The sequence below is a fragment of the Nocardioides zeae genome (assembly GCF_010686755.1).
Lineage (GTDB): Bacteria > Actinomycetota > Actinomycetes > Propionibacteriales > Nocardioidaceae > Nocardioides > Nocardioides zeae.
On sequence record NZ_JAAGXA010000010.1, the window covers coordinates 1 to 113,637 of the forward strand.

Annotated in this window: 105 protein-coding genes, 1 tRNA gene, 2 pseudogenes and 1 riboswitch (1 of these 109 only partly in view); of the genes and pseudogenes, 52 read left to right on the forward strand and 56 right to left on the reverse strand. The window is 72.1% G+C overall.

Features of this window, described 5'->3' with window-relative positions; translation table 11 throughout:
• Window positions 1–346: 346 nt before the first annotated feature.
• From G3T38_RS14335 to G3T38_RS14350, 4 genes are all read right to left on the reverse strand, one after another.
• A complete protein-coding gene (locus tag G3T38_RS14335) occupies window positions 347–1,303 on the reverse strand; it encodes an AraC family transcriptional regulator (RefSeq protein ID WP_163773011.1) in 957 nt (318 codons plus the stop codon).
• Between the two features lie 432 nt (window positions 1,304–1,735).
• Window positions 1,736–3,382 carry a thiamine pyrophosphate-dependent enzyme gene (locus G3T38_RS14340; protein ID WP_163773012.1) on the reverse strand — a complete coding sequence of 549 codons (1,647 nt, stop codon included), beginning with the start codon at window positions 3,380–3,382 and terminating at the stop codon, window positions 1,736–1,738.
• A 22-nt stretch (window positions 3,383–3,404) separates the two neighbouring features.
• A complete protein-coding gene (locus G3T38_RS14345) occupies window positions 3,405–4,175 on the reverse strand; it encodes a cyclase family protein (RefSeq protein ID WP_163773013.1) in 771 nt (256 codons plus the stop codon).
• Window positions 4,176–4,339: 164 nt separating this feature from the next.
• Entirely contained in the window at window positions 4,340–5,302 is a 963-nt protein-coding gene (locus G3T38_RS14350) for an AraC-like ligand-binding domain-containing protein (protein WP_163773014.1), read from the reverse strand.
• 162 nt (window positions 5,303–5,464) lie between these two features.
• Here G3T38_RS14350 and G3T38_RS14355 point away from each other — a divergent pair, with 162 nt between their 5' ends.
• Together G3T38_RS14355 and G3T38_RS14360 are read left to right on the forward strand one after the other, a co-directional pair.
• The gene (locus G3T38_RS14355; RefSeq protein WP_163773015.1) at window positions 5,465–5,938 is read left to right on the forward strand and encodes a flavin reductase family protein; all 474 of its coding nucleotides are present in this window, start codon (window positions 5,465–5,467) and stop codon (window positions 5,936–5,938) included.
• Window positions 5,939–5,969: 31 nt separating this feature from the next.
• On the forward strand, window positions 5,970–7,070 hold the full coding sequence (locus G3T38_RS14360; RefSeq protein WP_163773016.1) for an LLM class flavin-dependent oxidoreductase: 1,101 nt from the start codon (window positions 5,970–5,972) through the stop codon (window positions 7,068–7,070).
• Between the two features lie 73 nt (window positions 7,071–7,143).
• Here the strand turns inward: G3T38_RS14360 and G3T38_RS14365 are convergent, their stop codons facing one another.
• From G3T38_RS14365 to G3T38_RS14375, 3 genes are read right to left on the reverse strand one after another with little or no spacing between them, the layout of a single operon-like run.
• On the reverse strand, window positions 7,144–8,769 hold the full coding sequence (locus G3T38_RS14365; RefSeq protein ID WP_163773017.1) for a phytoene desaturase family protein: 1,626 nt from the start codon (window positions 8,767–8,769) through the stop codon (window positions 7,144–7,146).
• Window positions 8,766–10,274, reverse strand: coding sequence for a flavin-containing monooxygenase (locus G3T38_RS14370; protein WP_163773018.1), 1,509 nt, complete (start codon window positions 10,272–10,274; stop codon window positions 8,766–8,768). The genes G3T38_RS14365 and G3T38_RS14370 overlap by 4 nt, the downstream gene beginning before the upstream one ends.
• Window positions 10,275–10,289: 15 nt before the next feature.
• Window positions 10,290–11,108 (reverse strand): SDR family oxidoreductase, encoded by an 819-nt coding sequence (locus G3T38_RS14375; protein ID WP_163773019.1) that lies wholly within the window; start codon window positions 11,106–11,108, stop codon window positions 10,290–10,292.
• Window positions 11,109–11,257: 149 nt separating this feature from the next.
• Here G3T38_RS14375 and cysS point away from each other — a divergent pair, with 149 nt between their 5' ends.
• The 6 genes from cysS (at window position 11,258) to G3T38_RS14405 (ending at window position 17,807) form a co-directional block, all read left to right on the forward strand.
• Window positions 11,258–12,673: a cysteine--tRNA ligase gene (cysS, locus tag G3T38_RS14380; RefSeq protein WP_163773020.1), complete on the forward strand. Its 1,416-nt coding sequence runs from the start codon at window positions 11,258–11,260 to the stop codon at window positions 12,671–12,673.
• A 42-nt stretch (window positions 12,674–12,715) separates the two neighbouring features.
• The gene (gene rlmB, locus G3T38_RS14385; RefSeq protein WP_163773021.1) at window positions 12,716–13,687 is read left to right on the forward strand and encodes a 23S rRNA (guanosine(2251)-2'-O)-methyltransferase RlmB; all 972 of its coding nucleotides are present in this window, start codon (window positions 12,716–12,718) and stop codon (window positions 13,685–13,687) included.
• On the forward strand, window positions 13,684–15,366 hold the full coding sequence (locus G3T38_RS14390) for a metallophosphoesterase (RefSeq protein WP_194247580.1): 1,683 nt from the start codon (window positions 13,684–13,686) through the stop codon (window positions 15,364–15,366). The genes rlmB and G3T38_RS14390 overlap by 4 nt, the downstream gene beginning before the upstream one ends.
• 89 nt (window positions 15,367–15,455) lie before the next feature.
• Window positions 15,456–16,007: a PH domain-containing protein gene (locus G3T38_RS14395; RefSeq protein WP_163773022.1), complete on the forward strand. Its 552-nt coding sequence runs from the start codon at window positions 15,456–15,458 to the stop codon at window positions 16,005–16,007.
• 491 nt (window positions 16,008–16,498) lie between these two features.
• Window positions 16,499–17,077, forward strand: coding sequence for a matrixin family metalloprotease (locus G3T38_RS14400; protein ID WP_163773023.1), 579 nt, complete (start codon window positions 16,499–16,501; stop codon window positions 17,075–17,077).
• Window positions 17,078–17,105: 28 nt separating this feature from the next.
• Window positions 17,106–17,807: a hypothetical protein gene (locus G3T38_RS14405; protein ID WP_163773024.1), complete on the forward strand. Its 702-nt coding sequence runs from the start codon at window positions 17,106–17,108 to the stop codon at window positions 17,805–17,807.
• A gap of 350 nt (window positions 17,808–18,157) precedes the next feature.
• Here the strand turns inward: G3T38_RS14405 and G3T38_RS14410 are convergent, their stop codons facing one another.
• From G3T38_RS14410 to G3T38_RS14430, 5 genes are read right to left on the reverse strand one after another with little or no spacing between them, the layout of a single operon-like run.
• Window positions 18,158–19,216: a hypothetical protein gene (locus G3T38_RS14410; protein WP_163773025.1), complete on the reverse strand. Its 1,059-nt coding sequence runs from the start codon at window positions 19,214–19,216 to the stop codon at window positions 18,158–18,160.
• On the reverse strand, window positions 19,213–21,639 hold the full coding sequence (locus G3T38_RS14415) for a hypothetical protein (protein WP_163773026.1): 2,427 nt from the start codon (window positions 21,637–21,639) through the stop codon (window positions 19,213–19,215). Before G3T38_RS14415 ends, G3T38_RS14410 begins: the two co-directional genes overlap by 4 nt.
• On the reverse strand, window positions 21,636–21,929 hold the full coding sequence (locus G3T38_RS14420; RefSeq protein WP_163773027.1) for a hypothetical protein: 294 nt from the start codon (window positions 21,927–21,929) through the stop codon (window positions 21,636–21,638). Before G3T38_RS14420 ends, G3T38_RS14415 begins: the two co-directional genes overlap by 4 nt.
• Window positions 21,930–21,971: 42 nt before the next feature.
• The gene (locus G3T38_RS14425; protein ID WP_163773028.1) at window positions 21,972–23,219 is read right to left on the reverse strand and encodes a hypothetical protein; all 1,248 of its coding nucleotides are present in this window, start codon (window positions 23,217–23,219) and stop codon (window positions 21,972–21,974) included.
• The gene (locus tag G3T38_RS14430) at window positions 23,219–23,575 is read right to left on the reverse strand and encodes a hypothetical protein (protein ID WP_163773029.1); all 357 of its coding nucleotides are present in this window, start codon (window positions 23,573–23,575) and stop codon (window positions 23,219–23,221) included. The genes G3T38_RS14425 and G3T38_RS14430 overlap by 1 nt, the downstream gene beginning before the upstream one ends.
• A gap of 127 nt (window positions 23,576–23,702) precedes the next feature.
• On the opposite strand from G3T38_RS14430, the gene G3T38_RS14435 reads away from it, so the two are divergent.
• The gene (locus G3T38_RS14435; RefSeq protein WP_163773030.1) at window positions 23,703–24,398 is read left to right on the forward strand and encodes a hypothetical protein; all 696 of its coding nucleotides are present in this window, start codon (window positions 23,703–23,705) and stop codon (window positions 24,396–24,398) included.
• 40 nt (window positions 24,399–24,438) lie between these two features.
• Here G3T38_RS14435 and G3T38_RS14440 read toward each other — a convergent pair whose 3' ends face one another.
• Genes G3T38_RS14440 through G3T38_RS14455 form a run of 4 tightly spaced genes read right to left on the reverse strand, consistent with a single transcriptional unit; the run spans window position 24,439 to window position 27,494 of the window.
• Entirely contained in the window at window positions 24,439–25,044 is a 606-nt protein-coding gene (locus G3T38_RS14440) for a hypothetical protein (protein WP_163773031.1), read from the reverse strand.
• Window positions 25,045–25,069: 25 nt separating this feature from the next.
• On the reverse strand, window positions 25,070–26,335 hold the full coding sequence (locus G3T38_RS14445) for a hypothetical protein (protein ID WP_163773032.1): 1,266 nt from the start codon (window positions 26,333–26,335) through the stop codon (window positions 25,070–25,072).
• Entirely contained in the window at window positions 26,328–27,128 is an 801-nt protein-coding gene (locus G3T38_RS14450) for an ABC transporter ATP-binding protein (protein ID WP_163773033.1), read from the reverse strand. The genes G3T38_RS14445 and G3T38_RS14450 overlap by 8 nt, the downstream gene beginning before the upstream one ends.
• Window positions 27,129–27,131: 3 nt before the next feature.
• A complete protein-coding gene (locus G3T38_RS14455) occupies window positions 27,132–27,494 on the reverse strand; it encodes a hypothetical protein (protein WP_163773034.1) in 363 nt (120 codons plus the stop codon).
• Window positions 27,495–27,640: 146 nt separating this feature from the next.
• On the opposite strand from G3T38_RS14455, the gene G3T38_RS14460 reads away from it, so the two are divergent.
• From G3T38_RS14460 to G3T38_RS14495, 8 genes are all read left to right on the forward strand, one after another.
• Complete coding sequence (locus G3T38_RS14460; RefSeq protein WP_163773035.1) at window positions 27,641–28,300, forward strand: haloacid dehalogenase type II; 660 nt, start codon at window positions 27,641–27,643, stop codon at window positions 28,298–28,300.
• Between the two features lie 116 nt (window positions 28,301–28,416).
• Complete coding sequence (locus G3T38_RS14465) at window positions 28,417–29,058, forward strand: ATP-binding cassette domain-containing protein (protein WP_163773036.1); 642 nt, start codon at window positions 28,417–28,419, stop codon at window positions 29,056–29,058.
• Window positions 29,055–31,445, forward strand: a complete 2,391-nt coding sequence (locus tag G3T38_RS14470; protein ID WP_163773037.1) for a hypothetical protein — start codon at window positions 29,055–29,057, stop codon at window positions 31,443–31,445. The genes G3T38_RS14465 and G3T38_RS14470 overlap by 4 nt, the downstream gene beginning before the upstream one ends.
• Window positions 31,446–31,495: 50 nt before the next feature.
• Complete coding sequence (locus tag G3T38_RS14475) at window positions 31,496–31,861, forward strand: type II toxin-antitoxin system RelE/ParE family toxin (protein WP_163773038.1); 366 nt, start codon at window positions 31,496–31,498, stop codon at window positions 31,859–31,861.
• 1 nt (window position 31,862) lies between these two features.
• Window positions 31,863–32,183: a helix-turn-helix domain-containing protein gene (locus G3T38_RS14480; protein ID WP_163773039.1), complete on the forward strand. Its 321-nt coding sequence runs from the start codon at window positions 31,863–31,865 to the stop codon at window positions 32,181–32,183.
• 233 nt (window positions 32,184–32,416) lie between these two features.
• The gene (locus G3T38_RS14485) at window positions 32,417–33,190 is read left to right on the forward strand and encodes an ATP-binding cassette domain-containing protein (RefSeq protein ID WP_163773040.1); all 774 of its coding nucleotides are present in this window, start codon (window positions 32,417–32,419) and stop codon (window positions 33,188–33,190) included.
• Window position 33,191: 1 nt separating this feature from the next.
• Window positions 33,192–34,418, forward strand: a complete 1,227-nt coding sequence (locus G3T38_RS14490) for a hypothetical protein (RefSeq protein ID WP_163773041.1) — start codon at window positions 33,192–33,194, stop codon at window positions 34,416–34,418.
• A 19-nt stretch (window positions 34,419–34,437) separates the two neighbouring features.
• On the forward strand, window positions 34,438–34,992 hold the full coding sequence (locus G3T38_RS14495; RefSeq protein WP_163773042.1) for a hypothetical protein: 555 nt from the start codon (window positions 34,438–34,440) through the stop codon (window positions 34,990–34,992).
• Window positions 34,993–35,000: 8 nt separating this feature from the next.
• Here G3T38_RS14495 and G3T38_RS14500 read toward each other — a convergent pair whose 3' ends face one another.
• Both G3T38_RS14500 and G3T38_RS14505 read right to left on the reverse strand, forming a co-directional pair.
• A complete protein-coding gene (locus G3T38_RS14500; RefSeq protein ID WP_163773043.1) occupies window positions 35,001–36,236 on the reverse strand; it encodes a GNAT family N-acetyltransferase in 1,236 nt (411 codons plus the stop codon).
• A gap of 9 nt (window positions 36,237–36,245) precedes the next feature.
• On the reverse strand, window positions 36,246–37,505 hold the full coding sequence (locus G3T38_RS14505; protein ID WP_163773044.1) for a DUF4032 domain-containing protein: 1,260 nt from the start codon (window positions 37,503–37,505) through the stop codon (window positions 36,246–36,248).
• Window positions 37,506–37,589: 84 nt separating this feature from the next.
• Here G3T38_RS14505 and G3T38_RS14510 point away from each other — a divergent pair.
• A tRNA-Thr gene (locus G3T38_RS14510) sits at window positions 37,590–37,662 on the forward strand.
• A gap of 48 nt (window positions 37,663–37,710) precedes the next feature.
• Here G3T38_RS14510 and G3T38_RS14515 read toward each other — a convergent pair.
• The 3 genes from G3T38_RS14515 to G3T38_RS14525 all read right to left on the reverse strand — a co-directional run bounded on the left by G3T38_RS14515 (window position 37,711) and on the right by G3T38_RS14525 (window position 40,799).
• Window positions 37,711–38,691 carry a pirin family protein gene (locus tag G3T38_RS14515; protein ID WP_163773045.1) on the reverse strand — a complete coding sequence of 327 codons (981 nt, stop codon included), beginning with the start codon at window positions 38,689–38,691 and terminating at the stop codon, window positions 37,711–37,713.
• Between the two features lie 394 nt (window positions 38,692–39,085).
• Complete coding sequence (pdxY, locus tag G3T38_RS14520) at window positions 39,086–39,967, reverse strand: pyridoxal kinase PdxY (protein WP_163773046.1); 882 nt, start codon at window positions 39,965–39,967, stop codon at window positions 39,086–39,088.
• 49 nt (window positions 39,968–40,016) lie between these two features.
• On the reverse strand, window positions 40,017–40,799 hold the full coding sequence (locus G3T38_RS14525; RefSeq protein WP_163773047.1) for a dioxygenase family protein: 783 nt from the start codon (window positions 40,797–40,799) through the stop codon (window positions 40,017–40,019).
• A 113-nt stretch (window positions 40,800–40,912) separates the two neighbouring features.
• Here G3T38_RS14525 and G3T38_RS14530 point away from each other — a divergent pair, with 113 nt between their 5' ends.
• Window positions 40,913–41,392, forward strand: a complete 480-nt coding sequence (locus G3T38_RS14530) for a MarR family winged helix-turn-helix transcriptional regulator (protein ID WP_338037667.1) — start codon at window positions 40,913–40,915, stop codon at window positions 41,390–41,392.
• A 242-nt stretch (window positions 41,393–41,634) separates the two neighbouring features.
• On the opposite strand, the gene G3T38_RS14535 is transcribed toward G3T38_RS14530, so the two are convergent.
• The 6 genes from G3T38_RS14535 to G3T38_RS14560 form a co-directional block, all read right to left on the reverse strand.
• Complete coding sequence (locus G3T38_RS14535; protein WP_338037668.1) at window positions 41,635–42,333, reverse strand: uracil-DNA glycosylase; 699 nt, start codon at window positions 42,331–42,333, stop codon at window positions 41,635–41,637.
• 7 nt (window positions 42,334–42,340) lie between these two features.
• Window positions 42,341–43,558 carry an NAD(P)/FAD-dependent oxidoreductase gene (locus G3T38_RS14540; RefSeq protein WP_163773048.1) on the reverse strand — a complete coding sequence of 406 codons (1,218 nt, stop codon included), beginning with the start codon at window positions 43,556–43,558 and terminating at the stop codon, window positions 42,341–42,343.
• 289 nt (window positions 43,559–43,847) lie between these two features.
• Window positions 43,848–45,281 (reverse strand): pyridoxal phosphate-dependent decarboxylase family protein, encoded by a 1,434-nt coding sequence (locus tag G3T38_RS14545; RefSeq protein WP_163773049.1) that lies wholly within the window; start codon window positions 45,279–45,281, stop codon window positions 43,848–43,850.
• A complete protein-coding gene (locus G3T38_RS14550; RefSeq protein ID WP_163773050.1) occupies window positions 45,278–46,642 on the reverse strand; it encodes an MFS transporter in 1,365 nt (454 codons plus the stop codon). Before G3T38_RS14550 ends, G3T38_RS14545 begins: the two co-directional genes overlap by 4 nt.
• The gene (locus tag G3T38_RS14555) at window positions 46,629–47,837 is read right to left on the reverse strand and encodes an alpha/beta fold hydrolase (RefSeq protein WP_163773051.1); all 1,209 of its coding nucleotides are present in this window, start codon (window positions 47,835–47,837) and stop codon (window positions 46,629–46,631) included. Before G3T38_RS14555 ends, G3T38_RS14550 begins: the two co-directional genes overlap by 14 nt.
• A 64-nt stretch (window positions 47,838–47,901) precedes the next feature.
• Entirely contained in the window at window positions 47,902–49,425 is a 1,524-nt protein-coding gene (locus G3T38_RS14560; protein WP_163773052.1) for an AMP-binding protein, read from the reverse strand.
• A 108-nt stretch (window positions 49,426–49,533) separates the two neighbouring features.
• On the opposite strand from G3T38_RS14560, the gene G3T38_RS14565 reads away from it, so the two are divergent.
• The 3 genes from G3T38_RS14565 (at window position 49,534) to G3T38_RS14575 (ending at window position 54,257) form a co-directional block, all read left to right on the forward strand.
• The gene (locus G3T38_RS14565) at window positions 49,534–50,808 is read left to right on the forward strand and encodes an RsbRD N-terminal domain-containing protein (protein WP_163773053.1); all 1,275 of its coding nucleotides are present in this window, start codon (window positions 49,534–49,536) and stop codon (window positions 50,806–50,808) included.
• A gap of 183 nt (window positions 50,809–50,991) precedes the next feature.
• On the forward strand, window positions 50,992–52,830 hold the full coding sequence (locus tag G3T38_RS14570) for a DUF3556 domain-containing protein (RefSeq protein ID WP_163773054.1): 1,839 nt from the start codon (window positions 50,992–50,994) through the stop codon (window positions 52,828–52,830).
• Window positions 52,827–54,257, forward strand: a complete 1,431-nt coding sequence (locus G3T38_RS14575; protein ID WP_163773055.1) for an FAD-dependent oxidoreductase — start codon at window positions 52,827–52,829, stop codon at window positions 54,255–54,257. The genes G3T38_RS14570 and G3T38_RS14575 overlap by 4 nt, the downstream gene beginning before the upstream one ends.
• Window positions 54,258–54,276: 19 nt before the next feature.
• Here G3T38_RS14575 and G3T38_RS14580 read toward each other — a convergent pair whose 3' ends face one another.
• Window positions 54,277–55,719 (reverse strand): alpha,alpha-trehalose-phosphate synthase (UDP-forming), encoded by a 1,443-nt coding sequence (locus tag G3T38_RS14580; RefSeq protein ID WP_338037669.1) that lies wholly within the window; start codon window positions 55,717–55,719, stop codon window positions 54,277–54,279.
• 153 nt (window positions 55,720–55,872) lie between these two features.
• On the opposite strand from G3T38_RS14580, the gene G3T38_RS14585 reads away from it, so the two are divergent.
• The 8 genes from G3T38_RS14585 to groL all read left to right on the forward strand — a co-directional run bounded on the left by G3T38_RS14585 (window position 55,873) and on the right by groL (window position 63,420).
• Window positions 55,873–56,175, forward strand: a complete 303-nt coding sequence (locus G3T38_RS14585) for a DUF3263 domain-containing protein (protein ID WP_163773057.1) — start codon at window positions 55,873–55,875, stop codon at window positions 56,173–56,175.
• Window positions 56,172–56,711, forward strand: coding sequence for a LytR C-terminal domain-containing protein (locus tag G3T38_RS14590; RefSeq protein WP_338037670.1), 540 nt, complete (start codon window positions 56,172–56,174; stop codon window positions 56,709–56,711). Before G3T38_RS14585 ends, G3T38_RS14590 begins: the two co-directional genes overlap by 4 nt.
• A 76-nt stretch (window positions 56,712–56,787) precedes the next feature.
• Window positions 56,788–57,633, forward strand: coding sequence for a trehalose-phosphatase (gene otsB / locus G3T38_RS14595; RefSeq protein ID WP_163773058.1), 846 nt, complete (start codon window positions 56,788–56,790; stop codon window positions 57,631–57,633).
• Between the two features lie 126 nt (window positions 57,634–57,759).
• A riboswitch (SAM riboswitch) is annotated at window positions 57,760–57,897 on the forward strand.
• 9 nt (window positions 57,898–57,906) lie between these two features.
• A complete protein-coding gene (thrC, locus tag G3T38_RS14600; RefSeq protein ID WP_163773059.1) occupies window positions 57,907–59,211 on the forward strand; it encodes a threonine synthase in 1,305 nt (434 codons plus the stop codon).
• A 32-nt stretch (window positions 59,212–59,243) separates the two neighbouring features.
• Window positions 59,244–59,519 (forward strand): MoaD/ThiS family protein, encoded by a 276-nt coding sequence (locus G3T38_RS14605; RefSeq protein WP_163773060.1) that lies wholly within the window; start codon window positions 59,244–59,246, stop codon window positions 59,517–59,519.
• A 195-nt stretch (window positions 59,520–59,714) separates the two neighbouring features.
• Window positions 59,715–60,662 carry an SGNH/GDSL hydrolase family protein gene (locus tag G3T38_RS14610; protein WP_163773061.1) on the forward strand — a complete coding sequence of 316 codons (948 nt, stop codon included), beginning with the start codon at window positions 59,715–59,717 and terminating at the stop codon, window positions 60,660–60,662.
• A gap of 37 nt (window positions 60,663–60,699) precedes the next feature.
• Window positions 60,700–61,584 (forward strand): ATP-grasp domain-containing protein, encoded by an 885-nt coding sequence (locus tag G3T38_RS22725; RefSeq protein WP_163773062.1) that lies wholly within the window; start codon window positions 60,700–60,702, stop codon window positions 61,582–61,584.
• 207 nt (window positions 61,585–61,791) lie between these two features.
• On the forward strand, window positions 61,792–63,420 hold the full coding sequence (gene groL, locus G3T38_RS14620) for a chaperonin GroEL (protein WP_163773063.1): 1,629 nt from the start codon (window positions 61,792–61,794) through the stop codon (window positions 63,418–63,420).
• A 95-nt stretch (window positions 63,421–63,515) separates the two neighbouring features.
• Here groL and G3T38_RS22730 read toward each other — a convergent pair whose 3' ends face one another.
• From G3T38_RS22730 to G3T38_RS14635, 3 genes are read right to left on the reverse strand one after another with little or no spacing between them, the layout of a single operon-like run.
• Window positions 63,516–63,776 (reverse strand): DUF3253 domain-containing protein, encoded by a 261-nt coding sequence (locus tag G3T38_RS22730; protein WP_163773064.1) that lies wholly within the window; start codon window positions 63,774–63,776, stop codon window positions 63,516–63,518.
• The gene (locus G3T38_RS22735; RefSeq protein WP_163773065.1) at window positions 63,773–64,537 is read right to left on the reverse strand and encodes a hypothetical protein; all 765 of its coding nucleotides are present in this window, start codon (window positions 64,535–64,537) and stop codon (window positions 63,773–63,775) included. Before G3T38_RS22735 ends, G3T38_RS22730 begins: the two co-directional genes overlap by 4 nt.
• Before the next feature lie 59 nt (window positions 64,538–64,596).
• Window positions 64,597–65,229 carry an alpha-ketoglutarate-dependent dioxygenase AlkB gene (locus tag G3T38_RS14635; RefSeq protein WP_420846814.1) on the reverse strand — a complete coding sequence of 211 codons (633 nt, stop codon included), beginning with the start codon at window positions 65,227–65,229 and terminating at the stop codon, window positions 64,597–64,599.
• Window positions 65,230–65,338: 109 nt separating this feature from the next.
• Here G3T38_RS14635 and G3T38_RS14640 point away from each other — a divergent pair, with 109 nt between their 5' ends.
• From G3T38_RS14640 to G3T38_RS22740, 6 genes are all read left to right on the forward strand, one after another.
• Entirely contained in the window at window positions 65,339–66,112 is a 774-nt protein-coding gene (locus G3T38_RS14640; protein ID WP_163773067.1) for an ABC transporter ATP-binding protein, read from the forward strand.
• Window positions 66,112–68,661: an ABC transporter permease gene (locus G3T38_RS14645; RefSeq protein ID WP_163773068.1), complete on the forward strand. Its 2,550-nt coding sequence runs from the start codon at window positions 66,112–66,114 to the stop codon at window positions 68,659–68,661. Before G3T38_RS14640 ends, G3T38_RS14645 begins: the two co-directional genes overlap by 1 nt.
• A gap of 118 nt (window positions 68,662–68,779) precedes the next feature.
• Window positions 68,780–69,496 carry a UTRA domain-containing protein gene (locus tag G3T38_RS14650; RefSeq protein ID WP_163773069.1) on the forward strand — a complete coding sequence of 239 codons (717 nt, stop codon included), beginning with the start codon at window positions 68,780–68,782 and terminating at the stop codon, window positions 69,494–69,496.
• 26 nt (window positions 69,497–69,522) lie between these two features.
• Window positions 69,523–70,074 carry a nucleotidyltransferase family protein gene (locus G3T38_RS14655; RefSeq protein WP_163773161.1) on the forward strand — a complete coding sequence of 184 codons (552 nt, stop codon included), beginning with the start codon at window positions 69,523–69,525 and terminating at the stop codon, window positions 70,072–70,074.
• A 44-nt stretch (window positions 70,075–70,118) separates the two neighbouring features.
• Window positions 70,119–70,448, forward strand: coding sequence for an STAS domain-containing protein (locus tag G3T38_RS14660; protein WP_163773070.1), 330 nt, complete (start codon window positions 70,119–70,121; stop codon window positions 70,446–70,448).
• On the forward strand, window positions 70,445–70,960 hold the full coding sequence (locus tag G3T38_RS22740) for an ATP-binding protein (RefSeq protein WP_163773071.1): 516 nt from the start codon (window positions 70,445–70,447) through the stop codon (window positions 70,958–70,960). The genes G3T38_RS14660 and G3T38_RS22740 overlap by 4 nt, the downstream gene beginning before the upstream one ends.
• A 491-nt stretch (window positions 70,961–71,451) precedes the next feature.
• On the opposite strand, the gene G3T38_RS14670 is transcribed toward G3T38_RS22740, so the two are convergent.
• The 3 genes from G3T38_RS14670 to G3T38_RS14680 form a co-directional block, all read right to left on the reverse strand.
• Complete coding sequence (locus tag G3T38_RS14670) at window positions 71,452–71,802, reverse strand: hypothetical protein (RefSeq protein WP_163773072.1); 351 nt, start codon at window positions 71,800–71,802, stop codon at window positions 71,452–71,454.
• 40 nt (window positions 71,803–71,842) lie between these two features.
• Window positions 71,843–73,327, reverse strand: a complete 1,485-nt coding sequence (locus tag G3T38_RS21060; RefSeq protein ID WP_163773073.1) for a carboxypeptidase-like regulatory domain-containing protein — start codon at window positions 73,325–73,327, stop codon at window positions 71,843–71,845.
• Between the two features lie 91 nt (window positions 73,328–73,418).
• Window positions 73,419–74,315, reverse strand: coding sequence for an oxygenase MpaB family protein (locus G3T38_RS14680; protein WP_163773074.1), 897 nt, complete (start codon window positions 74,313–74,315; stop codon window positions 73,419–73,421).
• Between the two features lie 51 nt (window positions 74,316–74,366).
• Here G3T38_RS14680 and G3T38_RS14685 point away from each other — a divergent pair, with 51 nt between their 5' ends.
• Entirely contained in the window at window positions 74,367–75,434 is a 1,068-nt protein-coding gene (locus G3T38_RS14685) for an alpha/beta hydrolase family protein (RefSeq protein WP_163773075.1), read from the forward strand.
• A gap of 18 nt (window positions 75,435–75,452) precedes the next feature.
• Here the strand turns inward: G3T38_RS14685 and G3T38_RS14690 are convergent, their stop codons facing one another.
• Window positions 75,453–76,628: an RtcB family protein gene (locus G3T38_RS14690; protein ID WP_163773076.1), complete on the reverse strand. Its 1,176-nt coding sequence runs from the start codon at window positions 76,626–76,628 to the stop codon at window positions 75,453–75,455.
• A gap of 458 nt (window positions 76,629–77,086) precedes the next feature.
• Here G3T38_RS14690 and G3T38_RS14695 point away from each other — a divergent pair, with 458 nt between their 5' ends.
• Complete coding sequence (locus G3T38_RS14695) at window positions 77,087–77,455, forward strand: ribosomal protein L7/L12 (protein WP_163773077.1); 369 nt, start codon at window positions 77,087–77,089, stop codon at window positions 77,453–77,455.
• A 96-nt stretch (window positions 77,456–77,551) separates the two neighbouring features.
• A complete protein-coding gene (locus G3T38_RS14700; protein WP_163773162.1) occupies window positions 77,552–78,820 on the forward strand; it encodes an aspartate aminotransferase type Ic in 1,269 nt (422 codons plus the stop codon).
• A 34-nt stretch (window positions 78,821–78,854) separates the two neighbouring features.
• Here the strand turns inward: G3T38_RS14700 and G3T38_RS14705 are convergent, their stop codons facing one another.
• Together G3T38_RS14705 and G3T38_RS14710 are read right to left on the reverse strand one after the other, a co-directional pair.
• Complete coding sequence (locus tag G3T38_RS14705) at window positions 78,855–80,891, reverse strand: right-handed parallel beta-helix repeat-containing protein (RefSeq protein ID WP_163773078.1); 2,037 nt, start codon at window positions 80,889–80,891, stop codon at window positions 78,855–78,857.
• Entirely contained in the window at window positions 80,888–82,102 is a 1,215-nt protein-coding gene (locus tag G3T38_RS14710; protein WP_338037674.1) for a glycosyltransferase, read from the reverse strand. Before G3T38_RS14710 ends, G3T38_RS14705 begins: the two co-directional genes overlap by 4 nt.
• 154 nt (window positions 82,103–82,256) lie before the next feature.
• Here G3T38_RS14710 and G3T38_RS14715 point away from each other — a divergent pair, with 154 nt between their 5' ends.
• The 8 genes from G3T38_RS14715 to G3T38_RS14750 all read left to right on the forward strand — a co-directional run bounded on the left by G3T38_RS14715 (window position 82,257) and on the right by G3T38_RS14750 (window position 87,550).
• A complete protein-coding gene (locus tag G3T38_RS14715; RefSeq protein WP_241728904.1) occupies window positions 82,257–83,273 on the forward strand; it encodes a right-handed parallel beta-helix repeat-containing protein in 1,017 nt (338 codons plus the stop codon).
• On the forward strand, window positions 83,266–84,111 hold the full coding sequence (locus G3T38_RS14720; protein WP_163773080.1) for a response regulator: 846 nt from the start codon (window positions 83,266–83,268) through the stop codon (window positions 84,109–84,111). The genes G3T38_RS14715 and G3T38_RS14720 overlap by 8 nt, the downstream gene beginning before the upstream one ends.
• 65 nt (window positions 84,112–84,176) lie before the next feature.
• Window positions 84,177–84,680: a hypothetical protein gene (locus G3T38_RS14725; RefSeq protein ID WP_163773081.1), complete on the forward strand. Its 504-nt coding sequence runs from the start codon at window positions 84,177–84,179 to the stop codon at window positions 84,678–84,680.
• Window positions 84,677–85,207 carry a hypothetical protein gene (locus G3T38_RS14730; protein WP_163773082.1) on the forward strand — a complete coding sequence of 177 codons (531 nt, stop codon included), beginning with the start codon at window positions 84,677–84,679 and terminating at the stop codon, window positions 85,205–85,207. The genes G3T38_RS14725 and G3T38_RS14730 overlap by 4 nt, the downstream gene beginning before the upstream one ends.
• A gap of 134 nt (window positions 85,208–85,341) precedes the next feature.
• Window positions 85,342–86,037 (forward strand): hypothetical protein, encoded by a 696-nt coding sequence (locus G3T38_RS14735; protein WP_163773083.1) that lies wholly within the window; start codon window positions 85,342–85,344, stop codon window positions 86,035–86,037.
• Window positions 86,034–86,516 (forward strand): hypothetical protein, encoded by a 483-nt coding sequence (locus G3T38_RS14740; protein ID WP_163773084.1) that lies wholly within the window; start codon window positions 86,034–86,036, stop codon window positions 86,514–86,516. Before G3T38_RS14735 ends, G3T38_RS14740 begins: the two co-directional genes overlap by 4 nt.
• Entirely contained in the window at window positions 86,513–86,989 is a 477-nt protein-coding gene (locus G3T38_RS14745) for a hypothetical protein (protein ID WP_163773085.1), read from the forward strand. Before G3T38_RS14740 ends, G3T38_RS14745 begins: the two co-directional genes overlap by 4 nt.
• A gap of 57 nt (window positions 86,990–87,046) precedes the next feature.
• Window positions 87,047–87,550 (forward strand): hypothetical protein, encoded by a 504-nt coding sequence (locus tag G3T38_RS14750; protein ID WP_163773086.1) that lies wholly within the window; start codon window positions 87,047–87,049, stop codon window positions 87,548–87,550.
• Window positions 87,551–87,566: 16 nt separating this feature from the next.
• On the opposite strand, the gene G3T38_RS22745 is transcribed toward G3T38_RS14750, so the two are convergent.
• From G3T38_RS22745 to G3T38_RS14765, 3 genes are all read right to left on the reverse strand, one after another.
• The gene (locus tag G3T38_RS22745; protein WP_163773087.1) at window positions 87,567–88,529 is read right to left on the reverse strand and encodes a glycosyl hydrolase; all 963 of its coding nucleotides are present in this window, start codon (window positions 88,527–88,529) and stop codon (window positions 87,567–87,569) included.
• A 212-nt stretch (window positions 88,530–88,741) separates the two neighbouring features.
• Window positions 88,742–89,146: a hypothetical protein gene (locus tag G3T38_RS14760; RefSeq protein ID WP_163773088.1), complete on the reverse strand. Its 405-nt coding sequence runs from the start codon at window positions 89,144–89,146 to the stop codon at window positions 88,742–88,744.
• An 89-nt stretch (window positions 89,147–89,235) separates the two neighbouring features.
• Window positions 89,236–90,708 (reverse strand): HNH endonuclease signature motif containing protein, encoded by a 1,473-nt coding sequence (locus G3T38_RS14765; RefSeq protein ID WP_163773089.1) that lies wholly within the window; start codon window positions 90,706–90,708, stop codon window positions 89,236–89,238.
• Window positions 90,709–91,330: 622 nt separating this feature from the next.
• On the opposite strand from G3T38_RS14765, the pseudogene G3T38_RS21220 reads away from it, so the two are divergent.
• A pseudogene (locus G3T38_RS21220) lies at window positions 91,331–91,597 on the forward strand (transposase); the annotation flags it as partial.
• A gap of 50 nt (window positions 91,598–91,647) precedes the next feature.
• Here the strand turns inward: G3T38_RS21220 and G3T38_RS14775 are convergent.
• Window positions 91,648–92,700: an IS110 family RNA-guided transposase gene (locus tag G3T38_RS14775; RefSeq protein WP_163773090.1), complete on the reverse strand. Its 1,053-nt coding sequence runs from the start codon at window positions 92,698–92,700 to the stop codon at window positions 91,648–91,650.
• 267 nt (window positions 92,701–92,967) lie between these two features.
• Here G3T38_RS14775 and G3T38_RS14780 point away from each other — a divergent pair.
• Window positions 92,968–93,861, forward strand: a pseudogene (locus G3T38_RS14780) (IS3 family transposase); the annotation flags it as partial.
• Between the two features lie 1,077 nt (window positions 93,862–94,938).
• On the opposite strand, the gene G3T38_RS14785 reads toward G3T38_RS14780, so the two are convergent.
• The 13 genes from G3T38_RS14785 to G3T38_RS14845 are packed head-to-tail and all read right to left on the reverse strand — an operon-like array spanning window position 94,939 to window position 108,377.
• A complete protein-coding gene (locus tag G3T38_RS14785) occupies window positions 94,939–95,796 on the reverse strand; it encodes an ROK family protein (RefSeq protein ID WP_338037683.1) in 858 nt (285 codons plus the stop codon).
• Window positions 95,789–96,448: a nucleoside/nucleotide kinase family protein gene (locus tag G3T38_RS14790; RefSeq protein ID WP_163773092.1), complete on the reverse strand. Its 660-nt coding sequence runs from the start codon at window positions 96,446–96,448 to the stop codon at window positions 95,789–95,791. The genes G3T38_RS14785 and G3T38_RS14790 overlap by 8 nt, the downstream gene beginning before the upstream one ends.
• On the reverse strand, window positions 96,442–97,140 hold the full coding sequence (locus G3T38_RS14795) for an HAD family hydrolase (protein WP_163773093.1): 699 nt from the start codon (window positions 97,138–97,140) through the stop codon (window positions 96,442–96,444). Before G3T38_RS14795 ends, G3T38_RS14790 begins: the two co-directional genes overlap by 7 nt.
• Complete coding sequence (locus tag G3T38_RS14800) at window positions 97,121–97,831, reverse strand: TauD/TfdA family dioxygenase (RefSeq protein WP_163773094.1); 711 nt, start codon at window positions 97,829–97,831, stop codon at window positions 97,121–97,123. The genes G3T38_RS14795 and G3T38_RS14800 overlap by 20 nt, the downstream gene beginning before the upstream one ends.
• On the reverse strand, window positions 97,828–98,475 hold the full coding sequence (locus tag G3T38_RS14805) for a beta/alpha barrel domain-containing protein (RefSeq protein WP_163773095.1): 648 nt from the start codon (window positions 98,473–98,475) through the stop codon (window positions 97,828–97,830). The genes G3T38_RS14800 and G3T38_RS14805 overlap by 4 nt, the downstream gene beginning before the upstream one ends.
• The gene (gene aroA / locus G3T38_RS14810; protein WP_163773096.1) at window positions 98,472–99,806 is read right to left on the reverse strand and encodes a 3-phosphoshikimate 1-carboxyvinyltransferase; all 1,335 of its coding nucleotides are present in this window, start codon (window positions 99,804–99,806) and stop codon (window positions 98,472–98,474) included. Before aroA (G3T38_RS14810) ends, G3T38_RS14805 begins: the two co-directional genes overlap by 4 nt.
• Window positions 99,803–101,092 carry a 3-phosphoshikimate 1-carboxyvinyltransferase gene (gene aroA / locus G3T38_RS14815; protein ID WP_163773097.1) on the reverse strand — a complete coding sequence of 430 codons (1,290 nt, stop codon included), beginning with the start codon at window positions 101,090–101,092 and terminating at the stop codon, window positions 99,803–99,805. The genes aroA (G3T38_RS14810) and aroA (G3T38_RS14815) overlap by 4 nt, the downstream gene beginning before the upstream one ends.
• Window positions 101,093–101,112: 20 nt before the next feature.
• Window positions 101,113–103,077 carry an SDR family NAD(P)-dependent oxidoreductase gene (locus G3T38_RS14820; protein WP_163773098.1) on the reverse strand — a complete coding sequence of 655 codons (1,965 nt, stop codon included), beginning with the start codon at window positions 103,075–103,077 and terminating at the stop codon, window positions 101,113–101,115.
• A 1-nt stretch (window position 103,078) separates the two neighbouring features.
• Window positions 103,079–103,978: a hypothetical protein gene (locus G3T38_RS14825; protein ID WP_163773099.1), complete on the reverse strand. Its 900-nt coding sequence runs from the start codon at window positions 103,976–103,978 to the stop codon at window positions 103,079–103,081.
• Window positions 103,979–103,995: 17 nt separating this feature from the next.
• Window positions 103,996–105,171: an acyl-CoA dehydrogenase family protein gene (locus tag G3T38_RS14830; RefSeq protein WP_163773100.1), complete on the reverse strand. Its 1,176-nt coding sequence runs from the start codon at window positions 105,169–105,171 to the stop codon at window positions 103,996–103,998.
• 28 nt (window positions 105,172–105,199) lie between these two features.
• Window positions 105,200–106,180 (reverse strand): DUF2156 domain-containing protein, encoded by a 981-nt coding sequence (locus G3T38_RS14835; protein WP_163773101.1) that lies wholly within the window; start codon window positions 106,178–106,180, stop codon window positions 105,200–105,202.
• Complete coding sequence (locus G3T38_RS14840; RefSeq protein WP_163773102.1) at window positions 106,177–107,238, reverse strand: Gfo/Idh/MocA family protein; 1,062 nt, start codon at window positions 107,236–107,238, stop codon at window positions 106,177–106,179. The genes G3T38_RS14835 and G3T38_RS14840 overlap by 4 nt, the downstream gene beginning before the upstream one ends.
• The gene (locus G3T38_RS14845) at window positions 107,235–108,377 is read right to left on the reverse strand and encodes a DegT/DnrJ/EryC1/StrS family aminotransferase (RefSeq protein WP_241728907.1); all 1,143 of its coding nucleotides are present in this window, start codon (window positions 108,375–108,377) and stop codon (window positions 107,235–107,237) included. Before G3T38_RS14845 ends, G3T38_RS14840 begins: the two co-directional genes overlap by 4 nt.
• A gap of 94 nt (window positions 108,378–108,471) precedes the next feature.
• Between G3T38_RS14845 and G3T38_RS14850 the strand changes: the two genes are divergently transcribed.
• The 3 genes from G3T38_RS14850 to G3T38_RS14860 all read left to right on the forward strand — a co-directional run bounded on the left by G3T38_RS14850 (window position 108,472) and on the right by G3T38_RS14860 (window position 111,698).
• Entirely contained in the window at window positions 108,472–109,881 is a 1,410-nt protein-coding gene (locus tag G3T38_RS14850; protein ID WP_163773104.1) for a DHA2 family efflux MFS transporter permease subunit, read from the forward strand.
• A gap of 684 nt (window positions 109,882–110,565) precedes the next feature.
• Window positions 110,566–111,060 (forward strand): hypothetical protein, encoded by a 495-nt coding sequence (locus G3T38_RS14855; RefSeq protein WP_163773105.1) that lies wholly within the window; start codon window positions 110,566–110,568, stop codon window positions 111,058–111,060.
• A complete protein-coding gene (locus G3T38_RS14860; protein WP_163773106.1) occupies window positions 111,057–111,698 on the forward strand; it encodes a histidine phosphatase family protein in 642 nt (213 codons plus the stop codon). Before G3T38_RS14855 ends, G3T38_RS14860 begins: the two co-directional genes overlap by 4 nt.
• 657 nt (window positions 111,699–112,355) lie before the next feature.
• Here G3T38_RS14860 and G3T38_RS14865 read toward each other — a convergent pair.
• Together G3T38_RS14865 and G3T38_RS21780 are read right to left on the reverse strand one after the other, a co-directional pair.
• Window positions 112,356–113,174 carry an ABC transporter ATP-binding protein gene (locus G3T38_RS14865; RefSeq protein ID WP_163773107.1) on the reverse strand — a complete coding sequence of 273 codons (819 nt, stop codon included), beginning with the start codon at window positions 113,172–113,174 and terminating at the stop codon, window positions 112,356–112,358.
• A protein-coding gene (locus G3T38_RS21780) for an ABC transporter permease subunit (protein WP_206675890.1) crosses the window boundary here: on the reverse strand, window positions 113,171–113,637 show its 3' portion. Its footprint extends 355 nt past the window's final position; only the last 467 of its 822 coding nucleotides appear in the window; its start codon lies beyond the right edge, outside the window; the stop codon is at window positions 113,171–113,173. The genes G3T38_RS14865 and G3T38_RS21780 overlap by 4 nt, the downstream gene beginning before the upstream one ends.

A 113,637-nucleotide genomic window follows, 5' to 3' on the forward strand; every position in this document is an offset into this window, starting at 1 on the left:
ACCAGAACCGCCTTCGGCTTCCGCTCACCCCACGCACTCATCGCCCTCGCCATGCTCAACCTCGCAGGACACCGCCCCACCCTCCCCGGCCGCCGATAACCCACGGATCAGTCACAAGAGCCCGAAATGTTCGGTTGGGACGTGTCCGACCCGGTCGGAGGTGCACCGACGTCCCAGTTCGCGGCCCGGCCGGGTGCGCGTTCGTGGCGCGACGCCGCAGCCAGTCCGGTCGGTCCGAGGGGCTGGTCGCGCGGCGTACCCCGGCCCACGGAAATGTGCGGCTGGGACGTGCTCGACCGGGTCCAGGTCGCACCAGCGTCCCAGTTCGCGAGCTCGCCTCGCTCCCTCAGGACGCCAGCGTCGTCGACGGCGCCTGGCCGTGGGCCGCGCGGTACGTCTGCGAGAACCGCCCGAGGTGGAAGAAGCCCCACCGAGCCGCGACCTCGGTGACGGTCGTGGTCTCGGGCGAGCCCTCGAGCAGGTCGGCGTGGGCGCGGGCGAGGCGTGTGCGGCGGAGCTCCTCCAGCGGCGTCGTACCCCGCTCGCGCTGGAACGCCTCCTGCAGGGTGCGGGGGCTGACGCCGACCTCGCCGGCCAGGTCGGCGACGCGCCACGGACGCTCGGGGCACTCCTCGATGAGCACCATGGCCGCCCGGACGGTGCGGGAGACGGGCGCGCTGGCGGCCGGGGCCGGCGTCAGCGTCGAGCTGTTCGGCTGCGCGGCGAGCAGGCCCGACACGATGACCTGCTCGAAGTGGCTCGCGGCCAGGGGGCTGCTGAGCACGCCGCGGCCCAGCTCGGCCTCGTCGCAGGCGAGGTGCACGAGCCGCAGCCAGCTGCGGATGGCCGGGGACCCGAGGTCGACGAGCGGGTCGAAGACGACGTCGCCCGTGCCGCCGGCCGCCTCCTCCACCGCGCGGCGCGGGAGGTGGACGAGCAACTGCTCGCAGCCCGCGGACCAGATCATGTCGACGGGCAGGGAGGGGGAGGGCAGGGAGGCGTACCCGCGGTTCGACGCCACCACCCGGTCGCCCACCTTGACCCGCGCCTGGCCCTTGAGGGGCACCTGCATGAGGTAGAAGTCCCCGAACCGACCCGGCGTGATGCGCACCTCGTCGCCGTAGCGCAGGTAGTGCACGCTGATCCCGCCGACGTCCGCAGCGTTGTGGACCATCGAGAGGCGCCCGCCGCGTTCGGTCAGCGACAGGTCGTGCGGGCAGAACGACCGCCCGACCTCGGCGCGTGCCTGGTCGAGGTCGGAGGTCGCCAGCCGGGTGTGGCGGGACAGCATCTGCACGGTCATGGTCACGCTCCTCGAGCACGAGTGTGACCCCGATCATAACCGAGCAGTATTGCGTGCGCATTACGGCCGTCGAAGAAGCGTGATACATCCGCGCGGGGCGCGGGGCGCGGGGCGGCCGTCGGCCTCGGGGCGGCCGTGGGCCTCGGGGAAAGAAAACGCGGACCGGCTCCCGAACCCGCGAAAGAAAACGCGGACCGGCTCCCGAACCCGCGAAAGAAAACGCGGACCCGGGCCTGCGACACGCCGACGCCCGGCCCGGAACCGTCCGCGTTTTCTTTCGGCGGTCCTCGGGCCCCGCGCACTTTGCTCGCCCACCTCGGGCCCGTCCGCGTTTTCTTCGCCGCGCCCCCCCACCGGTCGTGGTGCCAGGCCTGCGGAAACCCGCGGGCTCGCACCACGACCCGGGCGAGGGGGGAGGGGGAGGGGCCGGGCTCAGTGCCCCTTGAACGCCTCCTGCAGCCACCACGCGCCGCCGTCGCTCGCGATCTTCGCGTCGACGACCATCACGCCGCGGGGATCAGCCGCCCAGGCCGCGACCTCCGCCAGGTCGGCCTCGGTGCGCACGGTGACGCCACGGGCGCCGTACCCTCGCGCGACCGCCGCGATGTCCGCGTCCGGGAAGGTGACGGTGCCGAGGTCGGGCGTGCCGTGGGAGCCGTCGCCGAAGTGGTGGACCTCGGCGCCGTAGGCCGCGTCGTCGTAGACCGCCACCAGCATCGGGATCCCCAGCCGCACGATCGTCTCGAGCTCGCTGATGCCCATCCAGAAGCCGCCGTCGCCGGTGCCGACGACCGCGAGCCGGTGCGGCTGCGCGAGCGCCGCGCCGATGCCGCTGGCGAGGCCGAGCCCGATGGACTGGAAGGCCTGGGTGAAGCAGAAGCCGTTCTCGTCGGGGACGCGGAGGTACGTCGAGGGGTAGCCCATGAAGTTGCCGGAGTCGATCGCGACGACGCGCTCGGCCGGCAGGAGCGCGTCGAGGCCGCGGCTGAAGGCCCGCGGGTCGATCTGCTCGTCGGTGGAGACGTCGGGGGTGGGCGTGTCGTTCCACCAGCGCGCCTCGGCGAGGCGGGCGGCGACCTCGGCGGTGCGGTAGCCGGTGGCCTTCGTGCCGAGCGCGTCGAGCACGTCCGCGGCGGTGGCGGCGCAGTCGCCGTGCACGCCGAGGTCGACGGGCCGGTGGGCGCCGAGGGCGGCGAGGTCGTCGTCGACCTGGACCACGCGGGCCGACGGTCCGATGAGCGAGCCGTGCCGCATCGTCCACATGTTGAGGGCGCAGCCCCAGCCGACGACGAGGTCGGCGCCGGCGATGAGCTCGGCGGTCAGCGGCGCGGAGAACCCGCCGGAGATGCCGAGGTCGAACTCCTCGCCGCGGAACAGGCCGTTCGCCACGGCGGACGTCGCCAGCAGCGCGCCCGATGCCGCGGCGAGCGCGGAGATCTCGGGTCCGGCCGTCCGGCCGCCGCGCCCGGCGACGAACACGGGGCGCTCGGCGGCCTCGATGAGGGCGGCCAGGTCCTCGACCGCGCGCCGCGCGGGCCGCACGGGCAGCGGGGCGGTGAGCTCCGGCGTACGCGCGTCGTCGGGAGCCGGGGCTCCCTGGACGTCGAGGGGCAGGTTGAGCACGACGGTGCGGCGGCCGTGCACGGCGGTGCGGTAGGCGCGCACGACGTCGGCGACGGCCGAGGCGGCGGAGTGCACGCGCTCGGGGACGGCGCCGACGCTGGCCACGAGGGCGTCCTGGTCGATGCGGAAGTTGGAGTTGACGGTCGCGCCGGCGGTGTCGGCGGCCAGCACGAGCATCGGGGTGCGGCTCTTGGCCGCCTCCCCGATGCCCGTGACGGCGTTGGTGAGCCCGCAGCCCTGGTGGAGGGTGAGCACCGGGGGCAGCTCTCCGAGGCGCCCGTAGCCGTCGGCCATCGAGGCCGCGCCGCCCTCGTGGCGGGCCGCGGTGAAGGGGACCCCCGCGGCCCGGAGCGCGTTGGTGACGGCGAAGTTGCCGCTGCCGACCACGCCGAACGCGTGGCCGACGCCCAGCTCGGCGAGGGTGGAGCCGACGAGGTCGGCGACGGTGCGGGTCACGGGAGAGCCTTTCGGTGCGGGATCAGGCGGGGACGATCGCGAAGACGCGCGCCGGCGAGCCGGTGCCGCCCACGATCGGCAGCGGGGAGACGACGACCATCGCGCCGGTGGCGGGGAGCTGGTCGACGTTCTGGAGCTGGGTGAGGCCGTACTTGTCGGCGCCGAGCAGGAAGTAGTGCACGGGGAACGCCGGCTCCATGCCGCCGGCCTGGCCGGCGTCGATGCCGACGGTCTCGACCGCGAAGCCCGAGATCGGCGAGGCGGCGAGCCACTGCGCGCCGGCGGGGGAGACGCCCGGGGTGTGGGGGCCGTTCTCGTCGGCGTTGGCGAAGGCCTCCGGGTCGCCGCCGCGGGCGCTCCAGCCGGTGCGGAAGACCAGCCAGGCGCCCTCGGGGAAGGGGCCGTTGTCGGCGACGTGCTTCTCCAGGTGCTCGGGCTCCAGCAGGAAGTCGGGGTCGGCCGCGACCTCGGCGGAGAAGTCGATGACGACGGCCGGGCCGACGAGGCGCGCCGGCGGGATGGTGTCGACGGAGTGGCCCTCGCGGCCCGACGCCCAGTGCACGGGGGCGTCGAGGTGGGTGCCGGTGTGCTCGCCGGTGTGGATGTTGTTCCAGCCCCAGAACGGCCCGTCGTCGTCGAAGTCGCTCACCTTCTCCAGCGACAGCGGGATGGTGTTCGCGAACGGCGGCGGCAGCTGCAGCACCGGCGTGCTCGGCGACAGCGGCGCGGTGAGGTCGACGATGCGGGCCTCGCCGGTGGCGAGGGAGCTGAGCAGGGTGTCGATGGCGGTCATGAGGAAGCCCTTCGGGTCGGGTCCGGTCGCACGGGCAGGCCGCGCCTGCCGTGGAGGTGAGGCTAGGGCCGCTGCGCTCCGACCTCTATCCCGGATGCGCGGTCGTCATCCTGATTGCGCGTCGGTGGTCGGCCCGGTGGCCGGCCCCGGCCGCCCGCCGGACCTCAGCGGCGGCGCAGGGTCTCGCTGGGCGTCTCACCGAACGCGGCGCGGTAGTCGCCCGACAACCGGCCCAGGTGCCCCGCGCCCCAGCGCAGGGCGGCCTCGGTGACGCTGGAGGCGGAGCCGTCGAGCAGGGACGCGCGCACACGCTCGAGCCGCACCCGCCGCAGGTACGCCGTGGGCGTGGTGTCGAGGTGGGCCCGGAACCCCGCCTGCAGGGCCCGGACGCTGAGGTGGACGGCCTCCGCGACGTCCGGAGTGCCGAGGGGCTCCGCGCAGTGCTCCTCGATCAGGCGGGCCGCCCGCAGCACGACGCGCTCCTGCGGGGTGGCGACCGGCGCCTCGCAGCGGGGCGCGACGGCGGCGACGAGCCCGTCGACGAGGGCGGTCTGGAGCGCGGCCGCGGCGCTCGGCACCGACGCGAGGCCGTCCGGTCGGTCGAGGTCGGCCAGCACGAGGTCGACGACGCCCCGCCAGGTGCGGGCCGCGCCCCGGGTCAGGTCGAGCGACTGCACCCCCGGAGCGGCGGGCAGGACGCCGGTCGCCCGGGCCAGGTCGGTCCGCTCGCGCAGCAGCCCGCCGGCGATCCGCACCATCACGCGCGGGTTGCCGCAGGAGTAGCGCATCTGCAGCGCGCGACCGAGCGGGGTCAGGGCGGCCGTCCCCGGTCCGACCTCGACCGTGTCCCCGCCGGCCCGGATCCGGGCGCGCCCGGCGAGCGGGATCTGCACGAGCTGGAAGTCGAGGCCGTCGACGCCGACCTCCACCTCGCAGCCGTAGTCGATGAAGTGCAGGCTGAGGTCGCCGAGGTCCACGGCGTGGTGGCGCGCCCGGAAGTCGTCGTCGCGGCGGAGCGGTGTCAGCCGGTGGGGAGCCAGGGAGGCGGCGACCGAGACGCGGGCGGCGTCGATGCTGGTCGTGCTCAGCACACGGTGGGAGGCGAGCGGGGCAGCGACGCGTGCCACGAGGTGCTCCTTGTCCGGTCGCATCGCGCGCTCGACCTGTCTCATTGTGCAACGACCGTCACGAGAACGGAATAACTTCACGGGATCGGACCGATCGTTTGCTGGACAGCGACGGCTCTCCGCGGATAGCGGTCCGCCCCGGCGCGGCGCACCATCGCCGCCATGCCCGACACCCCCTGCGCCCCCCAGGTGGCCGCTCCTGACCTCCGCGCCCAGCTCGCCCGCTGGCCCAGCGGCGTCGCGGTCGTCACCGCGACCGGGGCGGGCCGACCGATCGCGAAGACCGTCAACAGCTTCCACTCGACCTCGACCGACCCCCCGCTGGTGGGCTGGTGCCTCGACCACGGCTCGAGCCAGCTCGACGAGTGGATGGCCGCGGACGGCTACGTCGTCCACGTCCTCGCCGAGCACCAGACGCACCTGGTGGCGCAGTTCGCCGCGCGCCGGGACGACCGCTTCGCCGGCACCCGGTGGTCGCCCGGCCTCGACGGCATGCCGGTGCTGGACGACGACGTCGCGGTGCGGTTCGAGTGCCGCGTGCGCCACCGGTTGCCCGCGGGCGACCACACCTACCTGATCGGCGAGGTCGTGACCCTCACGGCCGGTCCCGGCACACCGCTGCTGCTGCGCCGCTGACACTCCTCACCCCACCGAAAGAGAGATCCCCGTGTCCATCCCCGTCCTCGAGGCCGACCACTTCCGCCTCGGCCTGTTCTCCTCCAACTGCACGGGCGGCCTGGCCGTCACCACCATCCCCGAGCGCTGGTCGGCCTCCTGGGAGGACAACCTGCGCCTGGCCCGTCTCGCCGACCGGGTCGGCATCGACTTCATGCTGCCGATCGCCCGCTGGATCGGCTACGGCGGCGTCACCAACTTCCACGAGGGCGTCCTCGAGCCGGTGCCGTGGGCGACGGCGATCGTCGCGGCCACCGAGCGCCTCACGGCGTTCGCGACGGTGCACACCGCGTTCAACCACCCGGTCGTGACGGCCAAGCAGCTGGCGACCGTGGACCAGGTCGGCCCCGGCCGGGTGGGCCTGAACGTGGTCGCGGGGTGGAACCAGCCCGAGTACCAGGCCATGGGCGTCGACCTGCCCCAGGACCACGACTCCCGCTACGCCCTCGCCCAGGAGTGGGTCGACGTCGTCACCACGCTGTGGCAGCGCGAGGGCCGCTTCGATCTGCCGGGCCGGTTCTGGGACCTGCAGGGCGTCGAGGCGATGCCGAAGCCCGCCGCCGGGCGCATCCCGATCCTCAACGCGGGTTCCAGCCCGCAGGGCAAGGCGTACGCCGCGCGCAACGCCGACTTCGTGTTCACCATCGTGGGCGGGCCGGAGGACGGGGCCGACGTGGTCCGGGAGCTCTCCGCCCAGTCCGCGGCGCAGGGGCGGTCCGCAGGGGTGCTCACCCCGACCCACGTCGTGTGTCGCCCCACGCGCGCGGAGGCGGAGGACTACCTGCACTACTACGCCGTCGAGAACGCCGACTGGGACGCGGTCGACAACCTCATGCAGCTGCAGGGCCTCCACGCCCAGTCCTTCAGCCCGGAGATGCTGGCCGGCTTCCGCGGCCGCTTCGCCGCCGGCCACGGCACGTGCCCGTTGATCGGCTCGCCCGACGACGTGGCCGACGAGATCGAGCGGTTCGCCCGGGCCGGGTTCGGCGGCATCACGATGTCGTTCGTCGACTACGTGGGCGAGCTGGAGTACTTCGCGCAGGAGGTCATGCCCCGCCTGGCGAAGAAGGGCCTGCGGCCCGAGGTGGGTTGATCCGTCACCCCCGACGCGAGACGGGCACCGCCGCTGGGTCGTCAGCGGCGGTGCCCGTCGTCAGGGGGCGGCGTCAGCGCCCGGTGCCCCGCCCGGTCCAGCGCCCGAGCAGGCGGCGTACCGGCGGCGGGGCGAGGAGCTGCTGCGCCACGAGGTGTCCGGAGCCGGCACCGAGCCCGGGTCCGGGGTGGGTGAACGCGCCGACGTGGAACAGGCCGTCCACGCCCGTACGGTGCCCGGTCGAGGTGCCCGGGCGCCAGAGGAGCGACTGGTCGAGCTCGGCCGCGCCGCCGTAGGGGTCGCCCTCCACGGCGTTGGCGTTCTCCCGCTGCAGCCGGGTGGGCGGCAGCGCGTGCACGCCGACGATCGAGGACCGCAGCCCCGGGGCGTGCTCCTCGATGCGGTCGAGCACCCGCTCGAGGTAGGCCTCGGTCACGGAGCCGTCCCAGCCGGAGGCCGTGGCGATGGAGCCGCCCGCGTCGCCGGTCGGCGCCCACGGCACCTCCTGCAGCTGCAGCCACAGCGTCGCGGCCCCCTCGGGCGCCCGCGACGGGTCGAGCACGGACTGCTGGCCGACGACCACCGTGGGCGCGGCGGGCAGCAGCCCCGCCTCGGCCTGCGCACAGGCGACACCCGTGGAGGCGGCGCCGTCGCTGACGTGCACGAGCGGCACGGCGTCGAGCCGGTCGTCCGACCAGCGCAGCGGGGCGTCGAGCGCGAGGTGCACCTGCATCGCGGCGCGTCCCGGCCGGTGCCGCGCGGCCGCCTGCCGACCGGCCTCGGGGGCGTCGGAGGCGAGCAGCTCGCCGTACAACCGCCCCGTCGACGTCGACGCCAGCACCGCGCGGCGCGCGACGAGGCGCTGGCGGTCGGCCGCTCCGCCGAGCCGTACGGCGCGTGCCCGCCCCTCGGCGACCTCGATACGCGTCACGGGGGAGCCGAGGTGCACGTCGACGCCGCGCTCGGCGAGGAGGGCGGCGAACGCGTCGACGAAGCGGCCGGCGCCGCCCTCGACCACGGGGAGCCCGGCGGCGTGCATGGAGAACGCCATGACCGGCAGCATCAGCCCGCCCGTGGCGTGGTCGGGACCGAGCCCGGCGTGGAGCAGCCACGGCGTCCACAGCTGGTCGACCTCGTGGCCGACGAACCGCTCGCGCACGAGCCCGCGTCCGCTCTGGGCGCTGACCCGCACGAGCTCGCGCAGCCCGTCGACGCCGAGTCCGCGGGCCGCGCGGGCGCCGAGGCCGACGAGGTCCTGCGGCCGCAGCTCGGAGCCCAGGGCACCGAAGACGTGCGGCGCCCAGCTCTCGAGCTGGCCGAGCATGGCGGCGTACGCCGCGGCGTCGCCCCCGTCGGCGAACCCGGCCGCCGTCGTGGCGGGGTCCCGGTCGGCGACGACCGCACCGCGCTCGGAGACCGAGGCGGTGACGGCGCCGTCGGTGTTGCGGTAGCGCAGCCCGTGGCGGTGCAGGTCGTCGCCGAGCACGCCGTAGGCGCCGCTGGTGACGAAGAGCGGGTGCCAGGAGCTGAAGGTGTCGTGGACGTGGCCGGGCTCGGTGAGCTCGTCGGAGGCGATGAACCCGCCGAGCCGGGGGCGCGCGGCGCCGAGCGCGCCCCCCCAGCCCGCGCCCGCGAGCGCCGCGGCGGCGACGAGACCGTTGATGCCGGCCCCGATGACGATGGCGTCGTAGGTGCTCATCGGGCCAGTCTGGCGCGCAGCTTGCCGAGCACGCCCGCGTAGTCGCTCGGGTCGAGCGGCAGCAGCCACTGCTTGGCCTTGGTGGCCGTGCCGACGTTGAGCCCGAGGTCGTCGAGCGTCTCGTCGATGTTGTGCACGGAGAACGGGATGATGTTGGTGCCCCGGGCGTGCTGGCCGCGGGTGCGCTCGCGCATCCAGTCGAGGATCTCCTCCGCCTCGGCGCGCATCGTGTCCTCGTCGGGCAGCGTGTGGCCGCCGCCGAGGTAGGACCCGATCCACAGCGCCGACACCTCGGCGGAGAGCGGCGAGAAGAACGACGAGTTGTAGCCCGCGAAGCTGAGGTCCTCGACGCCGATCGGGTGGATCTGGCGGTGCAGCAGGTAGTCACCCCGGTCGGTCGTGAAGCGCGCGACGACGTCGTCGGGCAGGAACGGGATCTCCTGGGTCCAGCCGGTCGCGGCGAGCACGACGTCGGCGGGGATGACGGTGCCGTTGGCCAGCTCGGCGATCGGCTTGCCGTCGCGCTCGCCGAGGCGGCTGATGACGATGTCGCGGTGCACGGTGATGCGGCCGTCGGCGACGCCCTCGAAGAAGCCCTCGGTGGCGAGCGAGACGGTGGAGCGGGCGATGTCGGCGAACGTGCCCTGGGGGATGAGGCCGAGCTTCGCCAGCTTCAGCTGCCGGGTGGAGACGCCGCCGACGCTGCCGACCATCTGGTTCGCCAGCATCGAGTTCCGGGCGTGGAGCACCTTCTCCATGCCGTTGACGGAGCGGTAGCGGAACAGCCCCTCGCCCATGCGGGTCAGCATGAGGAACTTGTAGTTGAGCACGCCCTGGAGCTTGCGCGGCAGCTTCCACAGCAGCTCGCGGGCCACGACGGTGGTCGACGCGGCGACGGTCGCCACCTCGACGGTGATGTCGCAGGCCGACTTTCCGTAGCCGACGATGATCGCGTCCTTGCCGGCCACCTGGTCGAGGCTGTGGAGGTCGCCCGCGGGGAGCACCTCGCCGCCGACCTTCTCGAAGACGTCGCGGCCCTCCCACGGCGGCACGAAGGGCCGGGAGAAGATGCCGCTGGCGAGCACGAGGTGGTCGACGTGCGTCGTCAGCGTCCCGTCAGCGTTGGCCGTCGTGACGTCCCAGCCGCCGCCCGGGGTGGGCTCGGCGGCGACGACCTCCGTGGCCAGCCGCAGGTGCGGCTCGAGGCCGAACTTCGCGACGTACTGCTCGAGGTAGGCCTGCACCTGCGCGCCGGAGGGCCACTCGGGGTAGTCCTTCGGCATGGGCAGCTCGGAGAGCGCGTAGGTGCCCTTGTTGTTCTGGGTCTTGAGGCCGGGGTAGCGGCGCGTGGCGCTCCAGACGCCGCCGACGTCGGGGGTCTTCTCCCAGACGGTGACGTCGTGGCCCAGGGCGCTGAGCACGCGGGCCGAGGAGAGCCCGGCGAAGCCGGCGCCGACGATGCCGATCTTCTTCGTCGTGGGGCTGGGGGTGGGGGAGCTGGTCATGGTGGGAGTCCTCACTCACTCGGCGAGCAGGGGGATGGCGGGGACGGCCTGTTCGGGTCCCATGGCGGAGTAGCCGCCGTCGGCGGCCCAGTCGGCACCGGTGACGACGGAGGCGGCGTCGGAGACGAGGAAGGCGACGACGGCGCCGATCTCGCGGGGGTCGCCGACGCGGCCGGTCAGGTGGAACGGCGCGGCGACGCGGTCGGTCTTCGCGCGGTCGCCGCCGGAGAGGCCGTCCATGATCGCGGACCAGGTCCACCCGGGGCTGACGGAGTTGACGCGGATGCCGTCCGCGGCGAGGTCCATGGCCATCGAGCGCGTGAGCTGGGCGATGGCGGCCTTGCTGGCGGGGTAGACCCAGCGTCCCGTCTGCGCGACCGACGACGAGATCGAGGTGAAGTTGACGATGGCGGCGTGCTCGCTGTCCTTCAGTGCGCCGTGGGCCGCCTGCACGAGCGCGACCATGCTGACGAGGTTGACGTCGAGCGCGGTCAGCCAGTCGGCGCGGGGGGTCGCGAACCCCTCGTCCAGGTACGTCGCGGCGAGGTTGACGACGATGTCGATGCCGCCGTGCGCGGCGACGGTGCCCTCGACCAGCGCGGTGAGCGCGGCGTCGTCGGTGACGTCCGTGCGGGTGAAGGTGACCGCGCCGCTGCCGGTGGGGAGCGCTGCGGCGAGGTCGTCGGCGACCGCCTGACCACCGGTCTCGTCGATGTCGGCGACGACCACGTTCGCGCCCGCCTCGGCCAGCGCGGCGACGACGCCGCGGCCGATGAGGGTGGCGCCGCCGGTGACGACGGCGGTGCGACCGGTGAGGTCCGTGGAGACGGGCATGCGGCCTCTCCTTCGCTCGGGTCGGACCGCCTCGTGCGGCCCGGGTTGAGCCGGAACCGTAGGCGCGGGCCGAGCCGGGCGATATCCGCCGAGCGCGGCGGTCGTCCGGGATGCGCAGGTGCCGCCTGCGCGCCTCTAGACTCGTGCGGGTGACGCTCAGGCTCTTCGACACCGCGACCCGCGAGGTCCGTGACTTCCGACCGCTCCGTGCCGGCGAGGTCAGCGTCTACGTGTGTGGTCTGACGGTGCAGTCGGAGCCCCACGTCGGTCACGTGCGCTCGGGCGTGAACTTCGACGTGCTGCGGCGCTGGCTGGAGGTGCGCGGCTTCGCGGTCTCCTTCATCCGCAACGTCACCGACATCGACGACAAGATCCTGGCGAAGGCGGCGGCCGCGGGACGCCCCTGGTATGCCCACGCCCAGCTCATGCACCGGCAGCTCACGGCGGCGTACGCGTCGCTCAACGTCGAGCCGCCCACCTACGAGCCGGCGGCGACGGGCCACGTGCCGGAGATGCTCGAGCTGATCGAGGACCTCATCGGGCGCGGGCACGCGTACGCCGCGGAGGACGGCTCCGGCGACGTCTACTTCGACGTGCGGTCGTGGCCCGCCTACGGCGAGCTGACGCGGCAGGGCATCGACGACATGGAGGCGGCGGCCGACGCCGATCCGCGCGGCAAGCGCGACCCGCGCGACTTCGCCCTCTGGAAGGGCCACAAGCCGGGGGAGCCGCTGACCGCGTCGTGGCCCTCGCCGTGGGGCCGTGGCCGTCCGGGGTGGCACATCGAGTGCTCGGCGATGGCGGGGAAGTACCTGGGCGACGCCTTCGACATCCACGGCGGCGGCTTCGACCTGCGCTTCCCCCACCACGAGAACGAGCAGGCCCAGTCGCGTGCCGCGGGGCGTGACTTCGCGTCGTACTGGATGCACAACGCGTGGATCACCACCGCCGGCGAGAAGATGAGCAAGTCGCTCGGCAACACGCTGTCGATCCCGGCGATCCTCGAGGAGTTCCGCGGCATCGACCTGCGCTACTACCTGGTGGCGGCGCACTACCGCTCCCACGTGGAGTTCAGCTTCGAGGCGCTCGCGGAGGCGGCGGCCGGGTTCGCCCGGGTCGAGCACTTCCTCGAGCGGGCGGCGGCGACGGGCTCGCTCGACCTGCCGGCCTCGCTGCTCGACGTGCTGCCCGACGCGTTCGTGGCGGCGATGGACGACGACCTCGGCACGTCGACGGCGGTCGGCGTGCTGCACGACGCGGTGCGCGAGGGCAACAAGGCACTGGCTGCCGGCGACGCTGCCGCGGCCCGGGTCCACGGTGTGGCGGTCCGCGCCATGCTGGCGGTGCTCGGCCTCGACCCCGCCGACGAGGCGTGGCCGAAGCCGTCGGGCGACGCGGGCCTGACCGCGGCCGTGGACGTGCTCGTCGCGGGCCTGCTCGAGGAGCGGGCGGCGGCGCGGGCGGCGAAGGACTTCGCGGCCGCGGACGCGATCCGCGACCGCATCAAGGCGGCCGGCATCGAGGTCACCGACACGCCCGACGGGGCGACCTGGACGATCGCGTGACGCGCACCCAGCGCGCACCGAATTAGAGGAGACGAGTAGGACATGGCCGGCAACTCCCAGCGACGCGGATCGGTCCGCAAGAGCTCGAAGGGCAACCCCACCGCGGGCTCCGGCGGGCGCGTGCGGCGTGGTCTCGAGGGCAAGGGGCCGACGCCGCGTGCCGAGGACCGCGAATACCACAAGACCCACAAGGCGAAGAAGGCCAAGGAGCGCCTCGCCGCGAAGCGCTCGTCGTCCCCGCGCGCGCAGCGCAAGCGCGGCAGCGGCGACGCCGAGTGGATCGCCGGGCGCAACTCCGTCGTCGACGCGCTGCGGGCCGGGGTGCCGGTCAACGCGTTGTACGTCGCGGAGGGCGCCGAGCGCGACGGGCGTCTCCGCGAGGCGTTCGCTGAGGCCGCCGAGCGCACCATCCCGCTGCTGGAGGTTGCCCGCGGCGAGCTCGACCGCCTCACCGACGGTGCGGTGCACCAGGGCCTGGCGGCGCGGATCCCGGCCTACGAGTACGCCCACCCCGACGACCTCCTCGACCGCGCGGACGAGCTCGGCGAGCCCGCGCTCATCGTCGCCCTCGACTCGGTGACGGACCCGCGCAACCTGGGTGCCGTCGTACGGTCGGCCGCGGCGTTCGGCGCCCATGGCGTCGTCGTGCCGGAGCGGCGCGCGGCGGGCATGACCGCGTCGGCGTGGAAGACGTCGGCCGGTGCGGCCGCCCGCATCCCGGTGGCGCAGACGGTGAACCTCAACCGGCAGCTGAAGGCCTACGCCGACGCCGGGCTCATGATCGTCGGCCTCGCGGCCGAGGGCGACGTGGAACTGCCGGCGCTGGACCTGTCCGACGGCCCGCTCGTCGTGGTCGTGGGCTCCGAGGGCGCCGGTCTGTCGCGGCTCGTGCGCGAGCACTGCGACCAGCTCGTCTCGATCCCCATGGCCAACGACGTCGAGTCGCTCAATGCGGGCGTCGCGGCGTCCGTGGCGCTCTACGCCGTCGCGCAGGCGAGGCTCGCCGGCTCGTGACCGAGGCTTCGGCTGCTCCTGAGTCTTCTCCTTCGGAGGGGCGGCTCCGCCGCCGTACGGCGCGGGCCGTCACCGTCGTCGGACTGCTGGCCGCCTGGGTGGTCATCGCCGGCGTCGTCGGGATGATGCTCTTCCTCGGCAGCAGCCGGGAGACGGTGATCGCCGGTCACGACGCGGTGGTGCGGCCGACGCTCTCGCAGTACGCCGTCGTCGAGCCGGGCGCGATCCTGCCCGACGTGCGGGTGCCGATCGACAGCCCCGTCGGGGTGGACGTGCGCCTCGGCAAGACGGAGGCGGCGACGACCGAGGAGCTCGTGTCGCGGTATGCGTTCATCGCCTCGCAGCCCGACGCCCAGATCGCGAAGGTGACGGACCTCGTCACCGACATGGCGGTCTCCGCGGCGTTGCGCGGGGCGGTCGCGGGCGCCGTGCCGGTCGCTCTCTGGCTGCTGCTCGGCGCGCGGCGGCGTCGCGAGCTGGTGCGCGGGGTGGTGAGCCGTCGCGGCCTGGCGTCGGGTACGGCGCTGGTCGTCGCCGCGGCCCTCGTCTGGCAGCCGTGGGACGGCGACGACGTGACGACGGGGGAGGCGCAGGACGCCGACGACACCTGGATCACGCTGGCCGACTTCCTCGGCCCCGAGGTGCCGCTGCCCGAGGAGGCAGCGTCGCTGGAGCTGCGCTCCGACGTGACGACGACCCAGTCGCGGCGCCTCATCGAGAGCGCGGTGTCGACCTACGACACGTCGCTGACGTTCTACTCCGCGGCCGTCGACAAGGTGGACGACCTCGAGCTGCGGCAGCCGGAGGACGACGAGACGGTCGTCGTGTTCGTGACCGACCGCCACGACAACATCGGCATGGACCCGGTCGCCCGCGCGATCGGTGACGCGGCCGGCGCGACTGCGGTGTTCGACGGTGGCGACGACACGTCGACCGGCCAGCCGTGGGAGGCGTTCTCGCTCGACTCGGTGCAGCGGGCGTTCTCCGACTACGACCGCTGGTCGGTCATCGGCAACCACGACCACGGCGACTTCGTGGGGGACTACCTGGGTGACCTGGGGTGGACCCGTCTCGACGGTTCGGTGGTCGACGGCCCCGACGGCTCGACGCTCATGGGCATCGACGACCCGCGCTCCTCGGGACTGGGCAACTGGCGCGACGAGCCGGGCCTGACCTTCGACGAGGTGCGTGACCGGATCACCGAGGACGCCTGCGCGTCGGACGAGCGGATCAACACGCTGCTCGTGCACGACGCCTCGCTGGGCCGCGACGCCCTGTCGGCGGGGTGTGTGGACCTGGTCATCGGCGGCCACATCCACGTGCGCTCCGGGCCGACGCCGGTCGAGGGCGAGAACGGGGAGATCGGGTACACGTTCACGGCGGGCACGACCGGTGGCGCCGCGTATGCCATCGCCGTCGGGAGCAAGCCGCGGCGTCAGGCGGAGACGACGCTCATCACGTACCGCGACGGCCGGCCGGTCGGGATGCAGTGGGTGATCCTGCAGCCCAACGGGCGGTTCGACGTGGGGGAGTACGTGCCGCTGGAGTACGCCGCGGAGGACGTCGAGCAGCCGATCGAGCCGACCGCGCCGACCGGGCCGACGGATGTGGTGCCGTTGGAGGACCAGCCCGGTGGCGATGCGACGTCGGGGGATGGGTCGGAGACGGAGGCACCGTAGTCGGGTCCAGCGTCAGCGCTGACCTCACTCGCAGGTTGGGACGTGCTGATCCAGCGACTTTCGTGTCGAGTCGGCGCTACCGTCACCACATGGCGAAGATCGACAAGCTGCTGGAACAAGCCAAGGCCCACCTGAACCCCGGTGAGCAGGTGGCAGCAGCCGTCCAGGGGACCTACGAAGTCAAGATTCTCGGCTCGGACAGTGTCCGGACGGGCGTTCTGATGGCGACGGACAGCCGCATCGTCTTCTACGCGAAGAAGCTCGGCGGATACGACCTCGAGTCGTTCCCCTTCGGCAATGTGTCCTCGTTCGAGCAGTCCAAAGGAATGATGGGCCACTCCATCTCGTTCTTCGCGTCTGGCAACAAGGTGACGATGAAGTGGATCAACGACGCGGCCGCAATGCAGCAGTTCGTTCGGGTGGTGCGGGCGTCGATGCAGCCGGGGGCGGCTCCTGTGCGGTCGACCATGCCGGGCCGTGATGTCGCCCAGCCGGTGGCATCGGCGACGGCCGCTCCTCTGGTGAGCGATCACGCCTCGATCATCGACGCCATTGCACGTCTGGGGGACCTGCACCAGGCGGGTGTGCTCAGCCAGGTCGAGTTCTCCGCAAAGAAGGCAGAGCTGCTCGCTCGCCTGTGATCTCAGAGCGATTCGCGGCGCCGCGAGCCGCGGTATACAGATGCGCATTGACGACGACTGAACACCGATGACGGCTCATCGCACACACCGCGAGAGGTTGCGGACAGCGCCGACTGGGTCGTTAGCCCAGATGGGCCACGCGGACCCACCGTCGCAACTAGGGAGTTTCCTACGACACGGTGCGCCGCGAGCGACTGCGTACGCCTCCCACGGGTAGCCCAGCCCGGCGGGACGCAGTGCCAAGCTTCGGTTCCGCCTGGCTCAAAGCTGGCGCATGCGACAGCGCGTATTCGTCTGGCCGCTTGGACCGGACTTGCAATCCAATCCAATCCGGATGCGTCGGTCCGCGCTTTCGGAATTGCGGGGTAGGTAGGCGAGACCCACCAGCGGGCCATCGGATGGCCACGTCAAGTTCTCGTCGGAACGCCGACAGCGGGTCTCCCCATATGTAGGTTGCGGCCTAACAAGTCGCTCTAGTGGGGGGATAGTCAATGGCAGCATCTGCAAGCGGTAGCGCGCACACGCCGCTACTAGCGAAGCTGGCCCTCCTCCTGCTCCTTGCTGCCCTGATTGTCGCCGTGGCACCGCAGCGCGCGGAGGCGTACAACCTCCTCGGGTGCAAGTACACGACCAAGAACCTGACCTTCCGAATGGCCGTGAACGTGGGGACCGGGTACCCCACAGCCATCACCGAGGCGGTCTACGACTGGTCCGGGAACACCGACGTCAACTTCACGGGAACGTCGGGCACCCCGAACCTGCAGATCACAGTGTCGAACTACGGCAACACTGGCTGGTACGGCCGGATCTCGTCAGGAGGGTGTAGTCGGGGCCTCTGGACCTATCAACACGCTCAGCTGAACAACACGCTGCTTGGCGGGAAGACGACCCAGAACAAGCGAGGCACCGCCGCGCACGAAGTTGGGCATGCGCTGGGTCTCGCACACAACGACTCCGGGTCGGCCTGCAGCAGCTACAAGCTCATGAACTCGTTTGGCGACCTCCAGCACGCCTGCAACATCTACGCGACCCGAACTGACGACCGCAACGGCGTCAACGCGCTCTACTAGCACCTACCGATCGCCGAGAAAGGTCGATATGAGACTCGCACCTCGCAACACAGGCTCGGCGTTGGCCTGCGGAGCAGCATCCGTCCTGCTGCTCGTCAGCGGATGTGCAACCGAAGAAAGCGCGAGCCCCGATCTCATCGACGGCGCAGACTTCATCAGGAACCAGCCCACTTCGACGGACGAGTCCATCGTCGAGGGCGCCAGCACGCAGACGATCCTGAACCATGAGTCACTCGCCGATGCGGCGCAGAGCGCCGTCCGTGTCGAAGTGGAATCGGCGGCTGAGTACGACTATCTCGACGTCCCGCACACGCTGTCGCGAGCCCGGGTACTTGAGACGATCGGCGGACAAGACCTGACCGGAAAAACTCTCGAGATCTGGCAGGTCGGCACTGCCTCCGCACCGATGGAATCCCTCGCCCGGCCCCTTCGAGATGGTGCCGAGTACGTGATCTACACCGAGCCCTTCCATCTCGAGCCCGGCAAGTCGACCGACCAGTGGGTGATCGTCGCTCAGGGAAGCTGGAAGCTCGCCGCCGGCAACTCCTTCAACCTAGACGTCGCCACCGAGGACCCTGCACAGCTCGCAGCACGTGGGATCGATCCCGAGGTGCTCGACGATGTAGCCCCGGACCAGGCCGAGGAACTCCGCACCCAGGTCTGGGACCTCCAGCTTGCCGCGAGCCCCGAGCAGCTGGAGTCTTCCGTCGCTCAAGCATGGGCTCGGTGACACCGCCGCCGCGAACCGATCGCCTACATAGTTGGACCCGGACCGCGCTGCCACGTGGACTCCGACTCAGCCGACCCAAGCCCGCTCATGGCGGCCCGCGAATCCACATCCACCGATGAGCATGTCTGAGGTTCATACCGCTGCAGCGAGCGGCTGCTCCCAAGAGACCAAAAGGTGACTGAGTACCGCTACGGCGACGAGGCAAGTGCGGCTTCGCGTACGGATGTGGTCCACGATGTCGACCACCTAGCCTCCTGCCGCATGACCAGTGTCGGCATCTACCACCGCAGCGCAGCCGCCCGACGCTACGCGCTTGCCCCGGGGTGGCACCGCCCGACGGGACCGACCCATCATCGCCACCCCCTCACGTCGACCTCGGGAGCGGGGCACGCACCCCGGCTGTCGACGAAGCCCGGGCAGAACTCCCGCGGCCCCGGGTAGGCGTCCGAGCTCCACCACGTCGCGAGCGCTGCCCGCTGGTTCTGGTCGAGCTTGTTCCAGACGACCCGTTCGCCGCCCACGACGACGCGCTCAGGCAACAGCGATGGCTGCACCGCGTCGTACGCGGCGCGAAGCGCGGAGGGCCCCACGAGGGTGGCGATTTGTTCCGAGAGGCACGCGGGTTCGTCGACGCAGCGTTCGGAGCTGAAGGAGACGACGGCGTCCGCGATCGGCGCGAACCATTCCAGGCCGACCATCTCGGCACGAGTACCCGCCGCCAGTTCGGCGCTGGCCAGCGGCGCCGTCCACGCGGCCCAGGCGCGGACGAACTCGGCGACGGCGTCGGCGTCGTCGCCGAGGTTCGCCAACGCGTCGAGCAGGACGTCGCGGTCGACGAGCCATTCCTCGGGCGCGCTGACGTCGATGGGATCGGAGCCGACGTACCAGAGCGCGAGCGCGACTTGACCAGCCTCGGTGGTGGCGGCGGGATCGGCGTTGGGCGGCGCGGGGACGATCATGCCGGTCAGCACCTCGTTCATCGCGCCGGTCCACGGCTGGAGGAAGTCGAGCACCGCAGGTTGGAGCCGGACGTCCACGTCCCGGTCGGTGCCGCCGATGCCGACGAGCAGGGCGCGCGCACGGTCGCGGGCCGCGCCGTACCGGTCCGGTGCTGCATCCGCGAGGGTCGCGGTCGACTCCGCCAGACCGCGCGCCAGTGCGGCGGCCTGACCGTCGTTCCAGGCGACTTCGGTGAGGAGGTGGCGGACGCGATCCGGACTGCCGGGTGCGCCGGCCCCCTCGATCTCGGTGCTCCACCAGACTCCGACCGGGTCGTCGGCGACGGCCTCGCTGAGGGCGTTGCTGGGCGCCCGGTCGTCACCCGTGCGCAGCACCACGAGGGCCACGCCGATGAGGGCGAGCAGCACGGCGCCAGCGGTCAGCAGGGTGTGTCGGGCGGGCCGCCTCACGAGCCGCCGCCGGTCCGAGAACCTCGGTCCTCGGCCATCGCCAGCGCGGTCGCGGCCGACGACCACCTCGACGTCCCCGAGAGCGCGTGAGCCGCCCATAGGTTCTGCTGCTGCGTCGTCATCTCTGTCATCCGCACCCGCCCGCCGTCGTCCGTCCGCAGCTCGTCGGGCAGGTCCTCGACCGGCACGCTCTCGTAGACGGCGTTGTTGATGACCAGCGTGTTCTGCAGGCGCAGGCCGTCGAGGTCGAGCGAGGTCTGCCAGGCACTCTCGCGGGAAGTGTTGACCGAGGGAGGTCCCTCGAACAGCTCCGTCACGGACCAATCGACCCCCGCGTTGACGACGTCGCCGAGCACGCCCGACAGCGGTCCCGCGAGGCCGTAGCGCTCCGTGGCTGTGTTCACCACCTCGCCCGCGCCGATGGTGAGCGCGTAGCCGGTCCCGTGCTCCAGTGCCTCGAAGAAGCCCCGCTCGTTCGCATGGGCGTCGGAGGCCTCCTGGTTCGCGGCTGCGGCAGCGGCGTACCCGTCCGCCAGGTGACCGCGGACGGTGCCGAGCTCCTCGACGTAGGTCAGGCGCGCATGCTCGACCCGGTCCTCCCAGCCGCCGGCGTCAAGCTGCTCGACGCCGCGGAGCGTGGTCAGCAGCCCGGTCTCGGCGTACGCGCGCGTCTGCTGCGCCAGCATCGCCCCGGCTTCCGGGTGGCCGCCGATCGCGGGGAGCACGTTGTCGAGGGCTGCCGTCGCGAAGTCGGCATGACCCCACGGCGGGTCGTACCACCCGGGGATCGCGTCGGCGGGTGACGCCTCGGCCAGGGGGTTGTACGCCCCGAACACGTCGTTGACGTGCGTCGCCAGCACCGCGGCGTACCCCTCCGCCAACGGCGCCGTCAGCGACCCCGCGTGGTCGACGTCGCTGCCGGCGACGCCGACGATCGCCTCGGCGGCGCGGGTGCCGGGGGAGCGGGGGTCGTCGCCGGGGCCGGGCGCGTACCCGGCGTCGGGCGTCACCGCCGCCGCGAGCGTGTCGCGCAGCGCCTCGTGGCCCACGAGCGAGCCGCCGACCTCGTCGGGCCAGGCGCGGTCCTTGAGGAGGTAGGCGAGCTCGGAGCCGTCGTACGTCGCGAAGTCCGTCCCGTCGCCCGCTGGCGCCAGGTCGAGGACGAACGCCGTCGCCGCGTCCGGGGTGTGGGCCATCCCGTCGAGCACGCCGACGAGCGGGTCGGCGCCCGTGCCGCGCTCGCCGCCGAGGTCCGTGCGCCACGTGCTGCCGTCCGGCGACCACGGGTGCGGCTCGCCGCCGTTCGCCGCGAGCACGGCGCGCTCGTGGTCGAGGATCGCGCCCCCGGCCGCGGTGAGCAGGTGGGTCGCGTGGCCCTCCCCGGCGAGCAGCGGACCGAGCACTTGGAGGCCGTTCACGCCGGCGCTGCCGTCGGGCGCGTCGTACGTCGTCGCCCCGGCGTGCGCGACCAGGCGCTCGGCCCAGACGGGGTCGAGCGCGTCGCCGCGGGCCAGCAGTGCCCGCATGGCGTTCTGGTGCGCGCCGACCGGGCCGCCCGCGGTGACGTCGCCGAGGCTGGTGCTCCACGGCTGGGCCGTGAGCTGCGCGTCGAGGAAGCCCTCCGGTCCCAGCCGTTCGAGCACGCCGGCCGCGATGCCCGGATCGGCGGCGAAGGCAGCGGTCGCGCCCGCGATCCGCAGGACCCGCTCCCCGTCGCCCCCCGTCACCGGCTCGACGCCGAGCTGCGCGACCGCCAGGTTCTCCGTCGTCAGGCGGGCCGTGATCGCCTCGCGCTGGGCGGTGGTGAGGAACTCGGCGTACGGCGCGACCGCGCCCGGGTCGGCCAGTGCCAGCTCCAGCAGCTCGGGGGTGCTGAGTGCGCGCAGCTCGGGCGGCAGCGCGGCGCGCGGTGCGGACTGGGCGGTCGTGTCGACCTCGCCGTTGGCCACCGACGCGAGCGCGGCGGCCAGGGCGGCGTCGGCGTTCCGCGCCGCGGCGATCGCGTCGGTGATCTGTGTGGTCAGCTCGACGATCGCCGGGCGGTCGAGCGGCGCGAGGAGGTCGCCGTCGCTCGCGGGCGGTGGCGTGCAGTTCACGGCGTCACCGACGATGACGACGCTCCACCCGCGGCCGCGGATGGCGGCGAGGGCGGTGTCGATGTCCCTCAGTGCGCGCTGGATCGTGGTGGCCGCCTCGTCGAGCGCCGCGACCACGACGGTCACCTCGGCGACGTGGTCGAGGTAGTCGGCGTCGAGCACCCGGAACTGCGCCCGCGCAGCCTCCGCCGCTGCGCCCTGCCAGGTCCGCGGCGGCCGCGCCGCCTCGACGTCGCCGTCGAGCGCGGCGAGCTGCGTCCGCGCGGCGGTCAGGGCGTCGGCCGCAGCAGCCAGCACGTCAGGGCGCCAGCCCAGCACGGCGCTCACAGCGGTGTCCGCGCGTCGTAGCGACCGACCTGCACCAGGTCGGTCTCCTGCACCGTCGCCGCGGCCTCCACCAGGCCGGCGCCGTAGGTCGTCATGCCGGTCGCCAGCGCCGTACGCAATCCCTCCCAGCGCGCCGTCACCGCGGCGACGGCCGCCGGTGTCTGGCCGAGGCCGAGCGCGCCGGCGACCCCCGCGAGTGCGTCGGGCGTGGTGATGGCGGCGAGGCGTTCGCCGGCGGCGGCAGCACACGTGCCGGCCGTCGTGACGGCGTCGACGTCGAGCTCCAGCATGTCGATTTCCCCCGAGAGTGAGATGAGCGTGGACGTACGGCGTCAGCGCAGGACCGGCGGCCCGCTCGGCTGGTCGTCCAGCCACTCGCCGTCGCCGGGGTAGTGGACGCGGTGTGCGGTGCGGTCGCGGTCGGCCTGGCGGCCGCGTCGTCCGCCGCCGGTGTTGCTCGCGGAGTGCCCGGCCGCGAGGGGTCCAGCGCCGCGCGTTCCGCCGGTGCCCACCGGTCGGCCGCCAGTGGTGGCCGAACGGTTCGCGGTGGACGTCGCCGTCGCGGGCGCGCCGAGGACGCCCGGTCGAGAGGTGGGCCGGGCGGTGGTGCGGGTGGCCGAGCTCGCCGAGCCGACCGGTCCGGTGGCTCCGCGCGCCGTCAGGCCGCCGAGAGCCCGGCGCGCGGCGACGACGGCACCGGCGCCGAGCGCCGCGGCACCCGCAGCGGCGCCGATGCCCGTCGCGAGCCCGCCGCCGAGGGTGAGACCGGCGCCCGCGGGACCGGACGTCCCAGCGTCGACCGACACCGGGCTGCCCAGGACGAGGCCGTGCGGCGGGCTCGCTGCCGCATCTCCGGTGTGCGACTGCGACCCATCGAGATGAGCGCCTGCGGGGACGACCGCACCCGCACCGCCGGCCGCACCCGCACCGCCGGCCGTCACCGTGCTGCCTCCGTGGCCGCGGGCGTCGTGCTGCGACGTACCTCCGTCGCCTCCACGGTCCCGGGCCGACTCCGCGTTGATCGCCGCGAACGCGTCCCGCGACGCGGCCAGCTCGGCGGTCAGCGTGGCGAGGATCTGTCCCATCCGGGCCTCGCGCGCGGCGAGCGCCTGCTCGTGGGCCTGGCGTGCCTGGCTGTCGGCCAGTGCCGTCGTGACGCGCTCCTCCGGCGGCGTACCGGCGGGGACGGGCGTCGCGCGGGGAGCGGGGGCGGGGACGCCCTCGGACTGGTACGCCGCCCGGGCCGCGAACAGCGCCCACCCTGCGGTGGCCTCGGCGCCCGCGCCCGTGGTGAGCGCCTCGACGCGAGCCGTGAGGTCCGCGGCGGCGCGCTCGATGGAGGCCACCATCGCGCTGGCGGGGGTGGCGCCGAGGACGGTGCCGTCGCGCACGTCGCTGACCACGGGACCCAGCTCGGTGCGGGTGTCGGCGACCTCCTGCCCGACCCCGGACCAGTGGGTGTCGCCCACGGCGGCGAGGCTGCCGAGGAAGGCGAACGGTCCCGCCCCGATCGCCGCGGTCGGGTCGGTGTCGTCCGCGCCCTGCAGGGCCTCGAGCAGCGCGCGCTCGTTCGGGCCCATCAGAAGGCCTCGCGGGCGCTCCGACCGACGCGGTCGGCCACGGTGCTCAGGGTGATCAGCACCTCGTGCAGCAGGTCGCTGGCGTGCTCGTCGGACGTGCGAACGTCGTCGGCCACGGCATCGAAGGCGCCCAGGACCTCGTCGAGGTACTGCACCACCGACCGCAGCTCCAGCTCCTGCGTGCGCAGGGCGCCCGCTCGTTGCGCCGCGGCCTCGATGCCGACGGCGGAGCCGCCGAAGCTGCGGGACGGCACGGCGGCGATGCCGTCGGCGCACTGTGCCAACCTCTCGGTGAGCCGTCCGATGGCGGCGCGGACGAGCGCCACGCGCTCGTCGTCGAGAACCACGTCTGACATGAGTCTCCCCCTGGAACCCGAGGCTCCCCCCGATGGGAACCCTGCGGTCGTCCTCCCCGCTGGACGACGATGCAAATATATGTGTGGTAACAATTTTCTGGCAACACTCGTCGGGGAGGTGGATCGGATGCGCGGTCGATCGCGGGAGGCGCGACGGGCCGGGTGGGCCGGGCTCGCGGTCCTGCTGGCGGCGAGCGGGTGCAGCGGCAGCACCTCGGACGAGTCTCGCTCCGTGCCACCTGACGCGTCGTCGGAGGCAACGGCGACGCCGACCGAGCTCCCGACCATCGACCCGACCTCCGTCGAGATGGGGCCCGCCTGTCGCCAGGAAGCGGTCGTGGCAGGGGCCCAGCCCTATCCGGGCGATGTCGAGCAGATGCAGGCCCTCATGGCGATCGAGGACCTGGAGGTGCCCGACCAGGCGCCGGAGCTGCGCGGGTTCTACACGCCGATCGGCCTCGACCGCCCGTGGGCGCTCCCGTCCGACGTGAACGAGTGGGACGACCTCAACGCGCTCATCTGCGTCGACGTCGTGCCGGGGTCGGAGTACGTGCGACTCGAGTGCGCCGACCAGATCGAGGGGCGCACCACCACGTGGGAGGTGTGGGGGTCGCAGCTGCAGATCCGCGTCATCGATCCCACGACCGCCGGGCTCGTCGCGGAGGACGAGCCGTTCGACTCCGACACCCTGCTGCCCCACCTGCCGTGCGGCGACCCGCCGTTCGACATCGAGCCGGGCGGCCACGGCTACATGGCGGACCTGCCGCCGGGATTCGTCATCACGCGCGAGCGCGTCGACGGGTTCATCCGCACGCTCTCGTAGGGGCTCCGTTCACGGTCGAGGACCGCTCGACGTCGTCCGATCATCCTGCTCCTACTCCTGCGCCGGACCGGTGGCCGAGGTACGCGTAGTGCAGGACGGCGACCGCGATGACCGCGACCACTCCCACGGTGGTCGCCCCTAGGGATGGACCCGAAGCTGGCAGAGGGAACGAGGGCTGCAGGGCTTGCGCGAAGAGGGCGGCGAAGTAGGTCGCCGCGGCGGTGATGCTGCCCGTGGTCCTTCCGAAGAAGGTGACGCCGGTATGCGCCGCTGCACCGAAGACCGCGGTCGAGACGGCGGCGCCTTGCATCACGCCGAGCTCGACGGTGTCGTGCACCCGGTGGGCCAGTAGGCACAGGCAACCCAGGATCGCGAGCGGCACCACCGCGGACACGGCGGCCACCAAGCGCACCAGTGGCCGCTGCGACCGTTGCTCCCACGAGTGCAGACGGGGGAACGCCAGCGCCGGAACGACGCACGCGGACATCACGCAGAGAACCTCGGGAACGGTGACGAGTCTCGGTTCGAGACCGGTCGCCACGCGCAGCAGGTAGGCCACGTCGCCCCAGGCCACGACTGCGACGGCAACCCCGGCCAGCCATGCCGCGACCGTCCCGTATGCCCGCGATCGCAGCGTGGTGATCACGGGCCGGGCCGCTGCGGGTGGCGCCTCAGCGCCGGCCAAACGACGTTCCTCGGCATCCGCGAAGAGCCGAGAGGTCCCGCTCGATCGCCGACGCCGGGTCGGGCGTGCGGCGAAGCGCATCGTACTCCTCGGAGGCGTCAGGCACCTGCAGCAACTGCTGGGCGTCGAAACCGGCCTCCTCCATCATCCAGGCGGCGGCCGCACTGCTGGTCGCGAAGCCCTGGGACTCGTAGTCCCCGAGCCCGATGCACGTCCCAAGCCCGGACGCGTCGGTGGCGAGGTCGCCGATCGCGGTCTGCAGCCAATCGGTCTCCTGTGCCTGGAGGTGGAGGACGTAGTCGGCCTCGCCCTCGGGAACTGTGACGGAGGCGTCGTAGACGACGCCCGGCGGCAGGATCTGCGGGCCGACCCCCGTTGCCAGGGCGTCGACCGCGCCAGCCAAGGGGGCCAGCATGACGTCGCGCGCGGGGTGGACGCACACCTCTGGTCCAACGGTGTCGGCGCAGACAGGCGCGGCAGTGTCCCCTTCGACCAGGGCGCCGCCGTACGAGCGCCCCAGCAGGAAGACGAGGGCCACGGGCAGGACGGCGACGACCACAGCCGCCGCCGGGGCCCGCAGGTCCGAGACGGTCCGCATGCGGAGCCAGGCGGAAGTGGCGATCCCGAGACTGACGGCCGCGCCGAGGAAGAACGCGGTGCGGCCCAGGGAGAGGTTGGTCGGAACAACCAAGCCGCTGACGATGTCGAACTGGAAGACGGGGGCGAAGGCTCCGGTCGAGAAGAGGAGAACGTACGCCGCCGCTGCGGCAACCGGCACCGCGGCGTACGTGGGCAGCACGCAGCCCAGGAGGACACCCAGCGCCGCGTAGGCGAGGAGCGCCGCGTAGCCGGACGCGATGGCCGCCGCGTCCAGCGATCCCCACGTGGCGCTCGAGATCGTGCTCCAGACTGCCGGCAGCAGACCGAGGGTCAGGCCCACGGTGCTCGTCGCCGCGACGAAGCCGATGGTCGCTACCGCGAGCTGGGCCCCTCGTCGCGGCGAACCGAGGGGTGCGTGCACCTCGCGGGGTCCGGCGAACGTCGAGGGTGCGAAGGCGGCGACAGCGGCGACGAGAATACCCACGGTCAGCATCGACTGCCGAAACTCGGCAGACACCGCAGCGAGATCGCCGTAGGCCCAGTCGGCGAGCGGTCGGCTGTGCACAAAGGAGAGGGCGGCGGACCCCACCATCCCGGCCACCCCCACCTGCCAGCGTGCCGGCGGGAAGAGTGGCGATGCCTGCTCAGCCATCGCTGCCCTCGACCAGGCGCCGGTAGCCGCTCTCGAGGTCGGACTCCAGGTCGCGACGTCCGGCCTCTCCGTGGGCCGCCAGCTCGCTGGTGGTCCCGTCGAAGGCGACCCGTCCCGCCGCCAAGATGACGACACGCCCGGCCGTCACGCGCACGTCCTCCAGCAGGTGGGTGGCCAGGATGACGCACCGGTCACGGGCAACACGGGCGAGGTAGTCGCGGAGGTTTGCTCGCTGCGAGGGGTCGAGGCCGACCGTCGGCTCGTCGAGCAGCAGGGTCGACGGCTGGTGGGCGATGGCGCAGGCCAACCCCAGTCGCTGCCTCTCGCCTCCCGAGAGGGTCCGGACCTTGGAGGTCCTCTTCTCAGCCAGGTCCACCGTGTGCAGGGCTTCGACGCTCGCAGAACGCGCCGCCTTGCGTCCGAGTCCGTTGCACCACGCGGCGTACGTCGCGACCTCGTCGACCGACAGGGTCGGTGCCGTGCTGAAGGTCTGGGGGAGGTAGCCGACCTTGCTGACGCCGTGGTTCCAGTTCAGCGGCCGCACGGGACGAATCTCCCGACCGCCGACCTCGATGCGGCCGTCGAACCGCTTGACGCCGACGATGCTGTTGAGCAGCGTCGTCTTTCCCGCGCCGTTCGGACCCAGGAGGGCGCAGACGCCGGCGCCCACGCTGAACGAGACGCCGGACAATGCGAGGGTCGACCCGTAGCCCGCGCTGACGCCCTCGATGCTGATCAGGGCCGCACCGCCGGGAGACGGGTTCTGGATCCGGTCAGCCGGACTGGTCGGCATGGGTCAGCAATTGACGCCGCGGATGGTCCGGCGATCCCCGTCGAGGTCGCCGCTCGAGACGATGGTCTTGGTGAAGTACGTCTGAGACCCGGCGCGACAATCTGTGGTCGGATTGAGAGTGACGTTCTTGTAGGTACCGGAGCTCTGTGCGATCACCGGGTCCGGCTGCAGGGGCCGCTCCCACTTGAGCTGAACCCGGACGTTCGTGGAGCTGGTGCAGTTGCTCCGGCCGCCGTTCCCCGCGACCTCGTCGGTCGATGCGATGGCGTAGGGCCTGTTGGCGAAGATGCCGCAGCCTGCTGCTTGGGCCGGAGCCTGCAGGAACAGTGCCGCCGGAAACGCCGCCAGCATGGGGGCCACGATCATGGTGGCCATGGTCCTCGAGATGTGAACGCGCATGTTGTCCCCCTGAAATTGACTAGGTGACCAATTTTCATCATCTTCTTGCGCTCGTCAATTGGATTTCTCTTCCAGTGAGTCGCCGGCCAATGGCCCGCCGGTAGCGTTCCGAGATGGCCCACTTCGTGCTCGACGTCAACGAGACGCTCTCCGACATGACGCCCCTCGGGACGGTGCTGAGCGAGCACGGCGCGCCCGCCGAGCTGGCGCGCACGTGGTTCGCCTCGGTGCTGCGTGACGGTTTCGCGTTCTCGATCCACGGCCGCGCGCCGGGCTTCCTCGCGCTCGGTCGGGAGCTGCTCACGGACCTGCTCGCCGACGTCGACGGTCTCGACGCTCCGCCGTCGGCGGTCGTCGACGACGTCTTCGGTGCCCTGGGCAGTCTCGCCGTGCACCCCGACGTCGCGCCCGGCGTCACCGCCCTGACCGACGCGGGGCATGGGGTCAGCCTCTTCACGAACGGCGCCGCCGCCTCGGCCTCCGGGCTCGTGGAGCGTGCCGGGATCCGCGACCGCATCGGCCATGTCCTGAGCGTGGAGGACCTGTCGGTGTGGAAGCCGCACCCCGCGGCGTACGCCCACGCCATCGACCGGATCGGCACACTGGCTGGGCAGCTGACGATGGTGGCGGTGCACCCGTGGGACCTCGAGGGCGCCGCGTCGGCGGGCATGCGGACGGTGTGGATCGATCGGGGCGGGCGCGCCTGGCCCTCGTCGTTCCGGGCACCCGACGCGCGCGCCACGAGCTTCACGGCGCTGGCGGCGGACGCGTAGCGGGCGCCCTGAGGGTGCACGGGCGTGGGGCAAGGTTGGCTGTGTCGTTGACGTTCTGATCCGAGGATCGCCATGATGCTCGCGGGCTGGATCTGCGAGCGACGGGGGAGTCGGCAGTGATCTCGGTGGAGGACCTGACGGTCGCGTACGGCGACGTCACGCCGCTCGACGGTCTGACCGTCGAGCTCGGGCCGCACCCGACGGCCGTCATGGGGCCCAGCGGTAGCGGCAAGTCGACACTGCTGCGCGTCGTCGCCGGGTTGCAACGGCCGTCCGCGGGGCTCGTCGAGATCGACGGCACCCCGCCGCGGCAGGCGTCGTGGCGCAGCGGCGGCGATCCCCGGGTCGCGCTGATCCACCAGGACTACCGGCTCGTCCCCTTCCTCACCGTCGAGGAGAACCTCCGGCTTGCTGCCGAGGTGCGCGGCGAGGACCTCGACGACGACGAGGTGGGGGAGCGGCTAGCCGCGGTCCGCCTCGACCACCTCGACCGCGCCCGCCTGCCCGGGACCCTGTCGGGCGGGGAGCAGCAGCGTCTCGCGATCGCGCGGGCACTCGGACCGGGCGTCAGCGTGCTGCTCGCCGACGAGCCCACCGGCGCACTCGACGCCGAGAACACCGCCGTCGTCACCGACCTGCTGGTCGATCTCGGCGCCGGGCGAGGCGTGCAGGTCGTGATCGCTACCCACGATGCGAGCGTCGCCGAGCGCGCTGCTGCCGTGTACCGCGTCGACCAGGGTCGCCTGGTCCGCGGATGAGGCGAAGCACGCGCCGTACGACGCTCACGCGGTGGCGGACGGCCCGCAGGCTCGTCGCGTTCCGGTGGCGCACGGCCCTCCTGCTCCTCCTCACGGCGAGCGTGCTCACGTTCGCGGCGGTCGGGGTGCTCGCGGTACGCGACTCCTCGGCGCGGGCGGCGACGGACGCGGCGCTGGCCGACCAGGGGCACCGCGGGTTCGCCCTGCAGCCCTCCAGTGACGAGGCCGCCGAACTGCTGGCCGCGGACGAGCGCATCGCGGGCGTGGCCGAGCAGCATGCGCAAGTTCGTCACGAGGCCGCGGAGGTGGGCGTGGACCTCCGCGCCACGACCGATGCCTCGTTGCATCTCGGCGTGCTGGCGGAGGGCCGGTTCCCGAGCGACGCGTCCGGGCTCACCCTCTCGACGTACGCCGCGGAGCTCCTGGACGCGGAGATCGGCGACGACGTTCGCGTCGTCGACCCGGTCGAGCCGACGGCGTTCGAGGACCTCGTCGTCACCGGCCTCACGCTCGACCCGTCCGACCGCGAGGACCTCACGGCGACGCGGGTCGATCCTGATCTCGCGCCAGCGGAGGTCGCGGCGTGGTTGACGGACGCGGATCCGTACGGCGCCCTCGGCCTGGGCGCGCGGGTCGACGCAGGGGAGATCGGCTACCGGTCGACGGCGAGCGTGGCGGAGGAGGCAGCAGCATCGACCCCGGTGGCCGTCGCCGACACGGCCTTCGCGGAACCCGGTCTGGCGCTGCTCGTGCTCGTCGTGCTCGGCGGCATCGTGGTCGCTGCGGTGCCGTCGACACGTGCGGATCGCGAGGGGCTGCGCGCGGCCGGGTGGTCGACCGGGCGGGTGTGGCGGCTCTACCGCGGCGTCCTGGTGGGGATCGTGCTCGCCGGGGTCGCTGCCGGGACCGCAGTCGTCAGCCTGCTGCTGCTGGTGGCACGGGAGCGCGTCTCGGCGGTTCTCGGCGAGCAGTGGCAGGGGATCAGCGTGCCCTGGACCTGGGTCGTACTGCTCTCTGGGCTCTGCTCGATCGCGATCTGGTGCGGCCGCCTTGCCGGGAGCGCGGCTCGATCGTTGTCGTCGCTGGTCGGCAGCTCCACCCCCACTCCGCAGCGTGTCACCGGCTTCTCAATCCTGCTGCTGCTCGGCGGCGCGGCCGTGCTGGCTGTCGCCGGGGCGGCAAGTCGCAGTGATCCGCCGGGGCAGCTCACGCTCCTCGCCCCGCTCGGGGCCGCTCTGGTGGCGGCGTCCTTGCCCGGGATCGTCGTCCCGCTGGTGCTCGCGCGGGTGCCACCCGCCACTCGCTCCCTCTCCCAGCGCGTCACCGGCGGGCTGCACGTCGTCACCGCCGCGGTCTGCGTGGTCTGCGTCCTCGTCGGATCGCGCACCGCTCAGACCACCCACGACACCGTCGTGTTCGAGACGACCTCGTCGGCGCCGCAGCCGGCCGGTTCGCTCGTCGTGTCCCCGGTCCCGCAGGCGGCGGCGGACGAGCTCGCGACCGCGTACGCCGCAGCCGGCGGCAGCACGGTCGAACGGTTCCGTCTGGTCGAGGAGTCGCCGACGGCGATGGTCCGAGTGACCGGAACAGCTCTCCCGGCCTGCATGGAGGAGGCGGGCACGACGGACCCCGACGCCGTCGACCCGCTCTGCTTCCCCCAGGACACCTACGCGCCGGTCAACACCGTCGCGATCGGGGCGGCTGACCTGGAACGGCCGGTCGCCGACCCAGGGCTGCTCGACGACGCGTCCGAGGTGGGGCTGCTGCACTTCTCTGGAGCCGCCGCCACACCGGTGGGGTCGGTCGAGGCCGACGCGGACGCCGGTCTCGGGGGCAACCTGCCGGGGCTGGTGCTGCCGCCGGGCTATCCGTTGCTCGGCGAGCTGGGTCTGCGCCCCGCCGGTGCCGACATGGTGGTGCTCGTCGACCACGGGACATTGCCCCCGGAGACGCGCGCGGAGCTCCGTGCGACCGTCTCCCGGCTCGCGCCGACCGCGCAGGTGGTCGACGCGTCGGGCAGCAGCGACTACGAGCGCAGCCGCGGCGTCGCGGCCGCCACGAGCCTCGTGGCCGGCGCGCTGGCCCTCGGTCTCGTGCTGCTGGTGGGCCTGTCGGTCGCCACCAGCAACGGCCTGGCCCGCAGCCAGCTCGTCGCGCTCGGTGCCAGTGGCCGCCGCCGCTGGGGTCTGGCCGCGCTGTGGGTCGCGGGGACGGGGGTATGCCTCCTCCTGACCCTGCCGCTCGCGTTCCTCGCTGCCTGGTTGACGAGCATCGACATCGACGCGTCGTACGGCGCCGCGTGGGCCCTGACCGCGGCGCTGACCGCGCTCGCGTTGCCCGCGGTCGTGGTGGCGCTGGTGCGGGTGCCGGCGGGGAGCGGGGAGTAGCGAGGCAAGGGTGGATTGCCTCATTATAACTTCTGCATTATATTCGTGGCGTGCCCTGGGATGTCATCCTGCTCGACGAGGTCGACGAATGGTTTCTCGAGCTAGCGCGGGCGCGGACCGGCGATGTCGACGCGGTGACAGCCGCGATCGACATGCTCGCTGACGGCGGTCCGACTCTCGGGCGCCCCGTCGTCGATCGGGTCAAAGGCTCGAAGCGGCACAACATGAAGGAGCTGCGGCCGTCTGGGACCAGCATCCGGATCCTGTTCATCTTCGACCCCGCGCGACGAGCCGTCCTTCTCGTTGCGGGAGACAAGGCTGGCAACTGGAGCGGGTGGTACGACACCAACATCCCAGTGGCCGAGGCCCGCTACGACGCATGGTTGGCCGAAACCCACGACGAAGAGGAGGAGTGAGATGGCCCGAAGCTGGGCGAGCGTCCGGGGTGACGCTGCTGATGCGGGACTCGTCGACGAGCAGGTGGTCGAGAACGCTCGCAAGGAGATGGCTGGCGAGGTGAGGGCTTTTCGGCTCGCCGAGATCCGGAGGAGTCAGCATGTGTCCCAGAAGGTGCTGGCGGGCGAGATGCAGGTCTCCCAAGCCAGAGTGTCCAACATCGAGCGCGGTGAGCTGAGTCGAACGGAGCTCGGGACCTTGCAGGCCTATGTGGAGGCGCTGGGTGGCCATCTCAAGGTCGTGGCCGACTTCGGTGATGAGACCCTGGTGGTGAGGGATTGAGCGTGACGGCCCGATGGGGCTGATCGGCTCGCGCCCGACGGGTTGTCGAACCTGTCGGTGAGAACGAAGCGATGCCGGGTCTCCTCGTGATGCTTCGACAGCTGGACGATGTCGCGGGCGGTCGCTAGGTTCGCGACATTCTCGATCAGACCCGGAGAGCTGATGACCATCGAACAGCCACGACTCGGTAGGAACATTTTCGTGGCCAGTTCGGCTCGTGGGGCGAGCGGTCGGTGAGCTCCCTCGCGACCTCGCACCTCCGCAAGTCCCTCGGGCGGCGGCGGGTGCCTGCCCTCGACGGCCTGACGTTCACCGCGACGTCCCGCCGCATCGCCGTCCTGGGGCCGAACGGCGCCGGCAAGACCACCCTGTTCCGGGTGCTCGCGACGCTGGCCGACGCCGACGAGGGTTCGTTCTCGGTCGCGGGCCAGGGGGTCGCGACGCCCGCCGAGGTGGAGGCCTACCGACGCTCGCTGGGCGTGCTGCCCCAGAGCTTCAGTGCCCTGGGTTCGTACTCGTGTGCGGAGTTCCTGGAGTACGTCTGCTGGCTCAAGAAGGTGCCTCGCTCATCGGTGCCCGAGAACGTCGCGCGGGCGCTGCGGGCGGTCGACCTGGAGGATCGACGTGACGACCGGGTGCGGACGTTGTCGGGTGGCATGCGGCGCCGCCTGGGACTGGCGCAGACCATGCTCGGCGACCCGGACGTGATCCTGATGGACGAGCCGACGGCGGGCCTCGACCCGGAGCAGCGTGACCGGTTCGCCGGCGCCTTCGAGCGGGCGGCCGAGACGGCGCTGGTCGTCTTCACGACGCACATCTCGGTCGACGTGGTGAACCTCGCGCAGGAGGTGGTCGTGCTGTCCGAGGGGCGGCTGCGGTTCGTGGGGACCGTCGACGAGCTGGCGGCACGGGGTCCCGGTCCCGGCGCACCCGTGTCGAGCGAGTCCGTGGACGCGGGCTACATCGCCGTGCTCCGCGGAGACCGCAGCGATCCCGGAGACGGCTGAGGTGAAGGTTCGTCTCGCCCTGGTCGGTGCGACCTCCGGCCTGCCGTTCGCGTTCGGCATCGCTGCCGTCGTGTACGGCCTCGTGCTGGGGTCGTTGGTGCCGACGGGATCGCTCGGTCCCGGCCTCGCCGACCCGGTCAACCTCGTGCTGACGGCCATGCTCTACGTCGCTCCGCCTGCGGCGGGGATCGCGGCACTCCACCTGCGCCAGCTGCGCCAGTCGGGTTTGTTCGATCTCGCCGCCGCCTCGACGCGGGGGATCCGTGGGCCAGCCATGCTCGCGTTCGCCGCGCTGGCGGTCTGGCAGGTCGCGTCGGTGGTGGCACTGGGCGTGGTGCTGGTGGCGCGGTCCGACCTGAGCGGCGCGGTCACGGCACCCATGCTGCTGGCAGCACTGCAGCCACCGTTGCTGGCCGTCGCAGCGACAGCGGTCGGTGTGCAGGTGGCCGCACGCGTACGAGCGCGCCTGGCTCCGGCGCTGACCGCGATCGCGGTGTTCGTGGTCCTCTACGTCCTGGCTTTGAGCGGCGACCCGCTCCACCGGTTCTCGCCGGTGCTGTCCGAGGTCTCCTACCCCACGTTCCTGGAACCGTCGCCGATGCGGGTGGGCGTGGTGCTCGTGCTCCTCGCCGGTGTCGTGGGTGCAGCGCTCGCGTTCCTGCCGAGCGGGAGGGGCGCGAGCGATCGGCGAGAGGTTGTCGCCCGGGGGCTCGCGCTCGTGACGGTGGTGGCCGGTCTGGTCGGGTGCGTCCTCGTCGGTGACGAGGCCGCGCGGGTCCGCGTCACCGGCGAGGTGGTGTGCGCGACCGAAGGGCCGACGGAACTGTGCGTCTGGTCCGAGTCGGAAGAGCTGCTCCGGCCCAACCTCGAGCGCCTCACGGACGTGCGTGCCGCGATCGCGCAGAGCTTCCCGACTCCCGACCGCTACACCGAGCCGGGCGCGGACTCAGGCGCCCGACCGGTGCAGGTCGCGCAGGACCCGGGGCCGGACTCGTGGCTCCCGGCTGCGCTGGCCGTCGTCCCCGTAGCCGACTGCAGCAGCGCCGAGGCGCGCCACGCCTCGGACGCGCTGGTGCAATGGGTCCAGCAGGTGGCGGCCGGTCGATCCGGTGGCCCGGCGTCAGCAGAGGTCACCGCGGTCCTGGAGCGCTCCGAGGAGGACCAGAGGGCGTGGGCCGCCGAGCAGTTCGACACGGCATCGGACGAGTGCAGTCTTGTTGCGTACTAGGCCGCGGGCGGCGACCCTGTTGAAGGGATGGGGTGCGCCCGCCGCCCTCGTGCTCCTCGTTGCCGGCCCTGCCTCGCTCGTGGCCCTGCCGCGTTTCTTCGGTCTCCCGGCAGCTTCCTCGGTCGACGCCGTCCTCGCTCCGAGCAGCGCCGTCGCGGCGTGGTTCGTCGCCCTCGCCGCCCTGGCGGTCGCGCGGGAGCCGGCGTCTGACCTCGTCATCGCCGCGCCGCGGCGCGCCAAGCTGACCAACCTCGCGCGGATCGCCGCGACGTACGGTCTCGGCGTCGCTGCCTGCCTGGCGGCGGGTGCGTCGGCGGCTCCGCTGGTGACGAGCTCGGCGACCTTCCTCGCCCAGGGGCTCGTGGTCGCGAGCCTGACCACCCTCGACGTCGCGTGGGTCGTGCCCACGGTCCACCTGACGTCAGCGGCCAGTCTCGGCGCCGCAGGACGCGCCGACGTCGCCCCGTGGGCGTGGCCCGTCATGGTGGAGCCACCGATGGAGACCGCAGTAGCGGCGCTCCTGGCCGTAGCGCTGGGTCTGGTCGCGTGGGGCCGGCGGCTGCGGCTGCGCTGACCGAGCCCTCAGTAGTAGTCCCGCACGTGTACCTGCCGCCCGCCGAACCACGCGTCGAGCACCCCGTCGTGCTCCCGCGGCCCCTCCAGCACCCCCAGCATCCGCAGGTTCGCGCACGACTGCGCCCCGGCCTGCAGCAGCGACAGCCCGTTGACGGTCAACCGTGGCGCGTCGACGCCGGACACGCGCCGTACCGCCGCGACCCCGGACGAGACCGCCAGCTCCCACGTCCCGTCCACCAGCCCCAGCACGTCGCCGACCACCTCGAACACCGCCGTGCCGTCCACGGGGTAGGTCCGCGGCAGCAGCGCCCCGGGCACGTCGAGCACCCGCACCATGTACGGGTGCGACCCCACGCGCTGCCACGCCAGTGACGGCAGCACGAGGCGCGCCGCGTCGGGGTCGGACGTCTCCAGCTTCACCGACCCGTTGACCGACGAGAACGACGCGACCACCTTCCACAGCGCACGGGCGGCGTCACCCGTGAGCGCGATGAGGTCGTCGACCTGGAGGGACTTGTCCGCGCCGTACCCGGCCTCCCGCTCCCACGCGACGTACCCCACCGCCCGCCACCCACCGTCCGGCGCCCGCTCCTCGGCGAGCGTGACGCCCTCGGCGGGGACGCGCTCCTTCGGCTTCGCGAAGAGCGGGCCGCGGCGGGTGAGGGGCCCGTTCTGCGCGCGGGCCCAGAGGTCGTACGTCGCGGCGATCGCCGGCTCGTCGGCGGGGGTCGCGCGGCGCACCCGCACGGACGGCGCCGGCCGCACCCCGGCCAGGTCGGCCAGCGGGACCTGGACGGTGTCGAGCGCGGTGACGACCTCGTAGCCGAACTTGCGGTAGATGCCGGGCGCCGTCGGGAACAGCCCCGACATCGCGTCGCCCCGGTCGGCCGCCTCGCGCAGCGACGAGGCGAACAGGTCGGTCAGCAGCCCCGCACCGCGGTGCTCGGCGGCCACGACCACACCGCCGAAGCCGCAGGTCGGGATCGCGGCCCCGCCCCACCACGAGGTGTAGGCGTGGGTGCGCACGCGGGCGACCATGCGGGGGTCGCCGGCAGCGTCGTCGGCCGGGTCGTCGAACGTCGCCCACATCGAGACCCCGTCGGGCCACGAGCCCGGCTCGGGCATCGGCGGCCGGGGGAGGTGCGCCGGGTAGGGCCCGAACGCCTCGACCCCCAGCGCGAGCGACTGGTCGAGCACCTCCTGGGTGTCGTCGGGACCGAGCCGGCGGGTGTGGAGGGCCATGGGAGGAACCTACGGGCGGGACGCGTCCTCGATCGACCCGATGGCGGTGCCGACGTCGGGCGTGACGGCCTCCTCCTCGAGACGCGTCAGCACGTGGTCGACGTAGTCCCGCGCCGCCAGGAAGATGTCGACCTCGTGGCCGGCCTGCTCGGAGAGGTACCAGCGATGCTCGAGCACCTCGTGGAACACCTCGGCCGGCTCCCGCTTGCCGCGGCTGTCCGGCGGGATCATCGCCGACAGCGGCTCGTAGACCTCCGTCAGCCACCGGTGCGCCACCAGGGAGCGGTCGGCGCCGCCGAGGCCGTGGTGCGCCGTGAAGGCGGCGATGTCGTTGAGCAGCCGGCGGGCCTGCGCGTCCTCGACGTTCAGCCCCGTCAGTGCGCGGAGCTCGCGGCAGTGGTGGCCGGCCTCGACGACCCGGGGTTGGATCTGCACCCGGTCGCCGTCGTAGTCGGTCACGATGTCGAGCTCCTCGACGTCGAAGCCGAGGTCGTTGAGCCGGTCGATGCGCCGCTCGATCCGCCACATCTCGTCGGTCGAGAACTCCTCGGTGCTGGTGAGCTCGGCCCACAGCGCGTCGTACCGCTCCTGCACCATCCGCACCACCCCGTGGATGTCGACGTCGGCGGCGAGCGACCCGGCGGCCTGCAGGTCGAGCAGCTCGGCGAAGACGTTCTGGCAGCCCACCTCGACGTCGTACGCCCGCAGGTTGTCCGACAGCGGATTGCGCCACTCGCCGGTCTCCGCGTCGACGAGGTACGCCGCGAACCCGCCCGCCGCGCGCCGGAAGAGCACGTTGGAGAGCGACACGTCGCCCCAGTAGAAGTCCGCGAGGTGCAGCCGTGCCAGCAGCACGACCAGCGCGTCGACGAGCGAGGGCACGTAGTCCGTCCCCGAGCCGCGCGCGAAGAGGCTGCGGTAGGGCAGCGAGAAGCGGAGGTGCTCCGTCAGCAGGGCAGCGGGGAGCTCCTCGCCGTCCGGCGTGGTGCGGCCGGTGACCACTCCCTGCGGTACGACGGCGGGGAGCCCCGCGCGCTGCAGGTCGCGCAGCGTGCGGTGCTCCCGGAACGCCATCTGCTCGACGGTCTCCTTGACCGCGACGATGGGTCCCGGGCCGCGTGTGCTGGGCAGCTGCACGATGCGCACCACGTGGCGCGACAGGCCGCGGGGGAGCGGGACGACGTGCTCGGTCCACTCCTCGAGCGGGGTCGCCCAGGGCAGGGCGAGGAGCGCCGGGTCGGGCCGGCTCGCGACGATGCGAAGTGCCATGGGTTCCTCCGCGCCCGACCCTAGAACATCTGGGGCTGTTCGGCCCTCTACGATGCCCGTGCTGCTCGCTCGCCGACGCGGCATGCCGCCTTGGCGCAACTGGTAGCGCAGCGCCCTTGTAATGCGAAGGTTGCGGGTTCGAGTCCCGCAGGCGGCCCTCTTCTCCCGGCCCAACTTCTCCTGGCCCCTCGGTCAGGCCTCCGCGTCAGCGGATCTCGCCCTGCACCTCGCTGTGCGGCACCGTCGGGATCGTGCCGAGCCGGCCCTTGTTGAAGTCCTCGAAGGCCTGGACGACCTCGGCGCGGGTGTTCATCACGAACGGACCCATCCACGCGATCGGCTCGCGGATCGGCTGGCCGCCGAGCACCACGACCTCGAGCGCCTCGTGGCGCGACTCCTGCGCGCGGTCGGCGCCGACGGTGACCGTCTCGCCGTGACCGAGCACGGCGAGCTGACCGGTGCGGATCGGGCGGCGCTCACCCCCGACGTACCCGTTGCCCGACATCACGTAGACCAGCGCGTTGAAGTCCGTGCGCCACGGGAGCACGAGCTCGGCGCCCGGCGTGACGGTCGCGTGCACCATCGCCATCGGGGTGTGGGTGCTGCCCGGGCCGCGGATGCCGTCGACCTCGCCGGCGATGACGCGGATGAGCGCGCCCGCGTCGGGGGAGGTGCCGAGGCCGACCTCGCTGGAGCGGAGGTCCTGGTAGTGCGGCGGCAGCCACTTCGACGCCTTCGGCAGGTTCACCCACAGCTGCAGGCCGTGGAAGAGGCCGCCCTTGCTGACGAGCCACTCCGGCGGGGCCTCGATGTGGAGCAGGCCGGAGCCCGCCGTCATCCACTGCGTGTCGCCGTCGGTGATGGACCCGCCGCCGCCGTGACTGTCCTGGTGGTCCATGACGCCGTCGATCATGTAGGTCACGGTCTCGAAGCCGCGGTGCGGGTGCCACGGGGTGCCCTTGGGCTCGCCCGGCGCGTACTCCACCTCGCCCATCTGGTCGAGGTGGATGAACGGGTCGAGCAGGCGCGCGTCGACGCCGGCGAAGGCACGGCGCACGGGGAAGCCCTCGCCCTCGTAGCCCTGCGGCGCCGTGGTGACGCTGACGACCGCGCGGTCCTCGGCGCCGGGGAGCGCCGCGACGGTACGGGGGAGGACGGTCCAGTCGGGCACGTTCACAGCAGGCATCGGGTGCTCCTCGGCTCGGGTGATCTAGTTGAACATTGAACTAGATGGGAGCGCAAGATGTTCCCGGGTCCGAGTTGTGGCCCGAGGGGGCTGTTTTCCGGGGCGCTGGGGCCACGACCTCGGAGTTGGTACGACGCGCGTGACGCCGCTCCCGGTGTCGTGCGCCGGGCGGGTGGCGCGGGCGCCGGGTCGATGAAAACGCGGACGCGGGGGAGGAAAGTGCGCCGGGCCGGGGGCCGGGGCAAAGAAAACGCGGACCCGTGGAGCCGACACGCCGATCGGGAGGGGGCTCGGGTCCGCGTTTTCTTTCGACCGGATCGGGGTCGGTCGGGCCCGGTCCGCGTTTTCTTTCCCGGGGCCGGGGCCGGGGCCGGGCCGGGGCTGCGCCGCGGGCTCAGCGCAGCTGGCGCGCCTGGAACCGCTCGGGCGGGTTGGCGATGGAGGCCTGGGCGCCGATGAGCTGGATCTCGCGCGTTCCGGCCGCGATCGTCGCCTCCAGCACGCTGAAGACGCTCGACGTGGTGCGCTCGAGGGCCAGCTGGGGTGAGCGCGTCGTCAGCAGGTGCGCCAGGTAGAGCGCCGAGGTGAGGTCGCCGCAACCGTTGGGGGCGATGGGCAGCTGGGGGGTCTGCACGGCCCACGCGCCGTCGTCCGAGACGGCGAGCACCTCGAGCGTGCCGGCCGGGGTCTCGTCGGTGATGACGCTGGTGACGAGCACGTCGCGGGGGCCGCGGTCGCGCACGGCGTCGACGGCGTCGAGCACCTCGGCCTCGGTGTGCGTGGTGCGGTCCGTGAGGAAGTCGAGCTCGAAGTGGTTCGGCGTGAGGATGTCGGCGTGCGGCACGACGTGGTCGCGCATGTACTCCGGGATGCCCGGCCGCACGAACATCCCGCGGCCGACGTCGCCCATGACGGGGTCGCAGCAGTAGACCGCGGCCGGGTTGAGCTCCTTGACGCGGGCGACCGCGTCGAGGATGACGGCACCGACGTCCTCGGCGCCCTGGTAGCCCGAGAGCACCGCGTCGGCGGTGGCCAGCACGCTCACCGGCTTGCCGTCCGGTCCCGTGACCTCGCGCTCGCCGATGCCGGTGATGACGTCCGCGACGTCGCTCGGAGCGAGGAGCGGGCCCCGCCACGCGCCGTACCCCGTGTGGTTGGAGAAGTGCACCGTCACCACCGGCCACACCTCGTGACCGAGGCGCTGCAGGGGGAACGTGGCGGCGGAGTTGCCGACGTGGCCGTAGGCGACCGACGACTGGACCGACAGGATCTTCACGACCGAGGATCCTGCCACGCCCGGCCGCCGGACGCCCGCGGGTGAGGGGTCAGACGACCTGGAGGGAGCGCTTGGAGAGGCCCATCCAGTAGCCGTCGATGCGCTGGTCGCCCGGCTCGTCGGCCTTCAGTGCGGCGCCGAGGGTGATGAACAGCGGCGTGTAGTGCTCGACGCTCGGGTGGGCGTAGGGCATGCCGGGGGCCTTGGAGCGGTACGCCGCGAGCTCGTCCACGTCGCCGCGGGAGAGCGCGTCGGCGGCCCAGAGGTCGAAGTCGACCGACCAGCCGGGAGCCTTCGCGTCGATGCTCCAGTCGCGGAGGAAGGGCAGGCCGTGGGTGAGGAAGCCGGACCCGATGACGAGCACGCCCTCGTCCCGCAGCGGGCGGAGGCGCTCGCCGAGGGCGAGGAGGCGGTAGGGGTCGTCGGTGGGCAGCGACATCTGCAGGACCGGGATGTCGGCCTCGGGGTACATGATCTTCAGCGGCACCCACGCGCCGTGGTCGAGGCCGCGGGAGGTGTGCTGGTGGACCGGCTCGCCGTCCGGCATCATCGCGGCCACCCGGGCGGCCAGTGCGGACGCGTCGGGGGTGGCGTACTGCATCTGGTAGTAGTGCGGCGCGAACCCGCCGAAGTCGTAGACGAGCGGCACGCCCGAGGCGCTGAGGCTGACCGGCGCCGACTCCCAGTGCGCCGACACGATGAGCACGGCCTTCGGGCGCGGCAGGTCCTTCGCCCAGGCGGCCAGCTGGCCCGACCACACCGGGTCGTCGAGGAGCGGCGGGGCTCCGTGGCCGATGTAGAGGGCCGGCATGCGGTCGGACTGCGTGCTCATGGTGGTTCTCCTTGTCGTCGGGACGATGCTAGGACAACAAGGTTGAAGTTTCAAGCATTCCGGTTCGTCCCGGCGGCACGAGGTCGCTCGGGTCATGGCCTAGGGTGCGCAGCGTGGCGGACGCACTCTGGCTCGACGACGACGAGATGGCCGCGTGGCTGGCGCTCGTGGGGGTGGTCGTACGCCTCGGTCCGGCCCTCGACTCCCAGGTCCAGCGCGACGCGGGGATGACCCACTTCGACTACCAGGTGCTCGCGATGCTGTCCGAGGCGCCCGAGCGCACGCTGGCGATGAGCGAGCTCGCCAGCAAGGTCAACGCCTCCCTCTCGCGGCTCTCCCACGTCGTCAAGAAGCTCGAGCTGCGCGGGTGGATCCACCGGCGGCCCTCGCCGACCAGCCGCCGGGTCACGGAGTGCACGCTGATGCCCGCGGGGCACGACGTGCTCGTCGAGGCCGCCCCCGGCCACGTCCGGGCCGTGCGCCAGCTCGTCTTCGACGGCCTGACGCGCGAGCAGGTGCAGCAGCTCACCGCGATCGCGTCGACGATGCGGGCGAACCTCGACGACTCCGACCTGCGCACGCTCGACGGCTGACGTCGGGCGGGACGCGCTCCGGGGAAGGAAAACGCGGACCCGGACAAAGAAAGTGCGCGGCCGGCTGGCACGGGTCGAGAAGAGTGCGGGATCCGGCCGGCGACACGCCGAGGGAGAGCCGGTTCGCGTCCGCGTTTTCTTTCGCCTCCTCCGGGCGTCGCCCGGCCCGGTCCGCGTTTTCTTTCCCCAGGGGCGGCGAGCCCCAGCGGCGGCGAGCCCCAGCGGGCGGCGAGCCCCCGCCCTCAGCCCGGCAACGCCCAGTCGACGGGCGCGCCGCCCTGCTCCTCGAGCAGCGCGTTGACCTCGGAGAACGGCCGTGACCCGAAGAACCCGCGGCTGGCCGACAGCGGCGACGGGTGCACCGAGGCCACGGAGGGCACGTCGCCGAGGTGCGGCGCGAGGCCCTGCGCGTCGCGGCCCCAGAGGAGGGCGACGCGGGGTCCACCGCGTCGTACCCACGCCGTGATCGCCGTCGCCGTCACGTGCTCCCAGCCCTGGCCGCGGTGCGACCCGGAGGCGCCGGGGCGCACCGTGAGGCAGCGGTTGAGCAGCATGACGCCCTGGTCGGCCCACGCGGTCAGGTCGCCGTGCGCGGGAGGCGTGACGCCGAGGTCGTCGTGGAGCTCGCGGTAGATGTTGGCGAGGCTGCGGGGGATCGGCCGCACGTCGCGGGCGACGGCGAAGCTGAGGCCGATGGGGTGGCCGGGGGTGGGGTACGGGTCCTGGCCCACGACGAGCACCCGCACCTCGGCGAGCGGCCGCTCGAAGGCGCGGAACACGTGCTCCCCGGCGGGCAGGTAGGGCCGTCCCGCCGCGATCTCCTCGCGGAGGAAGCCGCCGAGGGCCGCGACCCGCTCGTCGATCGTCGGGTCGACCTCGCGCATCGCCTCGGCCCAGTCCGCGGCGACGAGGCCCTTCTCCACCAGTCCGTGCAGGCTCACGCCCCGATCATGCCCCGATGCGTCCGACGAGGGTCGACGGGTCCGCGCCGCCGGCCAGGGGCTGGGAGGCCAGCACCTCGCGGGCCGCGTCGCGCCGCTCCTCGACGGCCCACAGCAGCACGCCGACGACGGCCCGACCGGCCGCGTCGAGGTAGTAGGCCACCGCCCGCTCGTCGTCGAGGTGGTCCTCGATGATCGGCAGCGACGCGTCGAGCGTGCCGACGGCCTCGAAGCGGGTGCCGAAGACGGCGGAGTAGAAGTACGGCGTGTGGTCGTAGGTCTCGTCGCTGCCGGCGAGGATGCGCCCGGCGACGGTGCCCATCGTGGTGGCGTTGTCGACGTGCTCGACGCGGGTGCGGCCGAGGATCGTGTCGGTGTACGTCGCGACGTCACCCGCGGCGTGCACCCCGGCGACGTTCGTGGCGAGGTGGCGGTCCACCTCGATGCTGCCGTCGTCGGCGAGCGCGATGCCTGCCTCGCCGGCCAGCTCGCCCGCGGGCTCGATGCCGAGGCCCACCACGACGACGTCCGCGGCCAGGGTGGAGCCGTCGTCGAGGACGAGCTCGACGCCCGTGGCGTCGGCGGTGCCCGAGCTGACCTTGGTGCCGGAGCGGAGCGTGACGCCGCCGTCGACGAAGAGCGTCTCGTAGCGGTGCGCCAGCGTCGGCGGCAGCATCGAGCCGCCCAGCACGTCGTCGGGGTGCACGAGCGTCACCGTGCAGCCGTTCTGCACGAGCGCGGCGGCGATCTCCGAGCCGATGTAGCCACCCCCCACGACCGCGACGTGCGGGTGCTCCTCCGACAGTCGGCGCAGGTGGTGGTAGTCCGTCAGGGTGCGGAAGTAGAGCACCCGCTCACCCGGGTCGAGCCCGTCGATCTGCCGCGGCCGCCCGCCGGTGGCGAGCAGCAGCCTGCCGTAGCCGTAGACCTCGCCCGTCCGCGTGCGCACCTGCCGCGCCTCGGGGTCGATCGCGATGACCGCGTCGTCGAGCCGCAGCGTCGCACCGGTCTGCTCCTCGGTCTCCAGTGCTGCGTCGTCGAACGTGAAGTCCGGGTCCGTCCACAGCTTCTTCGACAGCGCCGGGCGCGGGAAGGGCGCCGTCGGCTCCTCCGCGAGGATCGCGATCGAGGCATCGGTGTCACGCTCCCGGATGCCCTTCGCTGCGGCGTCGGCGGCCATCCCGCCGCCGACGATGACGTGGTCGAAGACCCGAGGTGCGCTCATGCCCCTCACGGTGACAGGGGCGCCCAACCCGCCGGCCCGCGTTTGCCCGGGCGGCTGTCGGGTACGTCGCGGGCCAGCCCACCGCCGTACCCAGGAGCCGTCCATGGCCGTCCAGCTCAGCAAGCCCAGCCGCATCACCGCCGTCAGCTACCGGCTCGACGACGCGCCGGACTTCGAGAGGTGCCGGAGAGCAACCGGTTCAGCGGACCCGGCTTCGTCATCGAGATCTACGAGGCCGCCAACGCCCTGGGGGAGACGCCGAGCCGGGACGCGTGACGGCCGGCCTGGGTCACGCCGTCCGCACCGGCCGCGCCAGCCGGTCGAGGAACGCCGTCAACAGCGCCTCGCGCAGTCGTGGGCTCGCGACGTCGAGCAGCGCGTTGATCTCGCCCATCCGCTCGGGCAGGCCCGGCCCGTCCTCGCCGCCGACCATCCCGACCGCCGCGAGCAGGCCGTCGAAGTCGGCGTCCGAGAGCGCGGCGGGGTCGAGCGCCTGCACGAACTCGACGATGCCGGGATCGACCGCGACGGGGCCGCGCTCGACCGCGACGGCGACCGCCGCGCGCAGGGCCACCAGGAACGCGCTCACGTCGGTCGCCGCGCTCAGCGACAGGTGCAGCGTCGGCGGCTGGCCCGCGAAGGTCAGCTGCGGCTGCGCCAGCCACCCCGCCGCGGCGAGCTCGTCGGCGATGGTGAAGACGTCGCAGGAGCCGTCGGTCGCGACCGTCACGAGGCTCGACTCGGGCTCGGCGACGAGCGCGAGCCCGTCGATCTCCCGCACGCCCGCGACCAGCGCGTCGACGCCGTCGAGCAGCGTGCGCGTCAGCTCGAGGTAGCCGTCGTCCCCGATCGTGCGCAGCACCGCCCAGGCCCCCGCGAGCGGACCGCCCGACTTCGTCGACTGCAGCGTCGTGTTGAGCATCGTGTAGCCCGGCCAGTCCGCCGACGCGAAGAACTGGGGGCGCCGCAGCTCCGGCGTCCGGTGCAGCAGCACCGACGTCCCCTTGGGGGCGTACGCGTACTTGTGCAGGTCCACCGAGATGCTCGTGACCCCGGGCACGTCGAACGTCCACGGCGGTACGTCGCGGCCCAGGCGCGCGGCGTACGGCAGCACCCACCCCCCGATGCACGCGTCGACGTGGCAGCGGATGTCGTGCTCCGCGGCGATCGCCGCGAGGTCGGTGACGGGGTCGACGACACCGTGGGCGTAGGACGGGGCGCTGGCCACCACGAGCACCGTGCGCTCCGGTGCCGCCGCGACGGCCGCCCGGGTCGCGGCCACGTCGGCGCGGTGGTCGGGCCCGACGGGCACGACGACGGGCTCGACGCCGAAGTAGTGAGCGGCCTTGAGGAACGCGGCGTGCACGGTCGACGGCAGCACCATCCGGGGTGCAGTGACCTCGGGTCGGGCGTCCCGCGCGCCCTGCACCGCCAGGAGCACCGACTCCGTGCCGCCCGAGGTCACCGTGCCGACCACCGTCTCCGGCGCGCCGAGGAGGTCGGCCGTGAGCCCGACGACCTCGTTCTCCATCGTCAGCGTGCTGGGGAAGGCCGTGGGGTCGAGGCCGTTGGTCGCGGCGTACGCGGCCACCGCCTCCCGCCCGACCCGGTCGACCTCGGCGAGGCCGGAGTCGTAGACGTAGGCCAGCGTGCGGCCGCCGTGCGTCGGCAGGTCGCCCTGCTGCAGCTCGGCCAGCCGGGCGAGCACGTCGTCGCCGTTCATGCGGGACTCCCTTCGGGGGCGGCCACGGTGGCCGCGTCGAGGCGGTAGCGGCGCAGCCACAGCAGGCTCACGAGGGTGAGCGCCGCGGGCAGCAGCGAGAAGCCGAGCACGATGGCCGTGACGGCGGAACCGGGCTGGCTGGTGCCGCCGTCGGTGCCGGAGACGTAGCCGCCCAGCGCGAGCACGACGGCGAAGACGCCGGGGCCGAGCGCGAGGCCGAGCGTCTCGCCGGCCGTCCACACGCCCGTGTAGACGCCCGCGCGGTTCTCCCCGGTGCGGCGCGCGTCGACGGCCGCGGCGTCGGGGAGCATCGCGAGCGGGAAGACCTGGCACCCGGCGTACCCGACCCCCACGAGCGCGACCGCACCGTAGACGGCGGCCGCCGGCAGCACCTCCGCGCCGGCGAGCACGAGGGCGCCCGCCGCGAGCAGCAGCGACGACAGCGTGTAACCGCGGCGCTTGCCCACCCGCTCGCCGTACGCCGTCCACGCCGGCGTCAGCACCAGCGCCGGCCCGACGAAGCACACGAACAGCAGGGTCGCCGCACCCGGGTTGCCGAGCACGTGGCGCGCGACGTAGTCGACGCCCGCGAGCATCGTGCCCGTGGCGAGCGCCTGCAGCAGGAACGTGGTGAGCAGCAGCCGGAAGTCGCGCGCCCGGGCCACGACCCGCAGCTGCTCGCGCAGGCTCCCGGCCCCGGCGGCGGGGGCACGGACGGGCGCGCGCCGCGTGCCGACGTACGCCGCGAGCACGCCCACGACGATGAGGAGGGCCATCGCGAGGCCCATGACGCGGTAGCCGTCGCGCCCGCCGACGGCGTCGCGGATCGCGGGAGCGCTGGCGCCGGCCAGCAGGATCGTCAGCGCGAGGAGCGCGACGCGCCACGTCATGAGCCGCGTGCGCTCGTCGTAGGAGTCGGTGATCTCGGCGGGCATCGCGACGTAGGGGACCTGGAAGAAGGCGTACGCCGTCGCGCACGCCAGGAACGCGACGAGCACCCAGACGGCCTCGAGCGCGGTCGAGTCGAAGCCGGGCGAGGCGAAGATGACCGCGAAGAGCACGGCGAGGGGGAGGCCCGCACGGAGCAGCCACGGCCGCCGGGGGCCGCGCGGGTCGGTGCTCCGGTCGGTGATGCGGCCCGCGACCGGGTTGAGCACGACGTCCCAGGCCTTCGGCGCCACCACGATCGCGCCCGCCACCAGCGCCGCGATGCCGAGCTGGTCGGTGAGGTAGGGCAGCAGCATCAGGCCCGGCACGGTGCCGAAGGCGCCCGTCGCCACCGAGCCGCTGCCGTAGCCGATGCGGACGGAGCGGGGGAGCGCCCCGGACACCGCCGTGGGGGAGGCCTCAGCCGAAGGCACGCGACGACGCCGATCCGTAGCGGCGCGCGCGGTTGGAGCCGATGCGGTCGGCCCGCGGCGCGCTCGGGACCGACGGCGTGCCGTCCGCGGGCCCGTCCACCGGTGTCGGCGTCGACCAGCGGTCCACCCACTCGTCGAGGGCGGTCCACGTCGTCGTGCGTGCCGCGCGACCCGTCAGCATCCCGAGGTGGCCGCCGGGCACGACCTCGAACTGCACCTCGGTGGCGTTGGGCAGCAGCGTCGTCAGGGGCTTGACCGCGCTGACCGGGGCGATGCCGTCGTTCGCGCCGGCGAAGACGAGCACGGGGCAGGTGATGGCGTCGAGGGAGATCTCCTGGGTCCCGTCCGGGGTGTCGAGCTCGAAGACCCCGGAGAGGAGCGCGTTGCCGCGGTACATGCGGTGGTAGAGCTGCCCGAACGAGCGGCCCGGGTAGGCGATCATCCCGGCGGTGAAGCGGTCCACCGCCTCGACCTGGGCGAGGAACTCCGGGTCGTCGAGGTTCTGCAGGAGCGCCAGCGGCTTGGTGACGAGCTTCTGGAACGCCGAGAGCTGGAACGCCCACCGCACGAGCGGTCGGGGCGCACCGCCGAAGGCCTGGTAGGCCCGCGTCACGGCCCGCAGCTGCGGGGGCAGCAGGTCGAGGTTGAGGAGCGGGCGCAGCGGCGCGATGAGCGGTACCCGGCTGAGGTCGAACGGCGAGCCGACGACCGACAGCGAGGCGACCGGCAGGTCCGGGTCGTTCGCCACGGTGAGCACCGAGAAGATGCCGCCGAGGCTCCACCCGACCACGTGCACCGGCCGTCCGCCCGCGTGGGCCGACACCTCGCGGATCGCCGTGGGCACGACCTCCGAGATCCAGTGCTCCATCCCGAGGTTGCGGTCGCGGAAGGACACCTGGCCGTACTCCACCAGGTACGTCGGTCGCCCGCCCCGCACGAGGTGCTCCACCAGCGAGCACCCCCGGCGCAGGTCGAAGCACGTCGCCGGCGCGGCCAGCGGCGTCACGAGCAGGACCGGGTCGCCCGTCTCCGGCGCCGACGGGTCGGGCCGGTAGTGGTAGACCTCGCGCAGCTGCCCGTCGTCGACGAGCACCCGGGGCATCGGACGCAGGTCCGCCAGCCCGCCGTACAGCACCTTGTGGGCCACGTTGCCGGTGGCCGCGACGACCTGGTCGGGCTTCGGGAGGAGGTCCATGGCCCGAAAGGTACTCGCGAGTCACCCCCTTCGGGGAGGTCTCGGGCGCGGGGATCCCGTGGGTTCAGCCGCGCAGCGCGGGCTTGAGGAGCTTGCCCACCGAGTTCTTGGGCAGCGCCGCGTGCAGCTGCACGTCCGCCGGCACCTTGAACCGGGCGAGCACGGCGGCGCAGTGCGCCCGCAGCTCGTCCGGGGTCGCGCTGGCCCCCGGCCGCAGCGCGACGTGCGCGACCGGCACCTCGCCGTACGTCGGGTCCGGGCGTCCGACCACGGCGGCCTCGAGGACCGCCGGGTGCTCGTAGAGGACGTCCTCGATCTCCTTGGGGTAGATGTTCTCGCCGCCGCGGATGACCATGTCCTTGACGCGGTCCACGAGCACCAGGAACCCGTCGGCGTCGAGGTAGCCGACGTCCCCGGTGTGCAGCCACCCGTCGACGACGGTCGCCGCCGTCTCCTCCGGACGGTGGAGGTAGCCCGCCATGACCGTGGCGCCCCGCACCAGCACCTCGCCCCGCTCGCCCGCCGGCAGGTGCTCGCCGTCGGCGGACGCGATCGCGACGTCGATCCCCGGGAGCGGCAGTCCGACCGTGCCGGGCTTGCGCCGCTCGTCGAGCGGGTTGATCGTCGCGGCGACGCTGCACTCCGACAGCCCGTACCCCTCGACGAGCACCACGTCGAAGCGCTCCTCGAAGCGACCGATGAGGTCGGCGGGCATGGGGGCCGCCCCGCAGACGACGAAGCGCAGGGAGGAGGTGTCCACCGCGCGCTCGGTGTGGGCGTCGATGAGGGCGTACATGGTCGGCACCGCGGAGAAGTACGTCGGGCGCTCGGCCTCCACGAGGTCCCAGAAGTCCGCCGGACGGAACCGGGGCGCCACCACCACCGACCCGCCGGCCAGCAGCGGCGCGAGCACGCCGACCAGCAGGCCGTTGCAGTGGAACAGGGGGAGCACCAGCAGGCTGCGGTCGGCGGCGTCGAGACGCAGGTGCGTGACGATCGCGCGCACCATCGCGTCGACGTTGGCGTGGGTGAGGACGCACCCCTTGGGGCGGCCGGTGGTGCCCGACGTGTAGACGACGAGCGCCGGCGCCCCGGGATCGACGGTCGGGGTGGTGGACGGGGCTGCGCCGCTCGTCCCGCGCAGGTCGTCCACGTGCACGACCGCGACGGCGCGACCTCGGGCGACCTCGTGGCCCCGGTCGTCGGCGACGAGCAGCACCGCGCCCGAGTCGTCGAGCTGGTGGCCGACCTCCGCGTCGGTCAGCGCCGGGTTCACCGGGGTGAGGGCGGCCCCCCGCGACCAGGCGGCGAACATCGCGACGACGATCTCGAGGCGGTTGGGGAGCATGACCGCGACCGTGTCGCCGGGGCCGACGCCGGCCGCGGCGAAGGCGTCGCCGAGCTCGGCGACCGCAGCCGCGAGGCCGGTGTTGTCGAGGCGCCGGTCGCCGTCGACGACGGCCGCACCGGACGGGTCGCGCAGAGCGCGGGCCCGTGGGAGGTCGGCGATCGCCTGGAGCGGACCGTCGAGCGGACCGTCGAGCGGACCGTCGAGCGGGTGGAGGTCGGGGAGCCGGGTGGGGAGCACGCCCCGCAGGCTAGGTGCGGCCCACGTCACGCTCTTCGTCCCCCGGAGACGAGAACGCGGACGACTTTCGGTCCTGCGGGCAGCGCACGGCTACTAGCGTTCGGTGCCGTGAACCACGGTCCCGTCCCGCCCGACGCCAGCTTCCCCGCGGTCGCCGCGATCGCCGCGACCCTCAACGCCGGGCTCGGGCAGCTCGTGGCGGACATGCGGGGGGAGATCGCCGGCGCGATCACCGAGCTCGACGGCGACCCGGGGCTCGTGCAGCTGCTCGGCGCGAGCATCGAGGGCAACGTCGACACGATCCTCCACGCGCTGGCCCACGGCATCGGTGAGCCGCACTTCGAGCCACCGGTGGCGGCGATCGAGTACGCGCGGCGGCTGGCGCAGCGGGGCGTGCCGGTCAACGCCCTCGTGCGTGCCTACCGGCTCGGGCAGCAGCACCTGCTGCAGCGGGCGTTCGTGGCGGGCGCGGACCTCGAGCCGGCCGTGCGCGCGGGTGCGTACTCGATCCTCGTGGACCGCGTCTTCGACTACATCGACTGGATCTCCCAGCGGGTCGTGGCGGTCTACGAGGAGGAGCGGGAGTCGTGGCTCGCCAACCAGCTCAACGAGCGGGAGGGGCTCGTGCGCCGCATCCTGCACGAGGGGAGCGCCGACCCGGCGGCCGCCGAGCGCGCGCTGGGCTACCGCCTGCACGGGTCCCACCTGGCCGTGATCGCCTCCGAGGACCGCCGGGGCCAGCTGACCCGGTCCACCCGGCTCGTGCGCGACCTCGCCGCGGCGCTCGGCTCCCCGCACCCGCCGCTCGTGGTCAGCCACGACCAGGCGACGACGTGGGCGTGGATCCAGGTGCCGACCGGCGTCGGCTCCACGGGGGTGGTCTGCGACCACCTCGACGGGCTCCCGTCGGGCGGGCCGGTGCTGGCCGTCGGCGGCGTACGACGCGGTGTCGAGGGCTTCCGGGCGTCCCACGCGGAGGCGGCGAGCATGCACCGGGTGCTGCTCCTGCGGGGCGGCGCCGGCCGGCCCGCCATCGCGTACGACGAGCCGGGAGCCGCGCTCGCCGGGCTCCTCGTCGCCGACGTGCCGGCGCTGCGCCGCTGGGTCGTCGGGGTGCTCGGCGACCTCGCCCGCCGGGACGAGGCCACGGAGCGCCAGCGACGCACGCTCCTGACCTTCCTGCGGTGTCGTGGCTCCTACACGGCGACGGCGGAGCAGATGACGATGCACAAGAACTCGATCAAGTACCGCGTCGCCGTCGCGGAGAAGACCCTGGGCCGGAGCATCGCGGAACGCCACCTCGACCTCGAGGTCGCCCTGACGATGGCCGACCACGTCGGCGACGCCGTCCTGGGGGCGCGGGACACGCGCCCCGCCGGCTGAGGGGTCTTGTCCCCGGGGACCAAAGGCCCGGAGCGGACTTGGTGACCCCGCGACGTACCGGCCCACCCTGTGACCTACCTAACGTCGGGGCATCCGCGGCGCCCCAGCCGCGACCCCCACCCAGCGACCCCCGTGCGGGTGCCCTCGGCACCCGTCGGTGGCGTGCGCACGAAAGGACCAGCCATGGGGTTCAAGACGGGAAGCTTTCCCCCGGTCGACCTCGAGACGTTCCTCGACCAGCCGCTCCTCGAGCGCACCCGGATCCTCGCCCTGCACTGGGTCGAGCACGGGTTCGGGTCGCCGAAGATGATCCCGACGATCTACGTGCTCAAGCTCGTGTTCCTCTACCTGGGTGCCGGCCTGACGCTCGTCACCCTCACCTCCGGGGTCGGGGCGCCGTGGGAGGTGGGTGCCTGGTGGGACCAGCCGATCGTCTACCAGAAGCTCATCTTCTGGACGATGCTGCTCGAGGTGCTCGGCGTCGCCGGCTCCTGGGGCCCCATCGCGGGCAAGTTCAAGCCGATGACCGGCGGTCTGCTCTTCTGGCTGCGCCCGCGCACGCTGCGGATGCCGCCGTGGCCCGGCAAGGTGCCCGGCACCGCCGGCGACGAGCGGACCGTGCTCGACGTGGTGCTCTACGCGCTGCTCCTCGTCGCGCTCGCCGTGCCGATCGCGCTGCCCGGCGTGCCCAGCGCCGCCCTCGAGGCCGTGCTGCCGGGCGTCGACTCCGGCCTGGTCGACCCGCGCTGGGCGATCGCGCCGATCGTGCTCGTGGTGCTCTGCGGCCTGCGGGACAAGACGATCTTCATCGCCGCCCGCTCCGAGCAGTACATCCCGCCGCTCCTCGCCTTCGCGGCCGTGCCCCTGCTCGGCTGGGCCGGCGGGAACGGCTTCGTCGACATGGTGCTGCTCCTCAAGCTCGCGGCCGCCTCGGTCTGGATCGGCGCCGGCTTCTCCAAGCTCGGCCGCCACTTCGAGAACGTGGTGCCGGCGATGACCTCGAACAACCCGTGCCTGCCCGGCACCGCGATCCGTCGCCTGAACTACCGCGACTTCCCGCGCGACATCCGGCCCTCCCGGCTCGCCAAGCTCATCGCCCACGTCGGCGGGACGACGCTCGAGATCGTGGTCCCGGTGGTGCTGCTCCTCAGCACGAACACCACGGTCACCCTCGTCGGGGTCGCCCTGATCGTGCTGCTGCACACGGTGATCCTGTCGATGTTCCCGCTGGCGGTGCCGCTGGAGTGGAACCTGCTGTTCGGGTACGCCGCGGTGTTCCTGTTCGTCGGGTTCCCGGCGGGCGACGGCTTCGCGCTGGCCGATGCGAGCAGCCCCTGGCTCGTGGTGGTCGCGCTGTGCGGCCTGTTCTTCTTCCCCGTCCTCGGCAACCTGCGCCCCGACCTGGTGGCGTTCACCCCGTCCATGCGCCAGTACGCCGGCAACTGGGCCTCCGCCCTGTGGGCCTTCCAGCCCGGGGCCGAGGACAAGCTCGACCGCATCGTGCGTCCCACCCGCAACCAGGTGCGCCAGCTCGAGGACATGGGCTACCCGCCCGTCGTCGCCGAGATCACGATGCAGCAGACGATCGCCTGGCGCGCCATGCACAGCCAGGGCCGCGGCCTCTTCTCGCTGCTCCTGCGGCACGTGCACGACGTCGACCGCGCGACCGTCCGGGAGGCGGAGTTCGCCTGCAACTCGGTGCTGGGCTTCAACTTCGGTGACGGCCACCTGCACGACCGGCGCCTGATCGCCGCCATCCAGCGGCGGTGCGGCTTCGAGCCCGGCGAGTTCGTCGTCGCGTGGGTGGAGTCGCAGCCGATCCACAAGGGCACCCAGCGCTACCAGGTCATCGACGCCGCCCTCGGCGTGGTCGAGGAGGGCACGTGGCGGGTGCGGGACGCGGTGGAGACGCAGCCGTGGCTGCCGGACGGCCCCATCCCGACGACCGTCACGTGGCGCCGCGAGGGTGGTGCCACCCCGGTCGCCCCGGCGCCGATGGCCCCGAGCGGGGCGCCCTCGTGACGACGGCCGTCGTGGTCGGCAGCGGGCCCAACGGGCTCGCTGCCGCCCTCACGCTGGCCGCCGCCGGGGTGGAGGTCGTCGTCCACGAGGCGGCCACCACCCCCGGCGGCGGGGCGCGCTCCGCGGAGCTGACGCTGCCGGGCCTGCTCCACGACGAGTGCTCGGGGTTCCACCCCTTCGCCACCGACTCGGTGTTCGCCCGCGCGGTCGACCTGGGCGCGCACGGGCTGGAGTGGGCCTGGCCCGACGTGCAGTACGCCCACCCGCTCGACGGCGGCCGGGGCGCTGCGGCGGTGCGCTCGGTGGCGGAGACGGCGCGGGCGCTCGGGGCCGACGAGCGCCGCTGGGCGGGCTTCCTCGGCCCGGTCGTGGACCGGTTCGACACGATCGCGGAGGAGTTCCTGCAGCCGCTGCTGCACGTGCCGCGGCACCCGCTCGACCTGGCGAGGCTCGGGTTGCGGGCGCCCCTGCCCGCTGCGGCGACGGCACGGTTGTTCCGCACCGACGAGGCGCGGGCGCTCTGGGCGGGACTGGCGGCGCACGGCTTCACCTCGTTCGGCACGCCGCTCTCGTCCGCGATCGGCACGGCGCTGGGCGCGGCCGCGCACCGCTACGGGTGGCCCGTCGCCCGCGGCGGTTCGCGGGCGATCGTCGACGCCGCGCTCGGGCTCCTCGACCGGCTCGGCGGCCGCGTCGAGCTCGGCTCGCGCGTCGAGGACCTGCGGGACCTCGGGCCGGCGGACGTGGTCATGCTCGACACCGCCCCGGCGGTGGCGGCCCGGATCGGGGAGCACGTGCTGCCGGCGGGCACGCTGCGGGCCTACCGGCGCTTCCGTCACGGGCCGGCGGCCTTCCAGCTCGCGCTCGCGGTGGAGGGCGGGCTGCCGTGGACCTACGAGCCCGCGACCCGGGCCGGCACGGTGCACGTCGCGGGCAGCTACGCGGAGACGGCCCGGGCGGAGCGGCTGGTCAGCCGCGGCATCATGCCGGAGCGCCCGTTCGTGCTCCTCGGGCAGCAGCACGTCGCCGACCCGTCGCGGGGCCGCGACGGGATCGTCCCCGTCGACTGCTACGCCCACGTGCCGCACGGGTTCACGGGCGACGCGACCGAGGCCGTCCTCGCCCAGGTGGAGCGCTTCGCACCCGGGGCGCGGGAGCGGATCCTGGCGGTGGTGCCGCGCTCACCGCTCGCGATCGAGGCCCACAACCCCAACTTCGTCGGGGGTGACATCGTCACCGGCCTCAAGAGCCCCGTGCAGCTCCTGCTGGGTCCGCGTCGGCACCCCGACCCGTACGCCACGGGCGCCGACGGGATCTACCTGTGCTCGGCGGCGGTGCCGCCCGGCCCGGGCGCCCACGGGGTGGGCGGCCACCTGGCCGCGCTGGCCGCGCTCCGCCGGCTGCGGGTCGGTCCGGCTGTCGGGTGACCCCGCCGGCCCGGCGGGGTCAGGACTTGCGCGCGGGTCGCAGCGGCTTGCCGTGGTCGGGGCGGGTCGCGGCGAGCTCCTCGAGGAAGTGGTCGGCCCAGAAGGCGACGTCCTTCTCCCGCACCGTGCGCCGCATCGCCTTCATGCGACGGTTCAGGTCCTTGGGGTCGGCCTCGTACGCCGCGAGCAGGGCCTGCTTCATGCCGTTGATGTCGTAGGGGTTGACGAGCCAGGCCTGCCGCAGCTCCTCCGCCGCCCCGGCGAACTCGGAGAGCACGAGCGCCCCGTCGTTGTCGAAGCGGCACGCGACGTACTCCTTGGCCACCAGGTTCATGCCGTCGCGGTACGGCGTCACGACCATGACGTCGGCCGCGCGGTAGAGGGCGGCCATCTCCTCGCGCGGGTAGGACGAGTGGAGGTAGGAGATCGCCGGGCGACCGATGCGGCCGAGGTCGCCGTTGATGCGTCCCACGAGCCGGTCGATGTCGTCGCGGAGGATGCGGTACTGCTCCACCCGCTCGCGCGAGGGGGTGGCGACCTGCACGAAGACCGCGTCCTCGACACCGAAGTGCCCGTCGGCGATGAGCTCCGAGAAGGCGCGGAGCCGGGCGTAGATGCCCTTCGTGTAGTCGAGGCGGTCGATGCCGAGGAAGATCTTGGCCGGGTTGCCGAGGGCCTCGCGGATGGCGCGGGCGCGGCGCTCCACCGCCTCCGAGCGGGCCAGCTCCTCGAAGCCCGCCGTGTCGATGCTGATGGGGAAGGCGGCGGCCTTCACGGTGCGGCCGTCGGGCAGGTAGACCATGTCGCGGTGCGTCTTGTGGCCCACGCGCTGGCGCACGAGACGGATGAAGTTCTGGGCGGCGCCCGGGAGCTGGAAGCCGACGAGGTCGGCGCCCAGCAGGCCCTCGAGCACCTGGCGCCGCCACGGCAGCTGCTGGAAGAGCTCGGTGGGCGGGAACGGGATGTGCAGGTAGAACCCGATGCGCAGGTCGGGTCGCAGGTCGCGCAGCATCCGGGGGACGAGCTGCAGCTGGTAGTCCTGGACCCACACGGTCGCGTTCTTCGAGGCCACCTCCGCTGCGGCCGCGGCGAAGCGCTCGTTGACCTTCACGTAGGAGTCGAACCACTCGCGGTGGAACTCGGGCTTGGCGACCACGTCGTGGTAGAGCGGCCAGAGGGTGGAGTTGGAGAAGCCCTCGTAGAACTCCTCGACCTCCTCGGCGCTGAGGCCCACGGGGACGAGCTGCATGCCGTCCTCGACGAAGGGCTCGAGGTCGTCGTGGCCGGCGATGCCGGGCCAGCCGATCCAGGCGCCGTCCGCCGAGCGCATCACCGGTTCGAGCGCGCTCACGAGCCCGCCGGGGGAGCGACGCCACCCGCGGCTGCCGTCGGGGTTGGTCGTGCGGTCGACGGGAAGTCGGTTCGCGACGATGACCAGGTCTGCCGTGCCGGTGCGAGCCACGGCGCCCACCCTAGTGCGTCGGCGGAGGCGCCACGCCACGCCGCGCGACGAATGACACTGCTGTGATTCGGCGCGTACCATCGAGGGCGATGTCACCCGCCGGCGCGTCCGGAAGCCGCCAGCGGGACCGTATCCTCCGAGGGAGTCCTGACCATGGATGCCGCGAACGCCGTCGCCGCCGATGCGCGGAACACCCCCGGGAGCACTGCCTTGTCCGAGCGCGACCTCGACGTCCTCGAGTTCGAGCGGCACTGGTGGAAGTACGCCGGCGCGAAGGAGCAGGCCATCCGCGAGAAGTTCGCGATGAGCTCGACGCGCTACTACCAAGTGCTCAACGCGCTCATCGACTCTCCCGACGCCCTGGCCGCCGACCCGCTGCTCGTCCGGCGCCTGCGCCGCCTCCGCGCCGCGCGCCAGCGGCAGCGCTCGGCCCGACGCCTCGGCTTCGACGCGTGAGGGCCGCGATGTCGCAGCGCGCGGGCGCGCGCCGTACCGGGGACCAGCGGGGCGCGGCCTACCCGGCGCCCCTCGTGGCGCTGAGCGTCGTCGCGGTCGTGATGGCCGCCCTGGCCTTCGCCTTCACCGGTGGCGACGACGGCGACGAGGAGATCCGCTCGGCGGCGGCCCCGGCCGCGACCTCGACGACGGAGGCCCCGGCGACGGAGGAGCCCGCGCCCACGGCGCCGCCGACCACGGAGGAGCCCGAGGTCGACAAGTCGCAGACGGTGGTGGAGGTCTACAACAACTCCGGGATCAGCGGCCTCGCGTCGCGCACGGGGGAGACCGCCTCCGCGGCCGGCTGGCAGGTCGTCGGCTCCGACAACTGGGTGGGGACGATCCCGAGCTCGACGGTCTACTACCCGGAGCGTCTCGAGGCCCAGGCCCAGCTGCTCGCCGACGACCTCGGCATCGCGCGCCTCATGCCGGCCGTCGACCCCATGCGGGGCGACCGGCTGACGGTGATCCTGACGTCGGACTACTCGGCCTCCTGAGACCTCCCTCACCGCGGTGCCACGGTGAGGGTCGTCCGTGCGGCGGAACGGCGTCGCGCGTGCTTCGATAGGCGCCATGCAGTTCACCTCGGCGGAGGCATCGCGCCGCTACGACGAGCTCGTCCACGTCGCGGCGCGCTCCGTGATCGCGCTCGACTTCGACGGCACCCTGTCGCCGATCGTCGACGACCCCTCCGCCGCACACATCCACGACGAGGCCCCCGGGGTGCTCGTCGACCTGGCCGTGCACGTCCGCGCCCTCGCCGTCGTGACCGGCCGCCCCGCGCGCCAGGTGCTCGCGCTCGGCGGGCTCGACGAGGTGGGCGAGCTGGTGCACGACGCGGGCAGCGACCTCTACGTGTTCGGGCAGTACGGCAACGAGCGCTGGGACACGCAGGACCGCCGCGTGCGCTCCCCGCGCCCGCCGCAGGGGCTGGCGTCGTTCCTCCTCGGGCTGCCGAAGGTGCTGCGCACGGCGAAGGCCGAGGACGCGTACGTCGAGGAGAAGGGCCTCGCGATCGCCGTCCACACCCGGCGGCTCGAGGACCCGCAGGCCGCCTACGACCGCCTGCTGCCCCTCGTGACCGAGCTGGCGGCGGCGCACGACCTCGGTGTCGAGCCGGGCCGCAACGTCATCGAGGTGCGGTCACCGGGCATGCACAAGGGCGAGGCCGTGAAGATCCTCGTGCGCGAGACGCGGGCCGGCGGCTTCCTGTTCGGCGGTGACGACCTCGGCGACGTCGAGGCGTTCCACGCCGTGGCCGAGCTGCGCAGCCAGGGCCTGCCGACGCTGCTCGTGGCCTCGGCCTCCGAGGAGCAGAGCGCCCTCGCCGAGCTGGCCGACGTCGTCGTCGACGGCCCCGACGGGGTGCTCGACCTGCTGCGCCGCCTCACGGCCGACGCCGCCTCCGTGCGCACCTGACCCGCGGCGTACCCCTGCTGTCGGGGGAAGGCTCCCCCCGTCGCCGATCTCACGATGTGGAGCACTGTCCCACATGGCGGGATCCAGATTAGGACCCCGCGGTGACGTCCTCCTAACCTGACGCACAGCTCATCGAGAGGGACTGAGGGAACGGCCCGTCGACGTCCCGGCAACCGCCACGAACTCCCCGCCGCACCATTGCGGCGGTCGTGGAAACGGTGCCAAATCCGCCCACGGCGACCGTCGCCGCGGGGAAGATGAGGAGGAGGACTCATGAGCACGTCTGTCGTCGAGACCAGCCCCGCCCCCGCCGAGAACGCCGAGGCCAAGCCCGGCCACGGTCTCCGGGAGGGCGCGTTCGGCAACGCCACGGCCCTCGCCTGTCGCGAGTGCGGCCACCAGGTGGACCTCGGTCCCTTCTACGCCTGTCCCGAGTGCTTCGGTCCCCTCGAGGTCGCCTACGCCTTCCCCACGGTGACCCGCGCGGAGATCGAGGCCGGCCCGCGCAACATCTGGCGCTACAAGGCGCTGCTGCCGGTGCCGACCGACATCGAGACCAGCCCCAACACGGAGCCCGGGTTCACCCGCCTGCTCGAGGCGACGAACCTCGCCGCCACGCTCGGCCTCGAGAAGCTGTGGGTGAAGGACGACTCGACCAACCCCACCAACTCGTTCAAGGACCGGGTCGTGGCCTGCGCCCTGAGTGCCGCCCGCGAGCTGGGCAGCCGCGTCTTCGCGTGCCCCTCGACCGGCAACCTGGCCAACGCCGTCGCCGCGGCCGGTGCTCGCGCCGGCATCAAGACCGTCGTGTTCATCCCCAGCAACCTCGAGACGCCGAAGGTCGTCAACTCGGCCGTCTTCACCGACTCGCTCGTCGCGGTCGAGGGCAACTACGACGACGTCAACAAGCTCGCCTCCGAGATCGCGGGCGAGGAGGACGGCTGGGCGTTCGTCAACGTCAACGTGCGGCCGTTCTACGCCGAGGGCTCCAAGACGCTCGGCTACGAGATCGCCGAGCAGCTCGGCTGGCGCCTGCCCGACCAGGTCGTCATCCCCGTCGCCTCGGGCTCGCAGCTCACCAAGGTCGACAAGGCCTTCCAGGAGCTGATCACGCTGGGTCTCGTCGAGGACAAGCCCTACAAGATCTTCGGCGCCCAGGCCACGGGCTGCTCGCCGGTGTCGGCCGCGTTCAAGGACGGCAAGAAGGTCGTGCGCCCGGTCAAGCCGGACACCATCGCGAAGTCGCTCGCCATCGGCAACCCGGCGGACGGCCCCTACGTGCTCGACGTCTGCCGTCGCACCGGCGGTGTCGTCGAGGACATCAGCGACGACGAGGTGCGCGAGGCCATCGTGCTGCTCGCCCGCACCGAGGGCATCTTCACGGAGACCGCGGGCGGCACCACCGTCGGCGTCCTCAAGAAGCTCGTCGAGACCGGCCAGCTCGACACCTCGCTCGAGACCGTCGTCATCAACACCGGCCACGGCCTCAAGACGCTCGACGCCGTCGCCGACCGGGTCGCGCCCGCCGCGACCATCGCGCCGACGTACGCCGCGTTCGCCGCCACCGGTCTCGCCTGACCGTCCCCGCCCCGTCGAAGTCGAGGTACCCCGTGTCGATCTCCGTCCGCATCCCGACCATCCTGCGCACCTACACGGGCGGCGCGTCCGAGGTCGAGGCCTCCGGCGCGACCCTGGCCGAGGTCATCGACGACCTCGAGGCCCACCACCCGGGCATCAAGGCACGCGTGCTCGACGACGACGGCGACCTGCGCCGGTTCGTCAACGTGTACGTCGGCAACGAGGACGTGCGGTTCCTCGACGACCTCGCCACCCCCACCGCCCCCGGCGCGCAGGTCTCGATCATCCCGGCCGTCGCCGGAGGCTGATCGGCGGCCGACACTTTCCCCGGTCGACCGGGGAAAGTGTCACTTCGCGCATCAAATTTGATGGTCGAAGCGGCGTGTTCCCCGGTCGACCGGGGAAAGTGCCAGGGCCCGGTCCCACCAACCGTCGCGGCCAGGGCGACCGGGGTTGGCGTGCTGTTCACCTCGTGCTCGTGCTGGTCGGGCATTCAGGACCGCATGTCTGCAACGTCGAAGGCGCGCGCGGCCCTGGCCGTCGCGACCGCTGCTGGTGGGGTCGGTGTCGCTGTCGGGTACGGCGGGAGGTCGATCCTCAAGCGCCAGGCCGCCACGGCGCGGCGCCTCATCGGGAAGCCGCTGGGCGAGCAGGCGCTCGACGCCGACAAGATCTACAAGAAGCGGTACGGCGGCCCCCCGGTCGAGCTCCTCGTCCTCGGCGACTCGATCGCGGCGGGCCTCGGGGCGGAGGTGCCGGGCGACACGTTCGGTGCCCGGCTCGCCAAGCACGTCGCGCGCAGCACCGAACGGCCCGTCCGGCTCCGCACCGCGGCGCGCGTCGGGGCCGAGTCGAGCATGCTGGCGGAGCAGGTGGGGGCGCTCCCGGCGACGTACGCCGCGGACGTCGCCGTCGTCGTCGTCGGCGGCAACGACGTGACGCACCGCGTGCCCCTCGCGGAGTCGGCGCGCCACCTGCGCGAGACGATCGAGGCGTTGTCCGCCCGCGGGACGCGGGTGGTGGTGGGCACGTGCCCCGACCTCGGCGCGTTGCGGCCGGTGCCCCAGCCGCTGCGGTCGCTGGGGTCGCGGGCGTCGCGGCAGCTCGCCGCCGCGCAGCGGGAGGCCGCCCTGCGTGCGGGGGCGTGGGCGGTGTCGCTGGCCGACGTCGTCGGCCCGTTCTTCATCACCAACCCCGACGAGATGTTCAGCCTCGACCGGTTCCACCCGAGTGCCGCGGGCTACAAGCGGACGGCCAAGGCGGTGCTGCCCTCGGTGCTCGCCGCGCTGGGCGAGGTCGACGCCGTGCCGTTCGGCCACCACGCGCCCGCGGTCGCGGAGGAGGCGCCGACGGAGCGCCCCCACCTGCGCGCGATGCCGGACGTCGGCCACGACGACTGGGGCATCGACGACCAGGTCGACGGCGGCGGCTTCGACCGTCGCGAGGCCTGAGACGACGACGCTGGCGCCGACACCTAACCTCGATCGGGTGACCTCCTCCGCGCGCCCCGGCGCCTCTCCCCGCCCGCGGGTCCTCCTCGCCACTTTCCAGCTGGTGCCGGACGGCGAGGACGGCGGCGACCTGCTCCTCGCCGCGCTCGAGCAGCGGGGCATCGACGCGGCCTGGGCCGTCTGGGACGACCCGGCCGTCGACTGGTCGGCCGCCGACCTCGTCGCGGTGCGCTCGACGTGGGACTACCACCGGCGGCTCCCGGAGTTCCTGGCGTGGGCCCGCCGCACGGCGTCCCTCACCCGCGTCCTCAACGGCCCGGACGTGTTCGCGTGGAACGCGGACAAGTCCTACCTGGTCGGGCTCGGCGAGCTCGTGCCGACGGTGCCGACCCGCACGCTCGGCGACGCCACCCTCCTGCCCGTGCTCCGCGAGGCGACGGCCGCGTGGGGCTCGGTCGTCGTCAAGCCCGCGACGAGCGCCGGCGGGCTGGGGGTGGTCGTGGTGGACGCCGTCGACGACCAACGCCTCGCCGGGCTCGGCCCCGCCCCCTGGGTGGTGCAGCCCCTCGTCGCGTCGGTCCGCACCGAGGGCGAGATCTCCGTCTTCGTGCTCGACGGCACGGCCGTGCTGCAGGTCGACAAGGTGCCGGCGGGCGACGAGATCCGGGTCCACGAGCACTTCGGGGGCTCCTCCCGCGCCGTACCGCTCGACCCCGACCTCGCCGCCACGGCGGTCGCGGCCGTCGGCGCGGCCGAGGAGCTCGGGGGACGACGGCTCGACTACGCGCGGATCGACCTCCTGCGCCACGAGGGTCGCTGGGCGGTGAGCGAGGTCGAGGCGATCGAGCCGGGTCTCTACCTCGACGTGGCGCCGCCGATGGCGGGGCACTTCGCCGACCTGGTGGCGGCGCGCGTCGGGTGACGGGCTGCTTGCACTCGCAGGGGGCGAGTGCTAAACATGACGCTGGCACTCTCCTCGTGAGAGTGACAACGAACGTGCAGCAACCCGGCTCGGTGGGGTCGAGGTCAGCAGCGACGGCGGGAAGGGTCCGCCGGTCGGTCTGATCGTCCGTCGCGGGCGACCACCCGGGCTTGTCCACTCTCCAGCAGACAAGGAATCGCAGGAGACATGTCGAAGCTCATTGCTTTCAACGAGGAGGCCCGGCGCGGTCTCGAGCGCGGGATGAACACCCTCGCCGACGCCGTCAAGGTCACTCTCGGCCCCAAGGGCCGCAACGTCGTGCTCGAGAAGAAGTGGGGTGCCCCCACGATCACCAACGACGGTGTGAGCATCGCCAAGGAGATCGAGCTGGAGGACCCCTACGAGCGCATCGGCGCCGAGCTCGTCAAGGAGGTCGCGAAGAAGACCGACGACGTCGCCGGTGACGGCACGACGACGGCCACGGTCCTCGCGCAGGCGCTGGTCCGCGAGGGCCTCCGCAACGTCGCCGCGGGCTCCAACCCGATCGCGCTCAAGCGGGGCATCGAGGCGGCCGTCGCCGCCGTGTCCGAGCAGCTGCTCAACCTCGCGAAGGACATCGAGACCAAGGAGCAGATCGCTGCCACGGCCGCGATCTCCGCCGCTGACGCCACGGTCGGCGACATCATCGCCGAGGCGATGGACAAGGTCGGCAAGGAAGGCGTCATCACCGTCGAGGAGTCGAACACCTTCGGCATCGACCTCGAGCTCACCGAGGGCATGCGGTTCGACAAGGGCTACATCTCGGCCTACTTCGCCACCGACATGGAGCGCATGGAGGCCGTCCTCGAGGACGCCTACCTGCTGCTCGTCGAGGGCAAGATCTCGAACGTCAAGGACCTGCTGCCGCTCCTGGAGAAGGTCATCCAGACCGGCAAGCCGCTCCTCATCATCGCCGAGGACGTCGACGGCGAGGCGCTGTCGACCCTGGTCGTCAACAAGATCCGTGGCACCTTCAAGTCGGTCGCCGTCAAGGCCCCCGGCTTCGGCGACCGCCGCAAGGCCATGCTGCAGGACATCGCGATCCTCACGGGCGGCCAGGTCATCTCCGAGACGGTCGGCCTCTCCCTCGAGACCGCCGGCATCGAGCTGCTCGGCCAGGCCCGCAAGGTCGTCGTCACGAAGGACGAGACCACGATCGTCGAGGGCGCCGGCGACGGCGACCAGATCAACGGTCGCGTGAACCAGATCCGCGCGGAGATCGAGAACTCGGACTCCGACTACGACCGCGAGAAGCTCCAGGAGCGCCTCGCCAAGCTGGCCGGCGGCGTGGCCGTCATCAAGGTCGGCGCGGCCACCGAGGTCGAGCTCAAGGAGCGCAAGCACCGCATCGAGGACGCGGTGCGCAACGCCAAGGCGGCCGTCGAGGAGGGCATCGTCGCCGGTGGCGGCGTGGCGCTCGTCCAGGCCGGCGCGGTCGCGTTCGACAAGCTCGACCTGTCGGGCGACGAGGCCACCGGTGCCAACATCGTGAAGCTCGCGATCGAGGCCCCGCTCAAGCAGATCGCGGTCAACGCCGGCCTCGAGGGCGGCGTCGTGGCGGAGAAGGTGCGCAACCTGACCCCCGGTCACGGTCTCAACGCAGCCACGGGCGAGTACGTCGACCTGGTCGCGCAGGGCATCATCGACCCGGCCAAGGTGACGCGCTCCGCGCTGCAGAACGCCGCCTCCATCGCGGCGCTCTTCCTCACCACCGAGGCCGTCGTGGCCGACAAGCCGGAGAAGGCGGCCGCCGGCGGCGGCGACCCGACCGGTGGCATGGGCGGCATGGACTTCTGAGTCCCGCCCGCCGTTGGACGAACGCGAGGCCCCCGCTCTTCGGAGCGGGGGCCTCGTGCCGTTCAGCGGGTCGGGGGGCCGGTCGGGGGTGCCGGTCAGGGGCGCCGGCGCACGCGGATCGGTCCCCGAGCACGGGCCAGGTCCACGACCGCGCCGCCCTGGGTCACGTCGACCTCGTCCCGCTCGACGAGTCGACCGACCGCGGCGCGCACCGGGTCCATGAGCTCCCGCCACTCCTGCCCCTCCGCGGCGACCGCCCGCGCCACCTCGGACGGGCAGATCGTGGCGCCCTCGGCGCGCCGGTCCAGCAGGTCGAGGACGGCGCGCTCGAGGCCGTCGGCGTCGGGGGTGCTCACGCCTCCAGCATGCCGCGCGGGGTGGAGGCCGTCGCCGCGGCGCGTACGGCGCGGTGCCACGCCTCCACGTCGGCGAAGCGCACCCGGGCCAGTCGCACGGCTCCGGGGTGGAAGCGCAGGCGCGGGGCGTACGCGAGCTCGCAGCGGGCGCCCAGGTACTCCTCCGTGCCGAGGGTGTGCGCGCTGTAGAAGAGCGCGAGCCGGGAGGTGAGGCTCACGGCCTGGCTCTCGGCCACCACCACCCAGAACCCGTCGGCGATGGCGCCGTCCCGGCGCATCTCGAACACGCGGGGTCGCGCCCACCCCAGCTCGAGGTCGTGGCGGTGGTGCGCCTCGCGCGGGCCGAGCAGCAGGGCGACCTCCCCGTCGGCGATCACGTCGATCGCGCAGGTGGACCGCGTCGCCAGCCGCACGTCGAGCGCGGCGTCCCCGACCCACGCGGCGAGGTCGTCGGCGGGGACGTCCTCGACGGGCAGGGACCCGTCGGCGACCAGCACCCCGAGGCAGTGGTCGTCCACCGCGCCACCGAGCCGCACCATCAGCTCCCAGCGCACCCGTTCCGCGTCGTCGCGGTTGCGCCGGTGGAACGGCACGGGGGCCGTCTGCACCACGACGTCGTGGCGGGGATCGTGCCCGTCGGGGGTCTCGTCCTCCGGGTAGAAGACGCCGGAGTCGGCGAAGGCGCTGTGGTCGACGAACGTGCCGATGCGCGCGTCGTCCTCGTCGAGGCGCGCGGTCTGGTCCTGCTGGGGTTCCTGCACGCCGAGGATGGTACGGATCCCGCGCGGCCCGGCGCGGCCCATTTCCCGGCGGCGCCCGGTCAGAACACCCCGGCCGGACGGAACTGCACCGAGAGCCGGGGCCCGGCGTGGGCCACCTTCGGCACGGCGTGCTCCCAGGTGCGTTGACAGGAGCCGCCCATGACCACGAGGTCGCCGTGGCCCATCGTGACCGCGATCGACGCGCCGCCACCCCGGGGACGCAGCGCGAGCCGCCGCGGGTCGCCGACCGAGACGATCGCGACCATCGTGTCGTGGGTCGAGCCGCGACCGATCGTGTCGCCGTGCCACGCCACCGAGTCGGACCCGTCGCGGTAGAAGCAGCACCCGGCCGTCGTGAAGGGCTCGCCGAGCTCGTCGGCGTAGTGCGCCGACAGCGCGTCGCGCGCCTCCTCGAGCGCCGTGTGCGGGAGGGGCTCGCCCGCGCCGTACGTGTGGAGGAGGCGGGGGACGTCGACCACCCGCTCGTACATCTGACGCCGCTCCGCCCGCCACGGCACGCGTCGGACGAGGGCCTCCATCACGTCGTCGGAGAGCGCCCCGAGCCAGTCGCGACGCACGTCGATCCAGGCGCCGTGCGCCAGCGCGCGCCGCTCGACGTGCGGGGCCAGCGGGGCCAGGTGACCGGCCTCCGGCCCCGGATCCGTCGCGAAGAGGGTGCCCTGGAAGTCCACCCCGCCACCGTAGTCGAACACGTGTGCGACCGCCAGGGGTCGTCCCCAGGGTGGGGACCGGGGACGTCCCCGGTGGTGGACCGTGGGTGCGGGGTGCCACAGTCGTGGCATGACCGACGATCCCGGCGCCGCCGTCCTCGCGGCGGCCAGCGTGCGCGACCTGGTGAAGACGTACGGCGCGGGACAGGCCCGCGTCCGCGCGCTCGACGGCGTGAGCCTCGACCTCGGGCAGGGCGAGTTCACGGCCGTCATGGGCCCCAGCGGCTCCGGCAAGTCGACGTTGATGCACTGCTGCGCGGGGTTGGACACCGCGGACAGCGGGTCCGTCCGGATCGGCGACACCGAGCTGTCGCGGTTGAAGGACAAGGAGCTGACGCGCCTGCGCCGGGACCGGATCGGCTTCGTCTTCCAGTCGTTCAACCTCGTGCCGACGCTGACGGCGGAGGAGAACATCCGGCTCCCGCTCTCCATCGCCGGTCGTCGGGCCGAGCCCGGCGTGTTCGAGTCGGTGGTCGAGACGGTGGGCCTGGGGCCGCGCCTCTCCCACCGTCCCAGCGAGCTCTCGGGCGGCCAGCAGCAGCGCGTCGCGGTCGCGCGGGCGCTGGTCAGCCGGCCCGACATCGTCTTCGCCGACGAGCCCACGGGCAACCTCGACTCGCGCTCGGGTGCGGAGGTGCTCACGCTCCTGCGGCGCAGCGTCGACGAGATCGGCCAGACCGTCGTCATGGTCACCCACGACCCGGTGGCGGCGGCGTACACGGACCGCGTGGTCTTCCTCGCCGACGGGCGCGTGGTCGACGAGCTGCGGCGGCCCGACCGCGACCAGGTGCTCGCGGTCATGACCCGCATGACCGACGCCGTGCTCCCGGACGGCACCCCCTGATGCTGCGCGCGACCTGGAAGAGCCTGCTGGGGCGCAAGGTGCGCCTCGTGATGAGCACGTTCGCGATCGTGCTCGGCGTCGCCTTCGTGTGCGGCTCCCTCATGTTCTCCGACACCCTCGAGCGCTCGTTCACCTCGCTGTTCTCCGCGACTGTCGGCGACGTCGTCGTGCGGCCGGAGATCGGCACGTCCTTCGGTGCGGCCGACGGGTCGTCGCGCACGGTGCCGGCCTCGCTCGTCGACGAGCTGGCCGCCCTGCCGGAGGCGTCGCGGGCGGACGGCAACGTGAGCGCCCCGGGCGTCTTCGTCATCGGCGACGACGGCAAGGTCGTGGGCGGTCAGGGGGCGCCGGGCCTGCTGCAGGGGTTCAACGACGCCCCGGCGGCCGGCGGTGCCGAGGGGCTCCACGTCGTGGAGGGCCGCGCGCCCTCGGGGTTCACGGAGGTGGCGCTCGACGAGAAGACCGCGGAGCGGGCGGGCTACGGGATCGGGGACGCCGTCCGCCTCGTCAGCCCCGTCGCGGAGGGCGAGCTGACGCCGACGCTCGTCGGTCTCGTCGCCCTGGGCGGGGACGCCTCCCTCAACGGCGCCACCCTGACCGTGGTCGACATGGCGACGGCGCAGCAGGTGTTCCTCCGGGGAGAGGACGCCTACACCGACGTCTGGGTGCGCGCCGCCGACGGGGTGTCGCAGGAGGAGCTGCGGGACGCCGTCGCGCCGCTGCTGCCCGACGGCGTCGAGGCGGTGACGGGCGACGACGCGGCCGACGAGTCGGCGTCGCTGCTGCTGGAGGCCATCTCGTTCCTCACGACCTTCCTGCTCATCTTCGCGGGCATCGCCCTCGTGGTGGGCGGGTTCCTCATCGTCAACACGTTCTCGATGCTCGTCGCCCAGCGCAGTCGGGAGCTGGCGCTCCTGCGCGCCCTCGGAGCGTCCCGGCGCCAGGTGGTGCGCTCGGTGCAGCTCGAGGCGTTCGTGGTCGGCCTGCTCGGGTCCGTGCTGGGCCTCGGGCTCGGCGTGCTCCTGGCGATCGGGATCCGGGCCGTCTTCGCCCGCGTCGGGCTCGACCTCGGCTCCCAGCCCCTCGTGCTCGAGCCCCGCACGGTCGTGGCGGCCTTCGCGGTGGGGATCGTCGTCACGATGGTCGCGGCGTGGGGACCGGCCCGGCGGACGACCCGCATCGCGCCGGTCGAGGCCCTGCGCGACGACGTGGCGCTGCCGGAGACGACGATCCGGCGACGCATGCTCCTCGGCGCCGCGCTCGTCGTGGGCGGCGCGGGCGCCCTCGTGGCCGGGCTCGTGGCCGACGTGCCCCGCGCCGGCTGGTGGGTGGGGCTGGGCGTCCTCGCGGTCCTGCTCGGCGTGGCGGCGGCCAGCCCCGTCATCGGCCGTCCGGTCCTCGTGGCCGCCCACGCGGCGTACCGGCGGCTCTTCGGCACCGTCGGCAACCTCGCCGGGCTGAACGCGCTGCGCAACCCGCGGCGCACGGCGGCGACCGCGTCCGCCCTGATGATCGGCCTGACGCTCGCCACGACGATGGCGATCCTGGGCGACTCGGCGAAGGCCTCGGTGGACCGCACGATCGAGCAGACCTTCCCCGGCGACTTCGTCGTGAGCAACCAGGTGGGCGAGGGGTTCTCGACCGGCATCGGCGACGCGATGGGCGAGGTGGAGGGCGTGGCGTCGGTGGTGCGGGTCCGCTACGGGCTCGCCGAGACCGGCGACCGCCCCCGCCGCCTGGGTGGCGTCGACCCGTCCACCTTCCGCGCGCTCGACGTCGGGACGGTCTCCGGGGACGTCGGCGACCTGGTGGACGGCACCGCGGTCGTCGACGAGGACTACGCCGACGACGAGGGCATCGGCGTCGGGGACGACCTCGTCGTGGCGACGGTCGCGGGGGAGCGGCGTCTGCCGGTGGTGGCCGTGGTGGAGCCGGGATCGGTGCTGCCGTCGATCGCGACGACGACGGCCACGCTGCTGGACGCGGGTTACCGCGACCTCGACAACACCCTCGTCGTCGAGGCCGTGGCGGACCCGCCCGGCGGGCTCGACGGGCTGCAGGACCGGCTCGAGCAGGCGGCGGGCGACAACCCGCTGGTCACGGTGAAGGACCAGGCGGAGTACGCCGCGGAGCAGCGCGCCCCCATCGACCGGCTGGTGCTCGTCGTGTTCGCGCTGCTGGGCCTCGCGCTCGTCATCGCCGTCCTCGGCATCGTCAACACGCTCGCGCTCTCGGTCGTCGAGCGCACGCGGGAGGTCGGCCTGCTGCGGGCGGTCGGGCTCGGGCGGGGCCAGCTGCGCTGGATGATCACGCTGGAGGCGGTCGTGATCGCGGCGCTCGGCGCGGTGCTCGGCCTCGTGCTCGGCACCACGTTCGGCCTCGCGCTGATGCGCACGCTGCGCGAGGAGGGGCTCGAGGTGATCAGCGTGCCCACGGGCCAGCTGGCCGGGTTCGCGGCCGCCGCGCTGGTGGTGGGGGTGCTCGCGGCGGCCCTGCCCGCGCGCCGCGCGGCCCGCCTCGACGTGCTCTCCGCGGTCAGCACGGAGTGACGCAGCGCTGGTCTGGTCCGCCCAGCGCTCCGTTGGGCGCACGCCCTATTCATCTGGTAAGGGAAAGTTCTCCGCAATTGCGAGACAACCCAACCGCACATTCCCTACCGTGTGGCTCGTGGAGAACGCCGTCGCGATCGCTCGCGAACCCCTGAAGCACGTCCAGGTGCGGGAGTACGTCCGCGAGCTCGTGAGCGACGCGGAACCCGGCACCCCGGCCCCCTCCGAGCGTGAGCTCGTGCAGGTGTTCGGCGTCGCGCGGATGACCGTCCGCCAGGCGATGGACACCCTCGTCGCCGAGGGCCTGCTGGAGCGCATCCCCGGTCGGGGCACGTTCGTGGCGAAGCCGCGCAACGAGGTCGGCCGGCTCCTCAGCTACACGGCGGAGATGCAGCGCCGCGGCCTGCACGCCGAGTCCCAGACGATCCTCGCCCGTCGGGAGCAGGCAGGGCCGGGCGTCGCCCGCGCCCTCGAGCTGACCGAGGGCGACGCGGTCATCCACTGGAAGCGCCTGCGTCGTGCCGACGGCCAGCCCATGTGCGTGGAGGACGCCTACCTCAACGAGGTGCTGCTGCCCGGCTTCCTGCAGAGCGGCATGCCGACGAGCCTCTACCAGGCGCTCGCGATGCGCGGCCTGCGTCCGACGTGGGCCGAGGACTCCATCACGGCCGACGTCCCCACCGCGGAGGAGGCCCAGGCGCTGGAGATCGCCATGGGCACCCCGGTGCTCCGCGTCGCCCGCCGGGCCGTCGCCGACGACCGCGTCGTCGAGGTGTCGCGCTCGGTCTACCGCAGCGACCGGTTCACGCTCTACGTCCAGCTCGGTGACAGCTGATCGCTCCGCTCCCCGGCCCTGACGGCCTGTCCGACGTCGACGGTCTCCTCCTCGCGGCCGGCGCGGGTCGCCGCATGGGGCGTCCCAAGGCCCTCGTCGACGACTGGCTCCCGCGGTCGCTGCGCGCGCTCCGCGACGGCGGCTGCCGGCGTCTGACGGTGGTGATCGGAGCGGCGGCCGACGAGGTCCGCCCGCTCGTGCCCGTCGACGTGGCGGTCGTCGTGGCCGACGACTGGGCCGACGGCATGGGCGCCTCCCTGCGGGCCGGCCTCGGCGCCCTGTCGGACGACAGCCCGGGGGTGCTCGTCCACCTCGTCGACCTGCCCGACGTGGGCGCTGCGGTGGTACGTCGCGTGCTCGGCGCCTGGTCGGGCCCGACGACCCTCGCCCGCGCCTCCTACGGCCCCCCGGGCTCGGCCGAGCCCGGCCATCCCGTCCTGCTCGGCGCGGCGCACGTCGCGGGCGTGCGGGCCTCGGCCGCGGGGGACCGGGGGGCGCGGCGCTACCTGGCGGACCGCGACGTACGGCTCGTCGACTGCGCCGACCTCGCCTCCGGACGCGACGTCGACCGACGCTGAGAGGCGCACTGCCTCCCGGTAGGTGACCGGCGTAGGCTCGCGGCATGTCCGCTCCCACGTTCGTCGTCTCCGCCGAACCGGGACGGGTGGTGCTGAGCGGTGACATCGACGCGTTCGACATCGACGACCTGCTCGTCGTGCTCACCCGCGCCAGCGACGAGCACCGGCGCGACCTGCTCCTCGACCTCAGCGAGGTCACCTTCCTGCCCAGCCTCGTCATCGGCGCCCTGGCGCGGGCACGGGCCGACGCCACGCGCAACGGGACGGCGGTGACGCTCCTCGTGCGCGAGCGGACCGTGCCCCACCGGGTGCTGCACGTGTGCGGCATTCCGTTCGAGACGGCCACGAGCGCCGCGGTCGAGGGCGCCTCGTGACCGCGGCCCGGGGCGCCACGGAGGCGCGGGAGGCCGACTGGTCCGACCTCGACCTGCCCCACGGGCCCGAGGCCGGACCGCAGGCGCGTCATGCGCTGCGGACCGCGTTCGAGGAGGCGGTGACCGAGGCCATGGACGCCTGGGACGGTCCCCGGGACGACCAGGGACAGCCGTCCGAGTGCCCCATCGGCATGGACGCCGCCCAGGACCTCCTCCAGGACGTCCTCATCGTGGCGGGCGAGCTCGTGCTCAACGCCGTCGACCACGGACGTCCGGGCATGCTCGGCACCGTGCGCCTGTCGTGGCGGTGGAAGGGGGGCCGGGTCTACCTGCGCGTGCTCGACGCCGGGTACGACCCCGAGTTCGCCGACGGCCCGCCCGGGCTCGGCGCGCCCGAGTCGATCCGCGGACGCGGCCTCTTCATGGTCGACGCGATCTGCGAGGAGTGGTCGGTGGAGACCGACCCGATCACCGAGACCACGCAGGTCACGGCCTGCCTCGGCATCGCCTGACGGTCCGCGTGCCTGCGGGCCTGCTCCGTCGGGCCGTGCTCGCGGCGTACCGGGTGCCACGTCCTGCGGAACGGACGCAATGCGAGGAGCGGTCTGGAAGCATCCGTTCCGCAGAACAGGCTGCGGTGCCCCTGACCTCGGCCGCGCCCGGTGCCGCGCCCGGGTGGCACGAACTGTGCGGATGGTGCGGGTCCGCCGCGGCCGGGGCTGTCCCAGGCGCACACTTCTGACGGTCGGTGGCCGCCGACCTCGGGTTCTGGCCCGTCGTCTCCGGCTCGGTCCGGCTCGAGCAAGCCCGAACCAGGGGCCGATGAGAGTGCGCGCGGCGTCCGACCCGGCTGAGCAAAACGCGGACCGGGCGGCCTCACCGCTCGGCGTGTCGTGGCCGGGAGTCCGCGTTTTCTTTCTCCCGCGCGGGGCTGCGTCCGCGTTTTCTTTCCCCGAGCGGCGACCCGGGGGTACGCCGCAGGTGGCGCCCCGCGGGCACGCCCTCAGATCGACGTGAGCGTCCCGAGCCGGGCGATCGCCTGGCCCGAGGTCTCGCAGACCCACACGGGGTCGGGACCGCCGAGCTCCGGGTCCACGCGCAGCGCGTGCTCCTCCAGCGACGCGCACGTCGAGCAGAGCGGCCAGCGCTGGCCCCGGTCGAAGAGCGCGTCCTGGACGTCGGTGGCGACGAGCCCCGCGACGTACGTGGCCCCGGCGGGCCACTGCTCGACCCACCACCGGCGCTCGGAGAGCGCGTGCTCGAGGAGCGACACGCCCTCGGCGTCGGCGCACCCCCGGGCGTCGAGGTCGGCCAGGACGGTCGCGCGGGCGGCGATCAGCGCGGCGTCGGTCATGAGGGCCATTGTTGCGCAGCGACCCAGAGCCCGACCCTGCTCAGGGGGTGGGCGTCGCCGTGACGGTCACCGTCACGGTCGAGGTCGGCTGCGACGTCGGCTGGCTCGTGGCCGGGGACGTCGGGGCCGACGTGGGAGCCGACGTCGGAGCGGACGTGGGAGCAGTGGTCGGAGCCGTCGTGGGTGCCGTCGTGGGCGCCGTCGTGGTCGGGCTGGCGGTCGGCGACGTGGTCTGCGGGATGCACTGCGGGTTCTGTGCGTGCCCGATGGCCTTCAGCGGCACGTTGCCCAGCGCCCGGACGTGGCCGACGCTGATGCTGAACGCGCTCGAGGTGTAGGTGCCGTACTGGCAGGTGTCGTTGCCGCCGGTGCCGAAGGTGATCCAGCCGCCGTCGGGACGGCTGAGCACGACCTTGTAGCCGGAGTCGGTGCGCAGCGGGCCCTCGATGAGGAAGCGGCCCGACGGGGTGGTCCAGGCGGAGCCGACCTTCGTGCCGTACTTGTTGAACAGCTGCACCTGCACGCCCTTGAGGGTGCGGGTCGGGACGCGTGCGTCGACGACGGTGCCGGAGACGCTGCCGCCGCGCTGGAGCAGCTCGAAGGCGGTGAAGAGGACGTTGCCGGCCGGCACCTGGCGGCCGCCGGGGACCTTGCCCGTGCGACCCAGGTAGTTGCCGGAGTCGGGGACGACGAGCTCGTAGGGGCCGGGCATGACGCCGGCGAAGGAGACGTTGCCGTTCTTCGCCTTGGCGACGTACCACTGGCCCGTCGCGCTGTTGCGCGCGGTCACGTAGCCGTTGGCGGGCAGCTGCTGGTTGCCACCGACGATGTTGACGACGAGCGAGCCGGCGCGGCGCTTGAGGTTGATGGCGATGTTGGTGTTGGTGCCGACCTTGCGGTTGCGCAGGAAGGTGCTGACGTCGGCCCACTGGCCACGGGCGTCGTAGGTGAAGACGGAGTAGTTCGCGGTCGGCAGGCCGGCGATCGCGAACTGGCCCTGGCGGTTGGCGATCGTCTCGAACGACTGGCCGTACGGGTTCGCGGCGACGACGCGGGCGCCCGAGGCGATCGCACCGTTCGTGCGGACCGTGCCGGTGATGCTGGCGCCCTTGCGCATCGAGGCGTCGCGCTGCACCGTCTGCGCGGACTTCACGGTGGCCGTCATGTCGGTCGGGGCGAAGCGGTTGACGTCGTACGTCGGGCGGGTGTCGGTGACCTGGATGCGGTAGCTGCCCGGGGCGACCGAGAGCTGGTAGGTCGAGCGCGCGGTCGTGGAGCCGAGCACCTTCCAGTTCATGTCGAGGATCGTGACCTTGACCGTGCCCCCGTAGAGCGAGCCACCGACGCGGATCGCGCCGACGAGGCGGCCCTTCGCGGGCGCGGCCGCAGCGGCCGCGTCGGCGCGCGGGGTGGTGCTCGTGCCCGTCACGGCGACGGCAGCGCCGGCCAGCACGAGGAGGAGCGCCACCAGGGCGGCGGCGACGTGCCGTCCACGGCGGACGGGAACGGACGAGGTGGGGTGCATGGAGGCTCCGGGAGGGTGGGGGGCGGCCGAATCCGCGATGGAGCCAAATCTAGTGCGGGAAACCGCACGGGGCCTCAAGAACGGCCCAACGTCAGGCGGAGATCACCCCAGCGCGGAGGCGGTCCGCCTCCGCGCGGTCCACGGACATGGCCCAGCGGATCGTCGACGTCGACACCTGGCCCAGGGCACGCACGACGGTGCCCTCGACGACGGGCAGCCACGGCAGCCGGAGCGGCACCCGCGTCCAGGCCGGCATGAGGCCGACCGCGGCGGCGGTCAGGGTGCCGTACGGCGCCCGCGCGAGGAGGGGCAGCGGCGGCTTCAGCAGCAGGTAGCGGATGGCCTCGCGGGCCTCGGGCGTGCCCCGCAGCTCGGGTCGGTACGCCGCGAGCACGTCGTCGAGCTGCGCCTTCGTGCGCGGCACGTCGCGCGCCCCGAGCGCCTCCGCGACGTGGGCCGTCTGCGCGACGTACGTGTCGGTCTCGGCGGGGGTCAGCGGCCGTGCGCCGTACCGCTGGTGCGCCGTGAGGAAGCTGTCGATCTCGGCGACGTGGACCCAGCGGAGGAGGTGGGGGTCGGAGGCGGCGTACGGCGTGCCGTCCGGCAGGGTGCCGACGACGCGCTCGTGGATGCGGCGCACCGCGGCGATGGAGGCGTCGGCGTGGGCGTCGGTCGCGAAGGTGGTCGCGGCGATGAAGGTCGCCGTGCGGTTCAGCCGCCCCCACATGTCGGTGCGGTAGTCGGAGTGCTCGGCGACCCCGGCCATCGCCGCCGGGTGGAGCGCCTGCAGCATGAGGGCCCGGATGCCGCCGACGAACATGGACGCGTCGCCGTGCACGCGCGCGATCGGGTCGTCCAGCCCGAAGCGGCGCGGGCCCGGCGTGCCGTGGATGCGCGCCCGGAGACGCGGACCGTCCGGACCCGCGACGCGCGCGAAGAGCGCCTCGCCGAGCCGCTGGCGAGCGGTGGTGACCACGGGCAGAGCCATGCTGCCCATGATGCACCTGCCCGGGTAGGGGACCGCTGCCATGCTGGGGCCATGACGCGCCTGGGCCGGGTGGCCGCCACCGGAGCGCTCCTCCTCGTGGGGGCGGCGTGCTCGTCGGGTTCCTCCGACGGGGACCGCGACGGCACCGCAGATCCGGCGTCCCCGAGCTCGAGCGCCGCCGGGGCCGCCGACGACGGCGTGACCGCCAGCCCCGACGTACCGGAGCCGACGACGGAGCCCTCGCCGCCCCCGACGTCGGGCCCCGCCGAGCTCGAGCGCTGGTTCGACGCCGAGTTCACCGGCGGCGACCTGCAGGTCGGAGAGGTGCGCGAGTCGACGGGCAGCTACACCTCGTACGACGCGAGCTACCGCAGCGAGGGCCTCCTCGTCACCGGCGTGCTCAACGTCCCGGCGGGCGAGGGGCCGTTCCCCGCGGTCGTGCTCGCCCACGGCTACATCGACCCGGCCGTCTACGTGTCCGGCCAGGGCATGACGCGGGAGCGCGGTCGGCTCGCGGAGGCGGGGTACGTCGCGTTCCACGTCGACTACCGCAACCACGCCGGCTCCGACGACGACCCGGCCCTCGACGAGACGCAGCGGTTCGGCTACGCGGTGGACGTCGTCAACGCCGTCACGGCGCTGCGCGACAGCACCGACGTGCCCGTCGACGACGACCGGGTGTCGCTGTTCGGACGCTCGATGGGCGGCGGCGCGGTGCTCGAGGCGCTCGAGATGGCGCCCGGCCACGCGCAGGCGGCCGTCGTCTACGCGTCCGTCGCCAGCGACGCCGCCGACAACCAGCGGCAGTTCAGCGACGGCGGCGGCTTCTGGGACGACCTCGCGGCCCGGGTCGGCACGCCCGAGGAGAACCCGGCCTCCTACACGGCGGCCTCGACGGGGCCGCACGTCGACCGGATCACCGAGCCCGTCCTCATCGTGCACGGCACCGCCGACGACACCTGCCCGCCCGCGTGGGCCGAGGAGACCCACGGCCTCCTGCTCGAGGCCGGCGCCGACGTGCGCCTCGACTGGTACGAGGGCGAGGGCCACGCCTTCGGCCCCCAGTTCGACGCGTCGATGGACAGCATCGCGACGTTCCTGGAGCAGGCGCCGGCCTGACGCCCGCCCCAGGACCGCTCAGTCGCCCTTGACGTTCACCACCTGGCGCAGCACGTGCCGCACCTCGACCAGGTCGGCGGCGTCCTCCATCACCCGGTCGATCGGCTTGTACGCCGCGGGGATCTCGTCGAGGAACGCGTCCGTGTCGCGGTACTCGATCCCCGCCATCGCCTCCCGCAGCTGCTCACGGGTGAAGGTGCGCCGGGCCGCCGCCCGCGAGTACTCCCGCCCCGCGCCGTGCGGCGCCGAGTTCAGCGCCACCCGGTTCCCGCGGCCCGTCACCACGTACGACGCCGTGCCCATCGACCCCGGGATGAGGCCCGGCCGGCCCGCCTCCGCGTTGATCGCGCCCTTCCGCGACAGCCAGACCTGCCGGCCGAAGTGGCGCTCCTGCTCCGTGTAGTTGTGGTGGCAGTTGATCTCCTCCACCCGCTCCACGTCGCCGGTCGCCCCCACCCACGCGGCGAACTCCGCCGCGACCCGGTCCATCATCTCCTCGCGGTTGAGCAGCGCGTAGTGCTGCGCCCAGCGCATCTGCGCGACGTACGCGTCGAACTCGCCCGTGCCCTCCACGAGGTAGGCGAGGTCCTTGTGGGGGAGCGGGATCCACCACTGCTCGGCCAGCTGCTGCGCGACCTTGATGTGCGCCTGCGCGATCCGGTTGCCGACACCCCGCGAGCCCGAGTGCAGGAACAGCCACACCCGGTCCTCCTCGTCGACCGTCACCTCGATGAAGTGGTTGCCCGAACCCAGCGTCCCCAGCTGCAGCTCCCAGCGCGCCGCGTGGTCGCCCGGCTCGAACCCCGCCTGCTCCGCCAGCTCGGTGAGCTCCTGCAGTCGCGCTCGCGTGTGCTCCCGCTCGATGCTGCGGTTGGCGGCGCCGGCCGACAGCGGTACGGCGCGCTCGATCGCCTCCCGCAGCGGGCGCCGGTCGGCCGGCAGGTCGTCCCGCACGTACGTCGTGCGGACCGCGATCATGCCGCAGCCGATGTCGACCCCGACCGCCGCCGGCATGATCGCGCCGAGCGTCGGGATGACGGAGCCGACCGTCGCGCCGAGGCCCAGGTGGGCGTCCGGCATCAGGGCGACGTGCGGGAAGACGAACGGCATCGTCGCCGTCGTGCGGGCCTGCTCGCGGGTGGAGTCCTCGAGGATCGACGCCCAGCTGAGGAGCGTCGGGGAGATCGTGTCCATCGTCGTGGAGCCTGTGGGTCCTTTCCGTGGCGCGACCGGCACCGTGCCGGTCGGACGTCACGACGGTAGGGAGGGGAAAACGGGTTGCGCCATGCTTTTTGGGCCTCGCTCCGCTCGGCGTGCCCGCGGCGCTGCGCATTTTGGCCTCGCTCCGCTCGGCGTGCCCGCGGCGCTGCGGGCTCCTGCCCTTCGGTCGATCCCGACCACGTCTCCTCCGCTGCGCTCCTCCGACGCGGCCGCTCCTCCCTCAGGACACGAGCGCGCCGCGGGCGATTGGGGTGGAGCTGGCGGCGGGGCGCGAAATGTGCGGTTGGGGGCGGTCTGGCTCGACCGGGGGTGTCCCAGCCGCACATTTCCGTGCCCCGGGGCGGCGCCAAGCCGCAGCCGCAGCCGCAGCGTGACCGGGGTGACGCCGTACGGGCTGGGGTCGTGCACCGCGGGTCGGCACCATGGAGGGCATGTCGACGCCCCGCCCCGATCACGACCAGCCCGGCCAGCCCGACGAGCCCGGCGGTCTGCGTGGCTGGTGGCGGCGGATCACGCGGCCGTGGCCCGAGGCCGCCTTCACCGAGATCGGCACCCACGCCGTCGTGCTCGACGCGGTGGGGGAGCAGCCGGTGGCGGTCATCCGGGAGGTGCGGCGCATGACCGGCTGGGACCTGGTGCGCGCGAAGCACGCGGTCGACGCCGCCCCGGTCCAGGCTCCGGCGGGCACCACCACGCAGGGCGTCGTGCTCGTCGCCGGGCTCTCGGCGGCCAGTGCCGCAGCCGCGTGCGAGGCGCTCGCGGCAGCCGGGGCCACCGCGCGGGTCGCCGAGGGGTGGTGACGCGGCAACGCGTTTGCTCGTGGGGTGTGGTCGCCTGAGAGAATCGGCCCCGCCGCGTTCCCGGCACCGCCGCAACCCCAGAGAGTGAGCCCCACGATGGCCCTGGCCGACCTCGCCCGCACCGACCTCGCCGCCTTCGCCGACGCCCAGCGCGCGGCGTACGCCGAGCTCAAGGCGAAGGGGCTCAAGCTCGACCTGACGCGGGGCAAGCCGTCGCCGGAGCAGCTCGACCTCTCCGAGCGGCTGCTCAGCCTCCCGTCGGGCCACACGGCGGCGGACGGCACGGACGTGCGCAACTACGGCGGGCTCGCGGGCCTGCCCGAGCTGCGGGCGATCTTCGCGGAGCTGCTGGGCACCTCGGTCGGCAACGTCGTGGCGGCCGGCTCCTCGAGCCTGACCCTCATGCACGACACCCTGGTGCAGGCGCTGCTCTACGGCCGCCCCAACAGCGTCGAGCCGTGGGGCGTCGAGGACGTCGTGCGGTTCCTCTGCCCGACGCCGGGCTACGACCGTCACTTCGCCCTCGCCGACCGGCTCGGCATCGAGCTCATCCCAGTGCCGATGTCGGACGACGGCCCCGACGTCGACGTGGTGGCCTCGCTCGTCGCGGACGACCCCACCATCAAGGGCATGTGGCTCGTGCCGACCTACGCGAACCCCACCGGCTCGGTCTGCTCCGACGAGGTGGCGCGCAGACTCGCGTCGATGCCGACGGCCGCGCGCGACTTCACGATCATGTGGGACAACGCCTACGCGGTGCACCACCTGACCGAGGTGGAGACGACCACTCCCGACATCATCACGCTCGCCGCGGAGGCCGGGAACCCGGACCGCGTCGTGGTGTTCGCCTCCACCTCGAAGATCACCTTCGCGGGTGCGGGAGTCGCGTTCCTCGCCGGGTCGGAGGCGACCGTGGGGGCCTACCTCGAGGGCCTCGGCTACTACTCGATCGGTCCCGACAAGGTGAACCAGCTGCGGCACGTCGAGTTCTTCGGCGACGCCGCGGGGGTGCGCGCCCACATGGCGCAGCACCGCGAGCTCATCGCGCCGAAGTTCGCCGCCGTCCAGCGCGTGCTCACGGAGCGTCTCGCCGAGCACGGCATCGCGGAGTGGACCGACCCGGCGGGCGGCTACTTCGTCAACCTCGACGTGCTCGACGGCACCGCCAAGCGGGTCGTGGCGCTGGCCGGGGAGGCGGGCATCGCGCTCACCCCGGCGGGCTCGGCGTTCCCCTACGGCGAGGACCCGCGCAACCGCAACATCCGCCTCGCGCCGACGCTGCCGCCCCTCGCCGAGGTGGAGGCCGCGATGGACGGTGTCGCCACGTGCGTGCTGCTCGCCGCGGCGGAGGAGCTGCTCGGCTGAGCGCTCCCCGCGCCCGCCGGGGCTGCCGGCGGCCTCAGATGCCCCGGAGGTGGTCGGCGACCCAGCCGCGCACCCGGGACGTCGGTACGCCGAGGGACCGGGCCACGTCGCTGGCGCGGTAGCCCTGCTCGACGACGGCGCTGATGGCCAGCTCCTGCATGCTCGCCGCGGGGCCGGCCGGCACGGGGACCCGGACCACCGGCGCCTCGACGGGATCGGGCGCCTCTGCCCAGACGGGCACGGGCGGTACCTCCGGCACGAACGCGGGCGCGGGCTCCGGCGCGCGCTCCGGCTCCGGCTCCGGCTCCGGCACGGGCAGCGGCACGGGCTCCGGCACGGGCTCGGGCGCCGGCTCCGCGGGGCCGACGACGGGCGCCGGGGGCTGCTCCGCGGCGTACTCCGCCAGCCGCGCCTGTCCGAGGCGGGTCATCTCGTCGGCGAACAGCTGCCGCAGCTCGCGCTGGCTGCGTCGCCGCCGCACGACGAAGAGGAGCCCCAGCAGCGGCACGGGCAGCAGCAGGAGCAGCAGCAGCGCGTGGATGTTGCCGAGGGCCCACGAGACGAGGACGGGGCGGTAGGTCCAGCCGGACCCGTCGATGTCGGTGTCGGTCGCCTCGGCGCCCGACCGGGCGACGACGGCGCCGGGGCCGAGGCCGGTGACGGACCCGCCGGCGACCGCGAGCGTGGTCCCGGAGCCCTGGGCGACGGCGGCGTGGCCCTCGTCGACGGTCAGGGCGGAGCCGTCGACCTCCACCTCGGCGCCCTGCTCGACGAGGACCGCGGTCTCCGGCGCGGTCGCGGTGACGTCGTCGACCCGCACCTCGGTGGCGGCGGCCACCCGCAGCGCTCGGGAGCCGCCGACGAGCGTCGAGCCCGTCACGGTCGTGCCGGTCGAGCCGCCCCGCAGGTCGAGCGCGGTGCCGGGACCGTCGATGTCGACGTCGGCCAGGGTGACGTCGTCCATGGCGTCGATCCGCACGCCGCCGCGGGTCGCGTCGCGCACCTTCAGGCCGTCGACGTCGAGGTCGGCGTAGTGGTCGGTGCTCCAGCCGGCCGAGTTGGGGCCGTCGGCGAGGGCGGCGCCGTCGACACGCGCGCCGTACCCGCCTGCTCTGTCCACCGCGACGTCCTCCAGGGTCACGGCGGAGCTGCCGCGGGAGACGAGCAGGCCGTCGCCCCCCACGTCGGCGATCCGGGTGGTGCGGAGCAGGACGTCGGTGGACCCGCTGGTCACCTCGACCCCGTCCTGCTGCGTGCGGGTGAACGAGCTGTCGTCGACCACGGCCTCGCTGACGCCGGAGAGGAACATCCCCAGGTGCGCGTCGCTGACGTCGAGGCCGGTGACGAAGGCGCGGGTGAGCGTCTCGGAGGTGCCGGTGAGGGCGATCCCGCCGGTGCGGCCGCTCCAGAAGCCGAGGTGGTTGGCCGCGACGTGGGCGACGTCGAGACGGCCGTCCTTGACCCGGATGTAGGCCCGTCCGTCGGCGGTGGTGCTGTCGGGGGCCGTCGCCGTCGGGTCCCAGCCGACGATGCGGAGCGGCTGGCCGGCCGTCCCGGCCAGGCGCAGGTCGCCGTCCCAGGCGACGATGCTGACGAACCCGTCGGCGTCGCTGCGCATCCGCAGCGTCCGGCCAGGGGCGACGATGTCGAGGCGGGCGCCGCGGGCGACGACGATGGAGCTCACCAGCGTGGGCACGAGCGCGCCGCCGGTCACGGCGCCGATGGCGACGAGGTCGTCGAGCGTGTACGGCTCGGGTCGCGCCGTGAGCACCCAGGTCCCGGCCGGTGGGGCGAGGGCGACCGCCGACCGGAGCCGGGTGTCCTCGCGGCGCAGGGCCGCCACCTGGGACGCGGCGTCGGTCGTGTCGGCATCGTCGTCGTCGGCGGGGGTCGCGGCGGCGGCGTGGGGAGACCCGACGCGCTCGCGCAGCGCGTCGTTGCCCCACACGACGCCCGCGGTCGCACCCAGCAGCACGGCGAGGGCGAGCAGCCGCAGCACCACGCGCGCCCAGCGGGGGACCGTGTCGCCGCGCTCCTCGGCCGAGAAGAGGTCGGAGCCCGGGGTGCTCACGCGCTCGCCTCCACCCGCAGGCTCTTCTCGGACTGGCCCTCGCCGCCGACCGAGTCGGCGGAGCGCGTCAGCCAGCCCTGCTTGTTCATGGTGAAGAACGCGTAGGTCTTGATCGGCCACGCCACGAGCACGACCACCGCGGTCACCAGCGGCAGCAGCCAGAGGTCCTCGGGACGGCGCTGCAGGTGGGAGATCCCGCGGATCCCGCGGCCGACGACGAACCAGACCACGGCCAGCGTGAGGGCGGTCGCCGGGTCGCTGGACCGCAGGCTGAGGCCGATGAAGATGATCGCCGTGCCCATGGTGACCGGTGTCAGGAGGATCTGCATGATGGTGATCTGGGAGATCAGCGGCACCCGGAACACCCACCCGCGCGCGACCGCGGTCAGGTAGCAGCGGTAGGAGTTGCGGCTCCACCGCACCCGCTGCTTGACGAAGGCGCGGAAGGTGTCGGGGAACATCGACAGCGCCCGCGCGCTGTCCTGGTGGGCGACGCGGAAACCCTGCGACAGCACGAGCCACGTGAGCCGCCCGTCGTCGCCGGCGATGCACTGCCGGCCGAGGAAGATCTCGTGCTCGAGGTCGTGGATCCGGTGGCCGATCACGGACATCCGGTACGCCGCGGTGCGGCCCGACGCGCAGATGACGCCGCCGTACCGGCCCATCGCAGGGGCGTAGTCGTGGTAGCGCAGGTCGATGATCCAGTCCGCGACGCGGCGCCAGATGCTCGACTTGGGCAGGTAGACGTTCTGCCGGGTGCTGACGGCCCCGACGGCGGGGTCGACGAACGGCATCTGGATGGCGTCGTGGAGGCCGTCCTCCCACGAGGTGTCGGAGTCGACGAGCAGGACGAGCTCGGTGTCGACGAGGCGCAGGCCGGCACCGAGGGCCGAGCGCTTCCCGGTGTGCTTGAAGAGGAGCGCCTCGACGCCGGGATCGTCGAGGGCCTGGATCCGGGCGTACGCCTCGGTGTCGGCGAGGTCGAGGACGACGATGATCCGCGACGGCCCCTGGCGGCGCCAGGTCTCGAGGCACCGCAGGAGCACGTCGGGGTCCTCGCGGAAGGAGGGGACGACGACCGTCGTGGTCGTGCGGAAGTCGTTGACGACCGGGCGGGTGACGGCGGACAGCACGCGGCGTACCAGCCAGACGCCCCAGGACGCGATGCCGACGAGGCCGAACGGCAGCAGCCAGGGCACGTCGAACGGCACCGCGATGTCTCCTCGTGGGATGTCCGACCCCGGGGAGCCGCGCAGCGGACGCGGCGCTCGGACGTGGGTAGGGTACGGCGCGACAGAGCCCCGAGGAGGGCGCTGCCGCGCAACCTTGCCCGGCTCGGTGGGCCGATCTGGAGGGTTTCTTGAGATGCCGACCGCGCCGCCCGTCCCCGTGCGCCTGAGCGGCGTCGTCGCGGGGTCGCTGGTGGGGGTGCTGGGAGCGTCGTCGGTGCTCGCCGGATGCGGTCTGGTGGGCGGCGACGGCGGCTCGTCCACCGCCACGGAGGGGTGTCCCGCCGACGCCGAGGTGGTGGGCACCGCCGACGAGCTGCGCGACGCGCTCGCCGCGGCGCGACCCGGGGGCACGATCTCCCTGGCCGACGGCACCTACGCGGGCTCGTTCACGGCGACGTCCTCCGGCTCGGCCGACGCCCCGATCACCCTCTGCGGCAGCGCGTCCACCGTGCTGGACGGCGGGACGGTCGACGAGGGCTACACCCTGCACCTCGACGGCGCCTCGTGGTGGACCGTGAGCGGCGTGACGGTGACCGGGGGCAAGAAGGGCGTCATGCTGAGCGCTGCGAGCGACAACACCCTCCGCGGCATCACGGTGCACGGCACCGGTGACGAGGCCGTCCACCTCCGGCAGGGCTCGTCGCGCAACACGCTGAGCCGGAGCACGGTGTTCGACACCGGGCTGCGGGAGGCGGACTTCGGCGAGGGGGTCTACGTGGGCAGCGCGGAGAGCAACTGGTGCGACCTCACGGACTGCGAGCCCGACGGCAGCGACGACAACGTCGTCGAGGGCAACGTCATCCGCTCGACGTCGGCCGAGGCGGTCGACGTGAAGGAGGGCACCAGCGGCGGACGGATCACGGGCAACACGTTCGAGGGTCCGGTCGGCGCGGCCGTGGACGCCCTCGTCGACGTGAAGGGCAACGACTGGCTGGTGGACGGCAACACGTTCGACGCCGACGGCGTCGCCGTGCAGGTGCACGAGGTCGTCGACGGGTGGGGACGGCGCGCGACGGTGCGCGGCAACGTCTTCGAGGGTGCCGCGGGCCCGGCGGTCGAGGTCGTGGGAGCGGCGCGGGACGGCGGGTCGACGATCGCGTGCGGACAACAGGTGAGGAGCGGGGAGCTGAGCGATGTGCCCTGTGGATGAGAGAGCGCCGGAGCAGGGGCGGGTGCCGGTCGCGCTCGTCGTCGACCCGGACGTCGAGGACGCGCTGTGGGTCGCGGGCGTGCTCCAGGCGTCGGGGTTCGAGGTGCTGCGCGCCGACGACGCCGTCTCGGCGCTCGTGGTGGCGGAGGCCCATGCTCCCGACCTCGTGATGGTGGACGCCCAGCTCGGCACCGGTGCCGACGGCATCGAGGTCGCGCGTCGCCTGCGCGCCCGCAGCACGACCTTCATCGTGCTCCACTCCGAGCGCGACGACGAGCTCGACATCGTGCGGGGGCTGAGCGCCGGCGCCGACGCCTACCTGCTCCGACCGCTGAGCGGCCGCGAGCTGAAGGTGCGCATCGCGGCCGTCATGCGCCGGCCCGCCGACCGGTTCCTCCGACCCGCCGTGGACGGTGCGGCCGCACCGGCACCCGCCCCCGCCGTACCGCCCGCGCCCGCCGGATCGCCCGTGCCCGCGGGGTCGCCCGCGGGGCCGGCTGAGCCGGCTGAGCCGGCTGGGGTCGAGTACGACGACGGTTGGGTCGTGTTCGGGTCGTTGCGGGTCCACCCCGACGACGCGGTCGCCCGCGTGGAGGAGCACCCGGTCGCGCTGAACCCGCGGGCGTTCGACCTGCTGGAGGTGCTGCTGTACGCCGACGGCCAGCCCCGCACGGCGGCCGACCTCTCCATCGCCATCCACGACGACCCGGCCCGCGCCGCCGACCTCTCCCGCGTGGAACTGCTGATGCGCGGCCTCACCGACACGCTGCGAGGCGTCGGGGTCGGCCGCCGGTGGATCGAGCACGACGCCCGGGGCTACCGGCTCGTGCGGGACTGACCCGCCACCGGACCATTCGGTCGGAACCGGACCCGCGGGGTCCGACGTTTCGCTAGGTTGCTCGCGTGGCGGTCACCAACGTGTACGGCGTGCCGGTGCACCGGTGGTCGTGGATCCCGTCGAACGCTGGATCCGCGCTCGTCCTCGTGCCGGTCTTCCTCGTCGCGATCGAGGTGACGGCGTGGCGGTCACCGTGGGTGCTCGGTGCCATCGCCGCCGGACTGGGGTCGGCGGCGGTGGCCCGGGTGCTCGACCGGGAGTCGTCGCGCCAGACGAAGGTCGTGCGCGCGCACCTGGGGATGCGGTGGGGCGAGACGATGCAGGACTGGCGGACTCACCGGACGGACGCCCTCTGCTGGACGCTGTCCCTCGTCGTCCTCTGGCCCGTCCACACGAGCGGTGGGCCTTGGTGGGTCCTGGTCGTCATCGCGGCGAACAACGGAAGGCTGGCGCTGAGCGATGGTCTGAGCGCGGTGCAGGGATGGCGTCGCGAGCGCGAGGGGCGTGCCGCCCCGGAGTGCCCTGACCTCGTGCCCGTCCCGCTCACGACCGAGGCGTCGGGGTCGTGAAGAACCAGTTCGGCGTGCCGGTGCCGGGGTGGACCGTCGTCGCGTCGTGGGTCGGCTGCGGCGTGCTCGTCGTCGCGGCGGTCGCCGCGACGGTGAGTGAGTTCTCACCAGGCGTGCTGCTGGTCGTCATCCCGATCGTCGTGGCGACCAGCGTCCTCCTGGGCTGCGCGCACCTCGCGGCCGCAGAGTCGCGACGACAGACCGCGGTGGTCCGTGGCTCCCTGCACTACCGCTGGGGAGAACGGCCCCGCTCGTGGCGGTGGCACGGCGGGTGGACCGCTGCGGTCAGCTACGTCGCCGCGGTCCAGCTGTGGTTCGCGTTGGACGACGGCAGCGTCGAGGTCGTGGTGTCCGCGCTCCTCAACGTTCTCGCTCTGGGGACGTTGGCAGTGCTGTCGACCAGGGGGAAATGGCGCCGCGAGCGCCGTGTACGCGGGGCCCCTGGCCCGGTCGAGCTGCGCGCGGCCCCGCCCTCCGTTCCGCCTGTCGTCCGGGCGCTTCCTCCGAAGCCTCTCCGCGGTGCGTAGGTGTGCGACGTTGAACGACTTGGCTAGGTTGCCCAGATGGGTGAACTGACGGCGACGCGGCGCATCGGTGGGCTGCTCCTGTTCGTCGTCGGTTGCGCCGTGGTCGCGGCCGCAGCCGCCCAGGGGCAGGTCGCATGACGTCCGAGATGCGAGCCCTGCGTCGCCGCAAGGTCAGGCTCATCCTCGTAGGGGGGCTCGGTGGCGTCGTACTGACGGCGGTGGCCGGTGGCGTGTCCGGGCTCTACGCCGACGATCGTGTGCCGTTGTGGGGCTTCGTCCTGGTCCTCGCGCTGGTGGCCGCGGTGGCCGTCCCACTCCTCGTCCTGGGTGTGCGCGAGTTCGTCGGTGTCATCCAGCAGGACGTGCTCGCGCCGTACGGAGTCGAGGCGCCGGCGCGTGCTGCGCCGCTGGCGGTGGCATCGATCCTCGTCGTCGGTCTGCTCGCGGCGGTGCTCGTCACGGACCTGATCACGGGGTCGGTCCGCTGGGTCGTGGCGGCTGTGCTCGCCGTGGTCGTGGTGGTTCTCTACCTCTTCGCCTGGCGCGCGGGGTCCGACAGCCGCCGACGCGTGCAGCAGGCGCGGCGCGATCGTGGCTACCTGGTGGGCGAGCAGCCGTGGTCGTGGTGGGCCCACGCCGGGTACGGGGCGCTCTTCGCGGTCATGCTCCCTCTGCAGATCTGGAACGCGGTCCGCTCCGAGGCGTGGAGCTGGTTCTTCTGGGCGGGCTCCGTGATGTTCACCGCGATGCTCGTCAGCATCGGGTGGTCGGCGACGCAGAAGTGGCGCCGCGAGCGGCGGGGCGTGACGCGCGCGGGTGAGACGGCGTGAAGACCGACCTGGGCGTCGAGATCCCGCGACGGGTGCAGCTCGTGGGCGCTGTGGCCTACGTCCTCATCGTCACCGGTTGCCTGCTCGGTGGGGTGACCGCGGGCGGCCGGATCCCGGTCGCTGTCGGTGCACCGGTCACAGCAGTCCTGCTCCTGCTGGGTGTGGCGCTGCTCGTGGTGACCATGCGGCTGGGGGCCGAGATGCGCCGTACCTCGGCGCAGGAGTTCGAGCGGCGGGGATACGCGCGCGGCGAGATCGTCGCGTCGTGGCGGTTGCACTGGATCCAGATCGGCGTTGGCGGGGCGATCGTCACCTACTCCGTGCTCATGTTCGTGTTCGGCGACGGGCACTGGGGGCATGTCCTGGTCGTGGTCGGTTTCAGCGTCACCCTCGTGGGCTACACCCGGTCGGCGTACCTCCGCCGTCGCCGGGAGCGGCGGCAGCGCGCAGGAACCGTCGACGGGGAGGTCAGCAGGTGAAGACCGAGCACGGGGTGCCGATCCCGCGTCGGGCGGCGGTGGTGCTCGTCGTGGGCTACCTGGCGGCAGCGGCGGCGTACCTGGCGCTGGTCCTCGACGCGATGCCGCACCGCTGGGTCATCGCGGGTGCGGGCGGCGGGCTGGCCGCCGTTGCCTTCACCGCGGCGTACCCGCTCCTCGGGGAGACCCGCCGGCAATCCCGTGTGGTGCGCGCGGCGTTGGGCTACCGGTGGGGGGAGCGGCCGTGGACCTGGAGCCACCACGTTCTCAACGGCACGCTGGCCCTCGCCATCGGACTCTCGCTGGGGGCGGCGCGGGAGGACGACCAGGGGCTGGCGGTCATCAGCGTGCTTGCCTTCCTCTGGGGTGGCGTCATCGCCGTCTCCGCCGTCCAGAAGCGCCGCCACGAGCGCAGCGACCGTGAGCGGTTCGGCCCACCCGAGTCCTACGAGGCTGCGCAGCGGTTTGGGTAGACCATCCGCCGGGCAGATCGGGGCGCGTCGTGCCCCCTAGTCCCGAGGACCCCTCCCATGGCCCGGTTCAACGCTGTCAAGCTGCTCGACCCTCGCTCCTTCACCTCCCCCCTCCAGTGGGTCGCCGCGGCCGCGCTGGTCGCTGGCCTGGTCCTCGGCCTGGTGGGCTTCCTGGGGGCCTCGTTCCTCCAGGAGCGCGCCCTCAAGAACACCCCGATCTGCGGCGAGGGCGAGACGTCGGGCTGCCTCGTCGCGGTCGAGGGTGAGATCGAGAAGCCCACGCGCACCAGCAAGACGCGCAACTTCGTGCCGTGGGACGACGGGGAGAAGGAGCGCATCAACGGCCTGAGCGACTCCGACCGGCGCGAGCTGGTGGACGGCAAGCGCGTCGACGGTCTCTACGACGGGAAGCGCCTGGTCGGCATCGACGCCTCGGGACGCCGGTACTTCCACACGCGCATCCAGGACGCCGGTACGACGTGGAAGGTGCTCGCCTTCGGCGGTGCCGGTCTGGCGATCGTCGGCGGCGGCGGTCTGTTCCTGACGCGTCGGCGGGACTGACCCGGCGGCTCCCTCGTCAGGCGACGCCGGCGCGGAAGGCGTCGAGCGACGCCTGGGTCGACTCGACCCGCCAGTCGGTCTCCTTCGCCGCGTTGAACCAGGTGAACCCCGCGACCTCGGGGTGGGCGTCGAGGACGGCGAACATGTCGGCGATCCAGGCGGCCTTGTCGCCACCGGCCTCCGCGCAGCCCACCTCGCCCAGCACGAGGGGCTTGCCGGTGAACGACCGCAGCTCGCTGACACCGGCACCGAAGACGTCGGTGAAGGTGCCCCACTGCGACCAGTCCTGGCTGGTGCCCCAGTTGTAGCCGTCGAGGCCGACCACATCGACGTACGCATCCCCGGGGTAGATGGAGGCGAGCGCGGGCGTGCCCGCGAAGGGGATGTTGGGGCACCACACGTGCTGCACGTTGCGGGCCCCCGCCGAGCGGAACAGGGTCACGACACGGCGCCAGGCCGCGGCGTACTGGCTCGCGGTGGTGCCGTTGACGCCGACCGCCCAGGGGTACCACGACCCGTTCGACTCGTGCGCGAAGCGCAGCCGCACCGGCCGCCCCCACGCGGCGGCGGCGCGCGCCCACGAGCGGATGTAGGAGTCGTGGCGGCCGGCGGCGATGGAGGCCATGGAGTACGTCGACTGGACGGTCCCGCGCGCGGGGTCCCAGGGCTCCCAGGTGATCTCCGGAACCGCACCCAGGGCGGTGACCTCCTGCACCTGGGCCAAGGGGAACGCCGTCTTGGTGGACCAGGCGACGTACCAGGTGACGAGCTCCGGCATCCGTCCGACGGCGGCACCTGCGGTGCGGACCGACTCGAGGTTGCCGGGGTAGGCGGGGAGGAAGACGCCGTAGCCGCGGTCCGTCGCCGTCGTCGCCGCCGAGGCGGGCGAGGTGAGGACGGGGGCGGCGGCGACCGCGGCGGCGGCGAGGCCGGCGGCGCCGAGCAAGGTGCGGCGGGACAGGGAGACAGGATGGAACACGGCGGCCTCTCGGTGGGGGCCGTGCGGCTGCGGGGGAGGCGAGGTGCACGGGGGAGTGGTGCTGCGGGAGGGGATTCTGCCTCCCTTTCGGCCGGCTTGCGGCAGGCTTGAGCAAAGTCGCCCCTCGAGAAGAACGCCGTGGGCGGCCGAGCGCCGAGCTGGGTGGGCGAAGGTCGGTGCGGTCGTTCACGCCGTTCCTGTCGCCGTGAGGCTCAGAGTCGCGACGTCAGTCCGTCGAACGCCTCCGTCGCGATCGACGGCCAGAACAGGGCCGGCGCCACGACGACGATGACGAGGAAGACGAGCGCACCGGTGTACGGCCGGCCGCGCAGCACGTGCAACGTGAACCCGGCGACCACGGCCGGTACGACGAACACGGCCGCCGTCGGCAGCTGCAGCAGGCACCACGCGAAGATCCCGCCGTAGATGGGGATTCCCCAGAGTCGCGTCAGGACGCGACGGTTGCTGCGGGAGCCGCCCGGCCGCTGGTTGGCGACGACGTCGCGGATAGGCAGGTGGCACGACCGGCACGCGGCGGACCTGGGCGGCACGTCCGACCGGCACACCGGGCATCTGAGGTTGTCGACCGCGTCCTGCTGCTGCCCCCGGGTGATCATGCGCCGTCTATCGGCTGGGTGGGCGACCAGCTGAGATCTTTGGAGCATGCTCCGCCGCCCGGCCACGGGGTGTGGGCGGGCGGCGGGTGTCAGCTCGGGTCGTCGGGTCCGGGTGGGCCGTCTGGTGGCCAGGGGCGGGTGCCGTCGTGGTCGACGAGGTAGCGCAGGCCCACTGGGCTGGTCCAGATGACGGCGTTCGGTGGTTCGTTCTGTGTCGGGTTGGTGGGGCGGTAGGTCCACCGGTTGCCTGTTCTCAGTTCGCGGTGGGTCTTCATGCGGTGGTGGCGTCGGCAGAGCGGGAAGAGGTTCCGGGTGGAGGTCTGGCCGGGTGGGCCGTTCTCGTCGTACCGCTCGCAGTGGTCGAGGTCGGCCGTCCGTGAGGAGCGGGTGCAGTGGGGGAAGACGCAGCGGGGCCAGCGGGCTCTGACGTGGTCGGCGATCCGGTCGGGCGGGTTGTAGCCGTTCACGGCGTCGTGGTGGTTGAGGTCGATGATCGGCTTGACCGTCACTCGGGTGTCGGGCGATCCGCACCAGGACTGGACCTGCTCGACGGTCACCGCACCTCTCGGTAGTCCCGGGGTGTCGAGCCTCGCGAGGTCGATGCCCGTCATGCCGGTGCAGGCATCGATCCCGGGACCGATCCCGTTGAGGGTGCCGGTGATGGCCGCGTGGTCGAGGTGCACGAACAGCACCACCTCGCGCCGGGCCCGGTGCACCGGTCGCGGCTCGGTCTCGGTCGTCGCGTCACCCGCGTCGTACTCCAACGTCGTCACCCCGTCGCAGCGCCGTGCGATCTCGCCGAGGGCCATGGAGCGTCGGATGTCGAGGTTCGGGTCGCAGCCCAGCTCGCCGAGCTGGCGGGCGACGTGCGCGATGCTCCGTTCCAGGTCGAGCGCATCAGCCAGATCCAGGCTGCCATGGACGTTCACCGTGCCCCGCAGGGTCCCGGTCAACGGGTCCGCATAGGCCACGTCACCGAGGTCGATCGCGAGATACCGGTCGCCGTCAGCCCCATGGCGCTCGGCCTCGGTGGTCTCGGGGTCGAACCGCGCTGCCGCCTCCGCCACCAACCGGTCGACCTCGGCACCGGTGGCCTTGCCCGCGACGTACGCAACGTGCCGGTCGACGAACCCGGCCGCCTCGAAGGTCAGGGGGCGGGTGGCCTGCGCGATCCGCCGCCCCCGCCACACGTCGACCTCACCCGCAGCGATCCGCTCGTGAACGCGCGGGAGTCGGTAGCGCAGCTCGACCGCGTCCCCGACGAGGCGACGGGCGGCGTCGAACGAGCAACCCCGGGCTGCGGCGACCTCGCTGATGCAGAACTCCGCGACCACGGGCGCCCCCGGCCCGCCCAGCTCGAGGAATTGATCCCCCGCCAGGGCTTCGGCGTCCCACTCGCCCAGTGTCGTAAGGGGATCACCCACGACGGCGTCCGAGGTGTGCGCCGCAGCCCAGTCACCGACTGCCACGAACGCAGCCGCCTCCGCCACACGCGCCGCCGTCGTGCGGTCGCGGACCGCGTCGATCAACGCGGTCGCCGTGTGCTGGGTCCCCCGATCCATGCCCCCGACTCTGGTCGAACACACATTCGATCACCACCTCCCGGTGGTGACCTGTGGACGACCAACCCGAGGCCGGCGCCGAGTTGTCACGTACGCAGCGACGTGTCCTCACCCGCGCCACGGCGTACATGACAACTCGGCGTGACGGTCGGTGACACGCTCAGCTCCGCGCGAGCGGGGAGGGTGCGTTGTACGTGGCCGTCAACTGGTTCAAGTTCGGCTCACCCCCGCGCGAGCGGGGATGAGCCCACCGAGGCCGAGAAGTTCGGCGACCTGTTCTCGTGCTCCGCGCTCGTCGCGGGGATGAGTACGGGCTACCTCGTCGGGTCGCACAACGGACGAGCGGCACCATGGTGACCGGTGAGGTGGCGTCGCCGCGACGTACGGCCGCCACCTGCGGGGCGAGTCGGTGGCGAGCGGCCAGGTGTCGGACGCCCGGCCGAGCGGGCAGGTCAGGACTGCAGGTCCGGCCGGTGCCCGGCACGGTCGTGCGGGTCCCTTAGCTGTGCTGATCCCGCGCAATCCGTCGGCGCACCTCAGCCGGTGCACGGTGGGGACTGCTGAAGGTTCGGTTGTCACCTGACCTCTGGCGACGTCAGTCGCCGCTGGAAGGATGTCGACCATGCCTGCTCCCCATCCCAAGGAGTTCCGCGACGACGTCGTCGCGGTCGCCCGGCGCGGTGATGCACCCGTGGCTCAGATCGCGAAGGACTTCGGGATCAGCGAGTCCTGCCTACGCAACTGGCTCACGAAAGCCGACGTCGAGGACGGCGCGAAGCCTGGCATCACCAGCACCGAGAACGCCGAGCTGCGTGAGGCTCGGAAGAAGATCCGGCTGCTCGAGCAGGAGAACGAGGTTCTACGCCGCGCAGCGGCCTATCTCTCGCAGGCGAATCTGAAGCTCGGCCAGTCCCCAAAATGACGCTTCTATGCCTGGCGTCAAGCCATCGCGGTCTGGAGTTCGCGGAAGATCGCGCGGCATACGTATCGTTTGAGGCAGCGGCGGATCTCGCGGTTGGAGCGGCCTTCGGTGCGTCGGCGTGCGACGTAGTCGCGGGTGGTTTCGTCGTAGCTCATCCGGGTGCGGACGATGACGTCGAAGGCGCGGTTGAGTTGGCGGTCGCCCGAGCGGGACAGGCGGTGACGGTCGGTGTTGCCCGAGGATGCAGGGACTGGCGCTATCCCGCCGAGGGCAGCGAAAGCTGCTTCCGAGCGAACCCGGCCGTGGTGGGAGTATGCGCAGATGATGATCGCTGCGGTGACTGGGCCGACGCCTGGCTGGACCTGAAGGCCGGGAGCGAGGGCCTCGGCGAGCTGATGCAGCTCGCGGTGATTGTGCTTCAAGAGCTCGCCCTGCTCGAGCACAGAGCAGGCGAGACGACGGGCTTCGCGGCGGGCAATTGTCAGAGGGTCGTGCTGGGCGGTGGCGCGGCTGGTCCGCCATGCCGCGATCGTGCGAACCTGCGCTTCGGTCAGGGGCTTGCGGGCGTCGATCCCAAGGTCAATGCTTCGCAGCAGTGCCAGGAGAGCGTTGCGGTTTGCGGTGCGTTGTTGATCGAGGATCGACCGCGAAGCGAGTAGGACTCGCAGCGCAGTGCGTTGACCGGCCTGTCGGGGCTTGGCGAGGCGATTGAACTCTCGACCAAGGACCGCTCGGGCTGCGGCTTCGGCGTCGAGAGCGTCGGACTTGCCACTGTGTGCCTGGGTGCTGCGGGCTGCTGGGCGTACCTCGGCGATGTCGAAGCCGGCCTCGCTCAGGGCCGCGGTGATGCCGGCGCCGTAGGACGAGGTCCCTTCGACCGCGGCGAGGACGCTACCGCTGGTCCGGCGCACGATCCAGCCAATTGCTCGGGCGTTGCCCGACCGGGTGGTGGGGAATGTCGCGGTGTCGATGACCGCTCCGGTCGCGGCAGCGAGCAGACAGTAGGTGTGGGTGCGGGCATGGGTGTCGATGCCGACGACGTGCTCGAACAGCTGGGCAACGATGGTCAACGGGACTCCTGACTCAGAAGGGGATGCGGACGTTCCGGCTCGAGCCCGTGGGGTCGCTCAGAGTCACATCTGTAATGAGTCACGGCCACCGATGTCGCCGGTGGTCGGACAGGCTTCTAATCAAGGCATCTGTGCGTGGAAGCCGAACCTCGGACGGTGTGCGGACATGTCATTTTCAAGACACCACCAGGGGCTGGTGGGTCGGATATACCCGGAGTCACGCACGCCGGCCGAGATCAGCCTCTCAGCCGGCCACGGGCCAGCCAGCACCCATTACAGACGTTCCCGCTGGTCCGTGACCTTGCCGCCGACAAGATCAATCCGATTCCTGTCGCGGTGACCTGCCGGGTGCTGGGCTTCTCCCGCCAAGCCTTCTACGCCTGGGACCGCGACCCGGTCAGCGACCGCGACCTGGCCGATGCGTACCTGACCAACGCCGCGCTCGACGTGCACGCCGACGACCCCGAGTTCGGCTACCGGTTCGTCGCCGACGAGCTCGCCGCGGCCGGCCACGTGGCGTCCGAGCGACGGGTGTGGCGGTTGTGCTCGCAGGCCCGGATCTTCTCCGCGCACAGCCGCCGGCGGGGCACTTCGAAGCGTCCCGGACCGCCAGCTCACGACGACCTGGTCCGACGTGACTTCACCGCGCATGCGCCGAACCAGCTGTGGCTCACCGACATCACCGAGCACCACACCGACGAGGGGAAGCTCTACCTCTGCGCGATCAAGGATGTCTTCTCGGCACGGATCGTGGGCTACTCCATCGCCTCGCGGATGAAAACCCGCATCGCGCTCGCGGCCCTCTCAAGCGCGGTTGCTCGCCGTGGCGGACCAGCCGCAGTGGTCGGATGCACGGTCCACTCCGACCGGGGCAGCCAGTTCCGGTCGAGGAGGTTCGTCGAGGAGCTGAAGCACCAGGGCCTGACCGGGTCGATGGGTCGCGTCGGTGCGGCCGGGGACAACGCCGCGATGGAGTCCTTTTTCGCGCTGCTGCAGAAGAACGTTCTGAACCGGCAACGCTGGCGCACGCGCGAAGAGCTCCGGCTGGCGATCGTGACCTGGATCGAACGGACCTACCACCGCCGACGCCGACAACGGGCACTCGGGAAGCTGACCCCGATCGAGTTTGAGACCATCTACGCAGCCGCTGACGCGGCCTGAAACCACTCACCACGAGTGACAACCAGACCTTCAGCAGTCCCTCCGGCTCGTCCGCTCCCAAAGTTCCTCGGGGTACTTCCTCGGTGCCGCCACGACTATCATCCTTTCGAGGAATGAGAGCCTCCATCAGGTCCGGCACGCAACACAGACCGGTTCCCTCTTCAGGGTGGCCCACGTGAACTCGCCGGCGGCGTTGTCATACGCATCGCCCGTCGACCCGAACGACGTCGTGATGCCGAGGGCCTCGAGCCGCTCGGCGAATGCCAGCGAGGTGTAGGCCGACCCGCGGTCGGCATCAGGGCTAGTGCGCATAGCCCAACAGACACGCAACTGACAACGCAACCGACAAACGCGGCGTGAGAAGGGGTCGATGACTCCGGCGAAATGGGGTCAGCCGTCGTCGGTGCGTAACTGGGTGACGTCGGGTGCCCATGCGGTGTTGGGCTTGCCGGTGCGTCACTTCTTGCGCGAGTAGGCGCTCAGACGCCGTGCTCGCGCATCAGCCGGGCGCCGCGCTTACTGGCGGGTGTGATGCCCGAGACGAGCGAGCTCAGCGTGGACGCTCGGGCCTCGGTCGCGCCAAGCGTCGTAGCCGGATCGGGAGACACCCAGAACTGAGCGGACCCGCTTCGATTCCAGGCGCTCGTGTTGGTTCAACGCGTCGGCGGCCTGCTTGGCACCGTCCTTGCGGGCCTAGCCGACGACGGTCTTGGCACTGATCCCGAGGCCGCGGGCGATCTCTGCCATCAGCTCATCGCTTGTCAAGACCAGGAGGACGGCCCCGGTCCGAGACTCCGCTGGGTACCTCGACGAACGGCCTTCAAGGGACTCCCTCCAGCGAGCCTGCGGCTCACTGTCAGGTGTCCACCACAGCGGGGCAAGACCAACGCCACGGCGTTGTTGGCCGAGGCAGAGCGGACGCTGCGCAGCGCCTCCGCCGTCGCTGTCGACGATCCGGACGCGGCGTACTCGCTGGTCTACGACGCAGCGAGGTTCCGCGGTACGGCGTTGCTCGCCGAGCGAGGGCTGAGGCGCTCCGCGACGGGCGGTCTCCGCCGGCCGCACGATCGAGCCTGCTTAGCGTGGCCGCAACGGTTGATCGAGGACTCGCGCGAGCGCGACCGCACCGTGGAGCGTGGCGTCGCCACCGAGTCGGCCCATTCGGACTAAGGTGCCATCGCCGAGAGAGTAACGCACGTCTGCCACCAGGCCGGGCAGCAAGCCGACCAGTCGTCCGCCGATTACCACGACCTCGCATCCGAACATCTCGGCCCCCACCCTGCTTGCTGCGGACAGCGCATCGACGGCGCCTCGGCGTACGTGAGCGAGCGCAGGCCCCGACCAGCGTCGCGCGATATCGTTCCAGCTGAGATCGCCGAGCCCCAGCCCGACGATCCGATCCATGATGCCGCGCCCCGACGCCCATGCCTGGACACAGCCGCGTCGTCCGCAGACGCACTCTGCCGATCGGTCGGCGATGGTCGTGTGTGCGAGGTCGATCGGTTCGCGCACGGGGACCGGCATGCCGTCCACCACCCATCCAGTCGACACCCCTGTCCCGAGTCCCAGGTAGAGCATTCTTTCTAGTCCCTGTTCCGAGGCTTCGCCGAGGGCCGCCGCCGCGCCGTCTGCCAGGATCTCGACGCTGACGCCGTTGAAGGCGAGTGCAGTGCCGAGCGGCAGACCGAGCCATTCCGGTCGGTTCGGCCAGCGGCGGACGACGCCGCGTGCGTCCATCTCGGGCGCCGCGGCAACGACGATCCGGTGGATCGCCGGAGTGAGTTCCTCGGCAATCCACGCAGCCAGCCACGCAAGCTCGTCGGTCGCCCGGGGCAGGACGGGGAGGGCCGAGGTCCGGATCCTCGACGACACGACGGATGCGACCTTTGTGGCGCCCAGGTCGACGACGAGAGAGCCGGACGGCGCCTCACGCACGATCTTCAAGCCGCCGATGCAGGAGTTGATCGTGCTCGGCTGCCCACCGGAGCATTGCGCCGAACACCTCCGTCTCCAACTCGTCGGCTCCCTGCCGGCTGTCCACGCGCATGACGTCGTAGTCGACGAGCTCGTTCGAGGCGAGGTTCCGATAAGCGTCAGCAAGGGCCTGCAGCCGTGCCATTCCGCCGCTGCGCAAGATGTGATCCCCCTTGGGACGAGCGAGGATCCGCTCGTATGCGATTTGCGCGGGGCAGACGAGCTCCACCGACATGTCGGGTGCTGGCAAGCATCCGTAGACCTGCATCAGCTGATCCGGGTCGACGGACCCGTTCGCGATGGCCGTGGCGACCCACGAGCGCACGAAGGTGTCGGTGAACACGATCTGGCCAGGGAAGAGGATCGGCGCGATGGAGCTGTAGTAGAGCTGGTACATCTCGAGCGCGGTGGCGAACTCGACGGGTCCGCGCTCGAACACTGCCCACCACGCGCCGTGGCCCTGCTCGACAGCGAGCGCAGTCAGCAATCGTTTGCCGACTCCTCTTAGCTGCCGCTCGTAGCAAGGAACGCCAGCCTCGTGGGCAAGGCGCATGACTCTACCGATGAGCGTGCTCTTGCCCGCTCCGTCGATGCCGCAGACCTCGATCAGCATGGTTCCTCCGGGCGGCGCGATGCCGCCTCAAGCACGTCGAGGGGACGCTGAAGCACGTGGTCGGGCGGTCTGCTCAGTGCACCGACGTCCGAGTACCCCCACTTCGCGAAGGCAGTGCGGCATCCGGCGCTCCGGGCCGACATCATGTCGGTGTCGGAGTCCCCCACGACGAGCACCTCCTGGGGCGCAACGGGTCGGCACGGCAGGTCGCGCAGCACCGCGCGCACGTGCTCGGGAGATGGTTTGGCGGCGACGACCTCGTCGCCGCCCCGCACCACATCGATGAACGTGAGCAGCCCCAGCCCCTCGAGGATGTCGCGGGCGGTATCACCTTCCTTGCCGGTCACGACTCCTAGGGCGACACCCTGGTCGCGAAGAGCCCCCAAGACCTCCCTGATGCCGGGGTAAGCGGTGACTTGAGCCGATCGCGCGTCGCTGAGGAGGCGGTATCGTGCCGGAAAGGAAGCAGGCAGGCCCAGCCTCGCGGCAATGTCCGGTAGAGCTCGGCCGAGGTTCTTCTGATACTCCGCGAAACCGGGCGCCCCCGCGAGGTCGGCCACCGCCTCCGTGTAGGACGCCCGCATAATCTCTAGCGAGTCAACAAGTACGCCATCCATATCGAAGAGGACGGCGGCGGCAGGCCCCGCGGCACCTGGCTCGCCTTTCGCCTGCTCAGTTGTCTGCGCGTTCATAGTCACCCCATGCAGTGCGGAGCTGACGTGTGACCCGACCCGACAGCGCGGACCGGCCGTGGAGGCAGCGCCTGTTGTCCAACACGAGCACGTCGCCGGCGCCAAGTGGCGCCGGGTGGCTACCCTCGAGCGCGCGCACCGCAGCTGCGAGGTCGGCTACAGCGGCACGTGTATCCTCACGGTCGCCGACTATCTGGTACTTCTGGTCGTGCCGATAGCGGATGGCGTCGCGACCGTCGCCAAGCTGCCACAAGACCGGCCCCGTTGCGTGGGCCCTCTTGGACTTCTCTTGCTTGGAGAAGCGGTACCGGGGCTCGCGGAGCAGCTGGGTGGTCCCGGCAGGAAGCGCGGTGACGATGTCACAGACCGTGACCAGACAGGACTCGCCGTACCCAGGGAGGTCCGGTTGGAGGCACTGCAGAAGGAGAAGTTCCGGCGGGTCGGGTTCGAAGCTGCCGTCCGTATGGGCGGAGAGGACCTGGTCGGACTCCGCGACCGACCTCTCGACGGACGAGCCCGTGTACGTCACCATCTGCAGCTCGGCCCAGAACGTTCCCCTCCGCGGCTCGCCAAGGTAGCGGAGCACTTCTAGGAGCTGGTCAGGCGACGTTCCCACCCCGACGAGGTGGGCGTAACCCCGCTCGTGGACGTCGTCTCGGAGGCCGTTGATCCGATCGGCGGTGAAGGTCACGAGGTTGCCTGCCTGTCGTGTTCGACGGAGGGGTCCAGCAGCGCGCGCCACCAGGGTGCCGGGAGACGGTCGGTCTCCGCCACTGGCGGCACGAACACGAGGGCCGACCCCGCGAGCGCCGCCACGAGACGGCCTTGACGCGATCCGGCCGGGGTGAGGGACAGCGGCACCGTTTCCTGAGGCCACTCGGCTAGCACGTCGAGACCAGCTCGGACGTCCTCCGGGGTGGGCGCCGGATACACGACCTTGACGATTGCCCCCCCGAGGCCGGCGAGACTTTCGGCATGTGTGCGCAGCTCCTCGGCGCCCACGGTACGGGGTAGGTGCGTGGCGGGAATCGGGGAGATGCCCTGATCGTTGATCGCGGCGAATAGGCGCCTCGTGCGAGGGTCGCTCGCCTCCGCCTCGAACTGCACGTGGGTGACCCCGGTTCCGGCAAGCGAAGGGAGCAGCTCCTGCAGACGGTGTGCGTCGTGCGATCTTGTGGCAGCGATCACGCGGGGCGAGGCAGGCGACCGCGCCGGCGCCCCTGTCGCCAGACGGGCCCGCTCCAACGGCACCTCGTACCAGGCGAACCAGCCTGTGGCCGGGACGTGATCCACCTCGGAGACGAGCTGCTCCCTGCGTATCTCCCCACGGTTCATACAGGCGTCCTCGTGATGGGCACGCTCAGCGACTCCAATACGTCCCAGAAGCCGGGGAAGGTCTTCGCGACGCAGTCGGCGCCGTCGATCACGGTGTCGCCGATCGCAAGCGCGAGGGCTGCGAAGGCCATCCCCAAACGGTGGTCGTGGTAGGTCGAGAGTGTGAGGCCGGTTCGAGGCGTGCCACCGTCGATGGTGACGGCATCGGAAGTGGAGGAGGTGGTGATCCCCAGCTTGCTGAGCTCCGTCTCGATTGCCTGGATGCGATCGGTCTCGTGAAAGCGTGTGATGCCGACGCCGCTGATGAGGGACCGGCCCTCGGCGAGCGCCGCGAGCACTGCGATGTTCGGCAATTGGTCGGGCGTGCTCGTGAGATCGACGTGGACGGGGGAGAGGTGCTTCGGCCCCGTAACGGTGATCGCTCCGTCGGCGTCATGCTCCACGGTGCAGCCAAACGCCTCAAAGGTGCTGAGGATCGCGAAGTCGGGCTGCAGGTCAGAGCCGTGGAGGTTTGTCACGGTGATCGTGCTTGCAGTCGCAGCAGCGAGGGTGAGGAGGTGGCTCGCGCTACTGATATCACCAGGCACGCGTTCGTCGAGGGCGCGGTAGACGCCCGGCTCGACCTGAAGGCCACCGGTAGTGCGCTCGAGCCGGATGCCGCGACGGCGCATGAGCTCGACCGTGAGGTCGAAGTAGCCACTTGCTTCGAGGCCGTCGACGTGCAGGTCCACACCCCGCTCGAACCCCGGCGACGCCGCCGCCAGGGCGGAGGCGAACTGGCTGGAGCGGCGGGCATCGACAGTGACCGCGCCGCCTCGTGGACGAGCGCTGCCGATGACGACCGGGGGGAATCCGTGCCCGTCGCCCGAACCACGGACGTCAGCGCCAACCGCGCTCAGTCCGCGCAAGAGCTCGGCTACGGGTCGCGCGAGCAACGGCGGGCGGCCCGTCACGGTGGTCACGTGAGGCGCGAGCGTCGCGATGGCCGTGACAAAGCGCATGACCGTGCCCGCAAGGCCAGCGTCGATGACGACGTCGCCGACATCGGGCAGCTCTCCGCCGCAGCCGACGACGCGCCAGTTGCGAGCCGTGTCATCGAGCGGCTCCACCGCGATGCCTAGGGTGCGCAGCGCACCGATCATCTGCCGCGAATCGTCGGCAACCATCGCGTCGGTGACGGTCGAAGTGCCGTCAGCGAGCGCTGAGAGCACGAGCACTCGGTTGGTCTGGCTCTTGCTCCCGGGCACCGACGCGGTGCCGACGCCGGACCACTTCTCCGGCAGCGCGACGCGGGCAGGGGCGGGGGCGAAGGTGTTTGGAGTAAGGCTCACGAGGCCAACCTTCGCAGGTTTTCGATGAACGCGGGGTAGGACGTTGCGGCTATGACGCCGTCGTTCTCGATGACAGTTTCGCCTTCCGCCAGCAGGCCGGCTGTCGCCAGCGAGTTGCCGAGCCGGTGGTCGCCGTGGCTGTCCGTCGTGGCGCCGCGGAGTCGAGCGCCACCAGCGACCGTCATGCCGTCGGAGGTGACGTCTATCGTGGCCCCGAGCTTGCGGTACTCCTGCGCGACGGTCTCCAGACGATTCGACTTCTTGTTGCGCAGGTCCTCCGCGCCCTGGATGACCGTGGGACCGTCGGCCAGGCATGCTGCAAGGATGAAGCCTGGGAACTCATCGATCATGCGAGGGACGAGGTCGGGGGTGATCGTGGTGCCGTGCAGCTGCGCGGAGCGGACACGGAGCGTGGCGACCGGTTCGATTCCGTCGGTCTCGTTGACGACGCTGATGTCGGCCCCCATCGAGGTCAGTGCCTCGAGCACCCCAATGCGTGTCGGGTTCATGCACACGTCGGTGATGGTGATGTCGGCATCGGGGTGCACCGAGCCGGCAACGAGCCAGTAGACGGCAACGCTCATCTCTCCCGGCACGCGAAAGTCGAGAGGCAGCAGGTCCCTGCGGTCCCCGGGGAGGGTGACGACGGTGGGATCGGTCCGACCGACGTCGACGCCCATGGCTTGCACGAGACGCTCGGTGTGATCGCGGCAGGGAAGGGGAGTCCGGACCGTCGTCGGCCCTTCCGCTCGCAACGCCGCCAGCATGATGGAGGTCTTCGCCTCGGCGGAGGCGATGTCGAGGCTCCAGTCCACCCCTCTGAGAGAGCCGCCGAGAACCGCCAGCGGGGGGGTAGTACCTCCGTTTGCCCCTAGCACGGTCGCACCCATGGCCCGCAGGGGGTCGATGATGCGCGCCATCGGACGCTCATTGGTGCGGGCTACCCCCGAGAGGATGGTGAGGTGCGGCTCGGGCGCGACCAAACCTGCCACGAAGCGCATCGTGGCCGCTGAGCGCCCCGTGCGGAGGACCTCGTGAGCCTCGGCGAGTCCGGCAGCACCGACGCCCTCGACGATGATCTCGCCCTCGTCCCGCGTGAAGGCGACCCCGAGCTGGCTCAAGGCCTCCAAGGTCAGCGCGTTGTCGTCGCCGTCCAAGTAGTTACTGATGCGCGATCGGCCGGCCGCAAGGCTGGCGAGGATGACAGCCCGGTGGGAGATCGACTTGTCCGGAGGGGCGTGGACCACGCCCCGGAGGCGGCGGGCGCGCGAGACGACGAGCGGCATGTGATTCTCCTTCGAGAGGGTCAGGCGTCGTTGCGGCGGAGCTGTGCATCCACCAGACGGGCGAAGTACGGCGTGCGCAGGTACGCGCGCCACCCGATGGAGGAGAGAGCGCGGGCCAGCTCGGGGTGCAGATTCTGGAGAACCTCGAACATGCTGCCGAGCCAGGTGCCCGCTCGCGCGTCGCCGGTCTCGAGCGCCGCTAGCACGATTTCGGACGCCCGTCCCACGGACAGCATCGGCACGTCGCGCAGGCGGACGTGGACATCGGTCATCGGCGTCTTCACGAGTGGGAGTCGTACAGTCACGAACGAGATCCCCTTCCCCGCGAGCTCGGCTGGGAGGACGGAGAACACTCGGTCGAGCGCCGCCTTGGTGGCGGCGTAGACCGAGAAGCCGGGGACGTCCAGCTGTGTCGAGATGGTCGAGATAGTGACGACCCGTGCATCCGGGCGGCCTTCCATCAATGGGACGAGTCCTCGGATCAGGTGCGTCGGTGCCAGGAAGTTGACCTGTGTCATCCGGGCCAGTTCGTTGAGGTCGTCGGTCATGTCGAGCAGACGACGGTCGATCGAGAGGCCAGCGGAAAGCACCAACACGTCGATCGGTCGATCATCGGAGAGAAGCTGGTCGACCGCCGAGGTCACGTCCTCTGGGTCGAGCAGATCGCACGGCAGGTGCTCGACGCGCTCGCGTTCGGGGTGAGGTGCGACCACCGACGCGACACGTTCCGCATGGCGGCCGAGGACGACCACCGAGGCGACGCCGGAATCGAGCATCCGACGCAGCATCTCGGCGCCGATCCCCGAGCTGCCGCCCGTCATGACGACGTGCTTGCCGGAGAAGAACGCGCGGCGCCGAGCGCACGCGTCCCGCATCCGATGGGCGAGCCAGCCATACCAGATACGTGAGACGTAGCTTGTGAACATCGTCGACTCGATCCCCAGCTCTCGCAGGTGGGCCGAGGTGATGTCGTTGCTGAACTGGGTGGGCTGGTGCAGCTCCGCGAGAAGATGCTGAGGGATGCCGGCGTCGCGCAGGATCGCGAGGATGTCGTCGCGCAGCTGAGTCAGCACGGTGTCGTGCTCGGCACGCTCGTTGAAGTCCTGGACGGCGTGGCCCACCCAAGCGAGGTCAAGGATGCGCTCCCTGCCTGCGGCTTCCAGGACGAGGCGCATGATCTCGTCGGCACGGAGTACGTCGTCCTCGAAGACGTGATGGACGGCCAGGCCTCGGTCAGCGTTGGCGGCCAGAGCTACAACGGCGCGAGCGGCATGGTCGACGGGACACAACGGGATAGGCCCCCACCCGATGGTAGGAAGCGGCAATCCACGCGGAACGGACCTGTCGACGGAGCGGATCGCCTCGAAGAAGCCGTAGACGCCGTCCTCCTTGAAGTGGCTGCCAGTGCTGGCGTCGCCGACGAGAACGCCCAGCCGGTAGATCCCGCGGACCGGAACGGAGCTGTCGCGTACGAGAAGCTCAGCGCGGTGCTTCGAGCTTGCGTAGCTCGTGGGCCACCCGGGCGCCTCCTCGTAGTGCTCTTCCGTCCAGATGCCCTGGTAGCGGCCGGCGACCATGACCGTGCTCACGTGCGCGAAGGAGGCAGCTGCGATGGTCTTCGCGAGCTCGAGGGCGCGTCGGGTCCCCTCGACGTTTACCTTCTCGTCTTGCGCGGCGTCGGCGCGTGCCAGGTCATAGCGGGCGGCTGTGTGGTACATATGCACCCGTTCCCCGCTGAGGACCGACACTTGGTCTGCGGCGACCCCGCACTGTTCGGCTGTCACCTCACCGCGGATGACCTCAAGTCGCGCGAGGTCCGCCCGGCGCGCGTCGAGCCATCCCCGCAGCTCGTCCTCGCCGTCGCGTACGAGCGCCACGACCCGATCACGGGCGTGACGATGCAACAGCTCGAGCACGAGCTGTCGCCCGAGGAAGCCTGCGGCGCCTGTCACGAGGTGCGTCGCCAGTTGTTCACCTTCGTTCACGTCAGTACGCATAAGGGATGCTCTCGAAGATGCGGTCGATCACGCGGCGGCGGACCCGATCCTCACGCAGCGCCGATCGGACCACCTCGAACGATGCGGACGCACCGGCGATGAGGTGCGCCTTCTGCTCAGGCGCTAAGGCGTGGTTGCTCAGGAACCGGTCGCGTAGCTCGACGAGCGCAGGGAGATGGGGGTCGTCGTCGTTCAGACCGTCGATCCAGTTCATGACGAAGCGGCGGCTCTGTGATGTGAAGCCAAGGGCCGCAGCGAACGCCAGTAGGCAGTACTCCAGGACGTTGCGGCAGCTGTACTCGACGAGCCCGGCGGTCTCGTGGGGGGCCGAGCGGGCATCCTCGAGTGCCTCTCGCGCCAGGACGAGGTTCTTCACCGAGAGGTAGAGCGGCAGCGAGCCGACGTGGAAGTCGGCCCGAAACTGGTCCACGACATCCGCGCCGTCGAGCACCAGCCCGGTGCGTAGACGGTGCAAGTAGCGCAACGTGTACTTGTCGAGCATCGGTAGCTTCGTCAGGCCACCGCCCCTCGCGGTCGCCCCAGCCACCTGGTCCAGCTTGTCGGCCAGCGACGAGTAGTCTTCCCAGCAAACGACTTCGGTGTTGATCTCGACGCCGGAGGCGTAGGTCAGTGTCTCGCTCGACTGGCCCGACGAGATCACGAGATGCCCACCCGAACGCAAGTTCACCCGACTTGTGTAGGACACGAAGAGGATGTCGATGTCGGAGGACGCGGTCTGGTAGCCCTCCGCCACCGAGCCGACGAGAAGCGTGCCGACCGGCTCGTCACCTGTGAACGTGGCACGGGCGGCCCGCGCGACATCGAAGCCCGTGGAGCGCAGAAACGCGAGGACGTCCTGCTTGCTGCGCAGTCCGAGGAGCTCTTCCACCGGCCGTTTTTGTTGGCTCATGTCCCCTCCGCGAGGAACTTCAGACCGACGTTGCGCTCGATCAGTTTCTCCGTCGCCGGTCCGAGCGCGGCGAATGCGATCTCGGCACCGATACGGCCCACCGGGTGGTCCCCCATGAACGCTCGGGCGCCAATCAACTTGCGACCTTCGGTCGCGACCGTCTCGGCACTGCGCGCGACACCATGTTTCGCTGTCGAGACCCGCAGTAGAGCGGCTCCGGCGGTCGCCGGGTCGAGGGCGTCACCTCCCGTGAGCGTCGAGACCAGGTGCACCTGTGAGAGCAGGAGATCGACGGCATTGAGGTAGGTGATCACCAGGCCGCCGACGTTTGCGCCGAACGAGTCGGAGGTCGCGAGTGGAGCCCCCGAGGGAAGCATGCTCGTGCGGCCGTGCCGGCGTACTTCTTCCACGATCCGGCGGCCGCCGCCTAGGTAGAGAGCCGACACGCACAGGTTGTGGCACACCAGCTGCAGAGCATAGAACGCGTTGAGCGCCGGATCAGGACCGAAGACAGCATCAGCTTCGACATGGAGCCCGTCGAAGAACACGCGGCGAGTGTCCGCGAGAGCGAGATGGTCTCCGAACAGCAGTTCCCCGCTCACTTCGAGGCCGGGGGTGTCTGCGTCGGTGACGACGCCCACCAGGGCGCCGCCAGCGGCATAGGTCAGGAACACGATCTTCTCGGCCTCGGTGGCCAGCGACATGAACGTGGAGTGGCCGTCGATGCGAAAGCCCTCGCCCTCGGGCGAGATCTGAGAACCCTTGGTGCCGATGCGGTTGCCGCCGCCCTGCGAGGTCGTGTTCGCGATCAACAGCCGCTGAGCCAAGGTTTCTTGGAGGAGCGCCCCGATCACCGGGCCTGCCGTCTCGTGCTCCTCGAGCAGGCGGCCACTCAGCCCGAACGCGAGCATCGTCGCCATGTGCTGCGAGACGCCAAGCGCGATCGCAGGAGACGCGGTGCCCAGCGCGTGCAGGGCGGCGAGCGAGGCGAGGACGAGCTCTCGCAGGTCACCGGCGTGGTGCGATAGCAGATAAGGGATCTCGCTGCGTCGCAGCGCCGCGTAGAAGTCGTCAGTTCTTCCGCGCGCCACGGCGTCCTCGGCGAGCCGCGTGAGATAATCGAGATCCTCCAGCCCAGCGTAGGGCTCGCTGAGTTCGGGTGGGCTCAACATGCTCTCGTGCTCCTTCGTGGGTCGGCGGTCAGACAAGGTTCGACACCTTTAGCACCCCGAAGATGTCGTGCATCGGCCACGGCTCTTGGCCGGCTACGTACACCGGCCGCCGATGTGTGGGACGGAACTCCTCTTTGTGTCGTGTCAGACCATCGAAGTTGTAGATGGACCTGCCCTCCCGACGGGCGACGTGCAGGAAGAGGTCGGAGTAAAGGTTGCGTCTTCGGTCGGCCCCGGCGTACGTGGTTGGGCACAGGCCCAGCGACAACACCGGCACCTGGTGCGCGCGCAGGAGATCGATGAGGTGGGCGATGATGACGTAGTCGGCGTTCTTGGGGGCGCCCTCCCCGTCTCGATTGATGTTCGCGTGGTAGCCCACGATCTCGTCCGCCCGCCACAGCTCGTCTAGCGTCAACATCTGCACGGCCGTCCCCTCGACGTCCTGGAGGACGAAGACGCGTTGATGCCGACCGCGGCGCTGTAGCGGACGCGTGATGAGGGCATTCTCGGGGCGACCCCGGCTCCTCCGCGTCAACCAGCTGTGGGAGAGCCGGTGGAGCCTGGCCCAAGCCTCGTCGTCGCCTTCGTCGACCTCGTCGACGCGGTAACCGGCCGCCGTCGCACGGGAGACCGCGTTGCGGATGTTCTGCTTCTTCGACCCCGACAGGTCATAACCGCCGGAGAGGTCGAGGATGGCCTCCCACCCCAGCGGGTTCAAGTACAGTCCCTCGTTGGTGAGCAGTTGTCCGAACCGCTCGCCGACGTTCACCAGCATGGCATTCGCGGTCGCGGCGAGGAAGCCTCGTGCCAACTCGCCCCAGCGATCAGGATCAGCGAGCGGGTCCCCGAGAGCCACGTTGAGCGTGTGAGCCTTTTTTCGGAGCTGCCGGTAGGCGATGACGCCGTCCGCGTCGCCGAACAGCCGGATGCCTGGTTGGTCGGTTGAGGCTGCGAGCGAGAAGTCTCCATACCTCCGCACGAGCCCCGGCAAGTCGATCGACGAGCTCATCCCTGAGCCTCCGCAGCTCGCCAGCGCGCGTGGTGGGACACGATCGACTCGGTCGCACCAGCAAGCATCTCCAGCTGCTCCCAGCTCTGACCCAGACGTGCCGCGCTGAATCCCTCGGCCACGTAGTCGGCGACCATTCGTGTGTGGGCATCACCCGGCCGCCGTGAGGGGAGCCGCGAGCGCACGGCACCGCCCGCCGACTCTGTCTCGACGTACGCCGTGGAGCTCGACGACGGCGAGGTCCCAAACAGCGTGACGAGCCGCACGTGCCCTTCCTCGAGGCTCGCGTCGATCACGACCTCGTCGCCCTCGCGCACAGATACCCACGCGGTACGGATGCGGACATCGCCACCTTTCTGGTCGAAGCGGAGATCCGCGGCCACGTCCACGTCGACCGGTTCGGCGGCGTCGTACTCCTCGGCCCCGTGCCAGGAGGCGCGTCCTTCGTCGCCTGCACCGCCGATGAACTCCGACGCGGTGAGCGACAGAGGTGTCCACCCCGTGACCTCGAAGACGCATTCGAGGAGGTGCCAGCCAAGGTCGATAGACGATCCGGCACCGGCGTGAGAGGCCCGTGTCAACCAGCGGGACCGGGGCAGTCCTTGCGCCCGGGTCCAGGCGATCGACAGTCTCACCGGGCGCGCCGACGACAGCGCGCGCACTTGGTGGAGGTAGGACACGAGGTGCGGTTCGTAGTGCGTGCTCCTGCTCCGGAGCAGAGGTACATCTCCCCGACCCGCGGCCTCCCGCATACGGTTGACGTCGTCCAACCTCAGGCAGACAGGTTTTTCAACGACCGTGGGGATGCCGCGCTCCAACAGCCCCACGGCGAGGTCGACGTGGCTCCTGTTCGGCGTCGCGACAACGGCCACGTCGTAGTCACCCTTCCTGACGCTGGAGAGGTCGTCGTGCACGCGATCGGCGCCGGCGGCCCTCAGGTCCTCGGCGGGTACGAAGCTGTCGAGCGCGCCGAACTCGACGAATCCGACGTCGCGCAGCGCGGGCCGCCAGAGCGTGCGTGCAGCCCAGCCGTAGCCGCAGAAGAGTGCCCGGCTCATGAGAAGCGCTCCGCAGCGGAGGTCACGGCCTCCGCGACCGTGTCCCCGACCCAATCCAGAACGTCGGGAGGGGCCAGGAGGAGCCGGTGATGGAAGCTGAGACCAGTACGACCCACGAGCATCGCGTTCGGACACCTTGCGGCGGCCTCGGCAGGGTCGTATCCGCTCGCGCCGTAGGCGGGCACCTCACACAGCGGCGGGTAGGTGCGGCTTACCGGGATCCCCCTCGATGCGAGCCGTTCCACGATCTCGTCACGTCCTGTTCCGCCGGTGGAGGTGAGCCGCACCTGCACGAGATAGTGAGATTCGCTGTCGCCCGAGCGGGCGCGCTGCAACACGATTCCGTCAATTGCGGCCAACCTAGCCCGCAGCCGGCTTGCGCCGTTCGCGCGTCGGATGCTGAGGTCGACGAACCTTTCGAGCTGAGCACGCAGCAGAGCGCTCGTGAGTTCGGGCATCCTGAAATTGCTGGCGACGGCGAGATGGCCGTAGCCGGGGGTCCCGGGGATTCGGCCACAGTTCTGCAGCGTGAGTGCCCGACGATAGGTGGCCTCATCTGCGAAACCCATCGCGCCGCCCTCGCCACCCGGCAGAAGCTTGGACTGCTGGAAGCTCCAGCAGACGATCCCGCCCGCCTGGACGAGCGGGGCGCCCTGGGAGCGGATTCCGGGACCGTGCGCTGCATCCTGGATAAGAGTGGGGGCGCTACGACCGAGGTCGGCCAGCGGTGCCGGGACGCCGCCGTAGTGGACCGGCACCACGGCGGCCGCTGATGTCTCCGCTGCCGCGGCCGACGCCGCAGTCGGATCCAGCGTCCACGTGTCAAGGTCGATATCAGCAAGCACAGCTGTGGCGCCGTGTCGCTGCACGGCTGACCACGTCGAGAAGAAGGTGGCCGCCGGAACGATCACACGGGCCCCCGCCTCGATACCGGCCGACATGAGAGCAAGCTCCAACGCGTGCGTGCCGCTCGTGACCGCCAGGACGAGGGGCGTCTCCTCGAGCTCGGCGAAATCTCGCTCGAAACGCTCCACGGACACGCCCTCGTTGCGCCACCAATCTCCGCTACGTACGACCTCGTCCACGAGATGGCGTTCTCGGTCCCCATGTTGCGGCCACGGGGGGAGGTGAAGGAGCATGTCGGCATTGCTGGGGATTTACTCATATATGTCGAGATCAATTTCGTGATGCGGCGCCTAAGATGCCAGGTGCCGATAAGTCGTGAGGATGTGTATGACTGCTCCCCGTCATCGCGGTCTCGCGCTCGCCCTCGTCGTCGGAGGTCTCGCGCCCCTCCTCAACACGACCGTCGTCAACATCGGACTGCACTCCCTGCAGAACGAGTTTCACGTCTCTGTGTCCAGCGTGCAGTGGGTGAGCACGGCCTACCTGCTCGCCCTCGCCTGCGTCGTTCCGGTGATGGCCTGGGGGCAGGCGCGCTTCGGCTCGGCATCGCTCTGGATCGCAGCCCTCGTCATCTTCCTGGTCGGCTCGGTGGCCTGCGCACTCAGCCCGAGCTTCGAGTTCCTCATCGGGGCCCGCGTCGTTCAAGGCGTCGGCGGTGGTCTGGTCCTGCCCCTTATGATGTCGATCGTGATGAGGGTCGCCCGGGACGGCGACCTCGCACGGCTGGCATTCGACGTCGCGCTCGCCACCGCGGCTGCACCCGTGATCGGTCCCATCTTGGGTGGCCTCGTCCTGACCCAGTTGGGATGGCGGGGGGTCTTCGTCGTGACCATCCCGCTGTGCCTTGCGGGCGTGGCGCTAGCGCTCGCGTTCCTGCCGGACGACTCGAGCACGGTGGATCGCCCTCGGTTCGACCGGTTCGGCTTCTTGCTCCTCGCTCCTGCGCTCGCGGGACTCCTCTGGGCCCTCTCCAGTACTCATCGGTTTCAGGGTGTCGCTCTCGACGACCACGTGCTCGTCCCACTCGTTGGGGGAGCGCTGCTCCTCGCTGCCTTCGTGGCCTGGGCGCGTCGCTGTGAAGACCCGTTGGTCGACGTGCGGCTCCTCGGACGCCGAGACTTCGCGTGGGCCACAGTGACGATGTTCTTCATCGGCGTCGCGATGTTCGGCGTGGTTTTTTTGCTGCCGCTCTTCTGGCAGAAGATCGCCGGTCACGATCCTCTCGTCGCCGGCCTACTGCTGATCCCGCAGGCGCTCGGCTCGCTGTGCGCCCGCCCGGCGACCATTGCCTTGAGTCAGCGTTGGGGTGCGGGCCGGATGGTGGTCGTCGGGTTCGCACTTCTGCTTCTCGGAACCTTCCCCTTGGCGTTCACCAGCGTCACCACGAGCCCCTGGATCCTCGGAGTGGTCCTCTTTGTGCGGGGGGTAGGACTCGGCACGGTGCTCATGCCGGCCATGGCCGTGGCCTACGTCGGAATGGATCGGCACGACGTCCCGCATGCGACAGTGATCATGCGGATGGCACAACAGGTCGGGGGCGCATTCGGCACGGCCGTTCTCGCCGTCGCGCTCGGCAACGCCGCGATGGCCACGAGCGCGATGTTCGACCGAGCCTTCTGGTGGGCGATCGGTCTGACGGTGGTGGGCCTCGTGGCATCGCTCTTCTTGCCCCGCGCGACCATGGACGGCCTTGGGGCAGGGCCCGCCCCGTCTTCGACGGACGGCAAGTCAGGTTGACGGATGGGCAATTCGCACCGCTGTGATTCGGCGATACGCTGGGAGGGGTGGCCTCTCCCAATTGAACGTGAGGGCGCCTCGGTCGCGAGCAAGACGTCAGGAACTTCTGGGCGGCGTGCAGTGTCGTCCGCGCCATAGTCTGCCGGCGGTCGATCGGGAAGAGCGAACAGGTTGCCAGCGGACCCGTTCGCGCCGAGAGGCGTCGGCCCCAGGGCCCGAAGACCTTGCGTGGAAAGATGTCGTGGTGTTCGCTGCTGCCCGGTAGAACGGCGCTCTCGGCACGATGCCGGAGGTTGCTGCGCCTCACAGGAAGCGCTGGGCCGGAACGGGGACGGTATCGGTGACGAAGGAGAAGTCGACACGCCCCACGCGTGGAGGCGGCGCGTCGGAGGACGCGTGGGTTTCATTTGCACGAGGTAGGGCTAGCCGGTTCACGAGACGTGCGGGACCCCACGGCATTGCTGCCACTAGCAAGGCTTCAAGGGTGACTCGGCCGCGTCGTTCCGGTGCCGATCGTCGCGCAGACGGTTTGTGGGTGGAGAATTCCGCATTCTTCTGGGCAGTCTTGCCGCGACGAAGAGGCCGGAGGTTCGTATGCGCCTGTTGGTGACCGGGACGGGTCGATGCGGCACGACATGGCTTGCGAAAGCCATCAGTGATGCCGGGACACCGTGCACTCACGAGGTGTTCTGGAACTGGGATCGCCATGGCGAGGGCGACTGGCAGGCTGAGGTCGCGTGGCCGGCGGCCCCGTTCACGCCCGTGGCCGATGCCTACGTCGTGCACCTCGTTCGGCACCCACTGGACACGATCAGGTCGCGTGCCTCCTGGGGCAGCTTTGCCGATACCCCTAGTGATACGCAGCGTTACCGCCTTGGGCAGTGGGCTCAGCGAATCGTCCCGGAGATCGCAAGGGGGAGGAATCCCATGGAGAAGGCGGCAATCCACTGGGTCGAGTGGAACCGCCTCGTCGCTGACCCTGCGGAGGCGCTGCGGCTGGAGGACATCACCGCGGCCGACGTCACTCGCCTGGCACGGATAGTGAATGCCGACGCAGAGGCGGTTGAGCTTCCGCCGAAGAGCAACGGGGCGCCCGAACTCGTGGAGAGGATCAGCTGGGACGACGTGGCGCACATACCAGGTCTGCTGGACCTGGCCGCCGAGTACGGCTATCGGTGAAGGAGACGAAGATGAACGGTTGGCCGTGGGACGAGGTGCTCCTAGCGCGTCACGGCGAAACGATCTGGAACCGGGAGAGGAGGCGGCAGGGTCGGCTGGACTCTCCCCTCACCGAAGCCGGGATTGATGACGCGGAAATGGTGGCGGAGCTGGTCGTGGGGATGAATCCCGACCGCCTCTACTCCAGTCCGCTCGGACGAGCCCGTGCGACGGCCGACATCGTGGGCCGTCGGCTGGGGTTGACGGTGACGGTCGTCGACGACCTTGCGGAGATCGACCACGGTCATGTTGGCGGGCTGACGAACGCTCAGATCGATGAGCGTTTCCCCGGTCTCGCGGAGAGAAGGCGCGGTGACAAGTACCGCTTTCGCTTTCCCGGCGGCGAGAGCTACGCCGACGCAGACGTCCGGGCGCAACGCGCATGGGGCGCGGTGCACGGGACGAGGCCTCTCGTCGTCGCCCACGAGATGGTGGGGCGCATGCTGATACGACACCTGCTCCGGATCGAACCGGACGAAGCGCTCAGGTGGAACCACCCGCACGGGACGGTACTCCGCTTCGACCTGGTGAGGCGCCGGGCGGTGTCGGTCTCGTCCGAGGGAAGCTGCGAGGTGTTCGAGGACGGGACCACGCGGTAAACGACCCGTTGCTCGCGGGGACTTTGTCGCAGGCTCCTCTGTCCGCAGCTACCGTGCCATAGCGACGGTCCGCAGACTGGTCGCGGGGCGGGCGCGTCCCTCGGCCCTGCAAACGGGTTGAAGTCGTCGCCCAACCGCACTCGCCGCCGTCGGCCCGGCTCCGAGCGCGACGGCACCCGCGACATACGGAGTTCAGGGCGCGATGGTCACGACCACCTCGATGGAGCCCTCGACCACGGGGATCACCTCGCCGGTCCACGGGACGGCGACGGTCGGCACGACGCTCTCGTCCCCCCTCTCGGCGTCGAAGAAGCCACGGCAGCTCGGCGCCGCTGGGCACGCTCTGGATCGCGATCTACTTGCCCTCGTGCAGCATCACCAGGTCGAGCACCCGCCCGTCACCTCCGCGAACTCGGCCCCGTCGCCGGAGTCCTCCACGGGGCCGAGCCAGTCCCGGTGCAGCGTCCCGTTGTCCGGCAGGCGAAGGCACCGCCACCGCACCACCCTCGTCAGGCTCGACGGCCTTTCCGCAGCGGTCGTGGTCGAAGCCGCCGACGAGCACCTCGATGTGCGGCGCCCTCACGTCGTACCTCTGGCGATCGCGTTCAAGGCGGACAGTCTGCCGCCGGCGCCAGACCCGAGTCCGTACGTCGCGCGTCAGCTCTCGTGCACGAGAGCGGCGATCCGGCGCTCGAGGTCGTTGAACGCCGGTCCGTTGACGTCCCGCTCGTCGCCGAGGTCGACCGGGACGATCGCGGCGATGTGTCCGGGCGCGCCGTGGGAGGCGCCGCCGGCCATGACGACGACGCGGTCCGCCAGGTAGACCGCCTCCTCGATCGAGTGGGTCACGAACAGCACCGTCGCACCACTCTCGGCGCGCAGCCGCTTCAGCTCGTGCTGCATCGTCGTGCGGGTCAGGGCGTCGAGCGCGCCGAACGGCTCGTCCATGAGCAGCAGCGCGGGGTCGGCGGCGAGCACGCGAGCGATCGCGACGCGCTGCTGCATCCCGCCCGACAGCTCGCCCGGGAAGCGGTCGGCGAACCGGGTCAGCCCGACGACCTCGATCATCTCGGCGGCGCGCTGCTTGGCCCGCGCCCGCGACCAGCGCTGCTGGCGCAGACCGAACCTGACGTTCTCGGCGACGGTCAGCCAGGGGAACAGGCCGTAGTCCTGGAAGACGACCCCGCGCGCAGGGCCGGGGCCCCGCACCGGCGCTCCGCCGACCTCGACCGTGCCCGAGGTGTGACCCTCGAAGCCAGCGAGGATCCGCAGCAGCGTCGACTTGCCGCAGCCGCTCGCCCCGACGATGGCGACGAACTCGCCGGGTGCCACCTCGAGGTCGACGTCGGCGACCGCGTCGACCGGCCCCCGCTTGGTCTCGTAGCGCTTCCCGACCCCGGCGAGCGTCACCCGACCGGACTCGTCCACCACCGGGCCCGCGGACCGGGCGGCAACCGCGCTGCGCACGCCGCTCATGCCCGCACCAGCGGCCGACGGCCGAACAGTCCCTTGAAGCCGAGCACCAGGATGCGGTCGGAGAGGAAGCCGGCGAGCCCGATGACGATCATCCCGACGACGACACGGTCGGTGCGCACCTGCTCGCGGGCCAGCATGATCATGCTGCCCAGACCGGTGTCGATGCCGTTGGCCTCACCGAGCACGAGGATGACCCAGCCGAGGCCGAGACCGATCCGCAGCCCGCTGACGATGCCGGGCGTCGCCGCCGGCACCACCACCTTCATGAGCACGCCGACCCGCGTCGTACCGAGCATGCGGGCCGCCTCCACGAGCCGCGGCGGCACCTCCCGGGTCGCCGCGATCGTGTTGAGCAGGATGGGGAAGAACGCCGACAGCGTGATGAGGAAGATCGTGGCCTGGCTGCCGAACCCGATGATGAGCAGCACCAGCGGCACCCACGCCGTGGCGGGCACGGGCCGGA

Coding starts and splice junctions, on each gene's coding strand:
- G3T38_RS14335 (WP_163773011.1), bottom strand. CDS start 1,303: ATGACCGTGCAGATGCTGTCCCGCCACACCCGGCTGGCGACCTCCGAC.
- G3T38_RS14345 (WP_163773013.1), bottom strand. CDS start 4,175: ATGACCGCCATCGACACCCTGCTCAGCTCCCTCGCCACCGGCGAGGCC.
- G3T38_RS14355 (WP_163773015.1), top strand. CDS start 5,465: ATGCCCGACACCCCCTGCGCCCCCCAGGTGGCCGCTCCTGACCTCCGC.
- G3T38_RS14365 (WP_163773017.1), bottom strand. CDS start 8,769: ATGAGCACCTACGACGCCATCGTCATCGGGGCCGGCATCAACGGTCTC.
- G3T38_RS14370 (WP_163773018.1), bottom strand. CDS start 10,274: ATGACCAGCTCCCCCACCCCCAGCCCCACGACGAAGAAGATCGGCATC.
- G3T38_RS14375 (WP_163773019.1), bottom strand. CDS start 11,108: ATGCCCGTCTCCACGGACCTCACCGGTCGCACCGCCGTCGTCACCGGC.
- rlmB (WP_163773021.1), top strand. CDS start 12,716: ATGGCCGGCAACTCCCAGCGACGCGGATCGGTCCGCAAGAGCTCGAAG.
- G3T38_RS14395 (WP_163773022.1), top strand. CDS start 15,456: ATGGCGAAGATCGACAAGCTGCTGGAACAAGCCAAGGCCCACCTGAAC.
- G3T38_RS14400 (WP_163773023.1), top strand. CDS start 16,499: ATGGCAGCATCTGCAAGCGGTAGCGCGCACACGCCGCTACTAGCGAAG.
- G3T38_RS14405 (WP_163773024.1), top strand. CDS start 17,106: ATGAGACTCGCACCTCGCAACACAGGCTCGGCGTTGGCCTGCGGAGCA.
- G3T38_RS14420 (WP_163773027.1), bottom strand. CDS start 21,929: ATGCTGGAGCTCGACGTCGACGCCGTCACGACGGCCGGCACGTGTGCT.
- G3T38_RS14425 (WP_163773028.1), bottom strand. CDS start 23,219: ATGGGCCCGAACGAGCGCGCGCTGCTCGAGGCCCTGCAGGGCGCGGAC.
- G3T38_RS14430 (WP_163773029.1), bottom strand. CDS start 23,575: ATGTCAGACGTGGTTCTCGACGACGAGCGCGTGGCGCTCGTCCGCGCC.
- G3T38_RS14435 (WP_163773030.1), top strand. CDS start 23,703: ATGCGCGGTCGATCGCGGGAGGCGCGACGGGCCGGGTGGGCCGGGCTC.
- G3T38_RS14445 (WP_163773032.1), bottom strand. CDS start 26,335: ATGGCTGAGCAGGCATCGCCACTCTTCCCGCCGGCACGCTGGCAGGTG.
- G3T38_RS14450 (WP_163773033.1), bottom strand. CDS start 27,128: ATGCCGACCAGTCCGGCTGACCGGATCCAGAACCCGTCTCCCGGCGGT.
- G3T38_RS14455 (WP_163773034.1), bottom strand. CDS start 27,494: ATGATCGTGGCCCCCATGCTGGCGGCGTTTCCGGCGGCACTGTTCCTG.
- G3T38_RS14460 (WP_163773035.1), top strand. CDS start 27,641: ATGGCCCACTTCGTGCTCGACGTCAACGAGACGCTCTCCGACATGACG.
- G3T38_RS14470 (WP_163773037.1), top strand. CDS start 29,055: ATGAGGCGAAGCACGCGCCGTACGACGCTCACGCGGTGGCGGACGGCC.
- G3T38_RS14480 (WP_163773039.1), top strand. CDS start 31,863: ATGGCCCGAAGCTGGGCGAGCGTCCGGGGTGACGCTGCTGATGCGGGA.
- G3T38_RS14500 (WP_163773043.1), bottom strand. CDS start 36,236: ATGGCCCTCCACACCCGCCGGCTCGGTCCCGACGACACCCAGGAGGTG.
- G3T38_RS14505 (WP_163773044.1), bottom strand. CDS start 37,505: ATGGCACTTCGCATCGTCGCGAGCCGGCCCGACCCGGCGCTCCTCGCC.
- G3T38_RS14515 (WP_163773045.1), bottom strand. CDS start 38,691: ATGCCTGCTGTGAACGTGCCCGACTGGACCGTCCTCCCCCGTACCGTC.
- G3T38_RS14525 (WP_163773047.1), bottom strand. CDS start 40,799: ATGAGCACGCAGTCCGACCGCATGCCGGCCCTCTACATCGGCCACGGA.
- G3T38_RS14540 (WP_163773048.1), bottom strand. CDS start 43,558: ATGAGCGCACCTCGGGTCTTCGACCACGTCATCGTCGGCGGCGGGATG.
- G3T38_RS14545 (WP_163773049.1), bottom strand. CDS start 45,281: ATGAACGGCGACGACGTGCTCGCCCGGCTGGCCGAGCTGCAGCAGGGC.
- G3T38_RS14555 (WP_163773051.1), bottom strand. CDS start 47,837: ATGGACCTCCTCCCGAAGCCCGACCAGGTCGTCGCGGCCACCGGCAAC.
- G3T38_RS14570 (WP_163773054.1), top strand. CDS start 50,992: ATGGGGTTCAAGACGGGAAGCTTTCCCCCGGTCGACCTCGAGACGTTC.
- G3T38_RS14585 (WP_163773057.1), top strand. CDS start 55,873: ATGGATGCCGCGAACGCCGTCGCCGCCGATGCGCGGAACACCCCCGGG.
- otsB (WP_163773058.1), top strand. CDS start 56,788: ATGCAGTTCACCTCGGCGGAGGCATCGCGCCGCTACGACGAGCTCGTC.
- thrC (WP_163773059.1), top strand. CDS start 57,907: ATGAGCACGTCTGTCGTCGAGACCAGCCCCGCCCCCGCCGAGAACGCC.
- G3T38_RS14610 (WP_163773061.1), top strand. CDS start 59,715: ATGTCTGCAACGTCGAAGGCGCGCGCGGCCCTGGCCGTCGCGACCGCT.
- groL (WP_163773063.1), top strand. CDS start 61,792: ATGTCGAAGCTCATTGCTTTCAACGAGGAGGCCCGGCGCGGTCTCGAG.
- G3T38_RS14640 (WP_163773067.1), top strand. CDS start 65,339: ATGACCGACGATCCCGGCGCCGCCGTCCTCGCGGCGGCCAGCGTGCGC.
- G3T38_RS14645 (WP_163773068.1), top strand. CDS start 66,112: ATGCTGCGCGCGACCTGGAAGAGCCTGCTGGGGCGCAAGGTGCGCCTC.
- G3T38_RS14660 (WP_163773070.1), top strand. CDS start 70,119: ATGTCCGCTCCCACGTTCGTCGTCTCCGCCGAACCGGGACGGGTGGTG.
- G3T38_RS14670 (WP_163773072.1), bottom strand. CDS start 71,802: ATGACCGACGCCGCGCTGATCGCCGCCCGCGCGACCGTCCTGGCCGAC.
- G3T38_RS21060 (WP_163773073.1), bottom strand. CDS start 73,327: ATGCACCCCACCTCGTCCGTTCCCGTCCGCCGTGGACGGCACGTCGCC.
- G3T38_RS14680 (WP_163773074.1), bottom strand. CDS start 74,315: ATGGCTCTGCCCGTGGTCACCACCGCTCGCCAGCGGCTCGGCGAGGCG.
- G3T38_RS14685 (WP_163773075.1), top strand. CDS start 74,367: ATGACGCGCCTGGGCCGGGTGGCCGCCACCGGAGCGCTCCTCCTCGTG.
- G3T38_RS14690 (WP_163773076.1), bottom strand. CDS start 76,628: ATGGACACGATCTCCCCGACGCTCCTCAGCTGGGCGTCGATCCTCGAG.
- G3T38_RS14695 (WP_163773077.1), top strand. CDS start 77,087: ATGTCGACGCCCCGCCCCGATCACGACCAGCCCGGCCAGCCCGACGAG.
- G3T38_RS14700 (WP_163773162.1), top strand. CDS start 77,552: ATGGCCCTGGCCGACCTCGCCCGCACCGACCTCGCCGCCTTCGCCGAC.
- G3T38_RS14715 (WP_241728904.1), top strand. CDS start 82,257: ATGCCGACCGCGCCGCCCGTCCCCGTGCGCCTGAGCGGCGTCGTCGCG.
- G3T38_RS14735 (WP_163773083.1), top strand. CDS start 85,342: ATGACGTCCGAGATGCGAGCCCTGCGTCGCCGCAAGGTCAGGCTCATC.
- G3T38_RS14750 (WP_163773086.1), top strand. CDS start 87,047: ATGGCCCGGTTCAACGCTGTCAAGCTGCTCGACCCTCGCTCCTTCACC.
- G3T38_RS14760 (WP_163773088.1), bottom strand. CDS start 89,146: ATGATCACCCGGGGGCAGCAGCAGGACGCGGTCGACAACCTCAGATGC.
- G3T38_RS14765 (WP_163773089.1), bottom strand. CDS start 90,708: ATGGATCGGGGGACCCAGCACACGGCGACCGCGTTGATCGACGCGGTC.
- G3T38_RS14790 (WP_163773092.1), bottom strand. CDS start 96,448: ATGCTGATCGAGGTCTGCGGCATCGACGGAGCGGGCAAGAGCACGCTC.
- G3T38_RS14795 (WP_163773093.1), bottom strand. CDS start 97,140: ATGAACGCGCAGACAACTGAGCAGGCGAAAGGCGAGCCAGGTGCCGCG.
- G3T38_RS14805 (WP_163773095.1), bottom strand. CDS start 98,475: ATGAACCGTGGGGAGATACGCAGGGAGCAGCTCGTCTCCGAGGTGGAT.
- aroA (WP_163773097.1), bottom strand. CDS start 101,092: ATGCCGCTCGTCGTCTCGCGCGCCCGCCGCCTCCGGGGCGTGGTCCAC.
- G3T38_RS14830 (WP_163773100.1), bottom strand. CDS start 105,171: ATGTTGAGCCCACCCGAACTCAGCGAGCCCTACGCTGGGCTGGAGGAT.
- G3T38_RS14835 (WP_163773101.1), bottom strand. CDS start 106,180: ATGAGCTCGTCGATCGACTTGCCGGGGCTCGTGCGGAGGTATGGAGAC.
- G3T38_RS14840 (WP_163773102.1), bottom strand. CDS start 107,238: ATGAGCCGGGCACTCTTCTGCGGCTACGGCTGGGCTGCACGCACGCTC.
- G3T38_RS14845 (WP_241728907.1), bottom strand. CDS start 108,377: ATGCTCCTTCACCTCCCCCCGTGGCCGCAACATGGGGACCGAGAACGC.
- G3T38_RS14850 (WP_163773104.1), top strand. CDS start 108,472: ATGACTGCTCCCCGTCATCGCGGTCTCGCGCTCGCCCTCGTCGTCGGA.
- G3T38_RS14865 (WP_163773107.1), bottom strand. CDS start 113,174: ATGAGCGGCGTGCGCAGCGCGGTTGCCGCCCGGTCCGCGGGCCCGGTG.